This is a genomic window from Hyphomicrobium album, assembly GCF_009708035.1.
In the GTDB taxonomy this organism is placed as follows: domain Bacteria; phylum Pseudomonadota; class Alphaproteobacteria; order Rhizobiales; family Hyphomicrobiaceae; genus Hyphomicrobium_A; species Hyphomicrobium_A album.
This window is the reverse complement of sequence record NZ_WMBQ01000001.1, coordinates 115,343-224,535: the sequence shown is the minus strand read 5'-3', so window position 1 is coordinate 224,535 and position 109,193 is coordinate 115,343. Positions and strand designations below refer to the sequence as shown.

The window sequence follows — 109,193 nt, the reverse complement described above, 5'->3', positions numbered from 1 at the left end:
ACGAGCCCAAGGACAACGGGCCGGATGTCGGTGACGAGGAGCCCCTCGACGACGAGATTCCCTTCTAAGTGGCCCGCGCGCGGCGGGGCCGCGTACGCGCCATCCCTCGGGACGGATACCGCTCCACCGCGGAGCACCGCGTCGCCGAGGCCCTCAAGACGGCCGGTGTGCCCGTCATCTACGAAAAGCACCGGCTTCCCTACACGCACCCCGCAACGAACCACCACTACACGCCCGACTTCGTGCTGCCGAACGGCATAGCAATTGAGGTCAAGGGCTTCCTCCTCATGGACTCGCGCAAGACGCTTCTCCTCGTCCGAGAGCAGCACCCCGACCTCGACCTCCGGCTTGTCATCAACAAGCTCACCGCGCGTGTGCAGGGCTTGAAGAAGCTCAACCTCGCTCAGTGGTGCGACAAGTTCGGCTTCGCGTGGGCAGTCGGGGCGGTGCCGCTCGATTGGCTGAAGGAGAGGCCGAAGGCGAAGCGGGTCAAAGCGATCGAGGCGTTCGTCAGATGACCACCACACCAATGCCCGGCTGGGCTGCTCTCACATTGAAGGCCCTAGACGACAAAGTGGCGGCGGGGCCGTGGTCAATGATGCGCACGGTGCTGGCGGCCGTCGCGTTTCCGCCTTGGGTGATCGCCCTGCGGTACGACGATGGCCGCCCCTACCTGCAGGTGCAGGACCCCAACGCCGTCTGCAATGCCACCGGCAAGCCCGCCCCCTGGTCCGGCCGGAAGTGGTTCCTCTCTCTGCACATGACGGAGACGGAACTCGTCAAGACGGCGCTTAAGGCGGTCCTCGCGGCCGTCGAGCACGAAGCGCTGGAGCGGTTCACCTACAAGGGCGTCACCGTCTTCGATCCGCATATCCGTGTGGACGACCTGGTGGAGCTGCGTGCAGTGTGCCCGTTGGATGCGCGAGCACCGCAGTGACCCGCCCGGTGCGCTACGAACGGGATACCTCCGGCGAAACGTGGTGGTGCAACAGCCACGCACGCCGCGCTGAGTACCTGCGCAACGGCGAACACGTCTGTGACTTCCGGCTCGGCGGTATCCTCCTGCCGTGCCGCGCGGTCAATCTGACGGAACAGGTTGAACTCTTGGACACACATAGTGAGTGAAAGCGAAGCGCTCCGGCGCAAGCAACCGTGCCCCGACTGCGGCTCCTCAGACGGCCTTACCGTTTACAGCGACGGCCACACATTCTGCTTCGCCCAATGCGGCGCCAAGTTCCCCGAAGGCTCCGCCCCCTCCAAACCGAAGACGGCCGCGGGCCTCATCCCGTTCGGGGTGTACGCCGACATCGCCGCGCGCGGGCTCCGCGAGGAGACGCTCAAGAAGTTCGGGTACTTCCTGAAGGAGCACACCAAGCACGGCATGCTGCAGGTGGCACCGTACCGGGACGGCACGGGTGAGATCGTTGCGCAGAAGATCCGCACGCCCGAGAAAGACTTCGCATGGGTGGGCAATCCAAAGCGGCTCGGCTTGTGGGGGCAGCATCTATGGACCCCACGCCCCGACAGCAACGTGTTCCTCACGATCACGGAGGGCGAGCCGGACTGTATGTCCGTGGCGCAAGCGCAGGGCCTCAAGTACCCGGTGGTGTCACTCATCAACGGCGCCGCATCGGCCGGGAAGGACATCGCCAGCCAAATCGAATGGGTGGAGCAGTTTCCGTTCGTAGTGCTCTGCTTCGACATGGACGGCCCCGGTAAGGAGGCGGCGCTCGAAGTTGCGCAGATGCTCACGCCCGGCAAGGTGCGGATCGCGGCGCTCCCCCTCAAGGACGCCAGCGACATGCTCCAGGCCAAGCGGTCGAAGGAGCTTATCGACGCGCTCTTCAACGCGAAGCCGTACGCGCCCGAGGGTGTCATCAACGGCGCCGACATTCTGGAGGAGCTGAAGAAGGCCCCCGAGAAGGCGCTCGTTCCGTTCCCGTGGCCGCAGGTGGAGGAGATGACGGGCGGGTTCTGGCCCGGCTCCCTCACAACGATCGCCGCAGGCACGAACGCAGGCAAGACGCCCCTGGTCTACAACCTGGTGCACCACTTGCTCGCGCACGGTGAGACGGTCGGCGTGCTCCACACGGAGCAGCAGCACAAGGAAGCCGCGCTCGGGATCATGCAGCTCGAACTAGAGCAGCGCCTCGACCCGCGCCTGCAGCACGGCAAAGAGAAGGGCTTCGACAAGGCCTTCAAGAAGACGATCGGCTCCGGCCGGTGGTTCTACTTCACGGTCGACCTCGGGCCGGACGAGCTGCTCAGCAAGGTCCTGTACCTGGTGCAGGCCTGCGGGTGCCAGTGGATCGTCATAGATCACCTCCACGACATCGTGGCGAACTACGCGGGGGCCGACGAGCGCCGCTTCGTTGACGGCCTCATGGCGAAACTCAAGAGCATCGCCGTCCGCTTCGGCGTGGGCATCTTCGTGGTGGCGCAGCTCTCGTTGCCGGAAGGCAATAAAGGCTTCGAGCACGGCATCGCCGTCACCATGAAAGCCATCAAGGGCGCGGGCTCAATCTCTCAGGTGTCCGCCGTCATCCTCGGCTACGAGCGCAACCTCATGGACGCACAGAAGGCCAAGGTGGGCCGCTTGCGTGTCCTCAAAAATCGCCACGGCGGAAGGACGGGACTCGCGGACTCATTGTTCTACGAGGACCACTCCGGCCGCTTGCGCGTGCTAGGAGAGCATGACTTCAAGGACGAAACCGAAGGGGAAGCGGCTTCTATTTGACATAGAGACCAACGGCCTCCTCGACACCCTCGAACGCATCCATTGCATATGGATCAAGGACCTCGATACCGAGGAGTTCTACGAGTTCCACGACTACTTTCAAACGCTCAGCCCACACACCGGCAACATTGGCCACGCGGTGGAAATGCTCGACGGGGCAGAGCTTCTCGTCGGACACAATATTCTGCACTACGACATCCCAGCAGTGCAGCTCCTATACCCCGGCGCGCTCCGCGGGTTCTCATACTTCGGCGGCAAGCCGATCTTCGACACGCTCATAGCCTCCCGCCTCATCTGGCCCGAGATCCTCGTCAGTGACTTCGAGCGCTTCGGCGTCTTCGAGGGCACCGGCAAGGACCGCAAGCTCGTTGCGACCAAGGGCAACTTCCCGCGGAAGCACTTGGGCAAGCACGGGCTTGAGGCGTGGGGGTATCGCAAGAAGCTCCTCAAGGGCGACTACTCGCAGAGCGTCAAGGACTTCTCGAAGGAGCTGAAGGCGCTGAAGGACCCGGCGCTCATCCTCACGGCGATCCGCGAGAAGCACCCATCGTGGGAACCCCTCGTCCAGTGGAAGCCGGACGGGTCATTCGACAAGCTCTTCGAGTGGGCCGCGTGGAACGCCGACATGCACGCGTACTGCAAGCGTGACGTGGAGGTGAACGCCGCGCTCCTGCAGGAGATACGCGACCAGAAGTACAGCAACCGCTCGCTCACGCTGGAGCACAAATTCGCCGAGGTCCTCCTCAAGCAGGAACTCCACGGCGTCCCGTTCGACGTCCCCAAGGCGGAGGCCCTCAAGGCGAAGCTCATCACGCGCAAGGCGGAGCTTGAGGACGAGCTGCAGCGCACCTTCCCACCGTGGTCCGTGTTCGAGTGGTTCACGCCCAAGGTCAACAACTCGAAGCTCGGCTACGAGAAGGACGTGCCGTTCCGCAAGGAGCACCAGGTTGTCTTCAACCCCGGCTCGCGGACGCACATTGAGAACCGCCTCACGAAGCTCCGCGGGTGGAAGCCCCTGGAGTGGACACCCTCCGGCCGCGCGAAGATTGACGACGTGATCTTGGGCCGCCTCCCGTACCCCGAGGCGAAGCCCATCACGGAGTACCTCCTCCTGCAGAAGCGCCTCGGGCAGCTCGCCGAGGGAACCAACGCGTGGCTCAACCTGGTCAAGCCGGACGGGCGCATCCACGGCCGCGTCATCACGAACGGCACGCCGCACGGCCGGTGTTCGCACCAGAAGCCGAACATCACGGCGGTCCCGCGGGTCACTGCGGAGTACGGCGAGGAATGCCGCTCGCTCTTCTATGCGCCGGACGGTTGGGTAATGGTCGGCTGCGACGCCGCGGGCATTCAGCTCCGGTGCCTCGCCGGGTTCATGCGCAAGTTCGACGGCGGCGCGTACATGAAGGTGGTCCTTCAGGGCGACCCTCACACGTTCCACCAGAAGGTCACCGGCATCGCCTCGCGCGATAAGGTCAAGACCTTCCTTTACGCGCTGCTATTCGGTGCGCGCGGGCCGACCCTATCGCTCAGCACGGGCGGCACGGCGGATGACGCCGAGAAGCTTCGGCAGAAGTTCCTCACCCGTATCCCTGCGTTCAACCTCGCGAACAGCGAGTGCGAGGAGTTCTTCAGGGCGACCGGTACGCTAGTGGGGCTGGACGGCCGCATCGTCCCACTCCGCGGCGCGAACTCCGCTCTCAACTACCGGCTGACGAACGCCGAGGCATGCATCGTCAAGCAGGCGACCGTCTTCTTCTATGAGGACGCGACCGCGGCCGGTCTCGTGTTCGGCGTCGACTACGCCCTTGTGATCCACGCGCACGACGAGCTGCAGGTGCTCTGCCGCGAACATCTGGCGGAGACGATCGGCCCGATGGTAGCCGCCGCGATCAAGCGTGCGGGCGAGTACTTCAAGTTCCCTTGCCCGATGAAGGGAGAATACAAGATTGGACGAAATTGGGCCGAGACTCACTGAGGTCCTCTGCAACGCGTGGGCGGCTCCGTATTCGACCAAATCGGACTTCGCCCGTGCGTACGCCGATGAGATCGCCGAGGCCGCCTGCAGGGGATACCTCACCGTGCGCGCGAGTGACGGCGAGTGGGGGCGCGTGTGGCGGATCACACCGCTGGGGGTGACGCTCATCTTCCCGGACGCGTCCCTCCCGGCAGTGGAGGACATGCCGCTCGACCTCCTCCTATCGAACCGTGCGCTCTTCTAGGACCACGGAACTTCGACGACTACGCCAAACGCTGCATAGCCACCGCCCCTGACTGCATCGTCGCGTGGTGGCTCATGGCTTCGTATCTCTACTACCACTGCGATGAGAGCCTACTCAGCGACGAGTATTACGACTCGCTCGCGGTGTTCATGCTCAAGCGCTGGCGAGACATTCGCCACCCCCACAAGCGCCTCATCACGCGCAAGGACCTCGAAGCCGGGTCCAGCTACGCGCTGCGAGAAGACCAGTATCCATCCATCACCAAAAGCGCTGCGCACCGACTGATGCGCGGCGGATAGGGAGACGCATTGACCACCCTCCTCATCGACGGGGACATCCTCGTCTATCGCTGGGCGTACGGCGCCGAGAAAGCGATTGATTGGGACGACGGCATCTGGACGCTACACGCGGACGCCAATGAAGCCTGCGCAATGTTGGACGACAACATCGCCAAGCTGATGAAGATGCTCGGGGCGAAGAACGTCGTCGTTGCGCTCACCGGCAAGCGCAACTTCCGCAAAGAGTTGTGGCCCGGCTACAAGGCGAACCGCACCAAGCAGCGTAAGCCCCTCTGCATGCCCGCCGTCCGGGAGCACATCGCGGCGAACTACGCGTGCCTCGTCTGCGACGGCATCGAAGCGGACGACCTCCTCGGCATCGCGGGCACGAAACCCGGCGACCGTGCGGAGCGGATCATCGTCACGGAGGACAAGGACCTCCTGCAGATACCCGGCTTCCACTACCGCCCGAGCCAACCCCACGGCGGCGTCTTCGCGGTGACACGTGAGGAAGGCGAGAAGCTCCACCTTGCGCAGAGCATCGCGGGCGACCCCACCGACAATTACCCGGGCTGTCCAGGGTACGGCATCGCGCGTGCCCGCAAGATGGTCGAAGCGGCGCCCAAGTGGGAGACCGTCCGGGACGCGTACCTCAGCGCGGGCCTCACCGAACGCGACGCGCTCACGCAGGCGCGGCTCGCGAAAATCCTCACGTACGATTGGTTCAACCACGCAACGAGGAAGCCCATCCTTTGGACCCCTTCAACGTAATCGGTCTCTACAGCCCGGCCCCGGCGAGCGGTAAGACCACCTCGGCAAAGTACCTGCAGAACGAGTTCAACCTCGTCCAGGCAAGCTTCTCCAATCCGATGAAGCTCATGCTTCTGAAGTTCGTCCTCAACTTCGCGCCGTTAGGGCTCGCCTCCACCGCCGCGTACTCGTGGGCGAACCAATACTTCGAGAACAAGAACCTCCCCATCCGCGAGATCCCCGGCACGCCCACCATGCGCCACCTACTGGACACCCTCGGGACGACCTGGGGGCGGACGGCGGTGCATGAAGACGTTTGGGTGGAAGCGGCCCGCGCCCGCGTGAACCAGATGAGGGCGAAGGGCATGCAGGGTGTCGTCTTCGACGACGTGCGTTTCCAGAACGAGGCGGACATGCTCCGCGAGCTGGGCGGTCAGTTCGTCAAGATCGTCATGCCGGGCAACGAGGCGTCCGGCCTTCAGTCCGAGGGCAACCTCGAAGGCTTCCCCTTCGCGGCGGAGATCCTGAACGGCGGCGACAAGGGCGCGCTCTTCAAGGTCATCACAGAAGTCGTACGTCCTCTTCTCGGGGGGCGCTGATGGCGTGGACCGCGAAGATGCCTCCGCCCTGCCCTCCCGTGCCGGAGGCGCTGCTTACGTACCTCGACGCGATGTTCCCCAACCAGTGCGCGCGCGAGGGCGACACGCCCGAACAAATCTGGATCGCCGCGGGTGCTCGCAAAGTCGTCGACCACCTGAAGGCGCACCAACCCGACGAGTTCTTAGTCAATCCGGGAGACCTCTAATGTGCCCTCCGTCTCGGCCGAAGCAGCAAGCACCGGCCCCAACCTCCGCCCTTCCCCCTCCTCCCCCCACTCCTCCGCCTCCGCAACCCGTCGCGGAGCGCCTCTACACGCAAGACGAGTCCGCCCAACAGGGCGCCAACACGCGCAACCGCCGCCGCACCGATCGCTCCGGCCTCAATGCGCTGCGCATCGACCTTAACCTCCCGTCGAGCGCGTCCAACCTCACCATTCCCCAAGGATAGGCATGGCCTCCTACACAGCCGGTCCCGCTGAGAAGCGGTACGCGGAGCTGAAGGCCGATCGCCAGCCATACGTCACACGCAACGATGAGTGCGCCGCCCTAACGATCCCTCGCTATATGTCGGCAGGGGACGGTGGCGGTCGCGTACCTGCAGGCAAGTTGCGTAAGACGTGGCAAGGCACCGGCTCGCTCTGTGTCAACAATCTCTCAGCGAAGCTCCTCATCACAACGATGCCGCCCGAGGCGGCCATGTTCCGCTTCAAAGCGAACGACGAGGCCCTCCGGCAGGCTCAACAGGAGAAGGCCAAGGCGGACCTCGACCAGGCGCTTGCTGCGCAGGAGCGGAACGCGGTCGACAAGATCGAGGCGTGCGCCGATCGCGCGGTAGTCTTCGACGGCTTCAAGCGCTGCACCATTGGCGGCAACGCCCTCATCAACCTGTACGACGACGGCTCCCGCGTAATCCCGCTTGAGCGCTTCGTGGTGGTCCGCGACGGAAGCGATAACCTCTTGGAAATCGTCGTCGAAGATCCGCTCGCCCCCGAGACGCTCCCCAAGGACCTCCTCAAGTATGTCTCCGAGCGCGGCATCATCGGCCGTCACAAGGACAGCTACGGGAAGAAGTCGCTTCGCGTCTACACGCACATCCAGCGCCGCAACGAACAGATGCATTTGTATCAGGAGTTGTGCGGGAGGCGCGTGGACGGCAGTGAGGGCGCGTACCCCGTCGACCGCTGCCCGTGGATACCCATGCGGTTCTTCGCGGCGGACTCCGAGGCCTATGGCCGGTCATACGCGGAGGAGCACTACGGCGCGCTGCAAGCGCTGGAGAACCTCTACAAGGCAATCACGGAGGGTACGGCCGCCGCCGCGCGCGTGCTCACGATGGTCAACCCCAACGGCATCACCCGCGTGCGAGACGTTGACCAGGCGCCGAACGGAGCGGTGGTGGTCGGCAACGCGGCTGATGTCACGACATTCCAGCTCGACAAGGCGCGCGACTTCTCGACGGGCATGACGCTCATCGAGCGGATAGAGCGTGGCCTTGAACGCGCATTCCTCGTGAACACCGGCATTCAACGACCCGGTGAGCGCGTGACGGCGGAAGAAATCCAATTCATGGCGAAGCAATTGGATGACGCGCTCGGCGGTGTCTACACGATCTTCAGCAAGGAGTTCCAGCGGCCGTTCGTCAACGCTCGACTCCACCTCATGGAGATGAACCGGGAAATGCCGCAGATGCCACGCGACATCGTTCGCCCGACGATCCTCACCGGCTACGACGCTCTCGGGCGTCAGAGCGACAAGCGGAAGCTCCTCGATTTCTCGAAAGCCGCAGTCGAGACGGTCGGCGAGGAGGACTACAAGCTGTACGTCAACCCGAGCGAGCAGCTCAAGCGCCTCGCCACGGCTGACCAGATTGACCCGAACAATCTCATTCGATCGGAGGAGGAGGTCGCGGCCGAGCAGCAGCGGCAACAGCAAATGGCAATGGCGTCTCAGCTCGGCCCCGAGGCGCTCAAGCTAGTCGGCAACGCAGTCACCAAAGGAGCACCACCACAATGAGCAAGCAGAACCCCGAGAAGCCCGCCGCGCTCGGCAATCCCCCGGCGCACTACACTGACCCCGAGATCGCCAACCTCCCCGAGGTACGAGTCGACGGGTCCGACACCCAAGAGTTCGACCCGCAGAACCCCATCATCAAGAAGGGTTCTGTCACTGACCCGAAGACGGGCATTACGACCACTCACAACTAACCGCCGCCGCGCGCGGCCTCAGCACGAAGAGGTACTATGAACCAGGATCGAGACGACGCCGCCGCGGCACGTGAGGCGGCTACCGCTGCAGGCACTAACCCGCAGGAGGAAGTGGGGGACGAGGCCGCGACGCACCAACAGCCGAACCCCTCCGGCGAGGTGGCACCCGCTGAGGTAAAGCCCGCGGCCGGTGAGGAGGGCGATGACCTCGCAAAGGCGATCGACACGGCAGCCTCCGACGAGCAGCTCGCGTGGGCTGGCGAGACGTACGGCGAGGCGATCGCGGGCGTCATGAAGGACGCGGGTGTCAACGCCCACGCGGCCAACGAGTATTTCCAGAAGAACGGCACCCTCCCGGATGCCACCTTCGAGAAGCTCGCCGCGAAGGGCTACCCGAAGTCGGTTGTGCAGGCGTACATCAAGGGCGTCGCCGACGAGAATGCGAAGGTCGCGGAGGTGGCGCTCGCCGAGCAAGAGGCGAACAAGAAGACGTACGCCTTCGACGTGGCGGGCGGCCAGGAGTTGTACGACCAGATGACCGCTTGGGCCGCCTCCGCGTACACGAAGGATGAGGTCGCCGACTTCGACAAGGCCATCACGTCCAACGATCCGGCTACGATGCGCCTTGCTGCGCAGTCCCTCAAGTCGCGCTTCGAGGCCGCCAACGGGAAGCTCCCGGCGCGCAACCTCGGCAAGGCCACAGGTCAGCAGACGGTAGCGGGCGGCAAGGATGCGGACACGGGCGGCGACACGTTCGCAACCGCCGCGGACATGCAGGCGGCTATGCGCGATGTGCGCTACGGCCGCGATGCCGACTACACCAGGGATGTTGAGCTGAAGGTGGTCCGGTCCAACCGGTTCGGCCACGTTCGGCGCGCATAGGCCGCGGGTCCTTCACCCGCACACCCAAAGGTGACACTACACGCACGGCCTACGCACCCCCGCGGGGGACCGCGCTTAGGGCATCCGTCGGTTCGCCTCCTCACTAGGAGAAACGAAACGGATGGTGAATGCCACTATCTCACGCCAGGGCGTAGTCAACGCCGTTGACCCCACGAACTGGTACGACCCCGAAGCCTTCGCAGAGTTCCAGGAGATTTTTGCGGGCGAGGTCCTCACGGCCTTCGCCGAGACGCACGTCTTCGGTAACCTGCATTACGTCCGCACCATCAGCTCCGGCAAGGGTGCGTTCTTCCCGGCCACGTGGAAGGCGACCGCCGCCTATCACCAACCGGGCGTGCCGATCGTCGGCAGCAACAAGATCAAGCAGAACCGGCGTCTCATCAACGTCGACCACCTCTTGGTCTCGGACGTGTTCATCGACGACCTCGAAGACGCGATGAACCACTTCGACGTTCGCCAGATTTACTCCAAGCAGATCGGCGAGGCCCTCGCGAACCGCTACGATGTCAACGTGGCTCGCGTGCTCGTCAAGGCGGCCCGTGCTTCAGCGACCATCTCCGGCGCTGTCGGCGGCTCGGCTCTGACGCATGCGGACGCGAAGACTGTCTCCTCGCGTCTCGTGTCCATGATCTTCAACGCCAACCAGGTGTTTGATGAGAAGGACATCCCGCCGAGCGAGCGGTACTGCGGTCTCAAGCCTGCGCAGTATTACCTCATCGTGCAGGACGAGAAGGTCCAGAACACGCAGCTCGGCGGCCACGGTCTCTACATGCAGGGCAAGGTGCCCTTCATCGGAGACACCGCGATCGTCAAGTCCAACTACCTGCCGACGACCAACGTGTCTTCGGGCACGAACGGCGAGCAGAACGACTACACCGGCGACTTCACGAAGACGGCTGGCATCTGCTGGCACCGCTCGGCTGCCGGTACGGTCAAGCTGAAGGAAGTGTCGACGCAGGCCACGGCTCCGCAGGGCGACTTCAACGCCATGTATCAGGGCACGTTGCTGCTCGGCAAGTACGCGATGGGTCACGGTATCCTCCGTCCGGAGAGCGCCGTGGAACTCGCCTTGCCGTAAGCACTACCGCACTACCACCAGGGGCCGCGCTCAATCACGGGCGCGGCCTTTTGTCGTTTGGGACAATCGCATGGATGAGAGCCTGACCACCGAACTTGACGCCGTGAATGTCATGCTCAGCACGATCGGCTCGTCTCCGGTGAACACCCTTGAAGGACCGCTCGCGCCTGACGTGCTCACGGCGCGCAAGAAGCTGCACCAGATTTCGAAGGCTGTCCAAAGTGAGCGGTGGGACTTCAACACCGAGGACTACTACCCGCTCGCACGGAATAGCGACAACGAGATCCCGCTCCCGACGAACACGCTCAATGTCGCCGTAACGTACCCCACCACGCTAGCCATCGTGCAGCGCGGCCTCCGGCTCTACGACAAGACGAACCACCGGTACACCTTCGAGCAGGACGTGCAGGCGACCATCACGTTCGTCCTCATGTTTGAAGAGCTACCGGAACCGGCCCGCAACTACATCGGGATACGCGCCGCCCGTGATTTCCAAAGCGCCCTGCAGTCCGCCGCGGAGGCCAAGTACAGCGAAGAGGACGAGCTGCGCGCGCGCGCCGACTTCATTCGCTCGGAAGGGTACGGGAGCCTCCTTGACGGGAGCGGCACGTATCGCCCGGCCCATACTCTGCGGAGAGGCTCTTGACGTACGTTAGCGACAGCATCCCCAATCTTGTCGGCGGGGTATCGCAGCAAGCCGCCAAGCTCCGCCTCGCGTCGCAGTGCGAGGAGCAGATTAGCGCAACGTCCTCCATCCTGGAGGGCCTCGGCCGACGCCCACCAACAGCGCACGTCGCGCGTCTAACACCCTTCGACGAGGATCTTACGCCGGAGGTCGCGGCGGAGGCCGCAGTCCACACGATCGACCGCGACGACACCGAACGGTACAAGGTCCTGATCTACGGCGAGACCATTCGCGTCTTCGACTTCACCGGGGACGAGAAGACGGTCAACACGCCGGACGGCACCGATTACCTCCAGTGCTCCGTCTCGAAGCGCGCCCTCAGCCTCACAACGCTCATCGACCATACGTTCGTGGTCAACAAGGAGATTGAGGTGGCGATGGAGGGCGCGGTCAGCGATGCCCGCGGTATCGAGGCGCTCGTCTTCGTGGCGGTCGCCAACTACTCGACGGACTACAAGGTCACGCTCGACGGTTATACCGCTACGTGCGCAACGCTGCCGTACGGGTACGCTGCGGCCAATCACATTAGCCCGACCGGTGGTGATGGCAGCTCGGGCTCCCCCGTGGCTATCTCCTCGGAGTTCATCGCGGAGTGCCTCAAGGCTGACCTGCAGGCGAACCACCCGAACCACGCGAACTACTCCTTCGCCGTGGCGAAGTCCGTCATCTGGATCAAGCGCGTCAACCTCGCGGCGTTCTCCATTGAGGCGTTCGATTCCCGAGGCAACACGCAAATCTCCGTCGCGAAGGAAACAGCGAAGGCCCTCAGCTTCCTCCCCACGGCAGCCCCGGATGGCTTCCAAGTTGAGATCGTCGGGGACGCTGGTACGGCCGCCGACAACTATTTCGTGACATTCAAGTCGGACAACCCCTCGCTCACGATTGGGCTGGGCGCATGGGTGGAGTCGGTGAAGCCGGGCATTCCGGTGGCGCTCGACCCTGAGACCATGCCGCACGTCCTGGTTCGTGAGGAGGACGGCACGTTCACGTTCCGGCAAGTCGATTGGGTGAGCCGAGGTGCGGGCGATGAGGATACGGCCCCCACCCCGTCCTTCGTTGGGCGAACCATCAATGACGTGTTCAACATCCGTAACCGCCTCGGGCTCCTCGCGGCTAGCAACGCCTCACTATCCGCCGCGGGCGAAATCTTCAGCTTCTTCCAGCCTAGCGCGACGGTGCTGACTGACGGCGACCCAATCGACAAGGCCGCGAGCCACACAAAGGTGGCGGTCCTGGTCTACGCGGTCCCCTTCAAGAAGCGCCTCTTCTTCTTCTCGTCTAAGACGCAGTTCGAGTTGGAGTACGGCGACGTGCTCTCAAACGAGACGAGCGAGATTGTTCCACTTACGGAGCTAGAGGGGGCGATCGGCGGGCGACCCATCGGGGCCGGTAAGACCATGTTCATGCCCCTCCGCCGCGAAGGCGCTACAGGCATACAAGAGTATGTTGTCGACGATGAGACGGGCAGTAGCTTGGGCGATGACCAGGAGATTACCGCCCACGTGCCTACCTACATCCCGGCCGGGCTGAGCAAGCAGACGGTCGCGGTCAACGAGAACACTCTCGCGCTGCTCACCGATGAGACCCCGCGGTCGCTCTACGTTTACCGCTACTTCTGGCAGGGCCGCGAGAAGTTGCTCTCCTCGTGGAGCCGCTTTGACTACTACGGCGACGACGCCGATGCGCGCATCCTCGACGCGGAGTTCACTGTCGACGAGTGCTATCTCGTGGCGACTCATGTGGACGGCGTATACCTGGAGCGCTTCTCAATGGCGCCCAAGCGTACCGACCCGAACTCGGCGTACGCCTTCGCCCTGGATCGCAAGATCACGGAGGCGGCGTGCGACGTCGATTACGACTCGCTCGCGAACGTCACGACCATCACGGCCCCCTTCATCCTCTCTGAGAACTTCGTCGTCGTCGCTCGCTTCCCGGACGACCACACGAAGACACCGGGCGGTACGGCCACGACGGTCGAAATCGACGAGGACGAGATCAAGGTGTTCGGCGACTGGTCGGACGCGAAGTTCTATCTCGGCGAGAAGTACCGGACCCGCTACGTGTTCTCCCCGCAGTTCCTCCGCAAGGCGAGCGCAGGGGGCGGCCGTGAGGTTGTCGGCACCGGGCGGCTCCAGATGAAGTTCTGGATCTTCCACTATGACCGCACCGGGTACTTCGAGGTTGTCGTCACTCCGCGCGGACGGGAGGCGTTCCGGCACCAGATTACGCCGCGGTCCATCGGCACGCCGGAAGCGACGATAGGAAGTCCGCCAATTGGTGCGGGTCAGTTTCGCGTCCCCATCATGGCGAAGAACGATGAGGTTGAGGTAGCCATTGAAAGCGACTCACACCTTCCCATGCACGTCCTCTCCGTCGAATGGGATGGGGACTACACTAGCCCAAGTCGACGGCTTTGACGTTTGGTGGCGGCACGCGCTGCCGCGCGACGTTGACATAGTGGCGGCCAACCTATCGACCGCCGACCGTGCGGAGCTGGACGCCGGAGGGAAGTCTCCAAAGGCCGCCTTGTGGGCCGCGCTGCAGCTCCCTGGTCAGTGCCTCACGATGCTCGACCACACGGACGGCGGCGCCCCGATGGGTATGTTTGGGGTGGTCGCGACAGACGATCCGATGGTCGGCGTTGTGTGGGCGCTAACGACCGATCGCGTGCGGCGCCATCGCGTGCGCTTTCACAAGGTCGCCCGCCAATGGGTGGAGTGGGCCAACGCGGTGTGGCCCCTCCTCACGAACGTCATATGGGCCGGGAACCTGGGGCACCTCGTGTGGCTCCGGGCGCTCGGCTTCACGCTCCTCTCCGAGCACACCGCCAACGGCCACCTCTTCTACGAGTTCGTAAGGACGCGTCCATGTGTGATCCAGCATCAATCGCAATCGCCACGTTCGCCGCCTCCGCCATAGGCGCCGCGGTCGACTACCAGGCGCAAAGCAGCCAAGCGAGGCAGCAAGAGCAAGTTGAGAACCAGCGCTTCCAAGAGACGGAGCGTTTCCGCTTCGCCAACGCAGAGTCAGCCCGCAACGCCTTCGTGGAGAACGCCGCACAGCTCCGCATCAAGCAGCGACAGGAGTCGACCGTCCGAGCGGATGAGACCGCCCGCGTCGACCGGGAGCGGCGGCAGGTGCAAGGCCGCGTGTTGGCGAGCGCCTCGACCGGCGGAATCGGCCTCGACAATATCCTCACCGATGTGGCGCGCGCGGGCGGCCTCGCGTTGTCCAACCTAGAGACGCAACGCACGTTCGACGACCAGCAGACGGAACAGGAGCTGACCGGCCATAGGGCGCAAGCGCTCGACGCCATCGCATCGGCGCGACCGTACATCCAACAGCCCGTGTCACGCCCTAGTCCGCTGGGGCTGGCGGTCGACATCGGCACCGCGGGCATCAACGCCTATGGGAATTACTACAACGCCAAAGCGAAGAGGACTGCCTCCTAATGGCAATCAAGCGTCCCGCCCAATCCGAGCCTCAGCGGCTCCGCGCTTCAGCGCAGGCGGTCAACACGTTCGTCCGCCCTGAGGCACCCCTCCTCGCCCCCGACGCGGCACAGCCGACCGCCCTCCTCCGCCTCGCCGATAGCCTCCGCAATGTGTCCCCTGCAATGGCTCGTCTCGGCGAGTCGTATCGCGCCGCCAATGAAGAGGCCGGTGAGAGCGAGGCGCTTGGGCTTCGGCTCAAGACCGAGACCGCCGAGCTGACCGCACGCATCAACTCTGGTGACATCCCGGAGGGCGTCAACCGTATGGCGCTCGACATGGGTCACGGCGAGGACATTGCGCGGCAGGACTTCGAGGACCTTCGCAAGCGTTATCTCGGCGAAAGCACGGTCACGCCTGACTCCTCTGTGAGCGGGAGCAATGCCTTCGATCGAGATACGGGCGACGTTGACGCGTGGTTCGCTGGCGTCGCGCGTGAGGGAGAGCGGCGTGTTCCGAAAACCGAGGCGGCGCTCTACGGCTATCGCAAGCAGATGGACGCCTTCCGCAAGCAGCTTATCGCCGAGCAGACTGCATACTCCGAGAAGCGCACCAAGGAGGCGAACCTCGACGCCGCATACAAGGACCTCTACGGCACCGCCGTTGGCTCCGTGTCCAGCGGCGAGCGCGACCCGGCGAAGATCCACGCCAACATGCGGGACGCCTTCGACAAGACGCGTCGCATCCACATGCTCACGCCCGGCGAGACCGATGAGGCAATGGCCGTGGCGGCGAACTCAATCGCGGTCCAGGGCATCCCCGGCAACCCGGCGCTCGGCGTCGAGCTGGTCAAGGAGATATTCCTCGGCGCACGCGACGGTGCCCCACCGCTCGGCGGCTCGGCCAAGTACGCAGACATCGCGTCGAAGACGATCGAGCAGGCGCAGAAGACGGCGGGGGAACTCCAACGGAAGTTGAACGTCACCCTCAAGGTCGACTTCACGGAGGCGGCCTCGACGGGCACGCTCGACGAGAAGCGCTTCATCGGCTTCACCGAAGCGAACTCTCACGTGTTCTCTCAGGCGGAGCGCGAGGGCATCCTCATTCAGAACCGCAACGCGCTGCAGACCGCGCGGGAGAAGAACGCGAAGGTCGCCGAGAAGCTGCAGCTTGAGGCGGTCGCCCAAGCGAGCGAGCAGAGCGTCAACCACATGCTCGACGGCGCGGGGAAGGCGGGCACGCTGCTCACGATCCCCGAGCGCACCACGTACACGAAAGCGGACGGCTCGACGGCGACGTACGGGCGGCAGGAACTCATCGACCGCGGCGTGGAGAACAAGCTCGCCGAGTTGGATGCGTGGGCGCAGGCCGAGACCGCGAAGCCCGAGAACAAGAACGCCGACATTCCGGGAATGAAGTTCGACCGCGAGTTGGACTACTTCAAGCGCAACCCGGTGAAGCACCCGCAGTGGGCCGACGTGCTCAATGCTGGTTACAGCTCCGCTGCGCCGGACACCCTCGCCGCTGCTAACACCGCTCCCCCCCACCTGCTGCAGGCGGTGGAGCTGTACGAGAAGCTCGAAGCGAAGTCGCCCGGCCTCCTGGAGCGGCACCTCAACTCACAGGGCGCGAAGGACTTCTATCAGACGTATCGCACGGCCCGCACGCTGCTCCGGCAGGACGAGCGGCAGGCGCTGCACACCGCGGCGCTCGCAACGAAGGGCGTGCAAGACGAGGTTCAATTCCAGCCTGCATACGACAAGGTGGAGACAGAGCTAGCAAAGGCCGGTTCCATTTGGCCGTGGGCGCAGGGCATCGAGAACTACGGAGAGATGCTCACTGACATACGGCGGCTTGGGCGTGTTTTGGTTCGCGGCAACGTCAACCCGGAAGCGGCGCTTCAGGCGGCCGGTGAGGCAGTCCGCAAGCAGTACACGAATATCAACGGCTACATGCTCCGCACGTCCGATCGCAACATTGAGAGCTGGGACGCGAACATGGCGGCCGTGAAGCTGCAGCCGCGGAAGTTCGAAGAGACCGTCCTCGATTACCTGCAGAGGTACGCGAGCGACCAGCACGACCCGTCGACCCTTAGCATCCGCCCCATGACGAACGGCGTGGGGACGTGGGCGGTAATCGACGCCGTGACGGGCTTCCCGATTGAGAGCAACTCGGGGCTGAGCCCGCAGTTCTCCATCCGCGACCTCCTCCAGTTCGAGAAGGATGTGCAGGAGGGGAACATTGAGGAGAAGCTGAAGGAGTTGCGGAGACCGCCGAAGAGCATGGCGCCTCACAACCTCATCCGGCGCGCGTTCGGCTTCGAGGATACCGACCTCTTCGAGGATGACGCGGCCGAGTAACCCGGTGACGCATGACCAACGCCATCACGAACCGCATCGCCGAGGAGGCGGAGCGGCGCGGGCTCGACCCGTACTTCGCACTCGCCACGGCCAAGCAGGAGAGCAACTTCAATCCCCTCTCCCGTGCCTCCACCAGCTCCGCCTTTGGCATCTTCCAGTTCATTGACGACAACTGGAAGGACTACGGCATCCGGCCTGGTGCCCCCGAGACGTACGACCCGGAGACGCAAGTCGTGCTTGGCGTCGACCGCATCAAGCGGAACTACGACGGCCTCAGCGCGAACCTGGGGCGGTCCCCGGAGCCGGGCGAGTTGTACCTAGCCCACGTGTTCGGCCTCCGCGGCTCGTCGCAGATCCTCGCGGCCACTGACGACACGCCGATCGGCGCGGTGCGGCCCGAGAAGGTTTGGCGCGCGAACCCTTGGGTGGGGAAGAACGGCATCCAAACGGTTGGCCAGCTCAAGACGTGGTTCAAGAACAAGACCGCGGCGCGAATGTCCGAAGTGTCGCCGATGCTCGACCCGTACGCTGTCACCACGGCGCCCGAGACGGCAGGCACCACGGAGCCGATCCTCAATGACTACGGCGCGAAGGCCCGCCTCCGTGAAGGCGCCGAGTGGCCGCTCCACCACTTCAAGCCGGAACACTTCCGCTCGAAGGACGGGGCACCGCTCGACCTCAACATGCAGGCGGCCCTTGCGCTGGACCGCACGCGCGAGGAGTTCGGCGAGCCCTTCGCGCTTACGTCGGCGCACCGCTCGGAGACGCACAACCGGCGAGTGGGCGGAGCGAGCGGATCGCGGCACGTCCACGGAGACGCCTTCGACATCGACATGACGGGTATGGCCCCGGATGCGCGCGAGCGTCTGCTCCTCCTCGCCATGAAGAACGGCTTCACGTCCTTCGGCTTCTACGCCAACTCCCCGGATATGCTCCACGTCGACACCCGCCAAAGCGGCGCCGCTTGGTTCCGCGACGGCAAGGGCAAGAACTTCCTCAAGTGGGGTGGTGAAGGCGAAGCCGCGAACTTCCCGGCGAACCATTGGGCCGCGGGGGTGATGAAGAGCTACTTCCGGCGCGGCCAAGGCCCAACCGGCGCGGCGATCGCTGCAGCAGAGAACCCGAAGCATGCCGCGGGCGTCGACCCCACCAAGGTCGCCGACGTGGTGCAGCCTCCGGGCATCGAGCTTCCGCCCACCGGCCCGTCGACCATCACCGCACAGGACAGCATCCCGGCCGCTCCGTACACCACCGCGGAGATTGCGACTCAAGAGCGCGAGGCGGCGGCTGCAGCTCCGGGCATCGCACAGACAGCATACGACTCAGTGCGTGCCGAGTGGGGGCTCCTCGCGGGTGGCAAGCCGACTCCGTTCACGCATGACCCGCAGTGGTCCGCCTCGGACGACTGGATCAAGGAGAACATGCGTCACCTGCCGCTCGACTATTGGGACGGCATCCAGACCACGGTCTCCGAGGCCCACGCCCGCGACTTCGTGAAGAAGGCGGACGAGGCTTACCAGATCGAGCAGCGCCTCGCGGCAACAGGTGCGGGCGGCTTCGCGGCACGCCTCATCGCCGCCACCCTCGACCCCGTGGCAATCGCCGCCATGCTGGCCACTGAGGGCGCAATGGCTCCGTACGTCCTCGCCGCCAAGGGCGCCCGGTACGCGCGTATAGTGAGGGGCGCAACGAGTGGCGTGGTCTCCGGCGGCGCGGCAGTTGGTCTCCTCTACGCGAACAAGCCTGGAGCGGACGGTCGCGACGTGGCCTATGCGATGGCTGGCGGTCTCATCCTCGGCGGCCTCTTCAACGCCGGGCGCGGCGGCCTCAGCCGGTCAGAGCACGAAGCGCTCGCCGCGGCGGGGCACCGGATGCGCGCGGACCTGGAGAAGACGCCGGACGCGTTCATCGGTGACAAGGGCGCGGGCGCGGCCGTCAATCCCGGCCTGCAGCGTCCCCTCAATCAGAACGCCTCAGAGGCCCTCGCGGAGGCGCGCGCAAACCCGGCCGCCAAGTCCGCCCTTGGGGGTGCACGCTTCGACGCCACCGGCTCGACGCTCAACTCAGCGCATCCCCTCGCGGCGAAGACAATGGACGGCCTCGCGGAGGACGCGGTGGGGCGTGTTGGCCACGAGCGCAACACCCTCTCGGCGACCGAGTATCAGAGCTGGTTCCACCGCAAGCAGATGAACGGCTTCTATAGGGCCGTGCGCCCGGCTTGGGAGAAGTACCGCGCTGAGCTGGGCATCGGACGCTTCGCGCTGAAGCAGCGAGCGGAGGCGTACGAGGACTTCATGCAGCAGCTCACCCGCGTCACGCGGGACCCGACTGCAGAGGTCTCCGAGCACGCCCGCGCAGCAGCAACGAAGATACAGGACCAGTACGAGGACATCCTCGCGCACGCCAAAGACCCCGGCATGAAGGACGGCGTTCTGATGCCCCCGGTGAAGGGCTTCGAGGACATCAAGTTCAACCGGCAGTACGCGCCCCGCATTTGGCTTGGCCGCCAGATCGCGAAGGCCCGTGCTCAGTTCGGCGATGAGAAGATGGAGCGCTTCCTCGCGCAAGCGTGGTTGGCGCGGCGGCCGGTGTTCCAAGCGGCGAAGGATGTTGAGGCGGGCAAGGTCCAGCTCGACCCGGCGCAAGTCGTCGATGAGATCGCCCTCAGCGAGAAGTTCGGCAAGCTCTTTTGGAAGCGCCTCCGGGAGCACCAGGCGGACGCGTCTAGCGACCTCTCACGGGCACTCTCCGGCGACGACCTCGAAGGGCTCCGCGAGCAGCTCATCCGTGCGCTCGACGATACGGCGGACGTGGCGGAGGAGGACGTGGACAAGATCCTCGCCTCTCTGAAGCTGGCGGACCAGGGCGGCTATGCGCGAGCGAAGCAGAGGGCGCTCTTCGACGAGGCCTTCAGCGCTCAAGTGGTCGACAAGAACGGCGTGGCGCAGACGGTGCGCTTCGACGATTTCCTTGAGAACAACATGGAGCGCCTCTTCGGTCAGTACTCGCGCAACCTCTCCGGCGCAATCTCAATGGCACGCGCGGGGTACAACTCCGTGGCGGCCTTCGAGCGGCGGCTTGAGCACATCAAGGCGTCTGCGGATGAAGTCGCGGGGTATGGCGAGAAGGACCTCAACCGCGACCTCAAGAACTTGTCGTACGTCGGCACGATGCTCACCGGCTCGCCCATTGGGGACTTCGGTAAGCAGTTGTTCCGCGAGCGCTCCTCGACGGCCGGTCAGTGGGGCCGCTTCCTCAGGGACGTGAACTTCACGCGCCTCATGGGACAGCTAGGCTTCGCACAGGTGGCGGAGACGGGGAACATCCTCGGGACGGTCGGCATTCGTGCGGCCTTGACCGGGATGCCCGCCTTCCGCGCGCTTTGGCGCAACATCGAGACGGGCGAGCTTGGCGATGACCTCGCGCGTGAGCTTGAGGCGGCCGTGGGCTTGGGCACCGACCGGCTCCGGGGCTCCACGGAGTTCCGCTACGAGGACTTCGGCAACTATCTCGACCCCTATGAGGACGCCACGCTCGCGAAGATGAGCGGCCTCATGGAAGCCGGGAAAATGGCGATCGGCGAGTTGAGTGGTGCGAACATGGTCAACACCGTGCTCCACCGCTGGACGATGCGCGCGGTCGCACAGAAGTTCTCGGATATTTCGTGGGCCAAGGGCGCTTGGACGGAGCGGCGCCTCGCGGCGTACGGCCTCGACAAGCCCACGTCCGACCGCATAAGCGCGGAGCTACGCAAGCACGCCGTCACGGTGAGGGGCGCCCTCTCGTCGAAGAAGCTCACTCAGCTCAACCTCGACAAGTGGGACCCCGAGATCCGCGAGACGTTCGAACAGGTCATGTACCGCGTTGGGCGTCACATCATCCAAGAGAACGACCCCGGCAACCTCGCCGCCTTCATGAGCCGCCCCTTCTGGCAACTCGTGACGCAGTTCCGTGTGTTCGTCCTCGCGGCCCACTCGAAGCAGCTCCTCCACGGTATCCACCTGCGGGACGCCACGACGACCACGGCGTTCCTCGGGACCTCCGTGACGGCAGGCCTCGCGTACATGCTCCAGACGCACGCGCAGAGCCTCGCTCAGCGGGACCCCAAGAAGTTCCGTAAGGAGCGCCTCTCTGTCGAGCGCATCGGTGCAGCGGCCTTCGGGCGCGCGGGCTGGTCCGCTCTAGTGCCTACCGTTGTCGACAACCTCGCGTACGACTTCGGATACGACACGCCCTTCGGGATGCGCACGTCGGGGCTAGGACCTTCGGGCCTCCTGCAGAACCCCACGTGGGACTTCCTCAACTCCGCCGCACGCATCCCCTTCGACACGGCGCGAGCCGCTGTGCGCAGCGACATCGAGTACAGCGAGCAGGACTTCAAGCGTTTCTACAACGTCCTGCCGTTCAAGAACACGCTGCCGGTGTCGTACGGCCTCGGGCTCATTGGCTCGCAACTCCCCGAAAAATCCCGCTAACAAAAACTAGGAGCCCTTCAGTGGCGCTAGCGTCTGTTACCTACACGGGTAACGGGACGACCGGTCCGTGGTCATTCCCGAAGCCGTACATCGCACGTGAGCACGTCCACGTGTACGTCGACGAGGTGGAGGTCGACTTCACCTTCCTCACCAGCTCGACGCTCTCTATCTCTCCCGCCCCGGCGAACGGCACGCAAATCAAGATCAGCCGTGAAACGCCCAATGACGTACCGCTGGTCGACTGGTCGAACACCGCGAACATCACCGAAGAGAACCTAAATCTGCAGACACTGCAGAACCTCTACGTGATGCAAGAGGGTATCGACCTAGCGGCAGCTACGAGCACTGCCGGGGCGGCAGGGTCTGCGGCCCTCGCGAGTGAGAAGGCCAACGTCGCCACCGCACAGGCGGTGATCGCCACCGACAACGCTGAGCAGACGACCGAGGACCGCGCTGTCACCACGGCCGCATCCTCCACCGCGGTCACCGCCGCCGACACCGCAACGCAAGCACTATCGGCGATGCTCGGCGTGGGCAGGATGCACCAGGTCGGCGACATCAAGTTCCAATCACTGGCGTACACGTCGCCCGGTTGGATGCGCATTAAGCGGGACCCTCAGGCGGTACTCAAGACGGCCGCCCCTGAGTTGAACGCGAAGTACGCCGCCGAAGGTTACCCGTACGGCTCCACATCGACGCACTTCAATATCCCAGGCGGCGCGGGTCTATTCGTCCGACCGTGGGATGACACGAGCACGCACGATCCCGACGCGGCCTCACGTCTCGCGCATGACGGCACACCAGGAGCGGGTAACGTCATCGGTTCGCGGCAGGCCAGTGAGAACAAGCAGCACGCCCACGGCATCACGCAAAACCCACACTCGCACCAATATAACCCTTATGACTCTAGTTCGGCCTCCGTCGGTGCTGGTGCGCATGCCACGATCGCCTATGGCAGCATACTCCGCAACACGGTTGGCGCGAATGCTGACATCACCATCAACAACGAGGGTGGCAACGAAAGTAGGCCCGCCAACGTCGCGTTCCCGTTCGTCATCCTCGTCAACCCCGGCGAAGCGGGCAACGCGCATACGCCGTTCGGCCTCCCCTACTCATGGGACACCGGCACATCGGACGCCGACCCCGGCACTGGCGAGCTGAGGCTCAACCACGCGACCCCAGCGAGCGCAACGTTCCTGTATGTCTCGAAGACGGGGGCGAACGCCGCGACGCTCACGTCCGTCTGGAACCTCATCAACGGCATCACGGCCACTACCCGCGCGGTCCTCACCATTATGCACGGCGGCGCCCCGAGTAACGCGGTGGTCGCTGGCGTGACGGGTGCGGTGGTCGACGCCACCGGTTACCTGAAAGTCCCCGTAACCGTCCTGAGTGTCGGCGGTGCGTTCCCCGCAGGGGTGCCCCTTAGCGTCCAGATTGGACTTGCCGGTGGTGTCGGTCCCGTGAGCACCGAGCCCGGACCGCAGGGCGAGAAGGGATGGTCGGCGGTTGAGGCGATCGAGAATGACGGCGCGCGGCGCGTCAAGAAAATCGTCGACTGGCAGGGCGGCCAAGGGACCAAGCCCGCGGTGAACCTGTACGTCGGTGCCTCCGGCCTTGAGGCTCTGATTGCCAACGGAGTCGACATACGCGGAGCCGCAGGTGCTGGCAACGGCGACGTTGTGGGGCCGGGCACCTCAGCGGCGCACCGCCTTGCAGCGTTCACCGACACCACGGGCGCGCTGCTGGAGGACTCCGGCGTAAGCGTCTCGGCGGACGGTACGCTAGCTGGCGACAGCGATGCTTTGGTCGCTACCCAAAAGGCTACGAAGACATACGTCGATACCGTAATAGCGGCCTTGCGTGCGGGTGTTTCGGCGTCCTTCGATACGCTCGCTGAGATCGCCACGGCGATCGGAGGACTTGTCGCGCTGGCGGGTGGGCAGACGCTAACGGGCGGCCTCGCTGGCACGTCGTTCGCCATGAACAGCGGCAGCCCAGTGACGACCGGCACACTCACCCCGGTCATGACCAACAGCAACCTGCAGCACTACACCAACGGCGGCGCGCACACGTTGGCTCCGCCCTCTGCTGCCGGGTCAATCGTCATCGACATGACCAACAACGGTTCGGCGGGGGCGGTGACGACCTCGGGGTTCACGAAGGTATCTGGCGACGGCCTGACGACCACCAACGGGCACAAGTTCAGGCTCTTTATCACGGTCGGCAACGCTGGCTCGCATCTTCACAAGCAGGCCATGCAATGACGTTTCCATTCCCCGTGTTCTGCCCGCGAACCTTGGTATCCACGGCGATCGGCAGCGGCACCGGCAGCGTCATCGGTAACATGACGACCCGCGGGGGCACTGCGGCGGCGTTCAACGGAAACGCAAACCAAGCCGCGCTGCAAAGTGCAGGCATCAGCGCCACGTCCGGCTTTGTCGGCAAGGACTGGGGTAGCGGCGTCTTCAAGACACTGAGCCGCTTCAAGGTCACAAGCCCGAACAACACCGAGTGGACCGTCAACAACGGCGGCACCATTACGATGGAGTTGCGGGGATCGAACTCGGCGCCCTCCACCGGCTCGGAGGGTTCCCTGCTCCATACGTCGACCGCCGTCAACACCGGAACCTCCATCGTGCACGACAAGGGCATTTCGGCTGGCGTCGATGTGTCGTCGGCCTACCGCTACCATTGGGTGCGCATCTCTCACAACCTCGGCGGCGGCTTCGAGTGCGTCATCTGTGAAGTCGATTTCGAGGAGCTACTCTAGGATGGACAAAGCGCAATGGCCGCTTTGGCTGTTGGCTGGTCATGCGCACTACGGTACGCGTGAGCACGCCAGCGGTCACAACGGTAACATCCTCAACTTCTTCGTGATGGTCCGCGCGTTCGATTCGGCCCGTGACGAAATCGCCTGGTGCGCCGCCTACGAGGGCGCCTGTTACGAGCGCGTTGGGCTCCGCTCCACGCGTTCCCTGATGGCGAAGTCGTACCTCGATTGGGGCCTCAAGCTTAGCGAGCCCCGCATCGGCTGCGCTGCCGTCTTCGACCGAGGCGACAACCCCGACCTCGGGCACGTCACGAACGTCGTCGAGATCCGCGAGAAGACGATCCTCTGCCAGGGTGGCAATCAGAGCGATAGCGTTTGTTACGCGGAGTATTCGAAGGCGGACGTGCGGGCGTACCGTTGGCCCGGCGACGCGGAGCAGGCGCGCCTCTCTGACGTGTTCGACATCGCGTACAAGTACGTGGTGAGCCCGGAAGTGGAGGGCGGCTACACGGACGACCCGTACGACAACGGCGGGCCGACCTTCCGCGGCGTCACCATAGGCACCCTCGCGGCGTGGCGTGAGGTCAACCTGGAGAGCAACTACGGGGCTCTCAAGGCCGAGCTGCAGGCTGGCCTCAGCGAGGAGGAGGTTCGGGCTATCTACGTCACCCGGTACTGGTTTGCCTCGTGGGCCGACCAGCTCCCGCCCGCCCTCGCGGTCATGCATTTTGACTCCTCTGTGAACCAAGGAGTTCGTCGCGCGGCCGAGTTCCTGCAGCGCGCAATAGGCTCCGAAGTCGACGGCGAAATGGGGCCTGACACTCTCGCCTTGGCCCGCGTCGCGGACGTGCGTGAAGCGCTCCGCAAGTACAGCGAAGCCCGTGAGCAGCACTACCGCGGCATCGCAACCTTCTGGCGGTTCGGCAAGGGATGGCTCGCGCGCAACAAGCGCACACTCGACCTCGCCCTCTCCGTTGCCAACTCCGCCCTTTCCCCCGAAGCACAACCGAAGGAGAAGCCATTGACTGACACCGTTGGCACCGCGCCCTCGCCGACCCCCGAGCCCGCGCCTGTTTGGTGGGGCAAGAGCGTCACCATTTGGGGCATCCTCATCACGGCCGCGTCGACCGTTCTTCCGGTCCTCGCCCGCGCCGCTGGTATCGACATCACGCCCGAGCTCATTTCGCAGTTCGGCACGGACGTGACCACCGTGGCCTCCGCGATCGGCGGCTTGGTCGGTACTGTCATGGCGATCTGGGGCCGCGTGAAAGCCTCGCGCCCGCTCACCACCGCGCCGGTCCAGCTCAAAATCTGATGAACCGCGATGAGAAGCTCGGGCACCTGTTCGACGGTTTGATTGACCAGGTGCTTGAGCGCATCCGATCCGGCACAGCCTCTGCCGCAGATTTCCAAGCAGCACGGCAGCTCCTGAAGGACTGCAACTTCGACATCAACCGGGACAATCCTCCCGAGAAGGTGAAGGAGTTGATCGGCGAGTTGCCCAATCTTGAAGACGACGATCCATCGCTTCCGCAGAGGTTGCCAAACTGAGGAAGAAAGGGAAGCAGCACAGGCCCCCGTCAAAGGCGCGCATCGTAAGCGTCATTTGGCGGGACGCCTGTACTGATGAGGGATGGACGGACTACCGCATAGCGTACCGAACGCTTAAGCCCCCATACGTTGAAACGGTGGGCTTCCTTCTCAAACAGACCAAGGACCACCTCGTCCTCTTCTCCACCCGCGGCCTCGTGGACGGAGACATCAACAGCCGCATTACGATCCCGCGGGGCTGGATTACGCGCATGACTACGCTAAAGCGCCCGAGCCCTAAGAAAGCGAAACCTAAGGCTTAGAGAATCCACCCGCCACCGGCTGACACCGGAACCACGCCGAGCCCTTATCCTTGCGCGCCTCTTGCTTGCCGAGCGCGAACGAAACCATTTGGGCACCAGCGACAAGGCATTCCTCCTGAGACCCGTAAACTCTCATCGGCTCCTCACGGTTACCCGTTGGGAGAAGCAGGGTGATTATCAGGAGGAAGCCTTCGGTGTTCATGGGCGCCTTACGGCTTGAAAATATCGCCGCAGTCTGGAGGCACAAGGGCGAAAGTCAAGCCAACCGCCGACGCCATCGCGTCCATTGAATACCGCTGTGGATATTTTGTACCGCCCTTGCCGCGGCGCAAGTTCCGCACCGTCTGGTCCGAAATGAAGAAGCCCGCCTTGTCCGCGGCGCGCATAACGTCACCTGCACTTAACTTTTTGATGGCGCGCAATAGCGCGAACACTTGTCGGTCCTTCTCCGGCCGGTGCTCCATCCTCCGCACAAACTTCTTGCGGCCGTTACGTTTCTGCCGAGAACCGCCTGCCAAGAATGCCGTATCCGCTCTCATCGTTTAGCGCTCCATAGAAGGCCCGCTGCCGGGCGTTTCGACCCCAACGGTGTACCCCACCGGTTCCACTAGTGCAACGGTTCTGCGGCGCTGTACGGCCCGCTATTCGCACCCTGATTAACAAGCAAGGAACGCATGGCTCACCCCAGCGCGGCTAAATACCGTGGCAAGTGGTGGCGCGAGGCTTTCGAGAAAGACGATTGGCGGATCTTCGAGGACTTCCGGTACTTCCTGTTTCACGTCTGGAGGTTCCTCGAATTACCCGAGCCCACGCCCCTCCAATACGACATCGCAAAGTACCTCCAGCACGGCCCCCGGCGAAAGATCATTGAGGCGTACCGCGGCGTTGGTAAGTCGTGGATCACGTCCGCGTTCGTCTGCTGGCTCCTGCTTCGTGACCCCCAAGAGAAGATCCTCGTGGTGTCCGCCTCGAAGGATCGCGCCGACCAGTTCTCCACCTTCACCCTGCGGCTCATCTCCGAAATGCCGCTCCTCGCGCACCTCCGTCCGAGGCCCGATCAACGCCAGTCCATGATCGCGTTCGACGTGGGACCGGCCATGCCGGATCACTCCCCGAGCGTGAAGTCCGTTGGCGTCTTCGGTCAGCTCACCGGCTCGCGCGCGAACCGCATCATCCCGGACGACGTGGAAGTCCCGAACAACTCCGAAACGCAGCAGATGCGCGACAAGCTCGCGGAGCGCGTGAAGGAGTTCGACGCCATCCTCAAGCCGGGTGGTTCAATCGACTACCTCGGCACTCCGCAGACTGAAGAGTCGCTCTATAACAAGATGCCCGCGCGCGGTTACGAGATCCGCGTGTGGCCCGCCCGTTACCCCAAAGCCGAGGACGTAGCGAAGACGTACGGCGACACGCTCGCGCCGATCGTCGCGCTCGCGCTGGAGAAGAATCCAGACCTCGGCGGTAAGCCCACGGACGCCGTGAGGTTCGACCACGAGGACCTCCTTGAGCGTGAGTTGTCGTACGGCCGTTCCGGCTTCGCGCTGCAGTTCATGCTCGACACACGCCTCAGCGACCAGGACCGCTATCCCCTCAAGCTCAGCGACCTGGTGGTGTTCGCGTGCAACCCCGACGTGGCGCCCGAAAAGATCGTCTGGAGTGGCAACCCCGAGTACGTCGTACAGGACCTCGAATGCGTGGGCCTCTCCGGCGACCGGTACTATCGCGCGGCTACGCAGTTCGGCGAGTGGCTCCCGTACACGGGCTCGCTCCTCTACATCGACCCATCGGGCCGCGGCAAAGACGAAACCGCTTGGGCCGTTATCAAGATGCTCAACGGGTACTTGTACCTGCCGGGCGCCGGAGGCTTCCAAGGCGGCTACGAACCGGAGACGCTTGAGGGACTCGCCAAGCTGGCCAAGGACCATGCGATCAACCTGGTGCAGATCGAGGACAACTTCGGTGACGGCATGTTCACCGCACTCCTCCGGCCGGTCATGGCGAAGCACTACCCCGTCACGATCGAGGAGGTGAAGGTCTCGCGGACCAAGGAGCTGCGGATCATCAGCACGCTAGAGCCGGTGCTCAACTCGCATCGTCTCATCGTCGACCCGTCAGTCATTAAGAACGACCGCGCCTCGACCAAGCATCTGCCGCCCGACAAGGCGCTCCGATACCAGCTCTTCTATCAGCTCTCGCGCCTCACGAAGGAGAAGGGCTCGCTCGCGCAGGACGACCGGCTCGACGCACTCGCGGGCGCCGTCAAGTACTGGACTGACAAGATCGGCATGGACGCCGACCAGCGCATCAAGGACCGGCAGGAACAGCTCGCCCTCGACGCGTACGAACTCGCGTTCCACGCGGACATCTCGACCGATGGCTTCGCGATAGGCCTCAACCTGGAGCAAGCCCGCCAAGTGGTCCGAGCCCGAGGCGGCAACAAGCGAATGGACATGGTGTGAAGAAGATACGGCGCATCAAGCGCAGGGGCGCCCTCGTCCCGGTCGACGACTACACGGAGTACGCCAACGTCCCCGATCTGCAGGTCTACGAGAACGAGGACGAATACGAGTTCACCGGCATCCTCGACGTTGAGGGCGAGCCCCTCTACCGCAAGACGCGGGACGGCATCGGGTTCCTCCGCAAAGCCGCCTTACGGCGTGGCCGGAAGAGGACCGCCACCCGCCCCTCCAAAGGGACGCCCCGAGCGAAGAGAAAGCCCACCAAGCGAAGGTGAGACTCTTAAGGGAGACTCTAGGGTCCGCCCTTAGGTGTCCTCCTCAAGTGGGGGAGGTGCGTAGTCGTATTACGCACGCACTCCCTACTCCGGCGTCACCCTTAGGTGTTGTCTCAAGTAGAAGTCATTTCAACTTACCTCACTCGCAGGAAAGGTTCTCATGGCATTCCCCAATCCCGACGTACCGCTTCGCCGCCACGTTGGTCAGACCGGCCAACGCGTAGCTGTTGCCGCCTCCCAGACCGCGGCCATACTAGGTGCCGCAGGCGCGGTGGGCGACTACATCGCAGGCCTCCTCGTCGTCCCAACAACGGTCGACGCGGGAGCGATCGCCGTCCTCGACAACGCCGCCTCCACAACGGTGTTCGCAGGGGGCACCGCTAGCCTCGACAGTCTCGCCCCCTTCTTCATCCCGCTCGGATGGAAGTCCATCAACGGCGCGTGGAAAGTCACGACCGGTGCGGGCCTATCCGTCATTGCGGTGGGAGAGTTCTCCGTTGCCGCGGCGCTGGTCGAACGTGCTGGCGTCACGCTGGTCCCGCTGTCGCTCGACGCGAACGAAATCGAGGAAGCTTCAGCCGAGGACACCGTTGTCGGCGCTCTGCAGGGTAAGACGACCGGATCGTCACTCAGCCTCACCGGCACGGCGGGCAACCGCTTCAAGCTGACCGGAACGAACATCGTCGCTGGTGCCGTAGCGACCGCCGCAGGCGAGTACGAGGTCACCGTCCGCGAGACGCTCGCTGGTGCGAGCAACACGCCGAATGACACCGTACTCAAGATCACGGCCACGGAAGCCTAGTGGACGCAGGAACGATCGGGGTCTTCATCGGCTTCGCAGGCGCAACGCTCGCCGCAGTCTACGGTGTCATACGTGACGCTGGCCTCCGCGAGCAGCGCATCCGAGAAGCCCTCTTCCAGCAGAACATAGCGCTCACCGCCGAGATCGAACGGCTCCGCGCACTCATCCATGAACTCGAAGTCACCGTCCTGCAGCGCGGCGCCCGTGTGCTTGAGCTGGAGACAGAGGTCGCCCACCTGCGCGCCCTCCTGGTGAAGCACGGCATTGACCCCGGCTGATTCCCTGATGGGAGAGAGGACAGTAATGAAGCGTCACGCCAACGAACGACATTGGGAGAACTACGAGCAGCGCCCCGGCGTCCCCAAGAGTGGCCTCCCGAGTTGGCGGCGGGTGCTACTCGCCGTCCTCGCGTGGGCGCTCATCGTCGGCATGGTCATCCTCGCGTTTGCCCGTGAGGCGTCACCCGCTAAGGGAGAGCCGCTTGTGCGTCCGATCGAGCTGCACATCAAGGCGTGCTACCGGCCGGACCCGCGCGTGTGCCTTGAGCATCCACCCGTGGTGTTCATGGAGCCGGGCCTCACGGTGTACGCGTGCGCCATGCGTGCTCAGATCGAGCTAGTGAAGTGGAAGGAAGAGCACCCCGGTTGGTACGTCATCCGCTACCGCTGTGGGAGAGCTGGGGTGATGGCTAGGGCCTAATTCGCACGCGACATGATACGCACAATATCCGCCATCAAGCGTCGCCCGCGGTCGGTGAGGTAGAGTCTCCAGACGAACGTCTTCAGCTTCCTGCCGCCTACGCCCGTCTGGGGCTCCTCCCGCATCGCTATCAGGCCGTACCCCGCTGTTTGAATGTGGGGAAGTCCGATCGTTGTGCACATCATCACGTGCCGATGCGCCGACGACTTGGCGATGCCCACACGGCGTGCCGCTGAGGTCGGGCTAAATTCTCCTTCGCGCAGCATGACTTCCAAAATCAATTGTATTCGCTGCGAGGGGATCAGAGGATCTATCTCGCGGAACAGCTCCTGGATGTCCCGGGCCTTCGTCAGGGCCAGAGTCTTCTTTAGGTCGCTCATCACTAACCGGGTGTTCTGGCAGAATCGGCGTGACGATACCCCGAATGCGGCCCACGGAGAAGTTCACGTCGTCGTCGTCGCGGTTGATATACCATAGACTTTCGTGGGACGGCTCACGCCAGAGGATGACCTCGCGCTTGAACAAGGAAAAGCTTCGGTGGAAACGCATCGGGGCTGTCCTTACCGGAATCAGGATGTGCACGGTCACACTAGTGGAACTGTATTAGTCCGTCACTAATTGCCCGAGTAATTTGGGGTCAGAAGTCTGAGGGCCTTTAATAAGGAGGCTCGCGCGCGCGAACCCCCCGTGCCCGTTCGCCCGGCCGCGTTGCCCCTTGCGGATAACCCGTTGCCGTCGATTTGCGGGACGCTATGGGGAGGCGCACGGGCTTTCCGACGTTTTACGCCAGTGGATTACGCCAAGCGGTGCCGAACGCCCGCAATCATTGGCTTACCAGCGGATTGCTACTCCGTTGGGCTGCACCAGGCGGCCGTGTTGCAGGGCGCACCCGCCACGCGTGACAGCGTGTGTCTGTCTCAGCCATCTATTTGTTTTGCTCAGTGTGTCCCACTTGCGCAACACACGTTGGCGTAATCCAACGGACCTCGTTTAGGTGGTTGCACTTGTGTAACCATTCAGGCTTACATTGGGTGTGTACCGGGCGCGCTAACGTTCGGTGACACTGATGCAAACAGCTACTGAGGAGCTATAGCAATGGACCTTAATCAGACACTCGACATGATCGCCCGCCACGGCTTCACCGCCAGCGTGGGCAATGGCGTGTGCCTCGTGGTGTTCCGCCATGACGGCAACCCGCCCGCGTTCGTCAACCGCGAGCCGGACGGCACGTATACGCGTCGCGCCGTTCTCGCCGCCCTCGGCGCACACTGAGGGGGACACCATGAGCAACACAGAACAAGCACGCCTCATCCGCGCATCTGAGTATGTCGAGCTACGGACGGCCGTGCGGCAACTCATAGGCCGCCACGGTGCGTCTGCTGTTGTGTTGGCGGTGCGCGATTACGCTCACGAGCGCGCCGCTGGTCTGCGCTACGTCGTCCAGTGGGGCACGGTGGCCAGCCTGCTTACGTGCATCTTTGACCATATCGTGGAAGGCCGCACCCTTCCCAATCTCGACTAACCACACCGGGGGCGGCTCTAGCGCTAACTAGGGCTCGCTCCTCTCTCACATCAGCAAGCTACTGAGGAGCTACTGCAATGACCCAACTCTATATCCAACGCACCACTGAGACCGCCCGCCCCTGCCGCTGCGACAACTGCGGCTGGACCGGAACGGAAGACGACGTAAACGCCATCAGCGACGCTCAAGAACGCCTTGAGGCTGGCGGCACGGTTCCCGCGGGCGAATGCCCCGAGGATGACTGCGGCGCGCTCGCGTACATCGTCACGCCGGAGCCTGAGGCGCCGCGCCTTACGGTCGCCGACCTTGTTGCCCGCGAAGTCGTCTATTGCGTCTCGACCCTTGTGTATGACGCCACGTCGCACGCTCAGGTTCACACCTGGGACGACAATGAAGAGGACGCGCGCATCGACTTATGGACGCCCATGCCGGACTATGATGAGGCGTGTGCCGAGAACGACATCACGCTCATTGAAGTCGGCGCGGACGAATGGACCTGGACGGGACCTGGTGGCCGTGAGGGCGCCACGTGGGACACCAAACAGGAAGCCGCCATCGGGGCGCTTGAGGCGTGCCGCGTGGACGTGTCCGAATACTCCGGCGAAGTCTATGAGCACTGGATTGTGTCCGAATGGTTCGCCGACAAGCTCGAAGCGGCGGGCGAACGCGTCGTCCGCGACTGGCACGGGCTCACCATTTGGGCGCGCACCACCACCGGCCAAGCGATCTACATGGACAGCGTTGTCCAGAGCATCCACGCGGACCTGTTCCGCAACACCGCCGTGGAGGGCTGAGCTATGACCATCCACACCAAGAAAGCACGCATCACGGACAACGCCACCGCCGCGCCCTCAGTCACGGGGCCGCTTGCTTCCCTTGTGGAGGCCCTCAAGTTCTGCCGCCCGGCTATCTCCACTGAGGAGACGCGGTACTACCTCAACACCGTTTGCATCTACTGGAACCCTGCAGGGCTCGTGGCGGTGTCGACGGACGGGCATCGCTTGCATAACTATCCGCTGAGCCCGAAGGGTACGCCGGACGGGCTCACCTATCAGTTCCTCCTCAAGCGTGACGACGTGGCCAAGATCCTGAAGACGTACAACACCAAGGGCAAGCAACGGGACAAGACGTACGCCGTCCACTTCGCGCACCCTCAGTCCAACGCAGGGCCGTCCACTCTTCTCTTCGCTGGTCACGAGTCGTTCAAGCCGCTCGACGCCACCTTCCCGGACTGGCAACGCGTGGTCCCGCGCGACGTGCTGCCGTCTCTCCACTGGCACGCCGAAGACGCCCGCGAAGTGTTCAACGTGCTTGCCGCGTATGACCGTGGGTACGCCGTGCGCATCGCTGGCAACACCGAAGGCGGCACCGGGGGCACCCTCAAGCTTGAGCGCAAGCACTTCGCAACGCTTCGCGCGGGCCACGTCGACATTACGCACTCGACCACCATTGACACGGGCGTGGCCGTGGCTCGCAACTTCGAAGTTGGGTATCAGGCAGGGTACGCGGCGGACATCGTGAAGGCCTTCGCCGAGCTGCACCGCGACAAGTGGCGGGAAGAACGGTACGGCGGCACGCTCGTGACGCTGAGCCTGCCGGAGGACGACAGCTTCGGTCCTGGCATGTGGCGTGTTGGCGATGCTGGGGCGTACGTGGTGCTCATGCCCATGCGCATCTAGGCCGCGCGCTCTCACTCAAGGCCCCGCAGGTTCACGCTTGCGGGGCTCTTTTTGTCTCTGCTACGGGAAACACCATGCCAAAGCCACGCAAGATTGTTCCGGGCGCTATCGCAGGTATCGAGGCGGCGTTGACCACACAGATACTCGAATGGGGCCGCGCACGGGAGTTGCTAGAGGAGCTGGAGGTTGGCGGGCTCTCCCTTCGCGGGACACTTGACAGCGCCCTTAATCTGGCCCGCGCCGTCGAGCGCACGGAGCGGCAGAACGTGACCATTCAGCAATGGTGCAAGGGGCTCGACGTTCGCTTGTACTTCAATGAAGACGCGTGGGGCGAGGCACGCGACGCCCTAACGCGGCTCCAGGCGGCGACCCTCTACATGGCCCGCCCTGCGCCCGATAGCTTCGCGATGACACTCCCGGATCGGATGGCGCGCGATGCGCTCGACACGATCAAACGGCTTGCTAACCGCTAGTCCGCTTTATGGGGAGGGCGCGCTTGGTCACGGAGTGCCTCACCCGCCTTACGCGTGAACCGGCCGTCCGGGTTACAGACGCCACACGGGACCGGCGCAACGGTGTCCCCGAGGAGCAGCCATCCGCCGTACCCGAGGAGGGTGCGGTCGGATGCGCAGCCGGGGCAGTTGTCGGGGGTGTGAGCCATTGGCGGCGCCTCCCGCGGTTTATGGGGAGAGCGAAGGAGTCGTCCGGTGACCCCTTCGCCCTTTTGTCCGCGTGCTGCCTAGACGGGAGTCAGGCTTAGGCAACGTCGCGGTTCATGGGGAGGGCGTTGTGCCGACGCTCGTTCCCCAATTCTTCGATGAGGCGCTGAAGCCTCCACGCTAGGTGCTTCTTCAGGAACTCATTCGCCAGATCGAGACGCGCATGCTTGTCGTCCGGCCATAGGTGCGTGTGGTCGATGTCGTCCGCCTTCATGTGGAGGAACTTGACGGCGTAGACCATCAGCTCAGCCGGTGGGACATACGTCTCCGAGCTGTGCGCCTTCTGGAGCAGCGCTTCGAACTCGGCGCATAGGTCATCCGTAATCATCACGCCTCACTACACACTACGCACACCGACTGCAATATGGTTCCACAAGTGTGACCATTGCACACGGCGTCTTAACTACGAACTAACAACCGGTTCCACTAGTGGGACTTTATGTGTTTCACTCTCCCTCAGGCGCATTCCTGGCCACGCCTAAAAAGTTGCCGGGCTGCAAGGACCGACGCGGATAGACGGTCAAGGGCTCAGTAGTCTCCCTGAATAGGGGGCGAGATCGCTGCTAGCGGCGGTCCACTGGTTTCGGGTCCTGGTGGGAGTTGGCGTAACGAGCCGCAACCCACGCCAAACTTTCTTTTCGTTTCACACGAGGCGCGCCGCCGCGTGGCCCGCAGGTTGCCCCCGTCCTGCGCTCCCCTTAAGGCCGCTCGGCGGTGCTCCTGGTGTGAAACTTCTTTCGGAGTTCCTATGCGCGTCACGTCTTTGCTTGAAGAGCGGCGCCGACTGCTCGAAGCCCTCGCATCCCTGGGGCGCGGCTGGTGTCAGGGCCAGTTCGCCACCTTCCGTGTTGTTAAGGGCGGACAGGTGGTTGAGGCGGAGCGGTGTCTAGTGGGCGCCCTGCAGGCGGCCCGCGTGCCCGAGCGAACATACCAGCGGTTCACGAACCTCCTGTTCGGGCACAAGGCAGTCCCACGCCTCACGCTCGCCGATTGGAACGATGAGCCGGAGCGGACACTCACTCAGGTCCTGCGGCTCACCCGCCGCGTGGTGAAGCGCGTGGAGGCCGACATCAAATCACACACGGAGAGCCGCCATGCGAACTCTTGAGAGCTTGCGCGCCGAGCTGCTCGACCTACGGGCGATCCGCGGGCTCATCGCTCGCGGGTGGTGCCAAGGGACTTATGCGGAGACGCGCGACCGCGCAGAGCGTGGGAACTATCGCCACGCTACCGCCTACGCCTGGTGTCTCGCGGGCGCCTCGTTTGCCACCGACGCGGACATCTGCGTTGACGACCGACTGCGTGCGCTCATTCGTGAAGATACCGCGTGTGATGGAATGGTCGATTGGAACGACGACCCACACCGCACGCAAGGCGAGGTCCTCGCGCTCATCCGCCGCGCCGAGTCCGAAGTCGAAGACGAGATTGCCGCGCTTTGGTGGCAGCGCCTCATCCGGCCGTGGACCTGGTTCCGCACATGACCACTCTCCCTGCCGTGCTCCGCGGCTATCTCCTCGACGAGCGGCAACTCGCGCAGCTCGCCCTTGAGCACACCCTCGAAGAAATCGGACGGCTCACCGGACGCGACACCATGTACGACCGCGCGCTCATCCTCAGCGGTCAGCAATCGCACCGGTTCGAGCACGCCCTGCTCATCGCCGTCCTCCGGCTCTACTGCATGGTCGACGATGGGCTCATCGCGAAGCTGCTCAGCGTGCACGCCGAAGACGTGGCGCGTATCTCGCGGGCCTTCATGGCGCACGCGGCGTGCGAACCGGCGACGCGCAAGCTCGTCTCGGATCTGCGGAGCGAGTTGGACCCTTACAGCTTACCGATTGGGTGACGCATGGTCCCCTCGCGTTTCCTTCGCCCCGAGACCACCGTCCGCTTTCACCTGGACCCCGAACCTGAACCTAAGGAGTTGCGCATGGGCTGGATCGTATCGTTCGTCATTGTGTGCCTCATGCTCTTCGTGGGCAGCGTCGCGGGGTGTATGCGGTACGGTCCCGAGTATTCCGTCTGGCAACAGGGGATGTCCGGCCAAGCTGAGCTGGCCCGAGCCGAGCAGAACCGGCAGATCAAAACGACCGAGGCCCGCGCGTCCCTGGAGTCCGCGAAGCTCAATGCGCAGGCTGAAGTGGAGCGCGCGAAGGGCGCCGCCGAAGCGAACCGCGTCCTCGCCGACAGCCTTGGCGGTCCCGACCGGTATCTCCGCTGGCGTTGGATCATGATGCTCGAAACGAACGAGCGCGCCGGTTCGCACCGCGAGATCATCTACGCACCGACGGACGGCAACCTCCCGATGACGGAAGCGGGCCGTGCCGTCGCGCCTCCAGCGGAAGGGAGGACGCCATGAGCTGCACGAAGACGACCACCGCCGAGAAGCCCACCGAGAACGTCCTCAAGTCCGGCTTCCGCGTGCTTACCGGGCTGGACGGCACGTACACGATGATCCCGTACGGCGGCCCCGATTACGGTTACACGCAGCAGGGCTGGGGCTTCACCAATGCGGACGACTTGCTGCAGTTCCTCAAGTCGGAAGCGCGGAGTCTGCAGCCATGAGCTTCCCTCGCCTCTTCGGAGGCTTCTTCGGCGCCGCCTCCATCCTCGCCTTCGTGGCGACCGTGGGGTTCCTCGGGCCGCCGCTCGTGTTCTACATCCGTGAGTGGTCGCAGTGGTGGTTCCCATGAGCTGCGACATCCGTTTCCATTGTGTAGCGGCGGACGGGCGCTCGCCAGGCGGCAGCTCCGTAGTCGGCCGCTGCAATACGCACCATTGGACTTTCTCACCGGAGCATCTCTACCCCGCGGTAGTTGAGCGGTGCCCCATCGGTCAGATCGAGGCGGCGGTTGACCGCGGCGTCGCACGTATCGAGGCGCTGCTCGCCCGTCAGGAGGAGAGCCGCTCGGATCGCGACTGGAAAGCTACTGAGGCCGCCCCAAACGGAGAGAGCACATGAACATGACGGAGACGATCACGTACGGGAAGTCGCCAGTGGCGGAGTTCCTCGACATGCAGAAGCTAGCGCAGGCGATGCATGAGTTTCTCATGGTCGACGTTTCCGCGTTCAAGCTCCAGACGCCAACTCCGCCACCGGAGCCACCTGGTCCGCCCACGCGCGGGATGCTGTTCGACGACCTCGACACGATTGCGGGGGCCACGCGGATCTTCGAGACGCCCGGCCGTTGGGTGCAGGGGTTCCTCGCCCAATACTCCGCCGAGTGTTGCGCCATGCGGCTGTGCCTGGTGGGCGGCCTGTACGAAGCTGAGGGCTATAAGTGGCCCGCGAGCGGCGCCATCTGTGCGGAGCCTGGTCCGACGTACCAGAGCACGCAACGCATCCGCATGCGCATCAAGGGTATCCTGGGGGAGAGCGCGGAGACGTTCAACGACAAGCGCGCTCCGCACGTCCATGCCGTCCTCAACCTCCTCACCACTGTTGCAACCAAAATCCGCAAGGAGCTAACCGCCTATGGCGAACAGGTATGCCCGCAAGTCTGCGGTACGGAAGCCGATGTCGAAGACGAACGCGTCGCCGCCCAAGATCATGCTGGAGCTGGACCCCGGCACGGCGTTCTCCGTGAAGGAGGCAATCGACGCCCAGCGGGAACTCAACATGGGCCTGCAGGAGCCGAGCGAGCCGGGCGACGTACTGAGCGAGGAGTCGCGGGCTTACGCGACCTTGCGCGAGCGGCGTCTCGCGAAGGCCAGCAAGAGCCTCGGAAAGGCGGCGACCGCCCACATCACGGCCGCAGTCCGCCTGAGCCCACCGAGAAAGAAACCGCGCTAGTCGCGGCGTAAGTTGCGCGCCCCGAGGGGTGCGGCTGCAGTGAAGGCCGGGGAGACTCGGAGCTAGCTGCTCTCCCGCACCCTGTTGGTTGGCAGCGCGGGGGCCGCCCTACGACTCCGCGGCCGGGGTTCTCACGTTCTCCAGGCTGCAGTTGTACGGGCGGCCCTCACTTTTGATGCGAACTGGTGCAGCTAAGTGGTTGCACTAGTGGAACTAGGCGTGGTAAACAAGCAAGCCCGGCAGGTGCGCTAACACCTAACCGGGCTCTAGGCAACAATCTCACTGAGGGAGATAGCCACCATGCCCACTGCAATACCACGCCTGTTGTCGCGTCTCAAGCGACCAGGCTTCATCAACTCATGGCCGAAGGCGATCCTCGCCGCAGGCTTCTTCGCACTCACCAACTACGTCATCTTCGAAGACGTGCTCCGGCACGGCTCGACCATCACTACCGATCACTTGCTCAGCTTCGCCGTCCTGGTCGGCACGTTCGCGTCCGGCCATTGGTTCTGGCCCACGCTCGTCAGCAAGGAGTACGGCACTGCTGCCGGGCTCGCATTGCTGTTCGTCGCGGGCACCGTCTATTGCGTGCTCACGTCAGCGGGTCGCAACGCTGAGGCGCTCGTCAACAAGGCCGCCAAGGTCACGGCCGACAACGGGCCGTACGCGGCACAGGAAAGCAAGGTCAAGGGCGCCGAGGGTCAACGAGCTGAGGCGAAGGCGAAGCTCACTGAGGCCGAGACTGAGGCCAAGGACGCCACCAAGAAGGCGGACGCCGCGTGCGTCAAGCACGGGGCCGATAGCTGGCGGTGTGAAACCGCCCGCAAGAACGAGGACGCCGCTGAGGGCCGCAAGGCCAAGGCGCAGGACTTCTACGACGGCAAGACGAACACGTACTGGATGGAGGACGCTGGTCTTCGGCTCATGGCCAAGAAGGACACCAACGTCGACCTCAAGTACGCCGCGAAGGTGCTCAACTACATCCCGCACGTGAGCGTCACTGAGGATCAACTCGCGGACATTATCCCGTTCGTGAAGTCGGTGTTCTGCGAGTTCGCGACGCTCCTGTTTGCGGCCGGTGCTTTCGGGCATCGCCGTGAGACCGTCCCGGAGCCACCGAAGGAACCTGAGACCGTCCCACCGCTTCAGGACCGTCCCACGGAACCGTCCCGAGACCGTCCCGCGGCTCCGCCGCTCCGTCTCGTCCAGGGTGGGACCGTCCCATCGTCCCAAGTCGCCGCGCTCGTGTTGTTGCGTCAGCATTTAGCTGTGCACGGGACCGTCTCGCAGAGTGACTTACGGTCCCTCCTGGGGGACGTTTCGAAGCAGACCGTCTCGCGCTGGTGCGACGATTGGGAGGCGGACGGTCACATCTGCCGGACTCTCTCCGGCCGCACCCGCATGGTCTCGCTGAAGCCCGCCGCCCGGAGGATCGCCCGATGAGCATTCGTCAATATGGTCCTCGGAGCTTCCGCGTGGAGGCGATGGTGCGCGGCGAGCGTCGCAGCGAGTACGTGGCGACCAGCGTTGAGGCTGAAGCGCTTGAAGCCAAGTGGCTTGAAGAGCGCAAGTCAGGGCGGGCAGCGCCTTCTAACGTTGTGGTGTTGCCAGTGAAGACGAAAAAGGCATGGACGCTAGAAAACGCGTTCGACCACGGTCTCAACAAGCCCGCTGGTGACGGCGGGTGGATGGGTGCCGTCTGGGAGCCCGACGTTCGCCGCATCAAAGATCAGTGCATCACATACTTCGGCCCCAACTTCCTCATTGCCAAGGTGCGCCGCGCCGAGGAGGGGGATGAAGCGAACGAGAAGACAATCGACGGCTTTGTTGCGATGTGCCGCACGGGCGTCTTCGCTACGTCCTCATTTCGCTCGAAGGGCAAGGGCAAGAAGTACGGGGCACGCAAGAACAGCAACGCCACGATCAACCGCAAGCTGGACGTGCTGAAGAAGGCGCTACGGCTCGCGTTCGAGTTCAAGGCGCTTGAGGCCATGCCAGCCTTTCCCGTGCGCCCTGCAGAGGGCAACAAGAAAATCCGCTTCTACTCCGATGAGGAGGAGGCGGCGCTCTTGTCCGGGCTGCAGGATGGCGTGGAGGACCCGACCACCAAGGACCCCGATGGGTGGCTGGAGGCGTATGACCAAATGTGCATTCTCATCGACGTTGGCGTCCGGTGGGGCGAGCTGTTTGGTCTTCAGTCGGCCGACTTTCACAAGGGGCGCCGCGAGGTCCTCGTCCGCGGTATCGAGGACAGCGGGCAGCAGAACGATGACTTGGATCGCGTGGTGCCGCTCACGGATCGCGCCTTTGCGATCCTCGCGCGACGCTGCAAGCTCGGCGCGAACGGGAAGCCGTTCATGCTCAACTACGATGGCCTTAGCTACCGCTTCGACAAGGTGAAGGACGCGATGGGCCTGAAGCACGACAAGCGCTTCACGCTTCATACCGCCCGACACACCTTCTGCTCGCGGTTGGCACAGAACGAAGTCGACGTTGGTGTCATCCAGCGCCTCGCGGGGCACAAGAACATCGCAACCACGATGCGCTACGTACACTTCAAGACGCGCAATCTGCGGGCGGCGATTGATGCAGTCGAGCGCCGCGCCGTCTAGTCCTGCACCGCAGTTCAACCGTAGAGGCTCGGCTTCATCGCCGGGCCTTTTTCTTTGGAAGCCACTCATGAGTTCCACCGCCGCGGTTGCCAAGGTGTGCGCCGCTATCTCTACGCTGCAGGACGTACTCAAGTCCGCGGGCCTGAACCACGCTATCCTGGAAATCCGGCTCGCTACGGGCGCGGATGGGCGCAAGTTTTCCGAGCTGCTCGCCGACTCCGCGATGGTACGCATGCACCCTAAGCCGGTGCGCGACATGATCGCCCGAGCACCGATCATCTACGGCATCCGCGTGACGTGGCCCGAGACGGTTGAGGCGGTGCAAGCATGAGTCGCAGGCGCGAGTTCTACAAGTCGCCCGGTTACACGTATGCAGTCACACAATGCGATTGCTGCCGCCAAGGCTGGGCGCAAGACGCGTGGGAGTACAACCACCGTACCCGCGCAAAATCCCACGTCGGAGTACGCCGCGACATGGCCAAGCTCCCCGGCGTGAAACTCATCACTCAGCGCGAGGCACGCCGCAGAGCACCAGAACTCCTTCAGGAATGGGAGCCGGTCTAGTGGTGCGCGTCAATCTTGCGAAGACTCCAACGGAGCCCACCCCGCTCGGGTGAGCGTCTAGCGTAGTTTCTCGTCTTGTTCTCGGCGAATTACGCTAGGGCGCTCCGCTAAGTGATTGGTGGAGGGGGCTGGATTCGAACCAGCGTAGGCGAAGCCAACGGATTTACAGTCCGTCCCCTTTAGCCACTCGGGCACCCCTCCTCACCAGATGTCATTCTAGGGCGCTGACACCCCGAAATGAAATCGCCCCGCGCTAGGGGCGGCAGGGCGGACGCTTTATCCGCACCGGCCCCTTGGATGTCAAATGGAAAAGCGGCAGGATGCGCCCCCCTGATCCGACCCGGTTCCCATGCCAGCAAAACCCAATCGCCCCTACCGCGGCCAGCGTCCGCAGCAGCGCCGCGGCTTCGGCAATTCGCGCCCGGACTACCCCGGCAGCCGTGCGCCCGCCGATGACGGCCGCGTGCGGCTTTACGGCGTTCATGCGGTGGAGGCGGCGCTACGCAATCCTGGGCGCACCGTGCTGCGCCTGTTGATGACCGAGAACGCCGAGAACCGGCTCGCCGAAGCGGTCTCCGCACGGCAGACGGCGCCCGAGCGCGTGTCGCCGCGCGACCTCGACCGCATGCTCGGCGAGGACACCGTGCACCAGGGCGTCATGCTCGAAACCGAGCCGCTCGAGGAGCCCGACGTTGCGGCGCTTGCCGAGCGCGCCGACAGCGGCCCGCTGATCGTGCTCGACCAGGTCACCGATCCGCACAACGTCGGCGCCATCCTGCGCTCCGCTGCGGTGTTCGGCGCCGCCGGCCTCGTCATGACCCGCCGCCACAGCCCGCCGCTCGACGGCACGCTCGCCAAGTCGGCATCGGGGGCGCTGGAGCTCGTGCCGGTGGCGCTGGTGCAAAATCTGGCGCGCACCCTTGCCGAGTTGAAGGAGCACTTCTGCACCATCCTCGGTCTCGACGGCGATGCCGAGCACCTGATCGAGGAACAGCCGCTCACCGGACGCGTCGCGCTGCTGCTCGGCGCCGAGGGCAAGGGCCTGCGCGAGCTGACGCGGCAGAGCTGCGACCGCCTCGTGCGCATCTCAACGCGCGGCGCCATCGGCAGCCTCAACGTGTCGAACGCCGCCGCGATCGCCCTGCACCACGCCGCCTGGAAGCGCTCGCAAGCCGATCCGCGCTAGGCACAAACGAAAGGCGGCGCGTGAGATACGCGCCGCCTGTCGAATTCAGCAAACGTCTTGCTCAGTCGCAGATCAGCGGGCTGCGGCACACATAGTCGCCGCCGCGGCAGACCACGTCGCCATAGCGGTTCTCGAAGCAGCGGCGGTTCTCCCAGCCGCAACGGCGCGGAGCGCGATAGCAGGCCGGCTCCGGCCCGTAGTCGTCGTCGTAGTCATAGCCGCCGCGACCGCGGGCGCTGGCCGCCGCGCCGAGAATGCCCAACCCAATGATGCCCGCCGCAACGCCGGCGGCGATACCGCGGCCGCGCCCAGCTTGCGCCTCTTGCACGCTCGCGCTTGCCAAGCCCGCCGCCAGCACAAGCGCCATCAGCGGATGCAGGATCTTCTTGATCATGCAACGTCTCCCCAATCTTTGCCGCATAGAGGCGGCGTCACGCATCGCGAGAGAGGAACGCGGCGCGCGGCGCCGTGTTCCTCTCCCGATGCAAAGCCTCGCCACATGAACGTGGCCTGAACGCGGACGAAATAGGGGCGTCTTTACGGCGACTTACTTGATGTAGCGACCACCGCAGCAGCCGGGCGGCGGCATCGGATTGGCAACCGGATAGGCGGCGACAACCGGAGCATAGGCACGACGCCGCGGCGCCCACATACGACGCGCGTACTGGCCGTAGGGGCGGTAGTAGCGATCGTAGTAGCCGCGGTCCATGTACGGGTAGGCGCCCGGATAGGGAGCGAGCGTCGCCCAGTAATAGACGTTCGAATAGCGCGGGTAGTAGATGAAGTGGCTGACGGGCGCCGGCCCGCAGAAGGCTCCACGCGGCGCCCGGCACCATTGGGCTTCGGCGGGCGTGGAGGCAGCGAAGCCGATGGCGACGGCAACGCTGATGACCGACAACAAAGACTTGAGACGCATGCGCAATACCCTCGACTGGCAAGACTGACGCAACTGCGCTGACCATGTCAGGATATGGATAAGGAAGGCCTAACCGGCGCCCCGCGACGACGCATTGAACCCCACTCGCCGCCCATTTCCTCGCCCCGCACAGCTGAAAGCTGCCCATGACGATTCTGGATTTCGTCCTGCTCGAGGACGCCGCCTACCTCGTCGCCGATACGCAGGCGACGTCGGCCGACAGCCTGCAGCCCACCTGCTTCGTCACCAAGGTGTTCCCCATCCCCAACTGGCAGGGACTGATCTGCGGCACCGGCTCGCTGCCGTTTCTGCTGGCGTGGCTGACGAAGACCGCTGGCATCCTCACCTCCGGCTTCGACGAGCTCGACAAGATCGCGCCGCAACTGCTCCGCGATCTCTATCCCACCGAAGAAGAGCTGGGACCGGACGGCGCCCCGCTCACCAGCGCCATCTTTCATCTCGGCTTCAGCAGCGCCGAGGAGCGCTTCGTCGGCTACGCCTACCGTTCCGACACCGGCTTCGCGTCGGAGCGCCTCACCTACGGCCTCTCGGTGCAGCCTGGTCTCGGCCGCGCCCTCGACGAGCCCATCAGCACGTTGCCCGACGACCTGATCCGCATCGCCTGCGAGCAGAAACGGCAGGACGAGGCCAAGCCGATCCTGCAGCGCGTGGGGCTCGGCGGGAAGCTCATCTTCTACGTCATGGAGCTGGGCGCCGACATGAGCGGCGGCGGCCAGGTGGTGACCATCGCCTCCAGCATCTGCCACACCTTTGCCGACTATCCCGAAGCCTACGCTCGTGCCTGCGCGGAAGGTGGCGGCGGAGCGCCGCGCAACTAGCTCACGCCCATGCGTCGGAGGTTGCCGAAATCGCCACGCCGGCGGGCTCAAATAACCCCGCGAGTCCTGCGCCTTGGCGTACGTTCCCGCCCATTGTATAAGGCGCGCACCGCGCGCCGGCCGGCTTAGCTCAGTTGGTAGAGCACCTGATTTGTAATCAGGGGGTCGCAGGTTCAAATCCTGCAGCCGGCACCAATAAAGTGGGCTACATCGCCGCGCATTCGGCGACTGCCCTACGGCTGACTGACCATACACTCGTATCGTGTCGGGGGGGCTCCGTACATGTACAGGCACGGCTGCCCATCGCACAGATCGGGCTCGCATGAACTACGGGTGGGGTCCAATCTGGCCAGTTCCGATCCATAGTCGACAACCGCGTCTTCCAAGACCTGCTTAACCGCTTTCGCGAGCTCTTCGCGGGTGGCTTTACTTAGCTGAGGATCGATCTGCAGCTTCTGCGCATTCGCGAATTCAACTGTTAAGACCCCTCTTGCCCGGGCCTCATGCGTCCGACACCGTTCTTGAGCTTCCTGTTCAAACCGTGAGGGAGGTACGCGTTTGCTGGCAGCGATTGGGAGGTCAATGAGGAGGCATTTGCGATACTCGCCCAACACGCAGCTATCGCCTGCGCATACACTGACGGGCTGAGCTTTATAGAGCTCGACCGCGCCTGTTAGCGTATCGATCGACATTGCGCCCGCCAAGCCCTTGGCAAAATTCTTCTCTGCTGCCGGCAGCGACTTCACCACGGCATCGGACAGAGCGCGCCTCTCGGCTGCACATCCTTCATACAAAATATGTTGCAGTTGCTCTCGAAGATTATACCGCTTCACAAGAGTAAGCATATCGCCAAAGCATTTCACGAGCTGTGCTTGCTCGTTGCGAGCGAGCGATTGCAATCTCTCGAGATCAATGTCATCGGCGTTAGTCCCTTGCGCGCACAGTGCCGTAACTACGGTCGCGAGCCAGAGCGTTCGCTTAGTCATGGACAGGACCTCCCCGCAGCATAGCTTACCTTAAGGCGCGACTTATATCCGCCTGAGGGCTACAAGCCGCGCGTCATGGGCCTAAGCAGCCCAACCGCTGCGCGCTCTTCTCTCCTTGGCGGCTGTTCCTGGATCTACAGACGGTTCTTGTTCAAGAAAGCCTCTGTCGAGCGCAGTATGAATGTGCAAGTGCTCGGCGGCCGTGCCCGACCAGATGTTGCTGTTCGGAACGCCAAGCTTGAGCAGCGTGGTCGCTACCCGCCAATGGCCGTCAAAGTTGAGGCAGAAAACGCCCGTCTTCGATTGGCGCTCTGGAAGGCCAATGGTCTTTAGGTTGGCAGGATCGGCATGAAATCCGACCATGAATACGCGCTTTGCGTCCCGCACAGCCTTTCGAGCACCTTCACGGACAGCCGCCATCCCGGCCTCGTCATCCTCGCCAACGAGGCGTATGCGCGATGCACAGTCGATCAGGAAACGCCCAACGTCATGAACGCCCCCGGGCAATTCGTCAGGGCCTCCGTGCACGTGGTAGACGGGAATGATGTCTCGCCAATTGGCTCCGGCATGTCGCGAGGTATTCGCGAAGCGACTGTCGAGCGCACACTCAAGTGTACGATCATAGTTGAAGGTGATGATCTGCAGTCTGCTACGCTTAAGCGACTCAGCACTTTCCGCCCCGTCGCGGATTGCGTTTATCAGCTGATGATACCAGTTGCGCTGCGAGTCGTTTCCGAACAGGAACGCGCGATTGGCAAACGAACGCAGCGAATAGCAACCATCACGGTACTCGTACATCCTGAGGACGATGTGCCTGGCGAGCATTAGCTTCCCGACGAAGGCCAGCTCCGGGTTGTCCCGGATGAATTGATCCAGGCTGTCGTGAGTTTGCGCGGAGAGCTTGTCGCGTAGAACCAGGAGCTGCCGAGCAGGGCCGCACTCGAGCATTTCCTGTGGCAGGTGATCTCTGCTGAGGGCGCTGTTCAAGTAACTCGCCAATGCCACCATCGCGCCGTCGTGAAACATGCTTGCATTGTTGGCACCGGTCGGTGGAAGCCTGTTCTTCGCAATATACTTTTCGAAGTTGTTGAGCTCGGCGATGATGTGTTCATACAGCGGCCGTGCTAGCGGCAGGCCAAAGGGTGCGCTTCCGCCGGCTCCGACAATTAGTACCGTTTCGCTTTCGAACATTTTGCTCCTCGCGGGTATCTTGCAGCGAATCGAGCGCGAGGCGCTGATGCTCGTGGACGATCTTGACGGGTCAAGAGCAGCCCGAGAAATAGATGTGGAATGATAGTGCTCGCGGCGACGCAGCTCCTCACCCAGCGCCTTCAGCCCGCGCTTGATCTCGGCCAGATGGCCTTCGGCCCGGATTGCTAGCTTATTCACCACGCAGGGAACACCGACATGGCCGGCAGACGCTCCAAATCGGATCAGCAAGCGCCGCGGCCTCTGCTGGCATTCGATGCCCAGTTCGAGGCCGACGACTCGTTGCGCGTCTACCTGTGGGCCGAGCATCAGTCGCGCTCCAGAATCCGCTTTGAGATCGGCCCCGACGTGTTGAGCGAGGTGCTGGGTAGCGCCGACCCCGCGCACGACGATGACAACCTGGCACTCTGCCGGCGGGAGCGTCTGCGCATTGTTGCCGCTTGCAGCAACGCCCTTCGTCGTTCGGCGCTGAATGAAATCCGGCTGGAGCCGCGCGACTTCGAGTGACGCGAGGATTGGCCCGTCGGTGGACTAACCCGCAGCGGCGAGCGGCTCGAATTCCGTTGCACGCGGCGACGGCGCGATGCCGTGCGCGCGGATAAGCTCGATCAGGCGCAATTGCTCGAGCCGCAGTTTGATTTCCAGCGGCACCGGATGCAGCCGGCAGACGGAATGCAATTCCATTGCAAAGACCCGCATCAACGCGGGCGTGAAAGCTTGATCCATCGTGGCCCCGCAAATGCCGCTCACTTACTAAGTAAAATGACAGCGGAATCATAAGGTTCCGATTACCGGAAAATAAATGCCGGCTTGCCTGTCGAACTCGCCCGCGTAGATGGCGTGCTGCACTGCGATACGCGCGTTGCAGCGCAGTAAATCCGGCGCCGGACGAGCTGATGCGACTCCAACGGGGCCGCGCAGCCCGATTGTGCACCTCCCTTTTTGCGCAAGTCGCCGTTTCAAGCATTGCGATCGGCAAAAGCGGCGGCCAAGATGCGGGTACGTGGGGGTGGCCGCCAAACGGGAATCTCGATGGCTGTTTCCTGGACGCTTGAGAAAGAACTGTGCGGGCTCGTGAACGCCCGGTCCACTGGCGAAGCTCTTTGCCGCCTCGGTCTCTCCGAAGACCCGGACAGCGCCTGCCGCTTGAAGGAAACCCACGGCTGGCGCCGCGGCGGTGGCGAGACCTACCTCTACCGGTTCAAAGTCATCAGCGCGGGATGCTCGCACGACGTGGTGCTGAAGGCCGTCACCGCGTTTTCCACCTCGCGCACCTTGAACCAGCTCGCCAACGAATGGGTCGAGCGCCGCCAGCTGCTCGAGGACGAAGGCGTGCGCACGCCGACGCTCTACTTCGCCGGCCGCGCCCTGCTGGTCGAGGAGTACGTGGGCGAAAAGCTTGCGACATGGTTGCAGCGGAACCCCGGCAGCGGCCGGCAATTGATCGATCAGGTGTTTCGTTTGGCGGCGGTGATGGACAGGCACGGATTCGAGCCGATCTGCGTCTTCAACGGGCTGCGCACGGACGGCGAAAACGTGTATGTCGTCGACTTCGGACAGGATCTCGGACCGCCCGGGGTCAAGCGGCGTCGCGGCAGGGGCCAGTTGCAGGAGGCCAAACGTTGGCTGGCGAGCGTGGGCAACTGCCCTATCGATAAGCGCCGGGCGGAGGCGGTGTACGCGTTTCACTTAGAGGGCAACGCTTGCGATGAGCAAAGATCGTCTTAAGCGCGATATCATCAGGGCCGTAACGGAGCTCAGCACCAGCAAACAGGCAGCCAACCAGTGGATCGTCCCGCTCGGCGAGCGTGAGCCGGACAAGCGCAATCACTTCGTGCTGTTCATGAAGCCCGAGCTGCTCGCGATCCGCGACGGCGCGAAGCTCAGTCCCATCCTCGACCTGATCGGTGCGGCGCTGCGCAAGTACGGCGTGGAGACCGGCGCGGTGCGGGCGGTGAACGGCCCCTATCTCGCGCGCCACAAGATCATGGAAGAGCACTACGGCGTCATCAACCGCGCCTCGCGGCTCGGCCGCGCGGCACTCTCGACGCCGACCTTGCAGAAGCTCGAAGCCGAGACGCCGGGCATCAAGAGCATTCTCGGCGCCCACCAGTTCCTTGACCACTATCCGGACGTCTCAGCCTTTGCGCTCGACGTCATCGTCAACACGGTCGGCTCGAAGAAGATCGCGAGCGGCAAGTACTACAGCGTGCTCAACGTGCAGGGCGAGCGCGTCGTCGTGCTCAACGCCTTCCACCCGCAGCAGCTCCTCCACTACACCCAGCCCGGCCAACAGATCGTCGCCTTCGAGTGCTGGTCGGACACCGACTGGGAGGTGCTGCGCACGAACATGACGGGCGCCACCGACCCCTCGCGCGCCGTGGAAGGCTCGATCCGCCGCACGCTGCGCGAGCGGTGTCGCGAGCTCGGCCTGCACGAGGTCACCACCGCGACCAACGGCGTACACTGCTCGGCCGGGCCGTTCGAGGCGATGCTGGAGTTCTGCCGCTTCTTTTCCAATCACGGCGGAAAGACGCTCCTGCGCGCCAGCGACACGCCGTTCGGACAGATGCTGCAGGAGCGGGGTCTCAAGGCGAAGGACATCGCGGCACTCGCCAAGAACCCGCTGCTCGGCGAAGGCTCTGCGGCGGCCTACGTGTTCAACCAGACGGAAGAGAAGAACTCGGATCTGGCCGCCGACCTGCTCGCCGCGGCGCTGCGCCGGGCCGCGTAAGCCGGCCGCGGCTTGCCGCCGGGGCGGCGATATGGCACTCGAATAGGGCGTGATCGAACGAAATGTTTTCGCCCGTCAGGGAGGGCATTCATGGACGCCAAGACCCTTGTCATCGCCGTGCTGGCCATTGCGGTCGCCGTGCTCGGCTACCTCTATTACGAGAACTCTCGCCACGGCATCACCATCGACACTCCGGCGGTTAAGATCGAGGCGAAGTAGTCCGCTCGCCGACCCGTCAGTCCGGACCGAGGCGCCGCCCGATGGCGACGAGCGCCACCTCCAGCGCCAGAAAGATCGCGATCAGCCCGGCGACGTTGAGCAGCGTGTGCGGATAGCCGAGCTCGCTCACGTCGAGAAACGGGTACGGGTACCAGCCGGTCGCGGCGCCGTGCACCAGCGTCCAGGCGACGTAAGCGAGCGGAAAGCCCAGCGCGGCGAAGCCGACGCGCCAATCCACATTGCGCTTCGGCACGAAGAGGGCCCAATCGATCACGAACAGCGGCGGCGTCACGTAGTGCAGCGTCTGCTCGAGCATGAGCGAGAAGCCCTGCCGCTGGCTCAAGTCGCGCAAGAGCAGAAAATAGACCGTCCCGACCATGATGATGTAGCCGGCGACGACCGTGCGCACCGACGGCCGCGACAGGTATTCGCCGAGCCATGAGCGCGGGGCGACGAGCGGCACGAGCAGGGCCGCGGCGGCGAGGATGTTGGTCAGGATCGTGAAGAAGCTGAAGAACTTCAGCGACGATGCGCCCACCGCGGCGAGCGAGTCTCCGTGCACGGTCAGGGCGTATTGCAGCCCGACGCAGAGCGCGGTGAACACGCCGGCGATCGCTCGGTAGATTGTGCTCGTCATGCGCGCTGTGCCCCCGCTGCCCGGGGCGACTATACGTTAGTTCGCCGGGGCGGCGAGGCGGCGCCTGCGCTCAGATGCCTTCCGGGTTGTGCGCGTCCCGCTCGCGCTCGAGGATCCGGCCGTCGACGCGCTCATTGCCGCGCTCCGGCTCGGCGCGCTCCTCCGCGGTCACCGTGCCTTCGTTGCGCTTGCGCTTGGGTGCCCCCTCGCCCTTCGTCTCACGGGCGACCGGGCTCTTGGGCGGGTCTTTGGGCTCGGCCATGGCAGTCTCCTGGGGCTGTCGCTTGGCTTCCGAGGTGCAAGAACGTATGGAGACGCCTCTCGGTTCACCCGTCCCCCCATTGTTCACCCCTGCCCCATTGATCGCATGAGCCGCCGGCATACCCATCCCCCGATCATCGCCCACGTTGCGCCGCTGCTGGCGGACTACGACGTCATGTTCTGCGACGTGTGGGGCGTGCTGCACGACGGCCATCGCGCCTTCGACAGCGCCTGCGATGCGCTGCTGCGCTTCAAGGCGGCCGGCGGGACGGTCGTGCTCGTCTCCAACGCGCCAGTGCCGGAAGAAGGCGTCGCCGCGATGCTCGACAGCCGCGGCGTGCCGCGCGCGGCCTATGACGCCATCGTCGCCTCCGGCGACATCGCGCTGCGCCACGTCGCCGACAAGGGCTACCAGGCCGTCTACTGCATCGGCCCCGCCGACCGCGACAGCCTGACCTTCAAGCGGCTCACCGCCGCGCGCGCCGACCTCGACGCGGCCGACGCCATCCTGTGCACCGGCCTCAACGACGATCGCAGCGAAACGGCCGAGACCTACCGGCCGCTTTTGCAGCAGGCGCGGGCGCGCAACCTGCCGTTCGTCTGCGCCAATCCCGACCTGGTCGTCGACGTCGGCGGCCACCAATACCTGTGCGCCGGCGCCATTGCCGACCTCTACGAGCGGATGGACGGGGAGGTCTTTTGGGCGGGCAAGCCGCACGCCAATGCCTACGCGACGGCCCGCGCGACCGCCGAAAGGCTGCGCGGCCAGCCGGTGCCGCTCGAGCGGATCATCGCCATCGGCGACAGCGTGCGTACCGACATGAAGGGCGCCCAAGCCTTCGGAATCCCAGCCATTTTTGTGGCAAGTGGCATTCATCGCGACGAAACAATGTCCGCCGGCTCCCTGCGCGCCGGAGTTTTGGAACGCCTGTTCGCACCGCCCGCCCCCGTCCCGCTGGCGGTGATGGAACGGCTCGCCTGGTAGCCGCGGCGCCGTTGCCCCGGCAACAAGCCGGGATTACACTCCGCATGCAGTCATTCTGGGGGGAACGATCATGCGCTGCGCTCGGGTTGCCATCATCGCCATTTCGACGCTGTCCGTGTCGGCCGGCGCGTTCGCCGACGACACCGGTTTTGCCTACTCGCACGACCTGCGTAAGGAAGGCGGGCGCCTGTGCATGTCGGATCACTACCACTCGGGGTCCGGCTCGGGGCGCAGCAAAGCTGCGGCGCAGGCATCGGCCGCGCGGTCGTGGGCCGACTTCACCAACTTCGAGTACGGCAGCGCTTGGGCCCGCTGGTCGGTCGCCCGCAGCAAGTCGGTCCGCTACACGAAGGACGCGAGCGGCTGGAGCGCCGACGTCGACGCGCGGCCCTGCCGCGGCTGAGCTCGTATCGACCACGCTAAACGCGCCGGATTGCTTGCCAAATTCTTGCGCGTTTACCGGTCGGTTACCTTAACGGTCCATCCTCTGGGCAGACGACCCGCCCCCTAGTGTCGTCGCCCAAACCGTCCAACCTTGTCTCGCTCGCAGGCCAGATCGGTCCCGTCTCCGCGGGAACAGTCACGCGTGCGCCGAGTTGGCCCTACGAGTGGCAAGGTAACGAGGACCTCGTAGAGGATCGAAATCGTAATGTTCAAGTTGCACGCGTACCGGGCTGCGTTCATCGCCGCAGTCGCACTCATAGCGGCAGTCGCCGCCATTCCGCGCGCAGAGGCGGTCAGCCCGCAGGTTCGCAATGCCTGCGCCAACGACTACCTCTCCAATTGCAGCGCCTACAAACCCGAGAGCGCCGAGACGCGCAAATGCATGCGCGCCGTCGGTCACCGCCTGTCGAAGGGCTGCATCAACGCCCTCGTCGCCGCCGGCGAAGTTTCCAAAGGCGAGGTTGGCCGCCGCTCCGCCAGCGCCGCTCGCCGCTGAGCCACCGAGTTTCAATGCAGGGCCGCGCGCCGATAGGGTGCGCGGCCTTTCCCTTGCCCGCGAGATTAACCACTCAGTAAAGCGACTCACCTTTCACTGGTCGGTGGCAAGCGTACGCGCAGAACCCATCAGCCCTGCGAGGGCACAATGACCAGACTGCTCTACGACCTAGAAGATTATCTGGAGGACGCTTCGCACGCCCAGCGCCTCCCCTCCTGGATGCGCCGCATCGCGCGCTCCATCGGCCGCACCATCGGCGAGACTGGCGATCTCCTGCTCTGGCGCCGCAGCTTCTGATCGGCCGGCGCACGGCTTTCGACGGCCAGCGCCCTATGTCGCTGTCCCGGGCGGTAGCACTCCCCCCGGCGACCTGCTAAGGAGCGCTCCGAAAACACAGCCGTTGGAGCCACCATGAGCGACGCCGAAAGTCAGGCGCGGAGCGAAACCGCCGCCCTCATCCGCCGGTACTACGAGGCCTTCAATGCCGGCAACAGCGAAGGCATGATCGCCTGCCTCACCGACGACGTGATCCACGACGTGAACCAGGGCGAGCGGCGGCAGGGCCTCGACAAGTTCAAGGCGTTCAACGCCCGCATGGACCACCACTACAAAGAGAAGCTCGAGAACGTCGTGGTCATGGTGAGCAAGGACGGCGCCCGCGCCTCGGCCGAGTTCAACGTGCACGGCGTCTACAAGGCCACCGACAGCGGGCTTCCCGATGCCAAGGGCCAGACCTATGTTCTGCCCGCCGGCACGTTCTTCGCCATCCGCGACGGCAAGATCGCCCGCGTCACCACCTATTACAACCTGACCGACTGGATCGCGCAGGTTTCCGGCTGAGCCGGATGGCATAGGGTTCAAAGCGCAATGCTCGTCACCATGCTGAGGTGCAAGCTGCACCGGGCCACCGTCACCGAATGCGACCTGCATTATCAAGGCTCGCTGAAGATCGATGCCGACCTCATCCGCGCCGCCGGCTTTCTGCCGAACGAGCACATCGAGGTCTATAACATCGACAACGGCGAGCGCTTTACGACGTACGTGATCGAGGGGCGCGCCGGCAGCGGCGTCATCGGGCTCAACGGTGCGGCCGCACGCAAAGCGTGCCTCGGCGACCGCATCATCATCTGCTCGTACGCGGCGGTCGACCTCGAAGAGGCCAAGACGCACAAGCCGAAGATCGTCGTTCTCGGCGCCTCCAACAAGATCGAGCGGATCACCGACCGGCCGACGGTCGAGTAACGCAGCCTTTCGAGGATTGCCCATGGCGCTGGAAGTGACGTCGCTCACCGGCGAGGAGATCAATACGGTGCTGCCGGCGCTGGCGCGGTTGCGCATCGTGGTGTTCCACGACTGGCCGTACCTCTACGACGGCAGCCTCGAATACGAGGAGAAGTATCTCGCCAAGCTCGCGGCGGCGCCGGGCGCCGTGTGCATCATCGCCAGGGACGGCGAGGAGATCGTCGGCGCCTCCACCGCCGCGCCGATGATCGAGCACGCCGACGAGTTCGCCGAGCCGTTCGAGAAGGCCGGCTTCGACCTCGACCAGATCTTCTACTGCGGTGAGTCCGTGCTGCTCAAATCGCACCGCGGGCACGGGCTCGGCCATGCCTTCTTCGACGGGCGCGAGGCGCATGCCAGGAAGCTCGGCGGCTTCACGCATTCAACGTTCTGCCGCGTCGTCCGCCCCGATGACCACCCGCTGAAGCCGGCCGATTACGTGCCCCTCGACGGGTTCTGGAAAAAGCGCGGCTACGCGCCGGTCGACGGCCTCGTCGCGACCTACGACTGGAAGGACATCGACCAACCGGACGAGACCAGCCACGCCATGCAGTTCTGGATGAAGCCACTGAGCATCCCTACCTAAGCGCCATGAGCCAACGCCAGACCTTGAAGGTCGCCGCCGCCCAGTACCCGATCGACCAGCCCGCCACGCTCGACGCTTGGCGGGACAAGATCGTGCGTTGGGTGGCCGACGGCGCGGCGACCGGCGCCGAGGTTCTGGTGTTCCCGGAGTACGCGGCGATCGAGCAGGCAGCGGCACTCGGCGAGAAGGTCTACGGCGATCTCGACGCCACGCTGCAAGCGGTGGCGGAGCTCGAAGGCGACCGCGTCGCCCTGCATCAGGATCTAGCGGCCAAGCACCGCGTGCACATCCTCGTCGGCAGCGGCCCCTCGCGCAAAGGCGAGGGCCGCTACGTCAACGCCGCGCAGCTCGTCACGCCGAAGGGCAGCGTCGGCATTCAAGAAAAGCTGATCATGACCCCGTTCGAGACCGACTGGGGCATCTCGGCCGGCTCGCAACTGCGCGTGTTCGACACTGTGCTCGGGCTCGTCGGCATCAACATCTGCTACGACAGTGAGTTTCCACTGATCGCCCGCGCCATGGCAGAGGCCGGCGCCGAGCTGTTGCTCGTGCCGTCGTGCACCGAGCGCGTCTCGGGCTATCATCGCGTCCGCACCGGCTCGCGGGCGAGAGCGCTGGAGAACCAGATCGCCACCGTCGTCAGCCCCACCGTGGGCGACGCGCTTTGGTCCCCGGCGGTCGACAGGAACACCGGCGCGGCCGGCGTCTACGTGCCGTCCGAGCAGACGGTGTCGGACACCGGCATCCTCGCCCAGGGCGAGCTCAACACTGCCCAGTGGGTGACGGCCGACGTCGACATGGCGCGCCTGCGCCACCTGCGCACGTCGGGCGAGATGCGCAACTATATCGACTGGGCGAACCAGCTCGGCGCATCGAAGCTGGCCGACAAGGTTGAGATCGTCACGCTGGAATAGTCCGAACACGCTGTCATCCCGGGCGAGCGAGCGCCAGGTGCGAGCGTGACCCGGGACCCAGGAGAGAACTGCGCAGCTCCGAATAGGGAGGCTACGCCGCACCCTAAGCTGGGTCCCGGATATCCGCTCACTGCGTTCCCGGCTTCCGGGATGACAAGCAACGCTACTTCAGCGCCCAGGTGACGGTGACGCTGGCTTCGAGCGTTTCGGTGCCGCGCTCGATGGGTACCGCCTCGGCCTTCATGGCGCGGGCGAACACCGGGCGCGGCGGCGGCGCCGCATCGCCCTCGGAGATCACCAGCACGTCGCCCACCTCGGCACCGGCAGCGGCTGCATAGAGATCGGCGCGGCGACGTGCATTGGCGACCGCCTCCTTGCGCGCATCGTCGAGCAGCGTTTCCGACTTGCTCACCTCGAAGCTCAAGCCCGCCGTCTGGTTGGCGCCCGCCGTCACCAGCCGGTCGAGGATCGCACCCAGCTTGCCCAGATCGCGCACCAGCACCTGCACCTCGTTGGTGACGCTGTAGCCGTCGATCTTCGGCGCCTGGCCTTCGATGGGGCGCGTGTAGCGCGGCTCTACCCGGAACGACGCGGTCTGGATGTCCTTTGGATCGATGCCGGCCGACTTCAATTCGGCGATGACCTTCTGCATCGCCTCGCTGTTCTTGGCCAGCGCCTCGCTCGCCGTGGCCGCGTCGGCGGTGACGCCCGAGGTGATGCGTGCCTGGTCGGGCTCGACGGTGACGCTTCCCGAGGCGGAGATGGTGATCGTGCGCCGTTGCTTGTCGTCGTCAGCCTGGGCGCCCGACATGGCGCCGATGAGCGTGAGACCCAAAAGGGCGGGGCGGAGGTAGTAGAGGGAACGCATAGAGATAGCCTTGGATTGTTGCAGCTCACCCTAGGATAGCCCGGCATCGGGGACGTTTCGCGGCGAAATCGTCGGCTTTCGGCGGCGGCACTAAGTCTGATATGAGGGGCGCCTGCCCGCCCGGCAATCGAGTCTCACCGGCGTGCGGGCCCGTAGCTCAATGGTTAGAGCTGGCGGCTCATAACCGTCTGGTTCCAGGTTCGAATCCTGGCGGGCCCACCAAACCGAACTATGCGCTCAGCGAACAATGCGCAGGTTGGCGCGGGTGCCGCTCACGTGCTCTTCGTAGCCGGAGGAGTGGCCTTGCTGCGGCGCAGGATCGGGAACGATCCAGGCGGCTGCCACACCCACCACGAGACGCATCAGCAGATCCATCGCCTCGCCTCCTCGCGCGGAGCCGCGATCCTCACATGCTCCCAGCATACTGGGGTCCAGCGGAGTCTCAATCGGTCGTCGAGGCGATTAGTTCCGGCAAGACGTGCGCAGAAGCGGCGAGTCGTCAGGCGTCGTGCCCGTTGGCGTCGACGATCGAGATGCCTTCGCCGGCGTGCACAGATTTCAGGCGGCCGACGTCGTCCAGCGCCATAGCCCAGATATTGCACGGACTCGCCATGCGAATTTCCCCGCGCCGCGACATCGGCGTCGGCCCGAAGCCGATGGCGATGGCGTCTCCGTCGGGCCAGAAAGCAATCTCGCCGGCGTTGATCACGTCGCGCGCGCCGGGCTCGGGATCGGAGCTGACCGGCGCGTTGAAGTAGACCTCGCGGCCCCACATCTTGGCTTCCGCATGGATCGGCAACGCCGCCCAGATGCGTTCGGCGGTCGGGGTCTCGAGCAGCCGCGCGCGTATGGCCACCTTGCCTGCACGGATTACGATCTCGCGCATCCAGCGCCTCCCAAGCCGGTCAGTCTTCACGCTGCCGTTGGTTACACTCTCTCATTGTGACGGACCGTCATCAATACCCGAGAGGGAAGCCGCTGCTGCCACGCCCGGTTGCAGACGCAAAGTATCCCCACCTGATCGCAGCAGCCGCAGGGGGCTATGTGCTTAACGCGCCTCATAAATGTGGCGCGGTTACAGCGAAGACGGTGTTTTTGTGCAAATGGCACGATTGGCAAATGCGCCACGCCGACGGCGCAACGTGCGCTCAGGGTTGCCGGCGCGTCACACCCTCCTGCGTCAAGCCGGCGGCGGCCCAAACACCAGCACCGCGTTGAGACCACCGAAAGCGAAGGAGTTCGACATCGCGTAGGTGACGTCCTGCTTGCGGCCGACGTTGGGGATGTAATCGAGATCGCACTCCGGATCGGGCTCGTCGAGACCGATCGTCGGCGGCACCCAATTCTCGTTCATCGCCTTGATGCAGGCCACGGCCTCTATGCTACCGCCGGCGCCGAGCGGATGGCCGGTCATCGACTTGGTCGAGGAGATCGCGAGGTTCTTGGCGTGGTTGCCAAAGACCTCCTTGATGGCATTCGTCTCGTTGGCGTCGTTGATGGTCGTCGCGGTGCCGTGGGCGTTGAGATATTGGATATCGGAAGGCGAGAGTTGCGCGTCGTCGAGCGCCATGCGCATGGCTTCCTTGGGCCCCTCGATGTCGGGGTTGACCATGTCCTTGGCGTCGGAGGACATGCCGTAGCCGACGATCTCGGCGAGGATCTTGGCGCCGCGCGCCTGCGCGTGCTCGAGAGATTCCATGACGAGAATCCCGGCGCCTTCGCCCAGCACGGTGCCGTTGCGCTTCTTGGAGAACGGGAAGCAGCCTTCGGGCGACAGAACGTGCAACGCCTGCCAGGCCTTCATGGTCCCGTAGGTGATGACCGATTCCGAAGCGCCGGCGATGGCGACGTCGACCATGCCGTTCTTGATGTAGTCGCGGGCGATGCCGATCGCGTGCGTCGCCGTCGAGCAGGCGCTGCAGGTCGCGAAGGTCGGTCCCTTCACGCCGAACTCGATGCCGACGTGCGCGCTGGCGGAGGAGCCGATGATGCGCAGCAGCGTCAATGGATGGGTGGCGCGCTTGCCCTCCAGGAACAACGCCCGGTAGGACTGCTCGAAGGTGACGAGACCGCCGGCGCCCGACCCGATGATGCAGGCGGCGCGGTAAGGGTTGGCGACGGGTATTTCGAGACCCGATTGCCGCATCGCCTCGTCGGCAGCCGCGGCGGCGAACCAGGAATAGCGGTCGGCATGCATCACCAGCTTGTCGCGCTGGAAGTGCTTCAACCGCACCTTGGGATCGAAGTTCTTGATCTGCGCCGCGATGAGGATCTTGAGGTCCTCGAGCGGGAAGCCGCCGAGCTCGCTGACCCCGCACTTGCTGGCCTGCATCGACGCCCAGAACTCAGGAACGTTGAGACCGATCGGCGTGACGACACCCATCCCGGTCACCACGACGCGGCGTGCGCCGTTCGCGTCTGCCATCTGATACCTGCCGGTTGTGAGCGGCGCAGCCGCGCCGCGACATAAGCTAACTTGCGAGCCGGCAATTGTCTTGCTGGGGGGAGCTCGCGAGAGTGGCCCGGGCGCGCAGTGAAGGCGCCCTGGTGCCGTTCGTTATCAAGCCTTGGCGCCGGCGGCCGCGGGACCCTTGGCCATCAAGTCCTTAACGCGATCGACAACCGAGCCGACGGTCTTGAAGTCTTCGACGTCTTCGTTCGCGTTGTAAGGAATTTCGATGCCAAACGTGTCTTCGATATCAAAAACGATCATTGCAAGATCGAGGGACTCAATCTTGAGATCCGTAAGCGGCGTCGACAGCGAGATGTCGTCGCGCGGCTCCTTCATGTGCTTCTTCAGGATCTCGACGATCTTGGTGCCAACTTCGTCCATATCAGTCTCCCACCCCCGCTCCACTGAAGCCTGGGGCCCGTATTACTTCGTTCCTAACTAGTGCAAGCCCATTAGCACAACAAGCTGTGGCGTCACATATCCTTAAACGCCCAGCAAGTCTAGCCGAAGGGCCCTAGCCAACCCGAGCGGCCGGCCAGCACTCCGCATAGCGTGGTTCCTACGCGCCTGCTGTCTTGTACGGTACAGTAAAACCTCTTCACAACCGTTGCGCTTTTCCCCGGTCTTAGCCTCGCCGCCCTTGGCCGACGCGTCGAAAACGTGTTCAATAACAAGGCGGATTTCAAGACCCTGTTTGCATTTGCAGGAGGGGCCCGCAACTGTCCGGCAACAGCCTCCCAGCTACACTGCTCTGAAAGGCTTAGCCGGGGAGACGATCGAGGATGGCGACGATGGTTCTTACCAGGCCGCCGGCCAACGCGTCGCAGCCGGCTATGGCCTGGCTCGATCACTACCCGCGCGGCGTCGATTGGCACATGCCTCTTAAAGTCGCGCCATTGTACCGGCTGCTGGACGATGCGGTGGCCCGGTTTGGCCACCTCAACTGCACCAACTTTCTGGGCAGGACCCTCACCTATTCGGAGATCGGCGCGCAGGTCGACAGGGCTACGCTGGGGTTGCAGAGGCTTGGGGTCAAGAAGGGCACAAAGGTCGGCCTGTTCCTGCCCAACTCCCCCACCTTCATCGTCTTCTTCTTTGCGGTGCTGAAGGCCGGCGGCACCATCGTCAATTTCAACCCACTCTATACCGTCGCCGAGCTGACCCAGCAGGTGAAGGACAGCGACACCGAGCTGATGGTGACGCTCGACCTGAAGGTGCTGTTCGACAAGGTCGACGCCCTGCTGCAGGCCGGCTGCCTCAAGCGCGCCATCGTCGCCCCCTTCCCGCCGCTCCTCCCCGTGACCAAGGCGGCGCTGTTCCGCCTGTTTCGCTCCAAGGAGCTGGCGAGGCCGCTGCAGTCAGCCTCGCGCGACAAGATCGTGCTGGAAGCCGAGGTCATGGCCGGCGAGGGTCACCCCGAGCCGGTCGCCATCGATCCCATGAGGGACGTGGCGGTGCTGCAGTATACCGGTGGCACCACCGGGACGCCCAAGGGCGCCATGCTCACGCACGCCAATGTTTATGTGAACGTGCAGCAGGTGGGCGCCTCCTCTCCCGATCTCGCCGACGGCGTCGAGCGGGTGCTCGGCGTGCTGCCGTTCTTCCATGTCTTCGCGCTCACCGTCGTGATGAACCTCGGCATCGCCCACGCGGCCGAGATCATCATCATGCCGCGCTTCGCCCTCGACGATGCGCTGAAGCTCATCGACAAGACCAAGCCGACGATCATGCCGGGCGTGCCGACCCTGTTCAACGCCATTATGAACCACCCCAAGATCGGCGACTTCGATCTGTCGTCGCTGAAATTCTGCCTGTCGGGCGGCGCCGCGCTGCCCATCGAGGTGAAGCAGCGTTTCGAGGCGGTCACGGGCTGCAAGGTGGTCGAAGGCTATGGGTTGTCGGAAAGCTCGCCCGTCGTCACCTGCAATCCGCTGGAAGGCCCGGTGAAGCCAGGCTCGATAGGCATGCCCCTCCCAGGCACCGTCATCTCGCTGCGCGACCTGGGCGACCCCACCAAGGAGGTTCCGGTCGGCGAAAAGGGCGAGATCTGCATCAGCGGCCCGCAGGTCATGCTCGGCTACTACAAGCGCCCGCAGGAAACAGCCGAGCAGATGGTCGACGGGTTCCTGCGCACGGGCGACGTCGCCCGCATGGACGAGCAGGGTTTCTTCTTCATCGAGGACCGCATCAAGGACCTCATCATCTCGTCCGGTTTCAACGTCTACCCGCGCCGCATCGAGGAGGCGATCTACGAGCACCCCTCCGTGGCCGAGGTGACGGTCATCGGCATCAAGGACAAGAAGCGCGGCGAAGCGCCGAAGGCCTTCGTGCGCCTGAAGCCCGGCATGAGCGTTACCGTGCCGGAGCTGTGCGAGCACCTGGCGGTGCGCATCTCCAAGATCGAGATGCCGTCGGCGATCGAGTTCCGCGACGAGCTGCCGAAGACGATGATCGGCAAGCTGTCGAAGAAGGAGCTCAAGGCCGAGGAGGCCGCCAAGGGCACTGCCTAGCCTGGACAGGCTAGGCAGGCTGGGCGCGCCGGACCCTTAGTCGGAGCCGATCAAAGGCAGATCCATCGATTTGATGCAGACCGTGCCGTCGACCTCGACGTAGCCCTTGTCGTACTTGTGACTGGCGATCGTCTCGAAGTGCAGACGGTGCTCCTTGAAGCGATGGAAGTAGGAGCAATCCGCGCGGGCGACGTAATCGAGATCGTCGAGCGCCGCATTGGATACAACGACATTCACGCGTTTGGCTCCGTCTCGCATGACGAAGCGAACGATGCCTTTATAGGTGTCTTGGACAGCCGGTATCGCAGCCCGTGTGAGCGGCATGGGCGTTCCCCCTTCCGTTGATGATTGCCTTCCCCCGCAATTCGTCAACGCTGCACGCCTCGAAAATCACATTGCCGCAAGATTGCGCAAAAATAATGTCGGCGCGTCACGTCGATGCAACGCGCCAGCGTCTCGCTCACGGTCAGTCCCGCTAGAGGACACTCAGCGCAGCCGGTCGACGATCCGCAGCGCGAGCCACGACCCCAGCATCGAGATGAGCACCATGCCGGCCAGCGACACGTAAAGCAGGGGATGTTTCGACTGCGCGAGCGCCCCGCCTATACCCAGCAGCCCTTGTATCGTGACGAAAATCATTCCGCCTATCTGGGCGGCGACAAGCATACCGACGAACGACGCGATGATGCTCACGATCCAACCGAGTACGCCCCGGTTGTGCAGCCATGCATCGCGGATCCCGACGGCGAATGCGGTGGCGAAAATGACGATCGCGATGGTCATCGGACCACCGACGCTCGAGTCCGGGATCGAGCCGGACAGTTCAAGAGCCAGAAGAGTGATAATGGCAACCAGTGCAATGTACTTCATGAACCGCGTCCCGACCCTGCAATTTCGCCGCCTACAATGGAAGGACATCCGAAATTCGGCAACGGGTTTGGTAGAGGTTCGAACGCCGCCTCGGATCAATGCGGAGTTTATACCCGCTTTCAAAACGTCCCCCATACTCCCCTCACCTTGCCCGTCTGAGCGTCTGAAGCGGGGCAGGGCCGGTGACCCGGACGAGGCCCGCGTGTTCTTTCCGTTCGCACGCGTGTCGCGAGGATAGCTCGTCCTCTCAAATCCGGGGTCGCGGACCGAGGCTGTGCAGAATGGCAACAAACTGTACGGACGCCCTCCGGCAGCGGCGCTCACGCGTTACGAGCGCAGTCGCCCGACGATCCCGAACGCTAGAGCCCGGCGGTGGACGCGGCAGGGTGGGATCGGACGGTCGCTGACGACGTGCATAGCACCCTCGGCACGGCAGCGCACCGACGCGGGCGCCGAAAGGTCGCCGGACTTGTAACTAGGATGGCGGTCATTCGGCGCCCGCGCTCCCTCGCTCTTTGACATGCCTCGGGGCCATTGGCCCGCGAGACCGAGAACGCACGCACTAACCTCTCCCATTGGGAGAGGTCGACGCGAGATGCCTGCATCGGGCGGCGGGTGAGGGGTTGCGGGACGAAGCGGTCCAGACCCCTCACCCAGAATGAGCGGCACGCACTGGCATGGCGCCCGAAGCCAGCCTAGCGATAGAGGTCGGCGCGCGTCGGCGGGATGGCCGGCGGACGCTTGGCATTCTTCGACACCAGCGTCTGGAAGATGCGCAGCGTACCGCGCGAGAACGCCAACGAGACGCCGGCGAGATACGCGACCCAGATGCGATACTTCTCCTCGCTGACGTACTTCAGCGCCGCTTCGCGGTTCGCGGTCAGGCGCTCGCACCACAGCTTGCAGGTGCGCGCGTAGTGCAGCCGCCAGGCCTCGACGTCCTGGATCTCGAAGCCGGCACGCTCCATGGCGAAAATTGAGTGGCCGATGTCATCGAGCTCGCCACCGGGAAAGATGTACTTGGCGATCGCCTTCTGCTCGGGGCGCATCCCTTTCTTGAACCAGCCCTGCTTGGGTGCGCGCCGCGCGATGGCGTGATTGAGGAACAGGCCGTCTTGCGCCAGTAGCGACTGCATCTTGGCCATGTAGCCGGGAATGTTCTTCAGGCCGATGTGCTCGTACATGCCGATCGAGGCGATCTTGTCGAACTGCCCCGACATCATCGAGTAGTCCTTGAACTCCACTGTCACCTTGTCCTCGAGCCCGAGGCGCTTGATCTTCTCCTTGGCGAAGGCGAGCTGCTCCTCCGACAGCGTGATGCCATGCGCGGTGACGCCGTAGGTCTTGGCCGCGTGGCAGATGAGGCCCCCCCAGCCACAGCCGATATCGAGAAAGCGGTCTCCCGGCTTCAGCCGTAGCTTGCGGCAGATCATCTCCAGCTTGTCGCGCTGCGCCTGGGCGACGTCGTTGTTCCAGTCCGTGTAGTAGGCGCAGGAGTAGACCATCTCCGGATCGAGGAAGAGCGCGTAGAAGTCGTTCGACAGGTCGTAGTGGAACTGGATGAAGTCCTTGTTGTCGGCGACCTTGCGTTTGCGGCCCGTAATCTCGCCGGCAAAGCCCTGGTCGTCGTAAGCATCGACTGAGCGCGCCAGAAGAAACGGCGACAGCTTGCCGATGAGCTTCAGCGCATCGCGGCCTTTGAGCTTCACCGAGCGCCCGCCCTGGTTGAGCTGCGAGCCGAGGTCGATGAGCGTCCCGCCGGAAAAGTCGATGCCCTTATCGACGTAGTGGCGGATGAAGTTATCGAGCGTCGGCCAGCGCAGGAGCGAGCCGATGACGCCGGCATCGGCGATCGACAGGACGAACGGGCCGGTGACGTTCTTGCCCAGCGGCGTCAGCGACCCGTCCCACAGGCGCAGCGAGGCGTTGAGGTCGAGTTTGTCGCCAAGCTCGCGTGCCAGAGCGCGCGCCGCCTCGAGCTGCCGCGCCGCCTTGTCGGACTTGCCGTTACCCATAGGGATCGCGCCCCGCTGCCGATTGCTTGCCGGCTGCGTCGCATACCTTCCCGGCCCTGTCGAGGGGTTACGCGGCTTGGTGCAACTCGGCGGCGTCCTTCGATTCCATGATGGCGGCGACACCCATGCCGCCCGCGGTGCAAATCGAAATCAGCCCGCGGCCATGTTTCTCGGACAGGAGCTTGCCGAGGTTGCCCACAATACGCGCGCCCGTCGCCGCGAACGGATGCCCCATGGCGATGGACGACCCGCGCACGTTGAGCTTCGACCGGTCGATGGAGCCCATCGGCTCGGCGCGGCCGAGAACCTCCTTACAGTAGACCGGATCTTCCCAGGCCTTCAGCGTCGCCAGCACCTGCGCCGCGAACGCCTCGTGGATCTCGTAGTAGTCGAAATCCTGGAGCCTGAGGCCGGCACGCTCGAGCATTTTCGATACGGCGATCGTCGGCGCCATCAGCAGGCCGTCGCCGCCGACGAAGTCGTTGGCCGCAGCTTGAGAATACGTGAGGTAGGCCTGCACCGGGAGGCCGTGCTTGGTCGCCCATTCCTCCGAGGCGAGCAGCACCGCGGCGGCGCCGTCGGTCAGCGGCGTCGAGTTGGCGGCGGTCAGGGTGCCGCGTTCGGTTTTATCGAAGGCGGTCTTGAGCGTCGCCAGCTTTTCCGCGGTCGCGTCCAACCGGATATTGTTGTCGCGGTATACGCCGGCGAATGGCGTCACAAGGTCATCCATATATCCGGAGCGATACGCGTCCGCCGCCTTGCGGTGGCTTTCCAGCGCGAAGGCGTCCTGGTCGGCGCGGGTGATGCCCCACTCTTGCGCCATCAGCTCGGCGTGCTCGCCCATCGACAGTCCGGTGCGCGGCTCGGCGTTGGCAGGGGCCGACGGCACCAGCTCGCCCGGGCCGAAGCCCTTGAACACCTTGAGCCTGTCCATGAAGGTCTTCTGCTGGCCGAGCTTGACCAGGCGCTGCGCGAGCTTCTTCGACACGACGATGGGTGCATCCGACGTCGTGTCGGAGCCGACGGCGATGGCGCATTCGATCTCGCCGGTGGCGATCTTCGCCGCGCTGCCCAAGCCGCCCTGCAGGCTGGTGCCGCAGGCCTGCATCATCGTTATGCCGGGCGTCGATGCCTTGAGGCGCGTGCCGAGCACCGCTTCGCGCGTGAGGTTGAAGTCCTTCGAGTGGGTGACGACGGCGCCGCCGACGACCTCGTCGATATGCTGGCCCTTCAGGTTGTAGCGATCGACGAGCGCGTTGAGCGCTCCCGTCATCAGGTCGAGATTGGAGAGGTCGGCATAGAAGGTGTTGGAGCGGCAGAACGGAATGCGCGCCCCGCCGATGACCGCCACGCGTCTCAAGAAACGTTGCATCTCGTCCTGCCTCTTGGCTCGAAGTTATTCGGCGGCCGCGGCTTGCGCGGGAACGGCGGGCGACTGCGCCGCCTTGTAGTGCAGCGGGCCGCCGCGGAACGGCGCGAACCCCGTGCCGAAGATGACACCGGCATCGACGAGGTCGGCATTCTCGACCACCTGCTCGTCGACGGCGCGCTGCGCCTCGGCGATCAGCGGCTCGACGAGGTCGCGACCAAGCTTCTCCATTTCCGCCTTGTCGAAGACGCGGCCGGTCTTCTGCGGCTTGCCCCCCTCCCAGACGTAGAAGCCCTCGCCCGACTTCTTGCCGAGCTTGCCCTCGGCCACGAGCCGGTCGAGCTTGGAGCCTTCCGAGGAGAACTTGAGAATGTGGGCGACGTGCGCGCACACATCGAGGCCGACGGTGTCGGCGAGCTCGATGGGGCCCATCGGCATGCCGAAGGCGCGCGCCGCCTCGTCGATGCGCTCCTTGTCCTCGCCGTGCTCCAGACGGACCATGGCGCCGAACATATATGGCGTGAGCACGCGGTTCACGAGGAAGCCGGGCACGCTCTTGGTGATGAGGGGAAACTTGTCGATGGCGGTGACGAAGGCGGCGCCGCGCTTCACGTCCTCCTCGCGCGTCTGCGACCCGCGCACGACCTCGACGAGCGGCATCAGCGCTACCGGATTGAAGAAGTGCAGGCCGATGAGGCGGCCAGGATCGGGCAGCCCGGCGGCGATATCCTCGATCAGCAGCGACGAGGTGTTGGTGGCGAGCACGGCACCGGGCTTCATCTTGGCCTCGATCTCGCTCAGCACCTTCTGCTTGATCGCCAGGTTCTCGACGATCGCCTCGATGACCACGTCGGCACGCGCGATGCCTTCGCCGTTCGGATCGGCGATGAGCCGCGCCTTGGCCGCGTCGCGCTGTGCCTTGGTCTTGAACTTGCGCGCGAACAGCTTGCCCTGCGCGGCGATCCCCTTGGTGATCTGCTCGGGCGAGACATCCTGCAGCGTCACCTCCATACCGCGGGCGACGCACCAGCCGGCGATGTCGGCGCCCATCGTGCCGGCGCCGATGACGTGCACACGCGAGGGACGCCAGGCGAGCTTTTTCGGCGCCTGACCCTTGAGCAACTCCGAAAGCCAGAACACCCGGCGCAGGTTGCGCGATTGATCCGAAACCATGAGCGGCGCGAAGGCGCGGGTCTCGGCGGCCTTCATCGCCTCGTCGTTGGCGCCGTAGCGCTCGAACAGGTCGATCAGACGATAGGGCGCCGGGTAATGGTCTTCGCGCGCCTTCTTGGCGACCTCCGAGCGCATGCGCTTGGCGAGCAGATCGCGCGCCGGCCACATGGAGAGTAGCTTCTTGGCAAAGCCCGCCGGCTTCGACTTGCGATTGCGCAGCACCGCCTTGCGCGCTGCCCAGGGAAGCGCGCCGCGGCTGTCCACGAGCTGGTCGACGAGGCCCATGCCCCGCGCAGCCGAGGCCGACAGCATCTTGCCGGTAAGCATCGCCTGCATGGCGGCTGGCGCACCGGCCAGGCGAATCGATCGCGCCGTACCGTTGAAGCCGGGGAAGATGCCGAGCTTTACCTCGGGGAAGCCAAGCTTGGTGCCGCTATCGCGCGTGGCGATGCGGTAGTGACAGGCCAGCGCCAGTTCGAGGCCGCCGCCGAGGCAGAAGCCGTTGATCGCGCAGACGACCGGCGCCGGCAGGCGCTCGATGTGGTCGAACAGCGCCGTCACCGCGCGCAGCTTCTCGATGACCTCGCTCTCGGTCTTGAGATCGGCGAACTCGCGGATGTCGGCCCCCACGATGAAGCCGCGCTCCTTGGCGGAGATGATGACGAGCCCGCGGATGGACTTGTCGCGCGCACCCTTCTCCACCACGGCGACGATCTCGCCCAGCTCTTCCAGCGGCCGGCGGCCAAGCGAGTTCTGGTTCTCGCCCTCGCGGTCGAACTCGGCCCAGCCGATGCCCCACTCGTCGACGGAGAAGCGCCAGTCCTTCAGGTTTGGCAACGGGCGGGACGCGGTCTTGAACATCGCAACTCCTCTCACGCAACCGGAGCCGCACCGCCGAAGCGATGCGCCGCTACGCGACTGATCCTACTCTGCTGCAGCGCTTTCGACGCCGCGCGAATTGTGCCCCAGCACGTCAGGGGTCGTTCGATAGTTGGGCTTCAGCGCGGCGGCATCGAAGTGGTCGACGGCAATCACGCGGGCGGTGAGCGCTTCGAGCTCGCGCAGCTGCTGGCCCTCGCTCTCGGTGACGACGCCCTGCGCCATTGCCTCGCCGATCCAGTCGATGCCGTGATAGCGGCGCACCGTGCCGGCGCGGATGGCCCGCTCGAGCTTCTTCTCGGCTTCCTCGGCGGCGATCGCCTTCTTCATCGTCACCTCGAGCAGGCCGGTCGGATCGTCCGGGTCATGCGACACGTAGATGTAGCGCGTGAGACGCTCGCGCACCTCCGGTGCCTCCATCACCAGCTTCACCGCGCGGTGGCCGAGGACATCCGGCGCCGGGCGATAGGGATTTCCGAAGGGGAAGGCGACGATGCGCATCGCCCAGCGCGCGGCGGGAATGGGGAAGTTGTCGACGACGCCGCGCAGCGCTTCCTGGAAGCGGTAGAGGCCGTTCATCGCAGCGAGATCCACAAAGGTGCGATCGCTCGACAGGCGGCCGTCGTCCTCGTAGCGCTTCAGAACGCAGGCGAGGATGTAGAGCTCGGCCAGCGCGTCGGCGAGACGCCCGGAGAGCTTCTGCTTCATCTTCAGGCTGCCGCCGAGCGAGGCGACCGTGAGATCGGCGACGAAGGCGAAGCTGCGCGAGCAGCGCGCCAGCTGGCTGTACCAATTCGCGGTGTCGAACGATTTCTCCGGTGCCGGCGCGAAGATGCCTCCGGTGACATTGTGGAAGAAGGCGCCGCAGGCATTCGACACCGAGAACGCGACGTGATCGCCAAAGGCGCGGTCGAAGGCGTCGAGCCCCCGCGTGCGGTCGGCATCCTGCGCCGCCTGGATCTCGCGATAGAGATAGGGATGCGAGCGCAACGCGCCCTGGGCGAAGGTGATGAGCGTGCGCGTCAGGATGTTGGCGCCTTCGACCGTGATGCCGACCGGCACCATTTGATAGGCCGATTGCAGGTAGTTGGTCGGACCGTCGCAGATGGCGCGGCCGCCGTGAATGTCGAAGGCGTCGTTGACCGCCTGGCGCATGCGCTCGGTCGTGGCGTACTTCATCAGCGCCGAGATCACCGACGGGCGCTCGCCGCGCGAGACCATCGCGGCTGTTACTGCACGTGCTGCCTCGGTCGCATAGGCCGACTCCACCAAGCGCGCGAGCGGCTCCTCGACGCCTTCCATACGCGCCACCGGCAGGCCGAACTGCTTGCGGATGCGCCCATACGCGCTCGACACGCGCAACATCATCTTGGTGCCGGCGGTGGCAGTCGAAGGCAGCGAGATGGCGCGGCCGGCGGCGAGGCATTCCATCAGCATGCGCCAGCCCTGGCCAGCCATCGCTTCGCCGCCGATGATCCAGTCGATCGGAATGACGACGTCGCGGCCCCAGTTGGGTCCGTTGGGGAAAGCCGCACCCGATGGCAAATGGCGACGGCCGATCTGCACGCCCCCGTGCTTGGTCGGGATCATGGCGACGGTGATGCCGAGGTTGTCGCCCTTGCCGAGGATGTTCTCGGGATCAAACAGGCGGAAGGCGAGGCCGAGTAGCGTCGCTTTGGGGCCAAGCGTGATGTAGCGCTTGTCCCAAGAGAGGCGGATCGCCGGCTTGCCGTCGGGGCCGCGAATGACGGTGCCTATGTCGCGCATCGTAGCGGCGTCGGAGCCGGACGTGGGGCCAGTCAGTGCGAAGCACGGGATCTCCTCGCCCTTGGCGAGGCGCGGCAGGTAGTAATGCTTTTGCTGCTCGGTGCCGTACTTCTCGATCAGCTCGCCTGGACCCAGCGAGTTCGGGACCATGACGATGGTGACGACGTCGGGGGAGCGCGAGGCGATCTTGCCGATGATCAGCGACTGCGCCTGCGCGGAGAAGCCAAGACCGCCATGCTCTTTGGAAATAAGCATGCCGAGGAAGCCGCGCGACTTGACGAAGTCCCAGATGTTCTCGGGGATCTCGCGCTGCGCATGGCGCACCTGCCAGTCGTCGATCATCCCGCACAGCTCGCCGGTCGGGCCATCGAGGAACGCCTGCTCCTCGGGGGTGAGGACCACAGGGGCGATAGCGCGGAGCTTGTTCCAGTCGGGGGTTCCGGAAAACAGCTCGGCATCGAAGCCGACGGTGCCGGCTTCCAGCGCCTGCTGCTCGGTGTCGGACACCTTCGGCAACGTGCCCTTCACGAACTTGAAGACGGGTGCGCTGACGTAGTTGCGGCGGATCGCGGGAATGGAGAGCACCGCAAGACCTGCGGCAAACACCCAGAGCAGGAAGCCGAACACGCCCATATGGCCGTGCACTGGCCCGCTCGCCCAGACGAGCGCCGCGAGCGCAAGAGCACCGGCCCATGCCCAGAGCGGCACCTTGTACATACCGAGGGCGAGGATGGCGCCGAGCAGCGCGACGCAAAACAGAAGCTCGACCATGCCTTTGTGCCTCCGCTGTCGTACCTTGGGCGCGCTCGGATGAGATCGCAACCTAACGCGCGGCTTGTTGCGTTGGCGTTAAGCTCAATAGGAGCTTGTTGCGCGTGCCATAGCGAGGAATTGGCGCACCTTCGCGGCGCCAGCGAGCAGATCGCGACAACTATAGACGACACATAGGAACGAGCGAAACGTCATGTGGGGTTCGGCTATCGGCGTGTCCCGCTCGCCGCCATGTTGCCCATTGGCCACTAAACGTTACAAGCGGGTGCCGTCAGTCCTTCTTGAAGCGCTTGAACTTGTCGAACTTCAGCTTGTCGAGCTTCTGCTTGATGTTCTTCAGCTTGTCGCCCGAGTTGCCCTGGCTCAGCTTGGTGCAGTTCGGCTGGCGGCCGGCATAGCCTTTCGGGCACTTGTCGAAAGTCACCTTCGTGCATTTCGGCGGCCGGCCCGTGTAGCCCTTCGGGCAGTGGATCGGCGGCAGCTTCCGGCAGTTCGGCGGCTCGCCGACGTAACCCTTCGGGCAATTGCCAGGCAGCTTCACGCAGAGCGGCGGCTTGCCGGCGTAACCCTTGGGACAGCCGCCGTCGGGTACAACGCAGCGCTTGCCCGTCCACCGCCAGCCTTTCCTGAGGCAATCGGCCTTCGGATCTTTCGGCGGGTCGGTCGGCTTGGCTTTGCACACGTAGGCATTCCGCCCGGTCTGATGACGGGTCGTGCCGGAGGGGCACGTGCAGCGCCAGCGCGGAGGTAACGTCTTCAACATGATGACGGTGCCCCCGGTGCACTCCGGCTTCGGCGACGGAGAGGGGTCATGCGAGGGCGGCGCCACGGGATGCGCGCAGTAGATGACGCGGTCGCCGCGGCGGCGCGGCTTCACGCGCCAGCCCTTGTCGCTCCAGGCCCTCGGAACTTCCCTCCAGCCGTTCCAGCACTTCAGCGGCGTGGTTGGCGGCGTCACCGGCGGCGGCTGCGTGGTACCCCCACCGTCGCTCGCTTCCTCGACGTCTTCGTCCTTGCCACCGGCGGGCGGATCGGGAACATCGCCACCGACGATGTCCTCCGGCGTGAAGACGGGGTCCGGTTCAAAGGACGGCGGCTCGACGACGAATGGAAATGCCGCTTCGAACGGCTCGCCGTCTTTCTGCAAGCTTGCCCACTTCACGGGGTTGCCGACATCGCCCTCCGGCGTGATGCGAATGAGCTTGCCCGGCTCGTCGTGCAGGCTGCAGTCCCCCCGGTCATTGCAGACCTCGATGGCGCCTTCGATGAGCAGCAGCCACGATAGGCCGCTCGTCTGAACGTAGACGTCGAAGATCGTGCCGCGCACCGTGATCGACGCCGAGGGGGTGCGAATGACGTAGGCCGGCTTGACCGCTGCGCCGGTGACGAAACGGAAGGCGCCTTTGACGAGGTTGAGCACAATGGCGCCGCCGGAGATGTCCGGGTTGTAGACGAACTCGTCGAGCAACAGCCGCGCGCCTGGGCCCAGAGCCAAGCGGGTGTCGTCGCGCAAGCGTATTTCGCCGGTGCCGTCGCCGCTCACCTCGATTAGATCGTCCTGGCGGACATTGTCCCCGGTCGCCAAGCGGCGCTGGTCGGAGGCGTACTCGGCGGTGACGACATTGACGATCCGCACCGCGGCGCCGATGTCCTCGCCCGGAGCGGCAACAGCCTGCATGCCGCTGACGAACAGCGCGGTGCCGATCAGAGCTAGTTGTCCGAGGCGCATGCCGAATGAGCCGTCCGCTATCACGCCTCATCCATAGCCGGGCGGCAAGTGGAGAGGTGTTCCCTACGGAACAGGATCGCCTTCACGGGGCATTGATGCGCCCTTACCGCTTAATTCCCCATTTGGAGCCCGCCGACGTTTGTAGGGGCTGCGCGCATTTCCCTCCCTATCGAAGTCACCTCCAGCAATCGTCAGCGTCCGCCGTTCGTCGCGGTCCGCCCTCGCTGCTGCACTGCGGAAAGTCGTGCCGGTCCCATTGCGTCGCACCGAGAGCCCCGTTTCTAGCCTTGCCCGCGGTGCCGGGTCTGCCTTAATTTCCGCCGACGCTGTCATGGGCAAGCATGATAAACGCCCGCGCGGGAGCAATCGGAGGACGCTAATGAAGATCTACCCGACCCTAGAAATCCCTGAGACCCTCGCGGCCGGCCCCGGCCCCGGCAATACGGACCCGCGCGTGCTCGAGCGCTTCGCCAAGACCGGCGTCGCCGACCACATGCAGAAGGACGTGGTCCGCGGCATGCTCGAAGCCAAGGAAATGCTGCGCGATCTGTGGGGCACCAAGAACGTCTACACCTACGGCGTCGCCGGCACCGGCTTTTCCGGCCTCGACGTCGTGCTGTCGCTGATCCTGCCGGGCGACAAGGTCGTCGCCTTCCCGAACGGCACGTTCTCGGGCATCGACTCGCTCACCATCCGCATGAAGGCCTCGACGGCCGAGGAGCTTGCCGCCGACTCGCTCAACCCGAAGCCGGCGAGCGTGACCATCGTCGAGACGCCGCACGGCCAGTCCGTGACCGGCGAGACGGTCGAAAAGGCGCTGGCACAGCATAAGCCGCTGTTTGCCTTCATGGCGCACTGGGAGACGGGCTCGGGCCGCATCAACGACCTCAAGGGCTTCTCCGACGCCTGCGTGAAGCACGGCGTGATGGGCATCGTCGACGCGGTGTCGAGCCTCGGCGTCGCCGACTTCAACATCGACGACTATCCGGGCGTCGTCGCCTGGGCCTCGTGTCCGCAGAAGGGCGTGCTGTCGCTGCCGCTGACCTACGCTCCTGTCAGCTTCACCGACAAAGCCATCGAGATGGTGAAGAAGCGCGGCTGCCGCACCTACGTGCATCACCCGATCCTCGACGCCCGTCACTGGGGCATCGTTGACGGCAAGGACGTGCCGAACGCGGTCTATCATCAGACGCACTCGTGCTACGCGGTCGCTGCCTTCCACGAGGCACTGCGCATCATCCTCACCTACGGTCGTCGCCGCAAGGCTTCCGACTACGCCTACCACGAGAAGGCGCTGCGGCAGGCCGTCGAGAGCATGGGCTGCGACGTGACGTCGAACATGACGAGCCTCGTCGTGCTCAACCTGCCGGGCGCCCTGAAGGGCAAAGAGAAGGATCTCGTCGCCGGTGCCCGCGCCAAGGGGTTCGGCATCTGGCCGACGCTGTCGGAGCCGGTGCAGGTCCGCATCGGCATCCTGAACCAGCTATCGCCGGAGCAGATCAACGAGATCGTCAGCCGCTTTGCCGACGCGATGATCGAAATGGGCGCCACCGTCGACAAGGCGCAGGTGTTGAGCGGCCTGAAGAAGTACTACGCCCAGGCCGCGTAAGCCGAGCGTGCAAAGCATAGAGACGCCCGCGCACATTGAGTGCGCGGGCGTTTCGTTTTCGGAGCGCTCTAACGGCGACTCCCCGTCGATCGGGCGAGCCTCAGCGCCCCGCGACGCGCTCGAGTGCCGGATACCGGCCGCGCACGCGGCTTCATCAGCCAATCGACCATCGGTAGCAAAATCTCGTAAGGCATGGCCCGCGCCGACCAGGCAATGAAGCTGTTGACGATGCCGGGCACCACGACGCGCCGGCCCATGCGATAGGACCGCCACGCGAGCCTAGCCATGCGCTCCGCGGAGGCGCTCGGCAGCAGTGCCCGGTAGAAGGTGTTCGACGCATTCATCTTGCGGTGGATGCGCGTTTCTACGGGGCCGCAGGCGATGGCGCAGACGCGCACGCCCTCGCCGGCGCATTCGCCCCCGATCGCGGCGGTCAGCGATAGGACGAAGGCTTTGCTGGCAAAGTAAGGCGCCTGCCAGGGGCCCGGTGTGAAAGCGGCAAGCGAAGCGAGGTTCATGATGCCGCCGCGGGCGCGCGCCCGCATGGCCGGCAGATAGTGGCGCGTCAGCCGCGTGACGGCGGCGACGTTGGTCTCGACCAGTTCGTCGAGCTGCTCCGGCGCGAGGTCGGTGAAGTTGCCGCCGATGCCGATGCCGGCGTTATTGACCAGGACGTCGAGATAGAGCCCGTGCCGGGCGAGTAACGCGTCGAGGAGTGCGGGGGCATCCTTTTGTCCGACGTCGAGAGGCTCGGCGATGACGGTCGCATTTGGATACGCGCTTTGCAGGTCGTCGCCAGCCTCGGCGAGGACCTCTTCCGTCCGCGCCAGGAGGACGATGGCCCGGCCTTCGCGGGCGATGCGCCGCGCCAGGGCGAAACCCAGACCTTCCGAGGCGCCGGTCACGACTGTCGCGGGCCTCAGGCCTTCGACAGCGGCGACTGCAATTAGGTCAGGCGCCGCCCTGCGGCGCACCCACATGTCGCCGATCTTGAGAAGGATATCCATGCGAGCCCGCGCAATGTTGCAGCCGCTTAAGCAACGCACGAGCCGCTCCAAACGTTCGCAGGTGGGACGCGTGGCAACGGAGATGGGATTTGCTCGGGTTTGAGAATCTTTTGACTTGGATCCTCATCGGCGCCGTTTCGGGCTGGCTCGCCGGCCTCATCGTCGAGGGCTACGGCTTCGGGCTGCTCGGCAACATAGTTGTCGGAACCCTCGGCGCAGGCATCGCCGGGGCGGGCGTTTGGGCGCTCGGCATCCACATCGAGACAACGCTCGGCAACATCATCGCCGTCACCGCCGGCGCCGTTGCGCTGCTGCTCGTCGCCGGTTTGGTGCGCTGGCCCTCCGGCTAGCCCGGGCGAGGACCATCACAAACACCGCTTGGATCGCTATCCCTTGTGGGTCAGTGCCGTATTGTCGTTGAAGGCATCGGCGATGATGGCGTGATACCAGGCGAGACCTTCAGCATAGTTTTTGCGGCGGACCTCGGCCGTCTCGCCCTTCTGTGAAACGAAGGGATGGTCCGGAACCAGGATCTGTTTGCCGTCGTGCTCCCCCGGCGTGTAGTCGGCGCCGATCTTGATGGAGTCTTCGGCAGCGAGAAGCGACCAGCAGGTGTTGCGATAGCGCGGGATAGCGGGATCGCTCCCGGCGAGTGCAGCCAGGATGTCGGCGGCGACGACCTTGCCGTGGCTATTGGCCGTGTAGGCGGACTTCGGCATCTCGACTGCGATGGCCGCGTCGCCGATGACGTAGACGCCATCGACTTTCGCCGAGGCGAAGTTCTCCGGCTTGATCGGACACCAGGCACCCTCGGCGCAGCCGGCAGAAATGGCGATGGCGCCGGCCGTCTGCGGCGGGATGACGTTGACCACGGCGCCCTTGAGCTTCGTGCCGGATGCCGTCTCGACTTGCATCGCCTTCGGGTCGACCCTCACGACGCGGAAATCGTCGATCTCGTTCGTGAGGTTCAGGTCGATGATGCCGGCGTAGTAGCGTTCGAACGCCTCCTCGAAGGCGCCCTGCTTGGAAAACGTCGGCTTGGCATCGAAGATGACCAGCTTCGACTTCGGCTTATGCGTCTTTAGGTAGTGCGCGATCATGCAGGCCCGCTCGTATGGTCCCGGCGGGCAGCGGTACGGATTGCCCGGTACCGTCATGATGACGACGCCGCCGTCCTCCATCGCCTCGAGCTGGCGCATCAGCAGGAGCGTCTGCGGCCCCGCCTTCCAGGCGTGCGGCATGATCTCTGATGCCGCGGCCGAGTAGCCCTCGATAGCGTCGTACTTGAAGTCGATGCCGGGTGAGAGCACCAGCCGGTCGTAGGGCAGCGTGGTCCCGACAGCGGTATTGACGGCTTTCTTGCCCGCATCGATGCCGGTGGCCGTGTCGGTGACGACGTTGATGCCGAGCTTCTTCAAGCCGTCATAGGAGTGCTGCAGAGACGCGAAGCTGCGGAAGCCGCCGAAGAAATGGTTGGAGTTGAAGCAAGACGTATAAATCGGACGCTGCTCGACGATCGTCACGTCGATCTGCGGCGCCTCGGTCTTGATGATGCGCGCGACGGTTCCGCCACCTGCCCCGCCACCGACGATGACGACCTTGGCGCCACCCTTCGCCAATGCCGGGGCGGCGATCCAACGGGGCGAGGCCGCCGCCAACGCCGTTCCCCCGAGGAGCTGCCCGAACTCCCTGCGATCTATCATTCTGGTGCCTTTTGCCGGCCCTTCGTTGCCGGTATCGTACTCTGGGCGACGAAGCCCGGGCAACAAGCGGTTGGGTTTGTGACTCGAGGAAATACTAAGGTGCTAGACCGGCGCACGTTTATGCTGACCGCAGGCGCGGCCACCCTCCTCATGGCGCGTGTCGATAGTCTCCGCGCAGCCGCGCCAGAAGATGTCGCCACCGAGAGCGCCGAGTTCAAAGCGGCGTTCGACGCTCTTGTCGGAAAGTCGGCACCCCAGAGCAGCGGCCTGACATTCGACCTACCGGATCAAGTCGAGAACGGCGACTATGTGCCCGTGGCGCTCGCGGTCGACAGCCCGATGACGGCTGAAAGCAACGTCAGAGCCGTGCATATCCTGTCGACAGCCAACCCGCGCGCCGCGGTGGCAACATTCCGCTTCACTCTCCTGTCGGGAAAAGCGCAGGTGACGAGCCGCATGCGCCTCGCCAAGACGCAGGACGTCGTCGCCGTCGCCGAGCTGAGCGACGGTCGCATCCTCGTCACGCGCCGCAAGGTCAGCGTGAAGGTCGGGGGCTGCGGAATATGAGGACCACGCGATGATGAAGAAGCCGCCGCGCATCAAGCTGCCAGAGGCGATCAATCCGGGTCAGATCATCGAGGTCAAGACGCTCGCCACGCACGTCATGGAGACGGGCAACCGCAAGGACGGCACGGGCAAGATAATCCCGCGCAACATCATCCACACCTTCACGGCGACCTTCGAAGGCGAGGAAGTGTTCTCCGCGACGCTCGGCTCGGGCATCGCCGCCAATCCCTACATCGCCTTTTTCATGAAGGTGCCGGGTCCCGGCACGCTGACGCTGACCTGGCTCGATGACGCCGGCACAACGACAGTCGAAAAGGTCCCGCTCAGCGTCGCCTAGCGCGGCGCGTCGGGCGGCGGGAGACGGCGCGGCTCGGTCGTCCGCAACGAGGCGATGCGTGCACCGAGCGCCTGTGCAGAATGGCGCAACCACTCGCGCACCCGCATCATGCGCGGGCGAACATCGTGCCACGCGGCATCGAGGCGTGGGCGCAGCTGCCGCCAGCTTGCGCGCAGGTAGTTGCTCACCCGCCATTTGACGATACGTCCGTAACGCCAAGCCCACGAGGCACGGATGCGCGCGAACAGCGCCTCCTGCCAGGGCACGAAGATCTCGTAGGCGCGCGCAAACCATTCGATCTGCATCAGCGCTGGCCTGGTCAGCAGGAAGATGCGGGCGATGAGCGCGGTCGAGGCGAGCTTGGCGGCGACGATCACGATCGTCGCGCTGACGATGTGGCCGGTCGCCAGCAAAAACACACCGAGCAGCTTGGCGGGAATGAGAATGGCGCTCGGCACCCCGAGCGCCAGAAGCGCCCCGTAGGGGGGCAGTCCCGCGATCCACAGCTCCGTTCTCGCCCACAAGGGGAAGCGCGCGAGCTGAGCAACAAGATTCGATAGCGGGCGCCATCCCCACTCCTCGAACAGCAGGATCAGCGCGGCGAGAACGTTGAGCGCAAGGACGAGCGCCGGCCGGATGAGGTCCCAAGCAATCAGCAGCGTTCGGCCGATCAGCGTCGCCAGACGGGCAACGGCATCGCCCAATTGACGCGCTTGCACCTCGATCCAGAGCTTGAGTTGCTCCGACATTCCACCGTCCTGCCTGCTGCCGCACCAGTTCTAGATCAACGGGCCTGCTGTCAGCCTAACGTGGTAATTGGACCCGGAACCTATGCCCGCGACATGTTGGCCGCATTGACGGGCGGACTCTATTTCTATACTTTCGCGGTATAGAAATGATGGGGACGCCTGATGAAGTTCGTGACGCTCACTTCCATCGCCGCGCTTACGGTCGCGCTGAGCAGCTTTGCCGCGCTCGCCGCCGAACACGAGATCAAGATCAAGAACACCAACGGCAAGGGCAAATTCATGGTGTTCGAACCCGACTTCCTGAAGGTGGCGCCGGGCGACACGGTGAAGTTCGTGCTCGTGGACAAGAACCACAACGCCGAGGCGATTACTGAAGTCTGGCCGGAGGGCGTCGAACCGCTGAAGGGGGAGATGAACCAGGACGCCGAGTTCGTCGTGGAGAAGCCCGGATTCTACGGCATCAAGTGCCACCCGCACTTCACGATGGGCATGGTGGCGCTGATCGTCGCCGGCGAGCCGACCAACAAGGCCCAGCTCGATGCTTTCAAGGCCCCGGGTGGCGCCAAGAAGCGTTGGGACGAGCTGGTGAAGCAGATCACGCCGTAGGGCGAGAGATTGGGTTGACGACGATCCCTGGATGGCAACCCGTTCGCCGTCTACCCGAAAGCCGGCCGTCCCCCAGGCGGCCGGCTACTCTTTTGCGCAGCCCTACTTCGCCGTCATGAGCCGAATATCCTCGGCGCGCAGCGCGCCTTCCCGCTCGGCATCCTCGAGAACATGCGCCAGCTCCTCGCGGGCCTTCTCCGCCTGTCGCTGCCGCGTCCATAGGCTGGCATAGAGCCCGCCCTTGTGCATCAGCTCCGCGTGCGTGCCCTGCTCGACGAGCCGTCCCTTGTCGATGACAAGGATGTTGTCGGCGTGCACGATGGTCGATAGCCGGTGGGCGATGACGAGTGAGGTGCGGTTGCGCGCCACCTGATCGAGCGCGTCCTGTATCTCTTTCTCGGTATGGCTGTCGAGCGCGCTGGTCGCCTCGTCGAGGATGAGGATCGGTGGTCCCTTGAGAATCGTCCGGGCAATGGCGACGCGCTGCTTCTCGCCGCCAGACAGCTTTAGGCCGCGCTCGCCGACCATCGTTTTATAGCCATCGGGAAGCGTCCGTATGAAGGTATCGATCTGCGCCAGACGTGCCGCGGCGTAGACCTCTTCGTCGGTCGCTTCCGGGCGCCCATACTTGACGTTGTAGAAGATCGTGTCGTTGAAGAGCACGCTGTCTTGCGGCACGACGCCGATGGCGGCGCGTAGGCTCTTCTGCGTAACGTCGCGAATGTCCTGCCCGTCGATTGTCACCCTGCCGCTTTCGATGTCGTAGAAGCGGAAGAGGATGCGGCCGATCGTCGACTTGCCGGCGCCCGAGGGACCGACGATCGCCACCATCTTGCCGGCGGGAATCGCGAACGAGACGTCCTTCAGCACCTGGCGGCTGCCCGCGTCGTAGGCGAACGTCACGTGATCGAAGCGGATCTCGCCCTTGTCCACCACGAGCGGCTTGGCGCCGGGCCGATCCTTGATCTCCGGCCGCTCGCCGAGCAGCGCGAACATGGCCTCGAGATCGACGAGCCCCTGCTTGATCTCGCGATACACCATGCCCAAGAAATTCAGCGGCATGTAGAGCTGGATCAGCAGCGCGTTGATCATCACGAACTCGCCGACCGAATGCGTGCCCGCGACGATGCCTTGCGCGGCGAGCAGCATGCACGCCGTCATGCCGACCGTGAAGATCAGCATCTGGCCGGTATTGAGTATTCCGAGCGAGCGGAAGGTCTTGATGGCCGCCTGCTCGTAACGCGCCATGGAACTGTCGAAGCGGCGTGCCTCGAGGCCCTCGTTGCCGAAGTACTTCACGGTCTCGAAGTTCAACAGGCTGTCGATCGCCTTGGTATTTGCCTCCGTATCGCTGTCGTTCATCTCCCGGCGGATGGCGATGCGGCGCTCGCTGGCGGCAAAGGTGAACCACATGTAGGCGGCGACCGTCGCGTACATGATCGCGACGTAGCGCCAATCGAAATAGTAGAGCAGCATGCCCGACACGAGCAGCAGTTCCAGCGCCGTCGGCACGACGTTCAAGATGCCCATGCGGATGATGAGCTCGACGCCACGCGTCGCCCGCTCGATGACCCGCGACAGGCCGCCCGTGCGCCGCTCGAGGTGAAAGCGCAGCGATAGCCGGTGCAGATGCTCGAATGTCCGGTTGTTGAGCTGGCGCACCGCGTTCTGGCCGACCTCGGTGAAAATGATGTCGCGCACCTGCGTCAGGCCCATCATCAGCACGCGGCCGGTGCCGTAGGCGAGAATGAGCATGCCTACGGCGAGCATCACGCTCGTGCCGGTGTCGAGGGTGCCGCCCTTGGCGGCTGCAGCCGTCAGAAGGTCGGTCGCATCCTTGTAGAATACGGGCACAGCGACGGTAACGAGCTTGGCAATGAGCAGCACGCCGAACGCGAGGACGACGCGCCGGCGCAGGTCGGGACGGTTCGCGGGCCACACCAGCGGCAGCAGGCCGATCAACGCGTCCCAATGCGACGTCCGCGCGGCGAGATAGTCCTCCTCGCGCTCGTCAGTGGGTGCGGCCGGGATCGCTGGCGGAAACGACATGAGACCTGCTTGGCTGGATGACCCGCTATTGGCATGCGGGACGCGCGCATGCAAGCGGGCGACCCAGGAGCCTCGGCCAGCGCACACTGCACGGTCGCCGCCGGCTACTCGTCGATATAGTGACGGCGCTGCCGATGGGTAAGGCGTCCGCCCCGATGCTTATAACCGTGCACACGTGGTGGTGCGTAGCCGCCCCAAATCACCCGCTTGTGCTTGCGTGGTCGGCTAAGGATGCCACCGCAGCGGCAGGCGCAACGGCGCTCGACGTGGACCGGCTCCGACGACGCCCAGCGACGCTTCCCGACGTGCGTATTGGCTCGACGTGGTTGGCGATGATTGTAGGCGCGGTGTTTCTTTCGCCCGTAGGCATAAGCCTGCTTCTTGCCGGAACGCCACGTCGTCGCCGAGCGCTTCAGCGACTTCTTCTTGGCAACGGGCGGCGGCGCCTCGGCAATGACGCTCTCCTCGCGCGCCTTGGGCGATGCCTCCGGCTCGGGCTTGGGAGCGATGGGTTTCTCGTCCTTGCCGGCGGTGGCAGTTCCCGCCGCTACCGTTGAACTCTCCTTGGCGACCGGTGGCGGCGGCGTTGCTGGTGGTGCGCTCGCAGGCGCGCCCGATGGCCTTGACGGCTTGGCGTCCGGCGCGGGCGCGGCGGGCGATGGTGCCGGCTGCACCGCGGTCACGTCGGCGCGCGCCGGTTCTTTGGCCTGCTCGGCCCGTTTCGTGCGCTCGGTCTCTTTGGCCTTTGCAGCTTCCTGCGATCGGCGCGTTGCTTCGGCCTCAATCTCGGCCTTGCGCTTGCTCTCGGCTTCCGCCTCGGCGACGGCCTTGCGCTCGGCGGCATCCGCCTCCGCAGCCTGGCGCTTGGCCTCCGCCTCGCGGCGCTTCGTCTCCTCTTCCGCGACTCGCTTGGCTTTCGCCTCGCGCGCGGCGCGGGCGTCGTCGTCCGCCTTGCGGCGTGCCTCGGCTGCAGCCTCGATCTGCCGTGCGCGAAATTCCGCTACGGCCTTGCGCTCGGCCTCGGCGGCGGCCATACGACGTTTCTCATCTTCCGCGCGACGCGCGGCGACGGCCGCCTGTTCCACATCGCGGCGCTTGGCCTCTGCCTCGGCGGCGGCGCGCTTTGCGGCTGCTGCGTCGCCTTGCTGCTTTGCTTGGCCGGTGGCTTCCGCACGTCGCTTGGCGTCGTCTTCCTCGGCCGCGCGCTTTGCCGCCAACGACCGGCTGCGTGCTTGCGCCTCTTCTTCGGCCCCGCGTTTGATCTCGTCGCCGGGTTCCGCGGCGGAGGATGGCTGCTTCGCAAGCTCGCTCGGAACCTCGGCGGCACCCGGCTCGCGTAGCGGCGTGACGATCTCGTTCCGGTACGAGCGGTTGGCGCGGGCTAGCCAGTCACGCACCATCTCGACGAGACCGCTCCAACCTTTGAGCTGCGGCGCGGGCTCTACCTCTGGTGCCGGCTCGGACTTGGGCGGCGAAGCCGGCTCGCCAGCTTTCTGGACGATGACCGTCCAACCGTTCGGGTTCTTGAGCTGCGCGATGACGACGTCGTCGTAGGACTTCTGCGCCCGGTAGAGCCAGTTCCACACCGGCGCAAACGTGCCTGTGGCCGGCGCTTGATCGCCGCTCGCGGCTTGCGATCGGGCACCCTGCGCGATCTCAACGCGCTGCCCGCCATCGAGGATGTCGGAGAAGCGTCGCGAGGCAGCGCCCGCCAGATCCTCGGCGCGCTGGCGCAGCGCCGGCGTCACTTGCGGCGGCTCGTTCTCGGCCGCGATGGCACCTTGCGTGCTGAGCATAGCCAGCACGAAGAGGGAACGCATACCCGTCATCGGCGTTTTCCCGGTCCCTGCTCCCGCCGCCCCGAACCGGCGGGATACCCGTTGTTTATGGCGGTTCTCTGAGACTGCCGCCTAGCTACGGTATCCCATTAAGCACAACTCCCGCACACCGCCAAACCGACATCAAAAAATCGGATAACGGAGCGAGGCTTGCTGCGGGGTCCGGCGGTGCTGTCACACGGCCCACGAATACCCATATTACTCCTCCCCATGCGGGGGAATTTGTTTGAAACGACGGAAGTTGAATGAGCAAAAAGCAGTTGAATGGAAAGAAGAAGACCGCGGAAGGCACGCGCAATGTGTGCGTGTACTGCGGCTCGGGGCTGGGCCTCAACCCAGCCTACAGGGAAGCGGCGCAGAAGCTCGGTGCCGCGCTCGCCGCCAATAACATCGGCCTCGTCTACGGCGGCGGCAGCCTCGGCCTCATGGGCGAGGTGGCGCGCGCCACGGTCGACCACGGCGGCCGCGTCACCGGCATTATTCCCGGCTTCCTTGTCGAGAAGGAAGCAATGATGCGCGACATCGACGAGATCATCGTCACCGAGGACATGCACCAGCGCAAACGGCTGATGTTCGATCGCTCGGATGCCTTCGTGGCGCTGCCCGGCGGCGTCGGCACACTGGAGGAACTCGTCGAGCAACTGACCTGGGTGCAGCTCGGCCGGCATACGAAGCCCGTCGTCGTCGCCAACATCGACGGCTTCTGGACGCCCTTCCTCAGCCTGCTGACCCACATGAAGGCCGACACCTTCATCCGGCCCGGTCTCGACGTGAGCTTCACGGTCGTGGATGGCGCCGAGAAGATCGTACCGGCCATCGCCGGCGCCTGGGAAAAAGTACCCGGTCCTTCCGACGAAGTGGTGCTGGCCAAGTTCTGAGGGGCGCGGCGCTCAGTTGAAAAGTTCGTAGCGCACCGGGTTCGCCGGGCAGCTGCCAAAGCCGCACTCAGCGAGGGCACTCGCCGCATTCATGGCGGTGAGCCCAATGACGAGCCACACGGCACCCTTCTCCAACGTGCCCAACCTAGGCGGCCGCTCGGTTGCCGCGAACTGACCGCCGAACGTCAGCATAACGGCGGCGGCAAGGATCGCGGCGACGAACGCGAGAAACGCCCACGTATAGAAGTGCATCCCCAGAAGCAGCGAGCCGAAGCCGGGGTCGCCCGGCATGATGTGCAGCAGGATTTGACGCGCCGCGATCGAGGCACCCATGAGCGCGGCGAGGATCGTCAGGCCGTAGTGCTGTGGCTTTGGGCCGTGCCGGATGGCGAGGACTGGACCTACGGCCAGTGCGCTAAAGGAAGCCCGTTGCAGCATGCACAGGGGGCACGGCAGCTCGCCGTAGGCAAATTGCCAGTAGAACGCAACCGCGAGCACCGCGGAAATGGCATAGAGCGCCAGCGCATTGAGGGTAATGGCGAGCTTGGGGCTGATTTCCACCGCCGAACCCTCGCTAGAGCGACAATGGGAGAGCGTCGGTGGCGTGCCGCAGGTATAGGGCTGCGACAAACACCAGGCCGGCGAAAAATACGTAGACGGCCGACGGCGCCTCATGGCGCCATGCGAGCCACATGCCCAGGGCAAAATTGAAGAAGGCGATGAAGAATTCCACGCAAAACCCCGCATTTAGGCTCTGATGCCCGGCATGAATCTCGACACCGAGCATAGCGCGAGTCGCACCTTCGAACGGGGCTTGGTCCTCGCCAATTTCGCGCAGGCGGGCGTCCTGCTGCTTGCCTTTGGCGCGCTGACGACGGCGGTGCTGTGGCCCGAATTCGGCCGTGGCGGGATTGCAATCGCAGCGGTGGCGGCGGTCGCGATCGTCCTGCTGGTGACGCGCATCCCGCCCGCGACCATGATGCAGCTTTACGGCGCGCGTCCCTACCAGGCCGGCGATCTGGCCCAGTTCGAGAACATCACCTCCGAGCTGGCGCGGCGCGCCGGCCTGCGTTCGCCGCCGCGGCTCTACGTGGTGCCGAGCATGTCCGTCAGCGCCTTCTCGTTCGGCTCATCACGGTCGTTCGCGACCGCTGTCACCGAGGGCCTGCTTCGCCGGCTCACGATGCGCGAGGTGGCCGCCCTGCTCGCCCGCGAGGCCGCGCACGCGAAGCGCGGCGATCTCCTGGTGCTCGGCATCGCCGACTTCATCGCCCGTTGCGCGCAGGCATTTTATTACGCCGGCCTCGCGCTCGCGGCCCTCAACATCCTGCGCGGCGTCAGCGGCAGCGATCCGGTGCCGTGGGCGAGCGTCCTGCTGTTGATCCTCGCACCGACGCTGATGACGGCCCTGCAGCTGGCGCTGTCGCGCACCCGCGAGATGGATGCGGATCGGGCAGCAGCGCTGCTGACCGGCGATCCACTGGGCGTCGCGTCAGCCGTGTCGCGCCTCGACGCCTCGCCCGGCAAGCCGCTCGAGGACCTGATCCCGCCGGTACCGGCCCGCAAGGTCCCGCTCCCATCGATGCTCCGGTTCGCCCCGCCGGCGGAGCGGCGCATCGCGCTGCTTAACGCGCTGCAAGCTCCCCCCATGCCGCCACTCGACATCGCCGAAGGGCCACGCATTTCGCTCATCGGCGTCGGCCCGATCGAGATGCGACCACGCTACCGCTGGCCCGGGGTGTGGTTCTAGCTGTGGTTAGAGGCGTCGTTCCGGGGGACGAGGCAGCAGGCCGCGCTTGCGCCGTCGGGCCGTTTACGCGTATCAGCCGGTGATGGCTGAGACGACAAATTCCGGGGCCAGGGAGCGCATCGAAACCGACGCTCAGGCCGCCGCACTCGTGCACAAGATGCGCGCCGGCGAGCGGCGAGCGACCGCCTTGGTGATCACCGAGCTGGAGCGGCTGTCGACTGCCGCGCCTATCCTGCTGCGCGCCATGCAGCCCTACCTCGGACATGCCCTCGTTGTCGGCTTCACCGGACCGCCCGGAGCCGGCAAGTCGACGCTCGTCAACGCCGTGATCGCGGAATTGCGCGGTGCCGGAAAAAGCGTCGGCGTCATCGCAGTCGACCCCTCGAGCCCAGTATCGGGCGGCTCCATTCTCGGCGACCGCATCCGCATGACGGCAGCGCTCGACGATGACGGCGTGTTCGTGCGCTCGTTGGCGAGCCGCGGCTACCTGGGCGGCCTGTCGCCCGCCGCGGTGCGCGTGATCGATGCGCTCGACGCCGCGGGACGCGACATCGTCCTTCTCGAAACGGTCGGCACCGGCCAGAGCGAGATCGACGTGGCCGAAGTGGCCGATGTGCGCGTGGTCATCTCCGCGCCGGGCCTGGGTGACGATATCCAGGCAATGAAGTCCGGACTGCTTGAGATCGCCGACATCATGGTCGTCAACAAGGGCGACCGGCCCGGTGCCGAGCAGACGCTACAGCAGCTCTTGGGCGCACTGTCGATCCGCGCCATGCGCCACAACAAGGTCCCGGTTCTCAAGACGACGGCAACGACCGGCGAAGGCGTGGCGGAGCTGGTCGATGCCGTCGCCGGCAAGGGGCGTGAGCTCGAAGCCGCTGGGCCGCTGGCCCGCCGTCGCCGCCGCGCACGCTATCTCATCGCCCGCGCCGCTTCGGACCTCGTCGCCGAGCGCATCCGCGCCGGGGGCGCCGCTACCCTCGACACCCTCGCGGACGAAGTTCTGGCCGGCGCCCTCGGACCGGCGGAAGCCGCGCGTCGACTTCTCGGCCAATAGGCGAACGCATGAAGGGCGCCCGCTGAGGCGCCCTCCTCGCTCACGCAGCGCTGGCAGCGCTACGCTCAGTTGTCCGGCTGATCCTTGTCTTCGCCCGACGTTCCGCGGCTCGAGCCTTCGCGCCGCACGGAGTATCCCGACTCGTCCTCGTCGGTCGGCACACGCGCTGCCGGGTTGTCATTGGCGGAGGGGTCCGTCGGCGTCGTCGCATCCGGGCCCGGAATGACGTTGGCATCGGAATTCGGATTGTCCGGCAAGCCATCGTCGGCAGCTAGAGCCGCCGTACCGAAGCAGCCGAGCGCGAATACGGCAGCAAGTGCGGAAATGGTCTTGGACTTCATGATCAATTCCCTTTCCTTGGATTTTCCACCGTAGGGCATCGGCGGCTTTTGCCTGCACAACCCAAGTCCACACGAGACCGGGTTCGCGGCGGATTCTGTCGAGCGCGCCTCAGGGCGCCAACCGCACACGCTTTGCATGGTTGGCGCGCAGTTAATTGACTGCGCGCTATTGTGTGCTTTGCGGAATGCCGGACCAAGCAAGGCCGAGCAAAGAATGAGCAACGACGTGCGCCGAGCAGTTGCGGTCAGTCTTCCCGCGTCTCGGTGTCACCGTCGCCGTGCCCCCAGGGGACGCGCTCGTACTTTCCGTTGCGAATGTCATATACGCCGTCAGGGCGATAGATCCGCACGCGGGCACGCGAGCCGTAGTTGAACGCGGAATCCTTTAGCACCGCCCTATCCTCACTGACCGCGGGCGGCACATCGGGCTCGTTTGTCAGCCAACTACGAGCAAGAGCCGAGGTCGCGGAGGCGAGGCAGATGAGAACGAATGCTCCTGCACTAGCAGGAACGGAATTGCTCTTCATTCCGCATGTTCCTTTCGCAAGCGCTTCTGCTGCCGAGCCTACCTGAGTCCCAAGAAACCTCGCCGTGGCACCGACAAAGATGCAGTGGATCAACCAGCCTGCGCGCGAATTCTTTGTGGGCGGTAAAATCGCTTGGCGCTGAGCCGCCCATCGCGGAATGTCGCTAACTAAGAGCAAATATGGGGCAATCGGCGCGATGGCAGCTCAATCCGACGGCAGCGGCGCGGCCGGACACACGCTGTTTGGGGGGCAGCCGCGCGGTCTCTCGACGCTGTTCTTCACCGAGCTGTGGGAGCGCTTTTCCTACTACGGCATGCGCGCGTTGCTCACGCTTTTCATCGTCACGCCGGTGGCGACCGGAGGGCTGGGGCTGACGCCGGTCGAAGCGGCGCGCATCTACGGCAACTACACGATGGCCGTCTATCTGCTGTCGATCCCCGGCGGCTATATCGCCGACCGCTATCTCGGCGCGCACGGCGCGGTGCTGATCGGCGGCAGCATCATCGCCCTCGGCCATTTCTCGCTCGCGGTGCCGGCGGATACCGCCTTCTACCTGGGGCTGGCGCTCGTCGCCATCGGCACCGGCCTGTTCAAACCCAACATCAGCGCCATGGTCGGCCGGCTGTACGCACCGGACGACGAGCGCCGGGACGCCGGCTTTTCGATCTTCTACATGGGCATCAACATCGGCGGCTTCCTGGCGCCGCTGATCACCGGGTTCCTCGCCCAGAGCGACACCTTCAAAACATGGCTGGCATCGGCCGGCTTCGACCCGGCGGACAGCTGGCACTGGGGATTTGGCGCCGCCGGCGTCGGCATGAGCCTCGGCCTCGTCGGCTATCTCTTGCAGCGAAACCGCCTGGCGCATGTCGGACAGCGGCCGCGCGTCGAAGCCGGCTCATGGGTTCCCAGCGTGCTCGTCGTGGCCGGAACCCTGGCGACGCTGGGGCTGACGCTGTTGTCAGACGATCCACGCTTCCAGTGGCTGCGTGCCGCGTTCCTGCTCGTGCCCGTCGCCGCCGTCGTCTGGTTCGCCATGCGCGGCGACATCGAGGGCCAGCGGCTCGCCGCGGTGTTCGTGTTCTTCATCGCCGCCATGGTCTTCTGGGCGATCTTCGAGCAAGCCGGCATCACGATCGCCCTCTTCGGCCTCGACCTGACGCGCAACGAGCTGTTCGGGTGGGCGTTCCCGGCGGCCTGGTACCAATCGCTGAACCCGTTGTTCGTAATCCTGCTCGCGCCGCTGTTCGCAGCGCTGTGGATCCGCCTCGGGCGCCGCCAGCCTGCGAGCCCGGTGAAGTTCGCGCTCGGGCTGTTCTTCCTCGGCCTCTCGTTCCTGCTCATGGTGCCGGCGGCGATGCTCACCGCCGAGGGGCGCGTCAGTCCGCTCTGGCTGGTCGGGCTGTTCTTCCTGCAGACCGTGGGCGAGCTGCTGCTCAGCCCCGTCGGCCTCAGCACCATGACCAAGCTGGCGCCGGAGCGCTTCGTCGGCCTTGTCCTCGGCGTTTGGTTCCTCGCCGCCGCGTGGGGCAACAAGCTCGCCGGGGTGCTGGGCAGCGGCTACTCGGCGCACGATCCGGGGGGGCTGGCGAGCTTCTTCCTGCAACAGGCGGCGATGGTCGGCGTCGCGACGCTCGCTTTGGTGATCCTCATCCCTTGGCTGAAGCAGCTCATGGGCGGCGTGCGCTAAGCGGCCGTTCGCGTGCTCGCGGGCCATTGGCCCCGAGGGATGTCAAAGAGCACGCGCCCACCGGCCGGCTCGCATTCTTGGCGCTGCCGATTCACGCCCGCGCTGATAGGCGCTCGGGCGATCGGAGCGCGTGCGAGTCAACGGGCATGCGCCGGCGGCCGGCTCCCCGCGGGGGAGTCGCCGGCGCAATCAAAGCGAGGGAGCGCGGGCGCCGAATGACCGCCATCCTAGTTACAAGTCCGGTGACCTTTCGGCGCCCGCGTCGGTGTGCTGCCGTGCCGAGGGTGCAAGCACATCGTCAGCGACCGTCCGATCCCACCCTATGGCGTTCAACGCCGGGCTGTACGTTCGGGATCGTAAGGCGACTGCGCTCTGGGATGGCGAGCGCCGCTGCCGAAGGGCGTCCGTGCAGTGTGTTGCCACGCCTGCACAGCCTCGATCTGCGACCCCGGATTTGAGAGGACGAGCTGGTCCTCGCGACACGCGTGCGAACGGAAACATTCACGCGGCCTCGTCCGGGTCACCGTCCCTGCCCCGCGTCAGACGCTCAGCTGCTGCGTCCCTCTGTCGGGCAAGGTGGAGCGAGTATGGGGCGAGCGGAGAGGGCGGGGATAAGTTTCAGCTTTCGACCCCAAAGCGGACTTTGCCGCTCGCAGCTCGTCCACATCAAATTATAACCTTGAGCGGACATGCGGCTGGCGGATAACGAATCCTCGCTTAATCGCCCGTATCACACGCGAGATAGACGAGCGACACGCCTTCAGAAAGAGGCCAAGCCTAACCCTCTCCCGAGGCAACCCACGCTTCCGAAGCTGTCATCAGCCTGGTGCGTTCTCCATCGCGATTTCGCCCCCCACTGTCCGGTCGTATCGTAGGGACTTTATGCGAGCGCAAAGTTGCTTTTGTTTGTTTGGTAAGTTGGAGCAACCTGAGCAGACGTCGCTGCCGGTATTGGAACAAAGAGGCGTGTCTTCACCTCCTTCTACGCAGATCGCCAAGAGAGCTGCCTGTAGACCATCATTAAAGGCGCGCCGCTCAGCAGCCGTCATAGGGGAACGCATCACTCGACTCCTTGTACTCAAGTCCAGCTTCCGGGGACACGCGGGTCGTGCAGCCGCTTCAGAGAATGCCTGCAGCGCGTCGGCATCGACAATAAGTAGTCCAGTCGCTGTCCGTTGAATCAAGCTGCGCCGTTCCAACTCGGCGAGACTGACCGCGAGTGTGTCGCGGCTCATTTGCAGGGCATCGGCCACGGCGGGAGAAGAAGTATCCTCCATAATAAGTCTCGCATCGCGCCCTTCGTGCGCGTTCGCACTACTGATGGCGGCGAGATACGAAGCAACACGCGCAACGGGCCTGTCGTCGCTCGACAGGATGACATGGGCACGGCGGTAGTCGAACTCCCTGTCGGCCATGGCGGCGACACGCGTCGCGAGGTGCGCATCTGCCTTCAGGGCCATTTCAAATTCCTTGGCCGGCAGAACGCTGACGGCGCTTTCCATCGTCGCGCGCGCGGTGGAAATGTGTGTGCCGAGATGCACAAATCCAATTATGTCGCCCGGGAACACGAACTCGATGATTTCAGGACTGCCGTCATCGCGCCGCGTGTAGTGGCACAAAGAGCCCCGCTCCACGCGATAGGGCTGCGCAAGTTTATCGTCTTCTTGGAAGAGGCACTCGCTCGGGCCCAGCAAACGCAACGGCTCCAGCATGCAACCGGCTGTGCCTTGGATAGTGCTGCGAGAGTTCTGACTCAAAGTGTGAGCAATTGGCATGACGCACTCAACTCTGTAGGACCGAAACGCACTCGTCACGCTTAAGTGGTCGACTCGCACCGGCTGACGCAATAGCCAGAAAGTGCTAATCTTTTTGAGCCGTTAGAGCATCGCGATAAGTGTCAATTGAGCGCAATCCAGGCGTGCACTGATGATTGCGCATCACCGAGACGCACGTGGGAGAACCCAGGACGGGGAGCTGCTCAGCGAATTTGCCGGCGCCACGCATTGACCCAGGTCAATGCGCTTGCGTCGAGATCGGCTTTGCCATGTGAAAGGAGCAGCCGCGAGGTGGAGCAGTGGGTGAACAAGCTGAGAGGCGCCGGGTACCGCAAGTTCTGCCTGTTAGCGTCGCAGTCTTGAACCGCTCTGGCCGGATCGTTGCAGTCAATAAGGCTTGGAAGGATTTCGGCCGGCGGCACGGTTTGTGCGTCCCGAACTTTGGCGTGGGCGCCAACTATCTGAGCCACGCGGATTTTGAATCTGCGGATTCTCTGCGGTTGGTGACGGAGTTAAGGGACTTGCTTGATGGCAAGCTCAAGCTACTGACGCGATTGTATCCTTGCCATTCGCCGACCGAACGGCGCTGGTTCTTTATGATCGGGCTCCCACTGGCGGAGTATGGCCAATCGGGCGTGGCCCTGTTGCACGTCGACTTAACTCCGTTTTTTGCCCGGCCGACGGCTTTTCGTGGTGGGCCATCAGGAACCTGTAAATCAGCGGAAAGCAATTTTGGGCTCAATTTGGAAACGGTGGCGGGGAGCGTCGAATCCTCGAGCCTCGATGCCCTGACTTCCCAAGTTGCGAGTATGCTCATCCCCGGTCAGCATCCGCCGACGCAGCATCCCGACGAGCATGCGGGGCAAACACTTGACCTCGCTGGCCTGAGCAAACGCCAGTTGGAAATCCTCGGCCTGTTGGCCGAAGGAAAAACCAATACGGAAATTGCCGATGCACTGTCACGCTCGCCCAACACAGTAAAACTTCATGTGTCGGCCATCCTGCGCCATCTGCATGTCAAGAGCCGCACGCAAGCGGCTCTTCTCGCGACTAGGATGCTGCATCCAGAATTGCAGGCTTGACCTTCGGGCCCGACGAGCCTGCCGCTTCGCCAACGGATGGCGAGATCTTCATTTTCGATCGCAGTACAACCGCGCCTGGCGTCGAGCGCGTGATGGGCTTTTGCACGGAGGATAAGTGCAGTTTCTCAACGTCGTTCCGAGCGCGGAGAAGGCGATCATCCTTCGGCGCGCCCGTGAGGATACGCACCTTGCAATCTACGAGCTCGACGCCCGCTTCTGGGTCCAACGCGGACATTTCTTTCGCCTCGACTGAACGGCTATGCCAACATCCTTCGGCCAACTATCATTTGTGAGGTTTGAGCCATGCTCTACGCTTGGACGTCGATCGGCTTCATCGTCCTCATCGCCATTTTCGTGCTTGGCTTCAGCTTATGGCGCAGAGGGTGGCCGTTCCTGGCCGTCGCTGCACTGGTGGCAGGCATCCCCCTCTGGTTTGGATGGGAATACGCACGTCCAACCTGGACGACCGGCGTCATCACAGGAACGGAAGTACGCCGCAGCGATCCCGACGCTCGCGGGCATACGACCGACATCGAATACATCTACATGCGTAATCGGTCCGACAGGGGCCTCGAGCTGGTCAACGAAGATTCCTGGTGGTGGTTGAAGCGGAACAGCGAGCGCGTCTTCAACGACGCCAAGACCGCGCAGTCCCGCAACACGGAAATGACCCTCATGTGGAATCGGTGGCGCTCGACGCTCTTCAGTTGGTACCCCAACGTGATCGCCATCGGCCCCGCCGGCTCCTGGCCGTTTTGGTCGGCGCGAACCATCGTCTTCTATGGCTTCTCCGTTTTCCTCTGGCTCGGTTACTTCTACGCCTTCTTCAGGCTGAGCCGATCGAGTGCCCCCGCTGCATGATCGCAACCCGATCGTGCGCGAGCTTCGAAGAGGGGCAGACGCGACGGAACCACCCGCGTCGCCGCACTGCGCCGGCCCAAGCAGAACGTGAGTTCCTGGCCCTCGGCGGACGCGCCAGCACATCGGTGCTACGCCGCCTGGGCGTTGTCCTTCATGAGCTTGTAGTTGATCGAGTCGAGCAGCGCCTCGAAGCTCGCATCGATGATGTTGGGCGAGACGCCGACCGTGAACCACCGGTCGCCGCTGAGGGTGTCGTGGCTCTCGACCAGAACGCGCGTCACGGCCTCGGTGCCGCCCGTGAGGATACGCACCTTGTAATCGACGAGCTCGACGCCCTCGATGTGCTTCTGATAGCGGCCGAGGTCCTTGCGAAGCGCTCGATCGAGCGCATTCACCGGACCGTTGCCCTCGCCGACCGACCACAGGGGCTCGTTGTCGCCGTTGACAAACACCTTGACGATCGCCTCCGACACGGTGACGAGCTTGCCGCGCGCGTTGTGGCGCCGCTCGACCATGACGCGGAAGCTGTCGACGGAGAAGTACCGCGGAACGGTATCCAGCATGCGCCGCGCCAGCAGTTCGAACGACGCTTCCGCCGCCTCGTAGGAGTAGCCCACCGACTCGCGGTTCTTCACCTCGTCGAGCAGCCGGGTAACGCGGCTGTCGTCGGTACCGACCGGGATGCCCAGCCGCTCGATGGTGGCGAGGATGCTCGACTTGCCGCCCTGCTTGGAGACGAGCAGATGCCGCTGGTTGCCGACGCTCTCGGGCGTAACGTGCTCGTACGTCTGCGGCTCCTTCAGGATCGCCGACGCGTGGATGCCCGCCTTGGTCGCGAAGGCGCTTTCGCCCACATAGGGCGCGTGCCGGTCGGGATTGCGGTTCAGCACCTCGTCGAGGATGCGGCTGGCGTGCGTGAGCTTCTGCAGGCGCTCGGGCGTCACGCCGGTTTCGAACTTGTCGGCGAACTCGCTCTTCAGCAGCAGCGTCGGAATGATCGACGTCAGGTTGGCGTTGCCGCAGCGCTCGCCGATGCCGTTCAGCGTGCCCTGGATGTGGCGCACGCCGCCGCGCACCGCCATCAACGTATTGGCGACGGCGTTTTCCGTGTCGTTATGGGTGTGGATGCCGAGGTGCGAGCCGGGGATGACCTTCGTCACCTCGCCGACGATGCGCTCCACCTCGTGCGGCAAGGTTCCGCCGTTGGTGTCACACAGGACGACCCAGCGCGCCCCGGCCTCATAGGCGGTGCGCGCGACGGCGAGGGAATACTCCCGGTTGGCCTTGTAGCCGTCGAAGAAGTGCTCGCAGTCGATCGCGCACTCGCGCCCGGATTCGACTACGGCCTTCACCGACTGAGCTAACCCCTCGAGGTTCTCCTCGTTGGTGATGCCGAGCGCTACGCGCACGTGATAGTCCGATGACTTGGTGACGAGGCAGATGGCATCTGCCCGCGACGACAGCACCGCCTGCAAGCCCGGATCGTTCGATACCGAGCGGCCGGCGCGCTTGGTCATGCCGAAGGCGGTCATTTTGGCGGTCTTGAGGGCCGACTTCTCGCCGAGAAACTGCGTGTCGGTGGCGTTGGCGCCCGGGAATCCACCCTCGACGTAGTCGACGCCAAGGTCGTCGAGCACGGCGGCAATGCGGCGCTTGTCCTCGACTGAGAAGTCGACGCCGGTCGTCTGCGCACCGTCGCGCAGCGTCGTATCGAAGAGGTACAGCCGTTCCTTGCTCATCTGTCGCTCACACATACCCGTATTCGCGCGCCGTCAGCCAGATTACGAAAGCGGCTACGGCGATGCCGACCTTCACCAACACGTAGAAGAGCCAATGGCGCGGCTCCGGCGTGTCCTTGTGCCAATCTTCGCTCATGGCTTTGCGTCTTTCGGCGTCCAGCTGTCGGTGTCGTGGTCCGGGTGCTGGTAGGAAACGACAGAGGCCAGATAGTTCGCATATTCCGGATCGGCGTTATCGGAGCGCACATCGATGGCGTCGAGCCGCCACAGCCACGGAAACTGCATGGGCATCGCCATCTGCACGACCGGCTCGATCTTCGCCGCCTCGTCGAACGAGGCGACGGTGACGTCGAGCCAGTGCTCGAACTCCCAGGTCAGCGGCGTACCGCAGTCCTCGCAGAAGCCGCGCTTGCCGACGTTCGAGGAGTCGAAGCGCTTCCGCTCGCCGCGCGTCCAGGTGATCTTGTCGTAGGCCACCTTGACGAAAAGGCCGAATGCGCCGCCGGTCGCCTTCTGGCACATGCGGCAGTAGCAGACGCTCACCTCGTCGAGCGGTCCCTCGACCTTGTAGCGCACGGCACCGCACTGGCACCCGCCGCTCCAGTATCGCGGCTCTGTCTGTTCTGCCGTCATCGCGCCAACTCCCAGGTTGTGACGATCTCACCCGTTGCCGGATCTTTGGCATCCTTGAGAAGCACGCCGCTCGCCGCCAGCTCGTCGCGGATGCGGTCGGCCTCCTTGAAGTTCTTCGTCTTGCGAGCCTCGCCGCGTTGCGCCACCAGCGACTTTACGCGCACCGCCAGGTCGGGATCGGTGATCTCGACGAGGTCGGCGCTCTGCACCGGCGAATGCCAGCGGTTCACATCAAAGCCCATGAGCGCCGCCGACGCGAGCCACATTTCGCAGGCAGGGTCACTGCCGGCCTTCGCCTCCTTGGCGAGCTCGTGCAGCCTCGCGATGGCGAGCGGGGTGTTGAGGTCGTCCTTCAGGGCGTCGATGACGCCGCTGTCGGGCAGCGCGCCCTTGACGAGCGACCCGCCGGTGCGATCGGCGATCTCGCCCCACCGATCGAGCGTCGCCTTCGATTCCTCAAGGCTCTTTTTCGTCCAGTCGATCGGCTGGCGGTAGTGGGTGCGCAGCATATTGAAACGCACGACCTCGCCCGGCCAGTCCTTCAGCAAGTCGTGGATGGTGATGAAGTTGCCGAGCGACTTCGACATCTTCTCGCCTTCCACCTGCAGGAAGCCGTTGTGCAGCCAGTAGCGCGCCATGACCTTCGTGTCGTGGGCGCAGCGCGATTGGGCGATCTCGTTCTCATGGTGCGGGAAGACGAGGTCGATGCCGCCACCGTGGATGTCGAACACCGGGCCCAAGTGCTTCTCGGCCATGGCCGAGCACTCGATGTGCCAGCCGGGGCGCCCGGGCTCCTCGATGCCTGCGGGGGACGGCCAGGAAGGCTCGCCCGGCTTCGACGGCTTCCACAGGACGAAGTCCATCGGATCTTTCTTGTAGGGCGCCACCTCGACGCGCGCGCCGGCCGCCATCTCGTCGAGCGAGCGGTTCGACAGCTTGCCGTAGTCGGGCATCGAGGGAACGTGGAACAGCGCGTGCCCTTCCGCGACGTAGGCGTGACCGTTGGCAATCAGCGCCTCGATCAGCGCCTTCATCTCCTCGATATGCTCGGTGGCGCGCGGCTCGACCGTCGGCGGCAGGACGCCCAGCGCCTTGATGTCCTCATGGAACTGCTTGGCCGTGCGCTCGGTCAGCTCGCGGATCGACACCCCCTCCTCGGCGGCGCGGGCGTTGATCTTGTCGTCGACGTCGGTGATGTTGCGCACGTAGGTGACGTGCTTCTCCCCGTACATCCGGCGCAGGAGCCGGAACAGTACGTCGAAGACGATGACGGGGCGGGCGTTGCCGATGTGGGCGTAGTCGTAGACGGTGGGGCCGCACACATACATGCGCACGTTCTTGGCGTCCAAGGGGAGGAACTCCTCCTTGCGGCGCGTCAACGTGTTGTAGAGCATCAGAAAGTGCGCTTCGGCCATGACGGTCCCTAGTGTCGCCTCGGGCCGCTGGCGGGACGATTTCTCTGTCTCAGGATTCGGGCAAAGAAGCGCGCCGCGCGCCAGCGGTTATTGCTAGCTCGGAATAATAATAGCGCCGCACAGATTGACGGCGCGTGTGGGCAGCTTGCGCTTCATGGGCGCCGTTATGCGCAAAGACGCGTTGGCTCGTCAAGCGCGCAGCCGTTAAGGCGCCGAAGCATATCGCTTTTCCGCGGTAAAGCGCGACAGGGCGCCCCAATTGCTCCGCATTGACCCCCTACCTGCTGGTGTCCATAGTTGCGCCGCAGCGGCTCGAAAAACGAAACCGCCGCAGCGGTTTGGGCAGGACTGAATTTGACAATGCGTAAAGCACGTGCCCGCCGGCAGGCTCTCGGCGCCGCGGTCCTTGCCGCGGCGGTGCTTGCCGCTTGCCCGGTGCTGGCGCAGGGCTGGTGGCCGTGGAGCAGCTCCGAGGACGAGCGTGAACGCCCGCCCATCCCCGACGAGCCTGTGTATCGCGAGCCGCCGCCGGCCGACGCTGCGCCGCCCGGCATGCAGCCGCGGCCCGAGCCAGCGCCCGGTGCGCAGCTGCCTCCGCCGCAGGCGGCGCCGCCCGTCAATTGGTCGACGAAGAACCCCATCTGTCTGCAGCTCGAGCAGCGCCTCGTGCAGGACGGCCAGCGCTCCAACGGCATGCGTGACCAGCTGCCGGCGATCGAGGCCGAGATCCAGCGGGCCGAGCAGGCCTATGAGCAAAGCCGCTCGGACCTCGAGCGCTACGACTGCTATGAGTATTTCATCTTCTCCAAGACGTTGCGCCGCACGCGCCGCTGCGTCGATCTCGCCGATCAGGGCGAAGCCGCACGGCGACGGCTCTCCGAGCTCGAGGCGCAGCGCCAGCAGATCGCCAGCTCCGGCGCCCGCTCCTACCGCGAGGAGATCGTCAGCGAGCTCGCGCGCAACAACTGCGGCGCGAACTACACGCAAGAGGCGCGGCGCTACGATCGCGGCAGCGAATCCTCGATCTGGCAGGACGAAGGCGAGAGCAGCTTCTCGAACGGGTGGACGCCCTTCGGGGGTGGAGCGCACTCGTCCGCCACGTATAGAACCGTGTGCGTGCGCCTCTGCGACGGCTACTATTTCCCGGTGAGCTTCTCGACGCTGCCGAGCCACTTCGAGCAGGACTCCGAGGCCTGCCAGTCGAAGTGCGCGGCGCCGGCCGAGCTCTACTACTACCAGAACCCGGGCGCGGGCATGGACCAGTCGGTCGCCTTCCGCAGCCAGGAACCGTACACGAGCCTCAAAACGGCCTTCCGCTACCGCAAGGAGTTGGTGAAGGGCTGCTCGTGCAAGGAGGCGGAGTACGTTCCCAAGGACGCGCCGGCCGATCAGGGAAAGCGCGCCGATACGGGCTCGACCGGATGGGAAGCTCGCTCCGAAGTTGACGCGCAAAATCAACGATAAAGGCGCCGGGGTGGCTGTCATTCCTCCGGCGTAGATTAGCCTAGGCTGGAACAACCCCGAGCTTCGTGAACCCAAAGATGGACGTCCCCGCCACCGCCGAGAGCCTTGTCGATATGCTGGAGATCCGGCGGCTGAGCGTCGATGATCTCTCGACGGCGCGCTATGTCGTAGGCGCGGCGTTCGCGCGCGGCGCGGCCGGACACTATTCGCCACCCGAGATCGGCGCGTTCGCCGAGTTCGTACGCAGCCCCCACTACGCCGATATCTTGCTCGGCAATCACGCCTACGGCGCTTTCGTCGGATCGGAAATGGTCGGCATCGCTGCCTGGAGCGTCGGCGAGGACAAGAAGCCCACGGCGCGCATCGTCGCCGTCTTCGTGCATCCCTTGTTCACGGGCAGCGGCATCGGCTCCCGCCTCGTCGAGCACCTCGAGAACGAGTTGCACGCGGCCGGATATCGCGCCGTAGAAGCAAGCGTGACGCTCAACGCCGCCTCGCTGTTCGAGCGGCTGGGCTATCTGGAGACGCGCCGCGGCGCCTGGGGCCTCCCCTCCGGCCGCGAGATGCCGATCACCTTCATGCGCAAGATCGGCAGCCGGCGCCCCGACGTCGTGCACTGAGCCCGATCACGCGGCGCGACCAAGCAGGCGCGCTTCCGTCCTGGACCGCCCGATCAGCGGCAGCAACTGCTTCAGCTCCGGTCCATCCTCGCGGCCGGTCAACGCCAACCGCAGCGGATGAAACAGGGCGCGCCCCTTGCGCCCGCTTGCCGTCTTGAGCGCCGCGACCCACGTGTCCCAGGTCGTATCGTCCCACGGCTCGGCGGGCAGCAGCGCTGCGGCCTTGTCGGTCAGCTCGCGGTCTTCGATCTGGGGGGCTAATTCGCCGCCGATGACCTGCCACCAGGACGCTGCATCTTCCAGCACCGAGAGATTGCCCCGGACGGTATCCCAGAACGCCGCGCCTCCGCCGATGCCCATTTCCTCCAGCCGCCCGGCGACCGCGGCGTAGGGAGTGACGTGCAAGAGCCGCGCATTGAGCGCCTTAAGCTCCTCGGGGTCGAAGCGGGCCGGACCGGTAGAGATCTTGGAGAAGGCGAAGCGGCCCGCCAGCGCGTCGAGGTTTGGCTGCGGCTCGATCGGATCGGATGTCCCGATAAGCGCCGTGTAGCTCGCCAGTGCCAGCGGCTCGATGCCGGCTTCGCGCAGGCTTTCGATCGACAATGCCCCGAGGCGTTTCGACAAGGCGTGCCCGTCAGCGCCGATGAGCAGACTGTGGTGCCCGAACGCCGGCTGCTCCTTGCCCAGCGCCTCGAAGAGCTGCACCTGCACGCCCGTGTTGGTGACGTGGTCCTCGCCACGGATCACGTGGGTGACGCCGAACTCGGCATCGTCGACCACGCTCGTGAACGTGTAGAGGAAGCTCCCATCGGCACGGATGACGACGGGGTCAGACAACGAACCCACGTCGACCGTCTGGTCGCCGCGAATGAGGTCGTTCCACGAGACGATGGTAGGCAGCGGTGCCAGATCGGCATCGGAGTTGGCCAAGCGAAAGCGCCAATGCGGCTTGCGGCCCTCGGCCTCGAGCGCGGCGCGCTCCGTGTCGGTGAGTTTGAGCCCCGCGCGGTCGTAGATGGGCGGCAGACCGCGCGCCAACTGGCGCTTGCGCTTGCGGTCCAGCTCATCCTCGCTCTCGTAGCAGGAATAGAGCCGGCCCCGCGCCTTCAAGAGCTCGGCGGCGGCGACATAGCGATCGGTCCGCAACGACTGGCGCTCCTCGCGCGACCAGCGCAGCCCCAGCCACTCGAGGTCGCGGCGGATGCCCTCGGCGAACTCCTCGGTCGAGCGCTGCGTATCGGTATCGTCGAGGCGCAGCCAGAAGGCGCCGCCCGACTGGCGGGCGAACAGCCAGTTGAGCAGCGCCGTACGGATGTTGCCGACGTGCAGGCGCCCAGTGGGGCTCGGCGCAAAGCGGACGGTGACCGACATGATTCAGGATTGTCCCGGGAAGGCGAAGTCGCAGCAACCTATAAGCGGCGCCCGCGAGAACTCAAGCGCGGCCCGCGGCTGCCCCCCGCCGGCTTCAGAAGTTGAGCTTGGCGCCCGTGACGAGGATCTGGAAGGGCTCCAGGTCGGTCTTGCCGATGGGGGCGAAATTGGCCGCTGCAGTGCGTGCGTTACCCAAAACGTCGCCGCTCGTGTTCTGATAGACTAGGTAGAGGGTCAAGTCGGCGTTGTCGATCTTCTGAACGACGCCTGCCTGCCAAGTCTCGACGTTGGCCGAGACCGTGCGACCCGCGGCGGAGCCGGAGTTGTCGCGACGATATTCGCCAAAGATGTTGGTCTTGCCGAGCGAATTCCATTTCCGCTCGATGCCGGGCTGCAGGAAGAACATGTTGCTGGTCGACAGGAAGACCGTGCCCGCCGGAAATACGTGATCGGTCGTCGTGGTGATCTGTCCCCAGCCGCCGTACACAAAGAGGCCAGTCGGATTGTGCATGATCGTCGAGCCGACGCCGCCCCACCGGCAATGGAAATCGGGCTCTGAGGTGACGTTGGTGCTGGCTGAGATGCACGGCGTGCCATCGGGAACGAAGGTGCCAAAGTCGCTGGCTTGCAAGCTGCCCGGATCGTTGCTCCACCCGTATCCGCCGCGGGCGACAACGTTGAAATCTCCGACATCGCCTTTGTAGCTTAGCATCACGTCGCCGAGGTATTTCGCGCCGATGCCGGCCGCAGCACTGAAGCCATGCCACTCGGGCGTGTCGTAGCGGACAATATCACGTCGCAAGCCATCGCCGGGCGTCGAATTGGCGATACCGCGAAGCGCGTCCGTCCACCTCAAGTTGCCGACGTACTGGCCGTCGTGGCGCAGCCTGAAGGCGGCCAAGAACACACCTGCGCCTTCGACGTCATTGACGTTGCGTGTCAGCGTCGGGTCGGCATCATCGAGCAGGTGATAGGTGGCCATGCCGTTGAGGCCGACGGCGAACTGCCCCAGGCGGGTACTCTTCAGATACCAATTGCTCTTGCGAAGGTTCAACGCAAATTCGCGGTTGGCAGGCGAAGGGTGCTGCGAGGCGATATTGTCCTGGTCCCATCGGTTCGATGGGTGGCCCTGCACACCAACCTCAAGGATATAGCCGGCGCTCCACTCCTTGTTGATCTTGGCGTCGCCGTTGAACCTGAAGCGTGACTGCTCCACGAAGTTCGTGCCGATGTAGATGTCGGAGGTGACGCCGTCGTCCCAGGCGAACATAGCCTCGTTGACCCAGCCCGACACCGTGAGGCTGACCTTGCGATTGCCCTTGCGCGCGGCCATGTGCTCCAGCTCGTCGATGCGCTCGTCGAGGTCGAGGCAGCAATCGTCCGCAGTGGCGTATGCGTCGCCCGGCGGCGTCAGCACCGCAACGGCGAGAGCGGCCGCAAACACAATCCGGCGTATGTCTTGGAACCGCATGGTCGCACCAGCCAACGTCGACGGGGACGCAAACTCGGACGAACAGGAGACAGTCATTCCCGATTCGGATGACGCGACTTTGATGCCGCCACCGCCATGCAGCCAAATAAGAAAATCAGCTAAGCGGTTCGCGGAACTTGTTGACGATGGGGTAGCGCCGGTCGCGCCCGAAATTGCGCGATGAAATCTTGACCCCAGGTGGCGCCTGCCGCCGCTTGTACTCGGCGAGGTAGAGCAGCCGCTCGATTCGCTTCACGGTCTCTGGCGCATGCCCGCGCTTGACGATCTCGGCGATCGGCATCTCCTTCTCGACGAGACAGGCGAGGATGTCGTCGAGCACCTCGTAGGGTGGAAGGGAATCTTGGTCCGTTTGGTTGGGACGCAGCTCCGCGGTCGGCACCTTGGTGATGATGCTCTCGGGGATGACGTCACCCGCCGGCCCCTTGCCGCCCTTCGGCACGTGCCCATTGCGCCAGCGCGCCAGGCGATATACCTCCATTTTGTAGAGATCCTTGATCGGGTTGTAGCCCCCGTTCATGTCGCCGTAGAGCGTCGCGTAGCCGACCGACATTTCCGACTTGTTGCCGGTGGTGATCACCATGCCGCCGAACTTGTTCGACAGCGCCATGAGGATGATGCCGCGGGCGCGCGCCTGGATGTTCTCCTCCGTAGTGTCGGGCTGCGTGCCGGCCAATGCTGGTTCCAGGCTCTTCCCGATGCCCGCCACCGCGTCCTCGATTGGCAGCATCTGATAGTTAAGACCCAGCGCCTTGGCGCATGCCGCGGCATCGCGCACGCTCGCCTCCGAGGTGAAGCGATAGGGCAGCATAACGGCGCGCACGCGGCTCGGGCCGAGCGCGTCGACGGCAATGGCGGCGACCAGCGCACTGTCGATCCCCCCCGACAGTCCGAGAATTACGCCTGGGAACCCATTCTTCTCGACGTAGTCACGCACGCCCAGCACGCAAGCCTGATAGGCCGCCGCTTCCCCGTGCTCCAGGTGCGCGTGCGTGCCGGCGGTACATATCCACCCGTTGTTGCGGCGATGCCATTGGGTGACGGAAAGCGTCTCGTCCCAGGCGGGCAATTGCGCGGCGAGGCTCTTGTCGCCGTTGAGCGCGAACGAGGCGCCGTCGAACACGAGCTCGTCCTGGCCGCCGACTTGATTGACGTAGATCAGCGGCAGCCCGCTCTCGACGACGCGGGCGACGGCGATGTTCATGCGCACGTCCGGCTTTGTCCAATCGAAGGGCGAGCCGTTGGGCGAAATAAGGATTTCGGCACCGGTTTCCGTCAGGCATTCGACGACGTCGGGGCCCCAAATGTCCTCGCAGATCGGCACGCCGATGCGTACGCCGCGAATATTGATCGGCCCCGGCAATGGGCCAGGGGTGAACACGCGCTTTTCGTCGAACACGCCGTAGTTCGGCAAGTCGACCTTGAAGCGCACCGCCTCGACCGACCCGTTATCGATCAGAGCCACTGCGTTGTAGACGTGTCCGTCCTGCGGCCAGACTGTTCCCGTGAGCACCGCCGGTCCGCGCCCCAGTTGAGGCGCCAAGGCCTCGAGACTCGCCCGCGCGGCAGCGGGAAACGCCGGCTTGAGGACAAGATCTTCCGGCGGGTAGCCGGTTACGAACAGCTCGGGAAACACCACCACGTCGGCGCCGAGACCAGCCGCACGCGCGCGCATCTCGCGCAGCTTGGCGATATTGCCATCGATATCGCCGACGATTGGGTTCGCCTGAGCGATCGCGATCTTGAGCTGCGCAGGTGCGGTCATTGGCTCCGGTCAGCCGAAGGCAGTGATCGGGGCCGGCACACGCGCGGCCTCCTCGCGCTCCTGCTTCAGGCGCTCTGCGATCAGGAAAGCGAGCTCCAGCGCCTGATCGGCGTTGAGGCGCGGATCGCACAGCGTGTCGTAGCGGTCCTTGAGTTGCGCCTCCGAGATGTTGGCCGCGGCGCCGCCGGTGCACTCGGTGACGGGCGAGCCGGTCATCTCGACATGGATGCCACCGGCGTGCGTGCCCTCGGCGCGGTGGACGTCGAAGAACGACTCCGCCTCTTTGAGGATGCGGTCGAACGGCCGCGTCTTGAATCCGCTGGTGGCACTGATCGTATTGCCGTGCATCGGATCGCACGACCAGACCACGACGCGGCCGTCGCGCTTCACGGCGCGGATCAGCCCCGGCAGGTGCTTCTCGACCTTGTCCGACCCGAAGCGGCAGATGAGCGTCAGGCGGCCCGGTTCGTCGGTCGGGTTCAGAATGTCGATGAGGCGCAACAAGCCGTCGGCGTCGAGCGACGGGCCGACTTTGATGCCGACCGGATTGCGCACACCGCGGAGGAACTCGACATGCGCATGGTCGGGCTGGCGCGTACGGTCGCCGATCCACAACATGTGGCCCGAGGTGGCGTACGGGGCGTGCGTGCCGCCGGCCTCGTCACGCCGGACCATGGCCTGCTCGTAGCCGAGCAGCAGCGCTTCGTGGCTGGTGTAGAACGAGGTGCGGCCGAGCGCCGGCACCGTGTCGGCCGTCACGCCGCACGAGCGCATGAAGCGCAGCGCCGTTTGGATCTCCTCGCCCATCTCGCGGTACTTCTTGCCGAACGGGCTCTTGTGCTCGAAGTCCAGTAGCCAGCGCAGCACGTTGTCGAGGCTGGCGTAGCCGCCCTCGGAAAAGGCGCGCAGCAGGTTGAGCGTCGCCGCCGACTGCCGGTAGGCCTCGAGCTGGCGCACTGGATCGGGGATGCGCTCGGCTTCGGTGAAGCCGCCGCCGTTGATGATGTCGCCGCGGTAGCTCGGCAGCTCCTTGCCGTCGCGCGTCTCGGTCGGCGAGGAACGCGGCTTGGCGAACTGGCCGGCAATGCGCCCGACCTTCACCACCGGCACGCCACCGGCATAGGTCAGCACCACCGCCATCTGCAGGAAGACGCGGAACAGCTCGCGGATGTGGTTGGCGCCGTGCTCGGCGAAGCTCTCGGCGCAGTCGCCACCCTGCAGCAGGAAGGCGTTGCCGGCGGCGACGTCGGCAAGCGCCCGCTTCAGCTTGTCGGCTTCACCGGCGAAGACGAGCGGCGGGTACGAGGCGATCTTGGCCTCGACGTCGGCCAGCGCTGCCTGATCCGGATACTCCGGTACCTGGACGATGGGCTTCGACCGCCAGCTATCCGGGGACCACGTTACCGCCATTTCGAACACTCCATCGGCGCCCCGCGTTCTGGCCGAAGGCAGTCCGGCGCGGTAACGCAAGCGCATCGTTTTCAGGGCATTATGCCATTTGTCGCAGCATATAAGCTACCCCGGCCGGCAAGGCCAGCGCTCCCGCGCCCGGAAGGTTGCATAAGCCAGAGAGCAGGCCCGATGGGCAACAGGGAACCGTCCTTCACGTTCGGCATCGAGGAAGAGTACCACCTCGTCGACCTCGTGAGCCGGGGGTTTGCCGCCGCGCCGGCCGACCTCATGAAGGAGTGCGAGGAAGCACTCGGCAAGCAGGTCGCGCCCGAGTTTTTTCGCTCCCAGATCGAGATCGGGACCAGCGTCCACAAGGACTTCAGGGCCGCCCGCAAGGAGCTGGCCGGGCTACGGCGGACCATTGCCGAAATAACCGGCAACTACGCGATCGCGCCCATCGCCGCCTCGACCCATCCCTTCGCCGACCGCTCGACACTCGAGACGACGCCCAAGGCGCGCTACCAGGCGCTCGCCCAGGACTTCGCCGGCATCGGGCGGCGTCTCGCCATCTGCGGCATGCACGTGCACGTTGCCATCGACGACGACGAGCTGCGCATCGACCTGATGAACCAGGTCCGCTACTTCCTGCCCCACCTTCTCATGCTGTCGACCTCCTCGCCGTTCTGGCAGGGCGAGGACACCGGGCTGAAGAGCTACCGGCTCGCCGTGTTCCACGAGCTGCCGCGCACCGGGCTGCCCCAGCGTTTCGAGAGCTATGGCGAATACGAGCGCACCGTCGACGTTCTGGTGCGCAACAAGGTGATCGAGGACGCCACCAAGATCTGGTGGGACCTGCGCCCCTCCGCCAAGTTTCCGACGCTGGAGATGCGTGTCACCGACGTCTGCACGCGCATAGACGACGCCGTATCGGTCGCCGCCGTGTTCGCCTGCGTGCTGCGCATGTTGTGGCGGCTGCGCACGGCGAACCAGAAATGGCGGTCCTACCCTTCATTCCTCATCGAGGAGAACCGCTGGCGAGCGCAGCGCTATGGCGTCAGCGAAAGCCTCTTCGACTTCGGCAAGGGTAAGCTCGTGCCCTTCGCTTCGCTGATCGACGAGCTGATCGACCTTATCGCCGAGGATGCGGCGGTGCTCGGCTGCGAGCGGGAGGTGCGGCATGCGCTCAACATCGCCACCGGCGGCACCAGCGCCGACCGCCAGGTCGCGCGCTACAAGAAGCTGATCGCCGACGGTGCGGACAACGAGGCGGCGCTGATCGGCGTCGTCGACCAGCTGATTACCGAGACCGTCGCCGGCACCTGACCGTCGATCGCCCGTTTAGGCGTTGGAAGCAATCTCTCAACTGCGCGGATCGGATGGCCGCTAAGATTGCCACGGCGCGCCCCGCGAACCTCCCCGTCATTCCCGCGGAGGCGGGAGCCCAGTCATGCTTCCGCGGGTGCGCCGCGGCTTGATCCGCAACGGCCGAACAGCGAAGGCTGACGCGACGTACAACATGCAAAGTTGGTTTCGTCTCTACGTGTCCTGGGTTCCCGCCTGCGCGGGAATGACGACAGAGAGGGACGCTGCGTTCGTTACAACGTCGCTTGCATGCCGCCGTCGACGGCGAGTTCGGCGCCGGTGATGAACGCGGATTCGTCGGAGGCAAAGAACAGCGCGGCGCGCGCCACGTCCTCCGAGGTGCCGAAGCGGCGTAGCGGCGTCTGCTCCAGAAGCGCATTGGAGAACGCTTCGATCTTCAGGACGCGCTCGGTCAGCGCCGTCTCGATGAAGCCGGGCGCCAGTGCATTCACGCGAATGCCGAACGGCGCGTACTCGACGGCGAGGCCGCGGGTCAGGGCGGATATGGCCCCCTTGGTGGCGCCATAGGCGGCGAGCGTGCGCATGCCTCGGTGGCCCATGATCGAGGCGAGATTGACCAGCGAGCCGCGGCCTGAGGCCTTCAGCAGCGGGAACGCGTCGCGGGCAATGCGGACGATGCCGTCAAGGTTTACTTCGCGCAGACGCACCCAGTCGGCGTCGGTCATGTTGCGGAATTCGGTGCGCACGTTGATGCCGGCGTTGTTGACGACGACGTCGAGGCGCTTGTGCTGCTGCTCGATCGCGCGCATCAGCGCACTGACGTCCTGGCCGCGCGACACGTCGACCGCCATCGCCGACGCTTTCAGACCTTTGGCGAGCAGGTCCTTAGCCGCCCTGTCCGCCCCCTCGCCGTCCACGTCGGAAATGTAGACGTGCGCGCCCTCGGCGGCGAACACCTGCGCCGTCGCCAGCCCGATGCCCGCCGCCGAGCCGGTGATGAGCGCAATCTTGTCCTGCAGCCGGGGCATTCGGGTCTCCACACTAGGAATAGTTCAACAGGCGGCTTCGGTCGGCGCGATCCACTTCTCGCGCATGGTCACGAGCTCTTCGGCCGAGGTCGGATGCAGCGCCATCGTGTTGTCGAAGTCGGCCTTGGTGGCGCCGAGGCGAATGGCGATCGCCGCCATCTGCACGATCTCGGCGGCGTCCTCACCCATCACGTGGCAGCCGATCACCTTGCCGCTCTCGCCATCGACCAGAAGCTTCATGAACATACGCTCGTCACGGCCCGACAGCGTCGCCTTTATCGGCCGGAATGACGCCTTGTAGATGTCGAGCTTGGTGCAGCGTTCGCGCGCCAGATGCTCCGGCAGGCCGATGGTGGCGATCTCGGGCGTCGAGAAGACCGCCGTCGGGATCATCGTATGCTCGATCATGCGCGGCTTGCCGCCGAACTCGGTGTCGGCGAAGGCGTGCCCCTCGCGGATGGCGACAGGTGTGAGCTGCACGCGATCGGTGACGTCGCCGACCGCGAAGATGCTGTCGACCGAGGACTTTGAATACTCGTTGACGACGACGTGGCCGTTCCACCCGACCTCGACGCCGGCCTTCTCGAGGCCGAGCCCCCGCGTGTTCGGCGTCCGCCCGATGGCGAACATGATCTGCTCCGCCTCGAGCTTACCGCCGCCCGAGAGGTGCCCGACCAAGCCTGCCGCAGTCTTCTCGAAGTGGGTGAATATCTGACCGGTGACGATGCGGATGCCCTGCTTGGTGTAGGCCTCGGTGAGGCGGTCGCGCACGTCCTCGTCGAAACCGCGCAGGATCTTGTCGCCGCGATAGATCAGCGTCGTCTCGACGCCGAAGCGCGAAAAGATGCCGGCGAACTCCGCTGCGATATAGCCGCCGCCGGCGACGACGATGCTGGCGGGCAGGCGCGGAAGATCGAACGCCTCGTTCGAGGTGATGACGTGCTCGAGGCCCGGCCGCGACTCGGCAAGCCACGGCGTGCCGCCGGTGGCGATGAGGATTTTTCGCGCCGTGATCGTGCGCCCGGATTTGAGCTGCACCGCGTTGGGTCCGACGACGGTCGCGCGCTCCGCGATGATCTCGACCCCGGCGTTGCCAAGGGCCGTGCGGTAGGCCGCCTCGAGGCGCGCCAGCTCCTTGTCCTTCGCCGCGACCAGCGCCGGCCAGTCGAACTTGGGCTCGCCAACCGTCCAGCCGAAACCGCGCGCGTCCTCGAAATCGTCCGCGAAGCGGCTGGCGTAGACGAGCAACTTTTTCGGGACGCAGCCGCGGATCACGCACGTGCCGCCGACCCGGTACTCCTCGGCCACGGCGACCTTCGCGCCATAGCCGGCGGAAATCCGCGCCGCGCGCACGCCGCCGGAGCCGGCGCCGATGACAAACAGATCGTAGTCGAACTTGGTCATCGCGGGCGCGCTCTGGGCAGCGTTACGGCTTCGGGTTTTCCATCGCCTTGCGGCTGTACTTGATGCCGATCTGCGCGCCCGCCTGGATGAGCTCCGGAACCGCCTGCACGAACTTGGCGCCCGCCGGCGATTTGTAGAAGTCGGTCACCTGGCGCAGCTCTTCGAGCGTGAACTTCTCGGCATAGAGCGCGGCGAAGTCGTCGAGCATCGATTGGCGGTAGGACATCAGCCGCTTCATGTGCGCGTCGAACTCCTTGCCCGCCTCCTCGGCCTTGGCCTGGCCGGCAGCGTCGGCGGCACCGGTGCGGAAGCCCTGACCCATCACCGCGATCATTTCCTCGAGCTGCTTGCTGACGCCCGTCACCTCCATCAGCTCCTTGGCGGCCGCGACGCGCTGTGGGTCGGGAGTGGCGCTTTGGGCAAATGCCACCGGGGCGAAGAGCGCCAAGAGCAGAAGTGACGCCAGAACGCGTGCGGTCTGAAATGCGCGCATCGATCCCCTCATTCGCTAGTCGGCTCGGCGCCGTTCTCGGCCCCGAGCAGGGTGACGCCATCGGCCCCGGCGAGAACGGCAAGGTCGGCGATACCGATGAACAGGCCGTTCTCGACGACGCCCGGGATTAGCTTCAGGGCCTCGTCGAGGTCCTCGGGCTCCTCGATGCGGCCGAAGTGGCAATCGAGGATGAGGTTGCCGCTGTCGGTCAGGAACGGCTTCCCGCCACCCAGCATGCGCACCTTGATGTCCCCCTCGCAGCCGACGTCGGCGGCGAGCGCGGTGATCATATTGCGCGTCGCCGTCAGCCCAAAGGGGACGACCTCGAGCGGCAGCGGGAAGGCGCCGAGAAGGTCCACCTTCTTCGAGGCGTCGGCGATGACAATCATGCGGCCCGAGGCGGTCGCGACGATCTTCTCGCGCAGCAGCGCGCCGCCACCGCCCTTGATCAGACGCAGCTCGCCGTCGAGCTCGTCGGCACCGTCGACCGTTAGATCGAGGAACGGCGTCTCGTCGAGGGTCGACATGCGGATGCCGAGTTTCTCAGCCTGACTCTGGGTCGCCTCGGAGGTGGCGACGCACAGCACGTCGAGACCGGTGGCGACCTTCTTGCCCAGCGCGTCGACGAACTTGGCGGCGGTCGAGCCGGTCCCGAGGCCGACGCGCATGCCGGGCTCCACGTAGGTGAGCGCACGCTCGGCCGCTGCGACTTTCAAGGCGTCCTGGCTCATGCTGTCCCCGCGGCTCTGGGTTTGCGATGCGCTGCCGTACGCGCCCCGCAAGCGCAACGCAAGAGCTTTGCAGCGGTGCCTACAGGCCGCCCATCAGGGCGTACTTGGTTTCGAGGAACTCCTCGATGCCGTGGTGCGAGCCTTCGCGCCCGATGCCGCTTTCCTTGACGCCACCGAAGGGGGCGATCTCGGTGGAGGTGATGCCCTCGTTGACACCGACGATGCCGTATTCCAGCGCCTCCGCAACGCGCCAGCAACGCCCGAGGTCACGGGTGAAGAAGTAGGCGGCGAGCCCAAACGGCGTGTCGTTCGCCATGCGCACGGCCTCTTCCTCG

At 64.7% G+C, this 109,193-nt stretch carries 119 protein-coding genes, 3 tRNA genes and 1 pseudogene (2 of these 123 running past the window's edge); 77 read left to right on the top strand and 46 right to left on the bottom strand.

Translation table 11 applies throughout. The annotated features are described in order from the left end of the window. The 24 genes from GIW81_RS00960 to GIW81_RS00845 form a co-directional block, all read left to right on the top strand. Positions 1–68: the final stretch of an ssDNA-binding protein gene (locus tag GIW81_RS00960; RefSeq protein WP_154737488.1), read on the top strand. It extends 622 nt beyond the left edge of the window; the window shows 68 of its 690 coding nt (coding positions 623–690); its start codon lies beyond the left edge, outside the window; its stop codon occupies positions 66–68. After that, complete coding sequence (locus GIW81_RS00955) at positions 69–518, top strand: hypothetical protein (protein WP_154737487.1); 450 nt, start codon at positions 69–71, stop codon at positions 516–518. It abuts the gene before it with no gap. Continuing rightward, positions 515–937 carry a hypothetical protein gene (locus GIW81_RS00950; RefSeq protein ID WP_154737486.1) on the top strand — a complete coding sequence of 141 codons (423 nt, stop codon included), beginning with the start codon at positions 515–517 and terminating at the stop codon, positions 935–937. Before GIW81_RS00955 ends, GIW81_RS00950 begins: the two co-directional genes overlap by 4 nt. A 180-nt stretch (positions 938–1,117) precedes the next feature. Beyond that, positions 1,118–2,737, top strand: coding sequence for a DnaB-like helicase C-terminal domain-containing protein (locus tag GIW81_RS00945; protein ID WP_154737485.1), 1,620 nt, complete (start codon positions 1,118–1,120; stop codon positions 2,735–2,737). Then, on the top strand, positions 2,694–4,715 hold the full coding sequence (locus GIW81_RS00940) for a DNA polymerase (protein ID WP_154737484.1): 2,022 nt from the start codon (positions 2,694–2,696) through the stop codon (positions 4,713–4,715). The genes GIW81_RS00945 and GIW81_RS00940 overlap by 44 nt, the downstream gene beginning before the upstream one ends. Positions 4,716–4,818: 103 nt before the next feature. Next, positions 4,819–4,959, top strand: coding sequence for a hypothetical protein (locus GIW81_RS18760; protein WP_195930296.1), 141 nt, complete (start codon positions 4,819–4,821; stop codon positions 4,957–4,959). A 74-nt stretch (positions 4,960–5,033) separates the two neighbouring features. Beyond that, positions 5,034–5,258, top strand: coding sequence for a DNA ligase LigA-related protein (locus GIW81_RS00930; RefSeq protein ID WP_154737482.1), 225 nt, complete (start codon positions 5,034–5,036; stop codon positions 5,256–5,258). A 9-nt stretch (positions 5,259–5,267) separates the two neighbouring features. Then, entirely contained in the window at positions 5,268–6,008 is a 741-nt protein-coding gene (locus GIW81_RS00925) for a hypothetical protein (protein ID WP_154737481.1), read from the top strand. After that, complete coding sequence (locus GIW81_RS00920) at positions 5,990–6,586, top strand: deoxynucleotide monophosphate kinase family protein (protein WP_154737480.1); 597 nt, start codon at positions 5,990–5,992, stop codon at positions 6,584–6,586. The genes GIW81_RS00925 and GIW81_RS00920 overlap by 19 nt, the downstream gene beginning before the upstream one ends. Continuing rightward, positions 6,586–6,792 carry a hypothetical protein gene (locus GIW81_RS00915; RefSeq protein ID WP_154737479.1) on the top strand — a complete coding sequence of 69 codons (207 nt, stop codon included), beginning with the start codon at positions 6,586–6,588 and terminating at the stop codon, positions 6,790–6,792. The genes GIW81_RS00920 and GIW81_RS00915 overlap by 1 nt, the downstream gene beginning before the upstream one ends. A 244-nt stretch (positions 6,793–7,036) precedes the next feature. After that, on the top strand, positions 7,037–8,599 hold the full coding sequence (locus GIW81_RS00910) for a portal protein (protein ID WP_154737478.1): 1,563 nt from the start codon (positions 7,037–7,039) through the stop codon (positions 8,597–8,599). Then, positions 8,596–8,790 carry a hypothetical protein gene (locus GIW81_RS00905; protein ID WP_154737477.1) on the top strand — a complete coding sequence of 65 codons (195 nt, stop codon included), beginning with the start codon at positions 8,596–8,598 and terminating at the stop codon, positions 8,788–8,790. Before GIW81_RS00910 ends, GIW81_RS00905 begins: the two co-directional genes overlap by 4 nt. Before the next feature lie 36 nt (positions 8,791–8,826). Next, entirely contained in the window at positions 8,827–9,672 is an 846-nt protein-coding gene (locus GIW81_RS00900; RefSeq protein ID WP_154737476.1) for a capsid assembly protein, read from the top strand. A gap of 121 nt (positions 9,673–9,793) precedes the next feature. Next, positions 9,794–10,771, top strand: coding sequence for a major capsid protein (locus tag GIW81_RS00895; RefSeq protein ID WP_154737475.1), 978 nt, complete (start codon positions 9,794–9,796; stop codon positions 10,769–10,771). Between the two features lie 70 nt (positions 10,772–10,841). Then, on the top strand, positions 10,842–11,417 hold the full coding sequence (locus tag GIW81_RS00890; RefSeq protein ID WP_154737474.1) for a phage tail protein: 576 nt from the start codon (positions 10,842–10,844) through the stop codon (positions 11,415–11,417). Continuing rightward, positions 11,414–13,873 carry a phage nozzle protein gene (locus GIW81_RS00885; protein ID WP_154737473.1) on the top strand — a complete coding sequence of 820 codons (2,460 nt, stop codon included), beginning with the start codon at positions 11,414–11,416 and terminating at the stop codon, positions 13,871–13,873. The genes GIW81_RS00890 and GIW81_RS00885 overlap by 4 nt, the downstream gene beginning before the upstream one ends. Before the next feature lie 40 nt (positions 13,874–13,913). Beyond that, positions 13,914–14,375 (top strand): phage protein Gp13 family protein, encoded by a 462-nt coding sequence (locus GIW81_RS00880; protein WP_154737472.1) that lies wholly within the window; start codon positions 13,914–13,916, stop codon positions 14,373–14,375. Continuing rightward, positions 14,324–14,908 (top strand): virion core protein, T7 gp14 family, encoded by a 585-nt coding sequence (locus tag GIW81_RS00875; RefSeq protein ID WP_154737471.1) that lies wholly within the window; start codon positions 14,324–14,326, stop codon positions 14,906–14,908. The genes GIW81_RS00880 and GIW81_RS00875 overlap by 52 nt, the downstream gene beginning before the upstream one ends. Then, positions 14,908–17,247, top strand: a complete 2,340-nt coding sequence (locus tag GIW81_RS00870; protein ID WP_154737470.1) for a hypothetical protein — start codon at positions 14,908–14,910, stop codon at positions 17,245–17,247. Before GIW81_RS00875 ends, GIW81_RS00870 begins: the two co-directional genes overlap by 1 nt. Positions 17,248–17,258: 11 nt before the next feature. Next, positions 17,259–21,722 (top strand): D-Ala-D-Ala carboxypeptidase family metallohydrolase, encoded by a 4,464-nt coding sequence (locus GIW81_RS00865; protein WP_154737469.1) that lies wholly within the window; start codon positions 17,259–17,261, stop codon positions 21,720–21,722. A 20-nt stretch (positions 21,723–21,742) separates the two neighbouring features. Next, entirely contained in the window at positions 21,743–23,989 is a 2,247-nt protein-coding gene (locus GIW81_RS00860; RefSeq protein WP_195930294.1) for a phage tail fiber domain-containing protein, read from the top strand. Then, positions 23,986–24,495, top strand: a complete 510-nt coding sequence (locus GIW81_RS00855; protein ID WP_154737467.1) for a hypothetical protein — start codon at positions 23,986–23,988, stop codon at positions 24,493–24,495. Before GIW81_RS00860 ends, GIW81_RS00855 begins: the two co-directional genes overlap by 4 nt. A gap of 1 nt (position 24,496) precedes the next feature. After that, positions 24,497–25,810, top strand: coding sequence for a TIGR02594 family protein (locus tag GIW81_RS00850; RefSeq protein ID WP_195930292.1), 1,314 nt, complete (start codon positions 24,497–24,499; stop codon positions 25,808–25,810). Then, positions 25,810–26,046: a hypothetical protein gene (locus tag GIW81_RS00845; RefSeq protein WP_154737465.1), complete on the top strand. Its 237-nt coding sequence runs from the start codon at positions 25,810–25,812 to the stop codon at positions 26,044–26,046. The genes GIW81_RS00850 and GIW81_RS00845 overlap by 1 nt, the downstream gene beginning before the upstream one ends. A 511-nt stretch (positions 26,047–26,557) precedes the next feature. Here GIW81_RS00845 and GIW81_RS00840 read toward each other — a convergent pair. After that, complete coding sequence (locus GIW81_RS00840) at positions 26,558–26,887, bottom strand: hypothetical protein (protein WP_154737464.1); 330 nt, start codon at positions 26,885–26,887, stop codon at positions 26,558–26,560. Positions 26,888–27,022: 135 nt separating this feature from the next. Here GIW81_RS00840 and terL point away from each other — a divergent pair, with 135 nt between their 5' ends. From terL to GIW81_RS00815, 5 genes are all read left to right on the top strand, one after another. Further along, on the top strand, positions 27,023–28,807 hold the full coding sequence (gene terL / locus GIW81_RS00835) for a phage terminase large subunit (RefSeq protein WP_154737463.1): 1,785 nt from the start codon (positions 27,023–27,025) through the stop codon (positions 28,805–28,807). Beyond that, a complete protein-coding gene (locus tag GIW81_RS00830) occupies positions 28,804–29,082 on the top strand; it encodes a hypothetical protein (protein ID WP_154737462.1) in 279 nt (92 codons plus the stop codon). The genes terL and GIW81_RS00830 overlap by 4 nt, the downstream gene beginning before the upstream one ends. Before the next feature lie 160 nt (positions 29,083–29,242). Further along, on the top strand, positions 29,243–29,884 hold the full coding sequence (locus tag GIW81_RS00825; RefSeq protein WP_154737461.1) for a hypothetical protein: 642 nt from the start codon (positions 29,243–29,245) through the stop codon (positions 29,882–29,884). Next, positions 29,884–30,162 carry a hypothetical protein gene (locus GIW81_RS00820; RefSeq protein ID WP_154737460.1) on the top strand — a complete coding sequence of 93 codons (279 nt, stop codon included), beginning with the start codon at positions 29,884–29,886 and terminating at the stop codon, positions 30,160–30,162. Before GIW81_RS00825 ends, GIW81_RS00820 begins: the two co-directional genes overlap by 1 nt. Positions 30,163–30,187: 25 nt before the next feature. Then, positions 30,188–30,583, top strand: coding sequence for a hypothetical protein (locus tag GIW81_RS00815; protein ID WP_154737459.1), 396 nt, complete (start codon positions 30,188–30,190; stop codon positions 30,581–30,583). Here GIW81_RS00815 and GIW81_RS00810 read toward each other — a convergent pair. Further along, on the bottom strand, positions 30,580–30,963 hold the full coding sequence (locus GIW81_RS00810; RefSeq protein WP_154737458.1) for a hypothetical protein: 384 nt from the start codon (positions 30,961–30,963) through the stop codon (positions 30,580–30,582). The two genes, GIW81_RS00815 and GIW81_RS00810, sit on opposite strands and share 4 nt — an antisense overlap. A 715-nt stretch (positions 30,964–31,678) precedes the next feature. On the opposite strand from GIW81_RS00810, the gene GIW81_RS00805 reads away from it, so the two are divergent. From GIW81_RS00805 to GIW81_RS00785, 5 genes are all read left to right on the top strand, one after another. Further along, complete coding sequence (locus tag GIW81_RS00805; RefSeq protein ID WP_154737457.1) at positions 31,679–31,855, top strand: hypothetical protein; 177 nt, start codon at positions 31,679–31,681, stop codon at positions 31,853–31,855. Between the two features lie 10 nt (positions 31,856–31,865). Then, on the top strand, positions 31,866–32,105 hold the full coding sequence (locus GIW81_RS00800; RefSeq protein WP_154737456.1) for a hypothetical protein: 240 nt from the start codon (positions 31,866–31,868) through the stop codon (positions 32,103–32,105). 77 nt (positions 32,106–32,182) lie between these two features. Next, positions 32,183–32,899, top strand: coding sequence for a hypothetical protein (locus GIW81_RS00795; RefSeq protein WP_154737455.1), 717 nt, complete (start codon positions 32,183–32,185; stop codon positions 32,897–32,899). A 3-nt stretch (positions 32,900–32,902) separates the two neighbouring features. After that, positions 32,903–33,784 carry a beta clamp domain-containing protein gene (locus GIW81_RS00790; protein ID WP_154737454.1) on the top strand — a complete coding sequence of 294 codons (882 nt, stop codon included), beginning with the start codon at positions 32,903–32,905 and terminating at the stop codon, positions 33,782–33,784. Between the two features lie 74 nt (positions 33,785–33,858). Next, on the top strand, positions 33,859–34,257 hold the full coding sequence (locus GIW81_RS00785) for a hypothetical protein (protein WP_154737453.1): 399 nt from the start codon (positions 33,859–33,861) through the stop codon (positions 34,255–34,257). Positions 34,258–34,540: 283 nt separating this feature from the next. Here GIW81_RS00785 and GIW81_RS00780 read toward each other — a convergent pair whose 3' ends face one another. Further along, positions 34,541–34,831 (bottom strand): hypothetical protein, encoded by a 291-nt coding sequence (locus tag GIW81_RS00780; protein WP_154737452.1) that lies wholly within the window; start codon positions 34,829–34,831, stop codon positions 34,541–34,543. Positions 34,832–35,251: 420 nt separating this feature from the next. Here GIW81_RS00780 and GIW81_RS00775 point away from each other — a divergent pair, with 420 nt between their 5' ends. The 10 genes from GIW81_RS00775 (at position 35,252) to GIW81_RS00735 (ending at position 41,236) form a co-directional block, all read left to right on the top strand. After that, positions 35,252–35,611: a DUF6197 family protein gene (locus tag GIW81_RS00775; protein WP_154737451.1), complete on the top strand. Its 360-nt coding sequence runs from the start codon at positions 35,252–35,254 to the stop codon at positions 35,609–35,611. After that, entirely contained in the window at positions 35,598–35,984 is a 387-nt protein-coding gene (locus GIW81_RS00770) for a DUF6197 family protein (protein ID WP_154737450.1), read from the top strand. The genes GIW81_RS00775 and GIW81_RS00770 overlap by 14 nt, the downstream gene beginning before the upstream one ends. Beyond that, entirely contained in the window at positions 35,981–36,346 is a 366-nt protein-coding gene (locus tag GIW81_RS00765; protein WP_154737449.1) for a hypothetical protein, read from the top strand. The genes GIW81_RS00770 and GIW81_RS00765 overlap by 4 nt, the downstream gene beginning before the upstream one ends. Positions 36,347–36,430: 84 nt before the next feature. Beyond that, positions 36,431–36,859, top strand: coding sequence for a flotillin family protein (locus GIW81_RS00760; RefSeq protein ID WP_154737448.1), 429 nt, complete (start codon positions 36,431–36,433; stop codon positions 36,857–36,859). Next, positions 36,856–37,065: a hypothetical protein gene (locus tag GIW81_RS00755; protein ID WP_154737447.1), complete on the top strand. Its 210-nt coding sequence runs from the start codon at positions 36,856–36,858 to the stop codon at positions 37,063–37,065. Before GIW81_RS00760 ends, GIW81_RS00755 begins: the two co-directional genes overlap by 4 nt. Further along, on the top strand, positions 37,062–37,193 hold the full coding sequence (locus GIW81_RS19175) for a hypothetical protein (protein ID WP_267873807.1): 132 nt from the start codon (positions 37,062–37,064) through the stop codon (positions 37,191–37,193). The genes GIW81_RS00755 and GIW81_RS19175 overlap by 4 nt, the downstream gene beginning before the upstream one ends. 782 nt (positions 37,194–37,975) lie before the next feature. Beyond that, positions 37,976–38,293: a hypothetical protein gene (locus GIW81_RS00750; protein ID WP_154737446.1), complete on the top strand. Its 318-nt coding sequence runs from the start codon at positions 37,976–37,978 to the stop codon at positions 38,291–38,293. Positions 38,294–38,593: 300 nt separating this feature from the next. Next, positions 38,594–39,736: a MarR family transcriptional regulator gene (locus GIW81_RS00745; RefSeq protein WP_154737445.1), complete on the top strand. Its 1,143-nt coding sequence runs from the start codon at positions 38,594–38,596 to the stop codon at positions 39,734–39,736. Then, positions 39,733–40,905, top strand: coding sequence for a tyrosine-type recombinase/integrase (locus GIW81_RS00740; RefSeq protein ID WP_154737444.1), 1,173 nt, complete (start codon positions 39,733–39,735; stop codon positions 40,903–40,905). The genes GIW81_RS00745 and GIW81_RS00740 overlap by 4 nt, the downstream gene beginning before the upstream one ends. A gap of 67 nt (positions 40,906–40,972) precedes the next feature. Then, entirely contained in the window at positions 40,973–41,236 is a 264-nt protein-coding gene (locus GIW81_RS00735; RefSeq protein WP_154737443.1) for a hypothetical protein, read from the top strand. Between the two features lie 349 nt (positions 41,237–41,585). Here the strand turns inward: GIW81_RS00735 and GIW81_RS00730 are convergent. After that, positions 41,586–41,670 (bottom strand) — tRNA-Tyr (locus GIW81_RS00730). 148 nt (positions 41,671–41,818) lie between these two features. Between GIW81_RS00730 and rlmB the strand changes: the two genes are divergently transcribed. Then, positions 41,819–42,655 carry a 23S rRNA (guanosine(2251)-2'-O)-methyltransferase RlmB gene (gene rlmB / locus GIW81_RS00725; protein WP_154737442.1) on the top strand — a complete coding sequence of 279 codons (837 nt, stop codon included), beginning with the start codon at positions 41,819–41,821 and terminating at the stop codon, positions 42,653–42,655. A 61-nt stretch (positions 42,656–42,716) separates the two neighbouring features. On the opposite strand, the gene GIW81_RS00720 is transcribed toward rlmB, so the two are convergent. Together GIW81_RS00720 and GIW81_RS00715 are read right to left on the bottom strand one after the other, a co-directional pair. Further along, complete coding sequence (locus GIW81_RS00720) at positions 42,717–43,049, bottom strand: hypothetical protein (protein WP_154737441.1); 333 nt, start codon at positions 43,047–43,049, stop codon at positions 42,717–42,719. A 153-nt stretch (positions 43,050–43,202) separates the two neighbouring features. After that, complete coding sequence (locus GIW81_RS00715) at positions 43,203–43,571, bottom strand: hypothetical protein (RefSeq protein WP_154737440.1); 369 nt, start codon at positions 43,569–43,571, stop codon at positions 43,203–43,205. 146 nt (positions 43,572–43,717) lie between these two features. On the opposite strand from GIW81_RS00715, the gene GIW81_RS00710 reads away from it, so the two are divergent. After that, a complete protein-coding gene (locus GIW81_RS00710; RefSeq protein ID WP_154737439.1) occupies positions 43,718–44,410 on the top strand; it encodes a hypothetical protein in 693 nt (230 codons plus the stop codon). A gap of 119 nt (positions 44,411–44,529) precedes the next feature. After that, a tRNA-Thr gene (locus GIW81_RS00705) sits at positions 44,530–44,605 on the top strand. A 38-nt stretch (positions 44,606–44,643) separates the two neighbouring features. Here GIW81_RS00705 and GIW81_RS00700 read toward each other — a convergent pair. Continuing rightward, positions 44,644–45,396 carry a hypothetical protein gene (locus GIW81_RS00700; RefSeq protein WP_154737438.1) on the bottom strand — a complete coding sequence of 251 codons (753 nt, stop codon included), beginning with the start codon at positions 45,394–45,396 and terminating at the stop codon, positions 44,644–44,646. A gap of 81 nt (positions 45,397–45,477) precedes the next feature. Beyond that, positions 45,478–46,788, bottom strand: a complete 1,311-nt coding sequence (locus tag GIW81_RS00695; protein WP_154737437.1) for a hypothetical protein — start codon at positions 46,786–46,788, stop codon at positions 45,478–45,480. A gap of 15 nt (positions 46,789–46,803) precedes the next feature. Here GIW81_RS00695 and GIW81_RS00690 point away from each other — a divergent pair, with 15 nt between their 5' ends. Continuing rightward, positions 46,804–47,112 carry a hypothetical protein gene (locus GIW81_RS00690; protein WP_154737436.1) on the top strand — a complete coding sequence of 103 codons (309 nt, stop codon included), beginning with the start codon at positions 46,804–46,806 and terminating at the stop codon, positions 47,110–47,112. Positions 47,113–47,136: 24 nt separating this feature from the next. On the opposite strand, the gene GIW81_RS00685 is transcribed toward GIW81_RS00690, so the two are convergent. Further along, entirely contained in the window at positions 47,137–47,331 is a 195-nt protein-coding gene (locus tag GIW81_RS00685) for a hypothetical protein (protein ID WP_154737435.1), read from the bottom strand. A 306-nt stretch (positions 47,332–47,637) separates the two neighbouring features. On the opposite strand from GIW81_RS00685, the gene GIW81_RS00680 reads away from it, so the two are divergent. The 3 genes from GIW81_RS00680 to GIW81_RS19170 all read left to right on the top strand — a co-directional run bounded on the left by GIW81_RS00680 (position 47,638) and on the right by GIW81_RS19170 (position 49,558). Further along, positions 47,638–48,333: a protein kinase family protein gene (locus GIW81_RS00680; protein ID WP_154737434.1), complete on the top strand. Its 696-nt coding sequence runs from the start codon at positions 47,638–47,640 to the stop codon at positions 48,331–48,333. Continuing rightward, positions 48,314–49,339 carry a nucleoside-diphosphate kinase gene (locus tag GIW81_RS00675; protein WP_154737433.1) on the top strand — a complete coding sequence of 342 codons (1,026 nt, stop codon included), beginning with the start codon at positions 48,314–48,316 and terminating at the stop codon, positions 49,337–49,339. The genes GIW81_RS00680 and GIW81_RS00675 overlap by 20 nt, the downstream gene beginning before the upstream one ends. 90 nt (positions 49,340–49,429) lie before the next feature. Further along, the gene (locus GIW81_RS19170; RefSeq protein ID WP_267873806.1) at positions 49,430–49,558 is read left to right on the top strand and encodes a hypothetical protein; all 129 of its coding nucleotides are present in this window, start codon (positions 49,430–49,432) and stop codon (positions 49,556–49,558) included. Positions 49,559–49,574: 16 nt separating this feature from the next. Here GIW81_RS19170 and GIW81_RS00670 read toward each other — a convergent pair whose 3' ends face one another. Both GIW81_RS00670 and GIW81_RS00665 read right to left on the bottom strand, forming a co-directional pair. Beyond that, entirely contained in the window at positions 49,575–50,195 is a 621-nt protein-coding gene (locus GIW81_RS00670; protein WP_154737432.1) for a Pr6Pr family membrane protein, read from the bottom strand. 70 nt (positions 50,196–50,265) lie between these two features. Next, the gene (locus GIW81_RS00665; protein WP_154737431.1) at positions 50,266–50,457 is read right to left on the bottom strand and encodes a hypothetical protein; all 192 of its coding nucleotides are present in this window, start codon (positions 50,455–50,457) and stop codon (positions 50,266–50,268) included. 105 nt (positions 50,458–50,562) lie between these two features. Here GIW81_RS00665 and GIW81_RS00660 point away from each other — a divergent pair, with 105 nt between their 5' ends. The 8 genes from GIW81_RS00660 (at position 50,563) to GIW81_RS00625 (ending at position 55,162) form a co-directional block, all read left to right on the top strand. After that, on the top strand, positions 50,563–51,441 hold the full coding sequence (locus GIW81_RS00660) for a TIGR01459 family HAD-type hydrolase (protein ID WP_154737430.1): 879 nt from the start codon (positions 50,563–50,565) through the stop codon (positions 51,439–51,441). A gap of 70 nt (positions 51,442–51,511) precedes the next feature. Further along, positions 51,512–51,844, top strand: a complete 333-nt coding sequence (locus GIW81_RS00655; protein WP_154737429.1) for a hypothetical protein — start codon at positions 51,512–51,514, stop codon at positions 51,842–51,844. A 246-nt stretch (positions 51,845–52,090) separates the two neighbouring features. Beyond that, complete coding sequence (locus GIW81_RS00650) at positions 52,091–52,381, top strand: hypothetical protein (RefSeq protein ID WP_154737428.1); 291 nt, start codon at positions 52,091–52,093, stop codon at positions 52,379–52,381. 147 nt (positions 52,382–52,528) lie between these two features. After that, on the top strand, positions 52,529–52,678 hold the full coding sequence (locus GIW81_RS00645; RefSeq protein ID WP_154737427.1) for a hypothetical protein: 150 nt from the start codon (positions 52,529–52,531) through the stop codon (positions 52,676–52,678). A gap of 114 nt (positions 52,679–52,792) precedes the next feature. Next, entirely contained in the window at positions 52,793–53,221 is a 429-nt protein-coding gene (locus tag GIW81_RS00640) for a ketosteroid isomerase-related protein (RefSeq protein ID WP_154737426.1), read from the top strand. Positions 53,222–53,248: 27 nt separating this feature from the next. Further along, the gene (gene panD / locus GIW81_RS00635) at positions 53,249–53,623 is read left to right on the top strand and encodes an aspartate 1-decarboxylase (RefSeq protein WP_154737425.1); all 375 of its coding nucleotides are present in this window, start codon (positions 53,249–53,251) and stop codon (positions 53,621–53,623) included. A gap of 22 nt (positions 53,624–53,645) precedes the next feature. Continuing rightward, positions 53,646–54,248 carry a GNAT family N-acetyltransferase gene (locus GIW81_RS00630; RefSeq protein WP_154737424.1) on the top strand — a complete coding sequence of 201 codons (603 nt, stop codon included), beginning with the start codon at positions 53,646–53,648 and terminating at the stop codon, positions 54,246–54,248. A gap of 5 nt (positions 54,249–54,253) precedes the next feature. Next, positions 54,254–55,162: a carbon-nitrogen hydrolase family protein gene (locus tag GIW81_RS00625; RefSeq protein ID WP_154737423.1), complete on the top strand. Its 909-nt coding sequence runs from the start codon at positions 54,254–54,256 to the stop codon at positions 55,160–55,162. A gap of 163 nt (positions 55,163–55,325) precedes the next feature. Here the strand turns inward: GIW81_RS00625 and GIW81_RS00620 are convergent, their stop codons facing one another. Continuing rightward, positions 55,326–56,030 carry an SIMPL domain-containing protein gene (locus GIW81_RS00620; protein ID WP_154737422.1) on the bottom strand — a complete coding sequence of 235 codons (705 nt, stop codon included), beginning with the start codon at positions 56,028–56,030 and terminating at the stop codon, positions 55,326–55,328. Positions 56,031–56,176: 146 nt separating this feature from the next. On the opposite strand from GIW81_RS00620, the gene GIW81_RS00615 reads away from it, so the two are divergent. Next, positions 56,177–56,252, top strand: a tRNA-Ile gene (locus GIW81_RS00615). Positions 56,253–56,267: 15 nt separating this feature from the next. Here GIW81_RS00615 and GIW81_RS00610 read toward each other — a convergent pair. The 4 genes from GIW81_RS00610 to GIW81_RS00595 form a co-directional block, all read right to left on the bottom strand. Next, positions 56,268–56,405, bottom strand: a complete 138-nt coding sequence (locus GIW81_RS00610; RefSeq protein WP_154737421.1) for a hypothetical protein — start codon at positions 56,403–56,405, stop codon at positions 56,268–56,270. A 124-nt stretch (positions 56,406–56,529) separates the two neighbouring features. Next, complete coding sequence (locus tag GIW81_RS00605) at positions 56,530–56,916, bottom strand: cyclophilin-like fold protein (protein WP_154737420.1); 387 nt, start codon at positions 56,914–56,916, stop codon at positions 56,530–56,532. Positions 56,917–57,210: 294 nt separating this feature from the next. Then, positions 57,211–58,455 carry a beta-ketoacyl-[acyl-carrier-protein] synthase family protein gene (locus GIW81_RS00600; protein ID WP_154737419.1) on the bottom strand — a complete coding sequence of 415 codons (1,245 nt, stop codon included), beginning with the start codon at positions 58,453–58,455 and terminating at the stop codon, positions 57,211–57,213. A gap of 135 nt (positions 58,456–58,590) precedes the next feature. Next, positions 58,591–58,863: an acyl carrier protein gene (locus tag GIW81_RS00595; RefSeq protein ID WP_154737418.1), complete on the bottom strand. Its 273-nt coding sequence runs from the start codon at positions 58,861–58,863 to the stop codon at positions 58,591–58,593. Positions 58,864–59,273: 410 nt separating this feature from the next. Between GIW81_RS00595 and GIW81_RS00590 the strand changes: the two genes are divergently transcribed. Further along, positions 59,274–60,992: a long-chain-fatty-acid--CoA ligase gene (locus GIW81_RS00590; RefSeq protein WP_210251892.1), complete on the top strand. Its 1,719-nt coding sequence runs from the start codon at positions 59,274–59,276 to the stop codon at positions 60,990–60,992. Between the two features lie 36 nt (positions 60,993–61,028). Here the strand turns inward: GIW81_RS00590 and GIW81_RS00585 are convergent, their stop codons facing one another. The 7 genes from GIW81_RS00585 to GIW81_RS00555 all read right to left on the bottom strand — a co-directional run bounded on the left by GIW81_RS00585 (position 61,029) and on the right by GIW81_RS00555 (position 71,589). Then, complete coding sequence (locus tag GIW81_RS00585) at positions 61,029–61,229, bottom strand: hypothetical protein (protein ID WP_195930290.1); 201 nt, start codon at positions 61,227–61,229, stop codon at positions 61,029–61,031. A gap of 249 nt (positions 61,230–61,478) precedes the next feature. Further along, positions 61,479–61,862: a hypothetical protein gene (locus GIW81_RS00580; RefSeq protein ID WP_154737415.1), complete on the bottom strand. Its 384-nt coding sequence runs from the start codon at positions 61,860–61,862 to the stop codon at positions 61,479–61,481. A 695-nt stretch (positions 61,863–62,557) separates the two neighbouring features. Next, positions 62,558–63,877, bottom strand: a complete 1,320-nt coding sequence (locus GIW81_RS00575) for an SAM-dependent methyltransferase (RefSeq protein ID WP_154737414.1) — start codon at positions 63,875–63,877, stop codon at positions 62,558–62,560. 67 nt (positions 63,878–63,944) lie between these two features. After that, positions 63,945–65,249 (bottom strand): acetyl-CoA C-acetyltransferase, encoded by a 1,305-nt coding sequence (locus GIW81_RS00570; protein WP_154737413.1) that lies wholly within the window; start codon positions 65,247–65,249, stop codon positions 63,945–63,947. Positions 65,250–65,273: 24 nt separating this feature from the next. Continuing rightward, positions 65,274–67,280: a 3-hydroxyacyl-CoA dehydrogenase NAD-binding domain-containing protein gene (locus GIW81_RS00565; RefSeq protein ID WP_154737412.1), complete on the bottom strand. Its 2,007-nt coding sequence runs from the start codon at positions 67,278–67,280 to the stop codon at positions 65,274–65,276. A 63-nt stretch (positions 67,281–67,343) separates the two neighbouring features. Further along, positions 67,344–69,836, bottom strand: a complete 2,493-nt coding sequence (locus GIW81_RS00560; RefSeq protein WP_154737411.1) for an acyl-CoA dehydrogenase — start codon at positions 69,834–69,836, stop codon at positions 67,344–67,346. Between the two features lie 271 nt (positions 69,837–70,107). After that, positions 70,108–71,589, bottom strand: a complete 1,482-nt coding sequence (locus GIW81_RS00555) for a FecR family protein (protein WP_154737410.1) — start codon at positions 71,587–71,589, stop codon at positions 70,108–70,110. A 355-nt stretch (positions 71,590–71,944) separates the two neighbouring features. Between GIW81_RS00555 and GIW81_RS00550 the strand changes: the two genes are divergently transcribed. Beyond that, the gene (locus GIW81_RS00550) at positions 71,945–73,174 is read left to right on the top strand and encodes an aminotransferase class V-fold PLP-dependent enzyme (protein ID WP_154737409.1); all 1,230 of its coding nucleotides are present in this window, start codon (positions 71,945–71,947) and stop codon (positions 73,172–73,174) included. Between the two features lie 68 nt (positions 73,175–73,242). Here the strand turns inward: GIW81_RS00550 and GIW81_RS00545 are convergent, their stop codons facing one another. Next, positions 73,243–74,181: an SDR family NAD(P)-dependent oxidoreductase gene (locus GIW81_RS00545; RefSeq protein WP_154737408.1), complete on the bottom strand. Its 939-nt coding sequence runs from the start codon at positions 74,179–74,181 to the stop codon at positions 73,243–73,245. Positions 74,182–74,270: 89 nt separating this feature from the next. On the opposite strand from GIW81_RS00545, the gene GIW81_RS00540 reads away from it, so the two are divergent. After that, positions 74,271–74,531, top strand: coding sequence for a GlsB/YeaQ/YmgE family stress response membrane protein (locus GIW81_RS00540; RefSeq protein WP_154737407.1), 261 nt, complete (start codon positions 74,271–74,273; stop codon positions 74,529–74,531). 36 nt (positions 74,532–74,567) lie between these two features. Here GIW81_RS00540 and GIW81_RS00535 read toward each other — a convergent pair whose 3' ends face one another. After that, a complete protein-coding gene (locus GIW81_RS00535) occupies positions 74,568–75,884 on the bottom strand; it encodes an NAD(P)/FAD-dependent oxidoreductase (protein ID WP_154737406.1) in 1,317 nt (438 codons plus the stop codon). Positions 75,885–76,004: 120 nt separating this feature from the next. On the opposite strand from GIW81_RS00535, the gene GIW81_RS00530 reads away from it, so the two are divergent. Continuing rightward, on the top strand, positions 76,005–76,451 hold the full coding sequence (locus tag GIW81_RS00530) for a thiosulfate oxidation carrier protein SoxY (RefSeq protein ID WP_154737405.1): 447 nt from the start codon (positions 76,005–76,007) through the stop codon (positions 76,449–76,451). Between the two features lie 10 nt (positions 76,452–76,461). Beyond that, positions 76,462–76,788: a thiosulfate oxidation carrier complex protein SoxZ gene (gene soxZ / locus GIW81_RS00525; RefSeq protein ID WP_229309051.1), complete on the top strand. Its 327-nt coding sequence runs from the start codon at positions 76,462–76,464 to the stop codon at positions 76,786–76,788. On the opposite strand, the gene GIW81_RS18755 is transcribed toward soxZ, so the two are convergent. Beyond that, positions 76,785–77,537: a hypothetical protein gene (locus GIW81_RS18755; RefSeq protein WP_195930288.1), complete on the bottom strand. Its 753-nt coding sequence runs from the start codon at positions 77,535–77,537 to the stop codon at positions 76,785–76,787. The two genes, soxZ and GIW81_RS18755, sit on opposite strands and share 4 nt — an antisense overlap. Positions 77,538–77,699: 162 nt before the next feature. Between GIW81_RS18755 and GIW81_RS00515 the strand changes: the two genes are divergently transcribed. Beyond that, positions 77,700–78,143 carry a pseudoazurin gene (locus GIW81_RS00515; RefSeq protein ID WP_154737404.1) on the top strand — a complete coding sequence of 148 codons (444 nt, stop codon included), beginning with the start codon at positions 77,700–77,702 and terminating at the stop codon, positions 78,141–78,143. A gap of 102 nt (positions 78,144–78,245) precedes the next feature. On the opposite strand, the gene GIW81_RS00510 is transcribed toward GIW81_RS00515, so the two are convergent. Continuing rightward, positions 78,246–80,192, bottom strand: a complete 1,947-nt coding sequence (locus tag GIW81_RS00510) for an ABCB family ABC transporter ATP-binding protein/permease (RefSeq protein ID WP_154737403.1) — start codon at positions 80,190–80,192, stop codon at positions 78,246–78,248. Between the two features lie 104 nt (positions 80,193–80,296). Continuing rightward, positions 80,297–82,021, bottom strand: coding sequence for a hypothetical protein (locus GIW81_RS00505; protein ID WP_154737402.1), 1,725 nt, complete (start codon positions 82,019–82,021; stop codon positions 80,297–80,299). Between the two features lie 254 nt (positions 82,022–82,275). Between GIW81_RS00505 and GIW81_RS00500 the strand changes: the two genes are divergently transcribed. After that, complete coding sequence (locus tag GIW81_RS00500; protein ID WP_154737401.1) at positions 82,276–82,908, top strand: LOG family protein; 633 nt, start codon at positions 82,276–82,278, stop codon at positions 82,906–82,908. A gap of 12 nt (positions 82,909–82,920) precedes the next feature. Here GIW81_RS00500 and GIW81_RS00495 read toward each other — a convergent pair whose 3' ends face one another. Continuing rightward, the gene (locus GIW81_RS00495) at positions 82,921–83,469 is read right to left on the bottom strand and encodes a disulfide bond formation protein B (RefSeq protein WP_324614848.1); all 549 of its coding nucleotides are present in this window, start codon (positions 83,467–83,469) and stop codon (positions 82,921–82,923) included. A 13-nt stretch (positions 83,470–83,482) separates the two neighbouring features. Further along, positions 83,483–83,641 (bottom strand): DUF5993 family protein, encoded by a 159-nt coding sequence (locus tag GIW81_RS19165; RefSeq protein WP_324614847.1) that lies wholly within the window; start codon positions 83,639–83,641, stop codon positions 83,483–83,485. A 33-nt stretch (positions 83,642–83,674) separates the two neighbouring features. Here GIW81_RS19165 and GIW81_RS00490 point away from each other — a divergent pair, with 33 nt between their 5' ends. After that, complete coding sequence (locus tag GIW81_RS00490) at positions 83,675–84,658, top strand: zinc metalloprotease HtpX (protein ID WP_195930286.1); 984 nt, start codon at positions 83,675–83,677, stop codon at positions 84,656–84,658. A gap of 82 nt (positions 84,659–84,740) precedes the next feature. Further along, entirely contained in the window at positions 84,741–85,715 is a 975-nt protein-coding gene (gene meaB, locus GIW81_RS00485) for a methylmalonyl Co-A mutase-associated GTPase MeaB (protein ID WP_154737398.1), read from the top strand. Between the two features lie 65 nt (positions 85,716–85,780). On the opposite strand, the gene GIW81_RS00480 is transcribed toward meaB, so the two are convergent. Further along, complete coding sequence (locus GIW81_RS00480) at positions 85,781–86,056, bottom strand: hypothetical protein (RefSeq protein ID WP_195930284.1); 276 nt, start codon at positions 86,054–86,056, stop codon at positions 85,781–85,783. A 245-nt stretch (positions 86,057–86,301) separates the two neighbouring features. Further along, positions 86,302–86,448, bottom strand: a complete 147-nt coding sequence (locus GIW81_RS00475) for a hypothetical protein (RefSeq protein ID WP_154737397.1) — start codon at positions 86,446–86,448, stop codon at positions 86,302–86,304. 331 nt (positions 86,449–86,779) lie between these two features. Between GIW81_RS00475 and GIW81_RS00470 the strand changes: the two genes are divergently transcribed. Further along, the gene (locus GIW81_RS00470) at positions 86,780–88,273 is read left to right on the top strand and encodes a peptide MFS transporter (RefSeq protein ID WP_154737396.1); all 1,494 of its coding nucleotides are present in this window, start codon (positions 86,780–86,782) and stop codon (positions 88,271–88,273) included. Positions 88,274–89,091: 818 nt separating this feature from the next. Here GIW81_RS00470 and GIW81_RS00465 read toward each other — a convergent pair. Beyond that, entirely contained in the window at positions 89,092–89,985 is an 894-nt protein-coding gene (locus GIW81_RS00465) for a Crp/Fnr family transcriptional regulator (RefSeq protein ID WP_195930282.1), read from the bottom strand. Positions 89,986–90,407: 422 nt separating this feature from the next. Between GIW81_RS00465 and GIW81_RS00460 the strand changes: the two genes are divergently transcribed. The 4 genes and pseudogenes from GIW81_RS00460 to GIW81_RS00450 all read left to right on the top strand — a co-directional run bounded on the left by GIW81_RS00460 (position 90,408) and on the right by GIW81_RS00450 (position 91,991). Then, the gene (locus GIW81_RS00460) at positions 90,408–91,130 is read left to right on the top strand and encodes a helix-turn-helix transcriptional regulator (RefSeq protein ID WP_154737394.1); all 723 of its coding nucleotides are present in this window, start codon (positions 90,408–90,410) and stop codon (positions 91,128–91,130) included. Positions 91,131–91,159: 29 nt separating this feature from the next. Beyond that, positions 91,160–91,246, top strand: a pseudogene (locus GIW81_RS19430) (polyphosphate kinase 2); the annotation flags it as partial. After that, positions 91,246–91,383, top strand: coding sequence for a hypothetical protein (locus GIW81_RS18750; protein ID WP_195930280.1), 138 nt, complete (start codon positions 91,246–91,248; stop codon positions 91,381–91,383). The pseudogene GIW81_RS19430 and the gene GIW81_RS18750, both read left to right, overlap by 1 nt. A 50-nt stretch (positions 91,384–91,433) precedes the next feature. Further along, the gene (locus GIW81_RS00450) at positions 91,434–91,991 is read left to right on the top strand and encodes a DUF1523 family protein (protein WP_154737393.1); all 558 of its coding nucleotides are present in this window, start codon (positions 91,434–91,436) and stop codon (positions 91,989–91,991) included. A 128-nt stretch (positions 91,992–92,119) separates the two neighbouring features. Here GIW81_RS00450 and cimA read toward each other — a convergent pair whose 3' ends face one another. The 4 genes from cimA to cysS are packed head-to-tail and all read right to left on the bottom strand — an operon-like array spanning position 92,120 to position 95,778. After that, the gene (gene cimA / locus GIW81_RS00445) at positions 92,120–93,730 is read right to left on the bottom strand and encodes a citramalate synthase (RefSeq protein ID WP_154737392.1); all 1,611 of its coding nucleotides are present in this window, start codon (positions 93,728–93,730) and stop codon (positions 92,120–92,122) included. Positions 93,731–93,737: 7 nt separating this feature from the next. Further along, a complete protein-coding gene (locus GIW81_RS19160) occupies positions 93,738–93,866 on the bottom strand; it encodes a hypothetical protein (protein ID WP_267873804.1) in 129 nt (42 codons plus the stop codon). Beyond that, positions 93,863–94,363, bottom strand: coding sequence for a GFA family protein (locus tag GIW81_RS00440; protein WP_154737391.1), 501 nt, complete (start codon positions 94,361–94,363; stop codon positions 93,863–93,865). Before GIW81_RS00440 ends, GIW81_RS19160 begins: the two co-directional genes overlap by 4 nt. Next, complete coding sequence (gene cysS, locus GIW81_RS00435; protein WP_154737390.1) at positions 94,360–95,778, bottom strand: cysteine--tRNA ligase; 1,419 nt, start codon at positions 95,776–95,778, stop codon at positions 94,360–94,362. Before cysS ends, GIW81_RS00440 begins: the two co-directional genes overlap by 4 nt. Positions 95,779–96,138: 360 nt before the next feature. Between cysS and GIW81_RS00430 the strand changes: the two genes are divergently transcribed. After that, positions 96,139–97,242: a DUF2865 domain-containing protein gene (locus GIW81_RS00430; RefSeq protein WP_154737389.1), complete on the top strand. Its 1,104-nt coding sequence runs from the start codon at positions 96,139–96,141 to the stop codon at positions 97,240–97,242. A 77-nt stretch (positions 97,243–97,319) separates the two neighbouring features. Next, on the top strand, positions 97,320–97,862 hold the full coding sequence (locus tag GIW81_RS00425; protein WP_154737388.1) for a GNAT family N-acetyltransferase: 543 nt from the start codon (positions 97,320–97,322) through the stop codon (positions 97,860–97,862). Positions 97,863–97,868: 6 nt separating this feature from the next. Here GIW81_RS00425 and gltX read toward each other — a convergent pair whose 3' ends face one another. The 4 genes from gltX to GIW81_RS00405 all read right to left on the bottom strand — a co-directional run bounded on the left by gltX (position 97,869) and on the right by GIW81_RS00405 (position 103,897). After that, positions 97,869–99,233: a glutamate--tRNA ligase gene (gene gltX / locus GIW81_RS00420; protein WP_154737387.1), complete on the bottom strand. Its 1,365-nt coding sequence runs from the start codon at positions 99,231–99,233 to the stop codon at positions 97,869–97,871. Between the two features lie 94 nt (positions 99,234–99,327). Further along, the gene (locus GIW81_RS00415) at positions 99,328–100,704 is read right to left on the bottom strand and encodes a porin (protein ID WP_154737386.1); all 1,377 of its coding nucleotides are present in this window, start codon (positions 100,702–100,704) and stop codon (positions 99,328–99,330) included. 115 nt (positions 100,705–100,819) lie between these two features. Further along, positions 100,820–102,487, bottom strand: coding sequence for an NAD+ synthase (locus tag GIW81_RS00410; RefSeq protein ID WP_154737385.1), 1,668 nt, complete (start codon positions 102,485–102,487; stop codon positions 100,820–100,822). A gap of 9 nt (positions 102,488–102,496) precedes the next feature. Next, positions 102,497–103,897, bottom strand: coding sequence for a class II 3-deoxy-7-phosphoheptulonate synthase (locus tag GIW81_RS00405; RefSeq protein WP_154737384.1), 1,401 nt, complete (start codon positions 103,895–103,897; stop codon positions 102,497–102,499). Between the two features lie 171 nt (positions 103,898–104,068). Here GIW81_RS00405 and GIW81_RS00400 point away from each other — a divergent pair, with 171 nt between their 5' ends. Then, positions 104,069–105,202 (top strand): carboxylate-amine ligase, encoded by a 1,134-nt coding sequence (locus tag GIW81_RS00400; RefSeq protein ID WP_154737383.1) that lies wholly within the window; start codon positions 104,069–104,071, stop codon positions 105,200–105,202. A 272-nt stretch (positions 105,203–105,474) separates the two neighbouring features. On the opposite strand, the gene GIW81_RS00395 is transcribed toward GIW81_RS00400, so the two are convergent. The 5 genes from GIW81_RS00395 to GIW81_RS00375 form a co-directional block, all read right to left on the bottom strand. Further along, positions 105,475–106,230 (bottom strand): SDR family NAD(P)-dependent oxidoreductase, encoded by a 756-nt coding sequence (locus tag GIW81_RS00395; RefSeq protein ID WP_154737382.1) that lies wholly within the window; start codon positions 106,228–106,230, stop codon positions 105,475–105,477. A 24-nt stretch (positions 106,231–106,254) separates the two neighbouring features. Continuing rightward, positions 106,255–107,634 carry a glutathione-disulfide reductase gene (gene gor / locus GIW81_RS00390; RefSeq protein WP_154737381.1) on the bottom strand — a complete coding sequence of 460 codons (1,380 nt, stop codon included), beginning with the start codon at positions 107,632–107,634 and terminating at the stop codon, positions 106,255–106,257. 22 nt (positions 107,635–107,656) lie between these two features. Continuing rightward, positions 107,657–108,127: a DUF2059 domain-containing protein gene (locus tag GIW81_RS00385; RefSeq protein ID WP_195930279.1), complete on the bottom strand. Its 471-nt coding sequence runs from the start codon at positions 108,125–108,127 to the stop codon at positions 107,657–107,659. Between the two features lie 8 nt (positions 108,128–108,135). Next, positions 108,136–108,858, bottom strand: coding sequence for a ribose-5-phosphate isomerase RpiA (rpiA, locus tag GIW81_RS00380; protein ID WP_154737379.1), 723 nt, complete (start codon positions 108,856–108,858; stop codon positions 108,136–108,138). A gap of 79 nt (positions 108,859–108,937) precedes the next feature. Next, positions 108,938–109,193, bottom strand: partial view of an NAD-dependent succinate-semialdehyde dehydrogenase gene (locus tag GIW81_RS00375; protein WP_154737378.1) — the final stretch only. Its footprint extends 1,190 nt past the window's final position; only the last 256 of its 1,446 coding nucleotides appear in the window; its start codon lies beyond the right edge, outside the window; it ends in the stop codon at positions 108,938–108,940.

Excerpts from the sequence above, each read along its gene's own strand:
- GIW81_RS00950 (WP_154737486.1), top strand. The coding sequence starts at position 515 with ATGACCACCACACCAATGCCCGGCTGGGCTGCTCTCACATTGAAGGCC.
- GIW81_RS00940 (WP_154737484.1), top strand. The coding sequence starts at position 2,694 with ATGACTTCAAGGACGAAACCGAAGGGGAAGCGGCTTCTATTTGACATA.
- GIW81_RS00930 (WP_154737482.1), top strand. The coding sequence starts at position 5,034 with ATGGCTTCGTATCTCTACTACCACTGCGATGAGAGCCTACTCAGCGAC.
- GIW81_RS00915 (WP_154737479.1), top strand. The coding sequence starts at position 6,586 with ATGGCGTGGACCGCGAAGATGCCTCCGCCCTGCCCTCCCGTGCCGGAG.
- GIW81_RS00910 (WP_154737478.1), top strand. The coding sequence starts at position 7,037 with ATGGCCTCCTACACAGCCGGTCCCGCTGAGAAGCGGTACGCGGAGCTG.
- GIW81_RS00905 (WP_154737477.1), top strand. The coding sequence starts at position 8,596 with ATGAGCAAGCAGAACCCCGAGAAGCCCGCCGCGCTCGGCAATCCCCCG.
- GIW81_RS00900 (WP_154737476.1), top strand. The coding sequence starts at position 8,827 with ATGAACCAGGATCGAGACGACGCCGCCGCGGCACGTGAGGCGGCTACC.
- GIW81_RS00895 (WP_154737475.1), top strand. The coding sequence starts at position 9,794 with ATGGTGAATGCCACTATCTCACGCCAGGGCGTAGTCAACGCCGTTGAC.
- GIW81_RS00890 (WP_154737474.1), top strand. The coding sequence starts at position 10,842 with ATGGATGAGAGCCTGACCACCGAACTTGACGCCGTGAATGTCATGCTC.
- GIW81_RS00875 (WP_154737471.1), top strand. The coding sequence starts at position 14,324 with ATGTGTGATCCAGCATCAATCGCAATCGCCACGTTCGCCGCCTCCGCC.
- GIW81_RS00870 (WP_154737470.1), top strand. The coding sequence starts at position 14,908 with ATGGCAATCAAGCGTCCCGCCCAATCCGAGCCTCAGCGGCTCCGCGCT.
- GIW81_RS00865 (WP_154737469.1), top strand. The coding sequence starts at position 17,259 with ATGACCAACGCCATCACGAACCGCATCGCCGAGGAGGCGGAGCGGCGC.
- GIW81_RS00855 (WP_154737467.1), top strand. The coding sequence starts at position 23,986 with ATGACGTTTCCATTCCCCGTGTTCTGCCCGCGAACCTTGGTATCCACG.
- GIW81_RS00850 (WP_195930292.1), top strand. The coding sequence starts at position 24,497 with ATGGACAAAGCGCAATGGCCGCTTTGGCTGTTGGCTGGTCATGCGCAC.
- GIW81_RS00845 (WP_154737465.1), top strand. The coding sequence starts at position 25,810 with ATGAACCGCGATGAGAAGCTCGGGCACCTGTTCGACGGTTTGATTGAC.
- GIW81_RS00840 (WP_154737464.1), bottom strand. The coding sequence starts at position 26,887 with ATGAGAGCGGATACGGCATTCTTGGCAGGCGGTTCTCGGCAGAAACGT.
- terL (WP_154737463.1), top strand. The coding sequence starts at position 27,023 with ATGGCTCACCCCAGCGCGGCTAAATACCGTGGCAAGTGGTGGCGCGAG.
- GIW81_RS00825 (WP_154737461.1), top strand. The coding sequence starts at position 29,243 with ATGGCATTCCCCAATCCCGACGTACCGCTTCGCCGCCACGTTGGTCAG.
- GIW81_RS00815 (WP_154737459.1), top strand. The coding sequence starts at position 30,188 with ATGAAGCGTCACGCCAACGAACGACATTGGGAGAACTACGAGCAGCGC.
- GIW81_RS00810 (WP_154737458.1), bottom strand. The coding sequence starts at position 30,963 with ATGAGCGACCTAAAGAAGACTCTGGCCCTGACGAAGGCCCGGGACATC.
- GIW81_RS00805 (WP_154737457.1), top strand. The coding sequence starts at position 31,679 with ATGGACCTTAATCAGACACTCGACATGATCGCCCGCCACGGCTTCACC.
- GIW81_RS00800 (WP_154737456.1), top strand. The coding sequence starts at position 31,866 with ATGAGCAACACAGAACAAGCACGCCTCATCCGCGCATCTGAGTATGTC.
- GIW81_RS00795 (WP_154737455.1), top strand. The coding sequence starts at position 32,183 with ATGACCCAACTCTATATCCAACGCACCACTGAGACCGCCCGCCCCTGC.
- GIW81_RS00790 (WP_154737454.1), top strand. The coding sequence starts at position 32,903 with ATGACCATCCACACCAAGAAAGCACGCATCACGGACAACGCCACCGCC.
- GIW81_RS00785 (WP_154737453.1), top strand. The coding sequence starts at position 33,859 with ATGCCAAAGCCACGCAAGATTGTTCCGGGCGCTATCGCAGGTATCGAG.
- GIW81_RS00780 (WP_154737452.1), bottom strand. The coding sequence starts at position 34,831 with ATGATTACGGATGACCTATGCGCCGAGTTCGAAGCGCTGCTCCAGAAG.
- GIW81_RS00775 (WP_154737451.1), top strand. The coding sequence starts at position 35,252 with ATGCGCGTCACGTCTTTGCTTGAAGAGCGGCGCCGACTGCTCGAAGCC.
- GIW81_RS00770 (WP_154737450.1), top strand. The coding sequence starts at position 35,598 with ATGCGAACTCTTGAGAGCTTGCGCGCCGAGCTGCTCGACCTACGGGCG.
- GIW81_RS00765 (WP_154737449.1), top strand. The coding sequence starts at position 35,981 with ATGACCACTCTCCCTGCCGTGCTCCGCGGCTATCTCCTCGACGAGCGG.
- GIW81_RS00760 (WP_154737448.1), top strand. The coding sequence starts at position 36,431 with ATGGGCTGGATCGTATCGTTCGTCATTGTGTGCCTCATGCTCTTCGTG.
- GIW81_RS00755 (WP_154737447.1), top strand. The coding sequence starts at position 36,856 with ATGAGCTGCACGAAGACGACCACCGCCGAGAAGCCCACCGAGAACGTC.
- GIW81_RS19175 (WP_267873807.1), top strand. The coding sequence starts at position 37,062 with ATGAGCTTCCCTCGCCTCTTCGGAGGCTTCTTCGGCGCCGCCTCCATC.
- GIW81_RS00750 (WP_154737446.1), top strand. The coding sequence starts at position 37,976 with ATGGCGAACAGGTATGCCCGCAAGTCTGCGGTACGGAAGCCGATGTCG.
- GIW81_RS00745 (WP_154737445.1), top strand. The coding sequence starts at position 38,594 with ATGCCCACTGCAATACCACGCCTGTTGTCGCGTCTCAAGCGACCAGGC.
- GIW81_RS00740 (WP_154737444.1), top strand. The coding sequence starts at position 39,733 with ATGAGCATTCGTCAATATGGTCCTCGGAGCTTCCGCGTGGAGGCGATG.
- GIW81_RS00735 (WP_154737443.1), top strand. The coding sequence starts at position 40,973 with ATGAGTTCCACCGCCGCGGTTGCCAAGGTGTGCGCCGCTATCTCTACG.
- rlmB (WP_154737442.1), top strand. The coding sequence starts at position 41,819 with ATGCCAGCAAAACCCAATCGCCCCTACCGCGGCCAGCGTCCGCAGCAG.
- GIW81_RS00720 (WP_154737441.1), bottom strand. The coding sequence starts at position 43,049 with ATGATCAAGAAGATCCTGCATCCGCTGATGGCGCTTGTGCTGGCGGCG.
- GIW81_RS00715 (WP_154737440.1), bottom strand. The coding sequence starts at position 43,571 with ATGCGTCTCAAGTCTTTGTTGTCGGTCATCAGCGTTGCCGTCGCCATC.
- GIW81_RS00710 (WP_154737439.1), top strand. The coding sequence starts at position 43,718 with ATGACGATTCTGGATTTCGTCCTGCTCGAGGACGCCGCCTACCTCGTC.
- GIW81_RS00700 (WP_154737438.1), bottom strand. The coding sequence starts at position 45,396 with ATGACTAAGCGAACGCTCTGGCTCGCGACCGTAGTTACGGCACTGTGC.
- GIW81_RS00690 (WP_154737436.1), top strand. The coding sequence starts at position 46,804 with ATGGCCGGCAGACGCTCCAAATCGGATCAGCAAGCGCCGCGGCCTCTG.
- GIW81_RS00685 (WP_154737435.1), bottom strand. The coding sequence starts at position 47,331 with ATGGATCAAGCTTTCACGCCCGCGTTGATGCGGGTCTTTGCAATGGAA.
- GIW81_RS00680 (WP_154737434.1), top strand. The coding sequence starts at position 47,638 with ATGGCTGTTTCCTGGACGCTTGAGAAAGAACTGTGCGGGCTCGTGAAC.
- GIW81_RS00675 (WP_154737433.1), top strand. The coding sequence starts at position 48,314 with ATGAGCAAAGATCGTCTTAAGCGCGATATCATCAGGGCCGTAACGGAG.
- GIW81_RS19170 (WP_267873806.1), top strand. The coding sequence starts at position 49,430 with ATGGACGCCAAGACCCTTGTCATCGCCGTGCTGGCCATTGCGGTCGCC.
- GIW81_RS00670 (WP_154737432.1), bottom strand. The coding sequence starts at position 50,195 with ATGACGAGCACAATCTACCGAGCGATCGCCGGCGTGTTCACCGCGCTC.
- GIW81_RS00665 (WP_154737431.1), bottom strand. The coding sequence starts at position 50,457 with ATGGCCGAGCCCAAAGACCCGCCCAAGAGCCCGGTCGCCCGTGAGACG.
- GIW81_RS00660 (WP_154737430.1), top strand. The coding sequence starts at position 50,563 with ATGAGCCGCCGGCATACCCATCCCCCGATCATCGCCCACGTTGCGCCG.
- GIW81_RS00655 (WP_154737429.1), top strand. The coding sequence starts at position 51,512 with ATGCGCTGCGCTCGGGTTGCCATCATCGCCATTTCGACGCTGTCCGTG.
- GIW81_RS00650 (WP_154737428.1), top strand. The coding sequence starts at position 52,091 with ATGTTCAAGTTGCACGCGTACCGGGCTGCGTTCATCGCCGCAGTCGCA.
- GIW81_RS00645 (WP_154737427.1), top strand. The coding sequence starts at position 52,529 with ATGACCAGACTGCTCTACGACCTAGAAGATTATCTGGAGGACGCTTCG.
- GIW81_RS00640 (WP_154737426.1), top strand. The coding sequence starts at position 52,793 with ATGAGCGACGCCGAAAGTCAGGCGCGGAGCGAAACCGCCGCCCTCATC.
- panD (WP_154737425.1), top strand. The coding sequence starts at position 53,249 with ATGCTCGTCACCATGCTGAGGTGCAAGCTGCACCGGGCCACCGTCACC.
- GIW81_RS00630 (WP_154737424.1), top strand. The coding sequence starts at position 53,646 with ATGGCGCTGGAAGTGACGTCGCTCACCGGCGAGGAGATCAATACGGTG.
- GIW81_RS00625 (WP_154737423.1), top strand. The coding sequence starts at position 54,254 with ATGAGCCAACGCCAGACCTTGAAGGTCGCCGCCGCCCAGTACCCGATC.
- GIW81_RS00620 (WP_154737422.1), bottom strand. The coding sequence starts at position 56,030 with ATGCGTTCCCTCTACTACCTCCGCCCCGCCCTTTTGGGTCTCACGCTC.
- GIW81_RS00610 (WP_154737421.1), bottom strand. The coding sequence starts at position 56,405 with ATGGATCTGCTGATGCGTCTCGTGGTGGGTGTGGCAGCCGCCTGGATC.
- GIW81_RS00605 (WP_154737420.1), bottom strand. The coding sequence starts at position 56,916 with ATGCGCGAGATCGTAATCCGTGCAGGCAAGGTGGCCATACGCGCGCGG.
- GIW81_RS00600 (WP_154737419.1), bottom strand. The coding sequence starts at position 58,455 with ATGGCAGACGCGAACGGCGCACGCCGCGTCGTGGTGACCGGGATGGGT.
- GIW81_RS00595 (WP_154737418.1), bottom strand. The coding sequence starts at position 58,863 with ATGGACGAAGTTGGCACCAAGATCGTCGAGATCCTGAAGAAGCACATG.
- GIW81_RS00590 (WP_210251892.1), top strand. The coding sequence starts at position 59,274 with ATGGTTCTTACCAGGCCGCCGGCCAACGCGTCGCAGCCGGCTATGGCC.
- GIW81_RS00580 (WP_154737415.1), bottom strand. The coding sequence starts at position 61,862 with ATGAAGTACATTGCACTGGTTGCCATTATCACTCTTCTGGCTCTTGAA.
- GIW81_RS00575 (WP_154737414.1), bottom strand. The coding sequence starts at position 63,877 with ATGGGTAACGGCAAGTCCGACAAGGCGGCGCGGCAGCTCGAGGCGGCG.
- GIW81_RS00570 (WP_154737413.1), bottom strand. The coding sequence starts at position 65,249 with ATGCAACGTTTCTTGAGACGCGTGGCGGTCATCGGCGGGGCGCGCATT.
- GIW81_RS00565 (WP_154737412.1), bottom strand. The coding sequence starts at position 67,280 with ATGTTCAAGACCGCGTCCCGCCCGTTGCCAAACCTGAAGGACTGGCGC.
- GIW81_RS00560 (WP_154737411.1), bottom strand. The coding sequence starts at position 69,836 with ATGGTCGAGCTTCTGTTTTGCGTCGCGCTGCTCGGCGCCATCCTCGCC.
- GIW81_RS00550 (WP_154737409.1), top strand. The coding sequence starts at position 71,945 with ATGAAGATCTACCCGACCCTAGAAATCCCTGAGACCCTCGCGGCCGGC.
- GIW81_RS00545 (WP_154737408.1), bottom strand. The coding sequence starts at position 74,181 with ATGGATATCCTTCTCAAGATCGGCGACATGTGGGTGCGCCGCAGGGCG.
- GIW81_RS00535 (WP_154737406.1), bottom strand. The coding sequence starts at position 75,884 with ATGATAGATCGCAGGGAGTTCGGGCAGCTCCTCGGGGGAACGGCGTTG.
- GIW81_RS00530 (WP_154737405.1), top strand. The coding sequence starts at position 76,005 with ATGCTGACCGCAGGCGCGGCCACCCTCCTCATGGCGCGTGTCGATAGT.
- soxZ (WP_229309051.1), top strand. The coding sequence starts at position 76,462 with ATGATGAAGAAGCCGCCGCGCATCAAGCTGCCAGAGGCGATCAATCCG.
- GIW81_RS18755 (WP_195930288.1), bottom strand. The coding sequence starts at position 77,537 with ATGTCGGAGCAACTCAAGCTCTGGATCGAGGTGCAAGCGCGTCAATTG.
- GIW81_RS00515 (WP_154737404.1), top strand. The coding sequence starts at position 77,700 with ATGAAGTTCGTGACGCTCACTTCCATCGCCGCGCTTACGGTCGCGCTG.
- GIW81_RS00510 (WP_154737403.1), bottom strand. The coding sequence starts at position 80,192 with ATGTCGTTTCCGCCAGCGATCCCGGCCGCACCCACTGACGAGCGCGAG.
- GIW81_RS00505 (WP_154737402.1), bottom strand. The coding sequence starts at position 82,021 with ATGACGGGTATGCGTTCCCTCTTCGTGCTGGCTATGCTCAGCACGCAA.
- GIW81_RS00500 (WP_154737401.1), top strand. The coding sequence starts at position 82,276 with ATGAGCAAAAAGCAGTTGAATGGAAAGAAGAAGACCGCGGAAGGCACG.
- GIW81_RS00490 (WP_195930286.1), top strand. The coding sequence starts at position 83,675 with ATGAATCTCGACACCGAGCATAGCGCGAGTCGCACCTTCGAACGGGGC.
- meaB (WP_154737398.1), top strand. The coding sequence starts at position 84,741 with ATGGCTGAGACGACAAATTCCGGGGCCAGGGAGCGCATCGAAACCGAC.
- GIW81_RS00480 (WP_195930284.1), bottom strand. The coding sequence starts at position 86,056 with ATGAAGTCCAAGACCATTTCCGCACTTGCTGCCGTATTCGCGCTCGGC.
- GIW81_RS00470 (WP_154737396.1), top strand. The coding sequence starts at position 86,780 with ATGGCAGCTCAATCCGACGGCAGCGGCGCGGCCGGACACACGCTGTTT.
- GIW81_RS00465 (WP_195930282.1), bottom strand. The coding sequence starts at position 89,985 with ATGCTGGAGCCGTTGCGTTTGCTGGGCCCGAGCGAGTGCCTCTTCCAA.
- GIW81_RS00450 (WP_154737393.1), top strand. The coding sequence starts at position 91,434 with ATGCTCTACGCTTGGACGTCGATCGGCTTCATCGTCCTCATCGCCATT.
- cimA (WP_154737392.1), bottom strand. The coding sequence starts at position 93,730 with ATGAGCAAGGAACGGCTGTACCTCTTCGATACGACGCTGCGCGACGGT.
- GIW81_RS19160 (WP_267873804.1), bottom strand. The coding sequence starts at position 93,866 with ATGAGCGAAGATTGGCACAAGGACACGCCGGAGCCGCGCCATTGGCTC.
- GIW81_RS00440 (WP_154737391.1), bottom strand. The coding sequence starts at position 94,363 with ATGACGGCAGAACAGACAGAGCCGCGATACTGGAGCGGCGGGTGCCAG.
- cysS (WP_154737390.1), bottom strand. The coding sequence starts at position 95,778 with ATGGCCGAAGCGCACTTTCTGATGCTCTACAACACGTTGACGCGCCGC.
- GIW81_RS00430 (WP_154737389.1), top strand. The coding sequence starts at position 96,139 with ATGCGTAAAGCACGTGCCCGCCGGCAGGCTCTCGGCGCCGCGGTCCTT.
- GIW81_RS00425 (WP_154737388.1), top strand. The coding sequence starts at position 97,320 with ATGGACGTCCCCGCCACCGCCGAGAGCCTTGTCGATATGCTGGAGATC.
- gltX (WP_154737387.1), bottom strand. The coding sequence starts at position 99,233 with ATGTCGGTCACCGTCCGCTTTGCGCCGAGCCCCACTGGGCGCCTGCAC.
- GIW81_RS00415 (WP_154737386.1), bottom strand. The coding sequence starts at position 100,704 with ATGCGGTTCCAAGACATACGCCGGATTGTGTTTGCGGCCGCTCTCGCC.
- GIW81_RS00410 (WP_154737385.1), bottom strand. The coding sequence starts at position 102,487 with ATGACCGCACCTGCGCAGCTCAAGATCGCGATCGCTCAGGCGAACCCA.
- GIW81_RS00405 (WP_154737384.1), bottom strand. The coding sequence starts at position 103,897 with ATGGCGGTAACGTGGTCCCCGGATAGCTGGCGGTCGAAGCCCATCGTC.
- GIW81_RS00400 (WP_154737383.1), top strand. The coding sequence starts at position 104,069 with ATGGGCAACAGGGAACCGTCCTTCACGTTCGGCATCGAGGAAGAGTAC.
- GIW81_RS00395 (WP_154737382.1), bottom strand. The coding sequence starts at position 106,230 with ATGCCCCGGCTGCAGGACAAGATTGCGCTCATCACCGGCTCGGCGGCG.
- gor (WP_154737381.1), bottom strand. The coding sequence starts at position 107,634 with ATGACCAAGTTCGACTACGATCTGTTTGTCATCGGCGCCGGCTCCGGC.
- GIW81_RS00385 (WP_195930279.1), bottom strand. The coding sequence starts at position 108,127 with ATGCGCGCATTTCAGACCGCACGCGTTCTGGCGTCACTTCTGCTCTTG.
- rpiA (WP_154737379.1), bottom strand. The coding sequence starts at position 108,858 with ATGAGCCAGGACGCCTTGAAAGTCGCAGCGGCCGAGCGTGCGCTCACC.